The organism is Glycomyces tenuis DSM 44171 (genome assembly GCF_000427885.1).
In the GTDB taxonomy this organism is placed as follows: domain Bacteria; phylum Actinomycetota; class Actinomycetes; order Mycobacteriales; family Micromonosporaceae; genus Glycomyces; species Glycomyces tenuis.
On record NZ_ATYW01000020.1, the window covers coordinates 55957 to 168781 of the forward strand.

Genomic DNA, 112825 nt, shown 5'->3' on the forward strand with positions numbered 1-112825 from the left:
CGCCGAGCAGCAGTGGACCCTCACCGCCGTCACCTGACGGCCGTGCGGCCAGGCCCGGCCCGCGGCCCGCAGACGACCTTGGCGGGTCTGCGGGCCGCGGACCGGGCCGTCCCCGGGCCCCGGTCCGGGGCCCTCCGCGGCCGTCGGACACCTCCCGAGCGCCCCTGTCCAGCTTCCGTGATGAAGCCCCCATAACTGCTCATACGCCCCTCGAGCGTTTGGGATAGGGACCCGACCTGTGGCAAAATGGCTCGTCTGCCGCGAACCCGTAGGAGCCTCGTTGCCACCCAGCGAACTGCACGCCACCTTCATCCCCGACCACGCCTCACCCGCGGACGGTCGGCTGCTGCTCTACGGCGGCGCGCACCCGGTGGCCGCCGTCGCCGAACTCGGCCTGCCCCCCGGCGACCACGTCACCGCCCAGCTCTACCTCGACGGCGAACTGCGCGAGGTCGACGGCGTGGCCCTCCCGGTCCGGCCCATCCTGGCCGCGCTCACCCGCATCGCCTCGCGCCCCGACATCACCGCCTCCGTCGCCGCCTGGGCGCGCATCGCGGCCGCCGTCGACGACGACAAGTTCGACGACCTCGACCGCGTCGCCGCCGAACTGCCCGCCGAAGGCCACGCCGCCCCCCACTCCGAGGGCCACGTGTGGACCGCCGCGGCCGCCGTCAGCGCCTTCGTCGAGTCCCACACCGAGCTGCTGCGCTCCGACTCCGGGCTCAACCTCCGGCTCATCACCGCCCAGCACGCCGACCCCGGCGACGTCCGCGTCAACGCCGACCTGCGCCGCTACCAGGCCCACGGCATCGCCTGGCTCGAGGCCGCCGCCGAAGGCGGCGCCGGCGTCATCCTCGCCGACGACATGGGCCTCGGCAAGACCCTCCAGTCCATCGGACTGCTCGTGCGCCGCGCCGGCCACGCCCCTCACCTGGTCGTGTGCCCCACCTCCCTGGTCGGCAACTGGCAGCGCGAGATCGCCCGCTTCGCCCCGCAGCTGAGCGTCCACCTCCACCACGGGCCGCAGCGCGCCAAGAGCGCCGCGCCGCTGCTCGACGCCGACGTCGTCGTCACCTCCTACTCGATCGCGCTGCGCGACATCAAGCTCCTGCGCTCCATCTCCTTCGACACCATCGTCATCGACGAGGCCCAGGCCATCAAGAACCACCGCTCCCGCACCGCCGGGGCCGTCCGCGATCTCACCGGCCGCGTCCGCGTCGCCCTCACCGGCACACCCGTGGAGAACCACCTCGCCGAGCTGTGGTCGATCTCCGAGTTCGTCAACCCCGGCCTCCTCGGCGGCCAGGCCGACTTCAAGCGCCGCTTCGCCGACCCCATCGAGATCGGCCGCGACCCCGCCAGCGCCGCGCTGCTGCGCGCCCGCATCGACCCGGTCGTCCTGCGCCGCCTGAAGGAGGAGGTCGCCGCCGACCTGCCGCCGAAGATCGAGTCCACCGTCGCCTGCACCATGACCGACGAGCAGGCCGGCCTCTACAAGGAGGCGATCCGGGAGGCCTTCGACGAGGGCCTGGGCGACGGCATCACCCGCCGCGGGCGGGTCCTGAAGCTCCTGACCCGCCTCAAGCAGGTCTGCAACCACCCCGCGCAGGCCGTCGGCAACGGCGACGGCGGCTCCCTCGCCGAACGCTCCGGCAAACTCGACCGCGTCACCGAGATGCTCACCGAAGTCGTCGACGAGGGCGCCAAGGCGCTCGTGTTCACCCAGTACCGGCAGATGGGCGAGCTGCTCTCCAGCCACCTGGCCGCCGAGCTCGGCGTCGAGGCCCCGTTCCTGCACGGCGGCCTCGACCAGGGCGCCCGCGACAAGCTCGTCGACGAGTTCCAGACCGCCGAAGGCCCGGCGATCCTGCTCATCTCGCTGCGCGCCGGCGGCACCGGCCTCAACCTGACCGGCGCCTCCCACGTCGTCCACTACGACCGGTGGTGGAACCCGGCCGTCGAGGACCAGGCCACCGACCGGGCCCACCGCATCGGGCAGACGCAGACCGTGCACGTCCACAAGCTCGTCACCGCCGGCACCCTCGAGGAGCGCGTCGACGAGCTGCTCGCCCGCAAACGGGCGATCGCCGAGGCCGTCGTCGGCTCGGGCGAGGACTGGCTCGGCGAACTCGACGACTCCCAGCTGCGCAAGCTCATCGAACTCGACGAGGACGGAGTCCACGCGTGAGCGATCCGTACGGCAAGACCTGGTGGGGCCGCAAATGGTGGCGGGCCCTGGAGACCATCGGCCTGAACTACCCCGACCAGCGCATCGTCAAGGGCCGCGCCCTCGCCGGGCACGGCGCCGTCGAGGGCCTGAGCATCGAGCCCGGCGTCGTCTCGGGCCGCGTGGCCGACACCAACGGCACCTTCGAGGCCGCCGTCCGCATCCCCGTCTACGACGCCTCGACGTGGACCGAGGGCATGACGGCGCTGTCGCTGTCGCCCTCGTGCGTGGCGGCCCTGCTCGCCGGGCGGCTGCCCAAGCGCATCGACGACGTCCTGGCCGGCGCGGGCATGCGGCTGCTGCCCAAGAAGTACGTGGCCGAGCCGTACAACCGGATCACCACCTCGTGCGACTGCGCCGACGACCGCGAGGTGTGCGCCCACATCATGGCCGTGTCGCTGGTGAGCGCCGCGAGGATGGACGACGACCCGTGGCTGGTGCTGCTGCTGCGCGGCGGCCCGACCAGGGACCTCGCCGGGAGGCTGCGGGCCGCCCGCGTCGCCAGCATGGACGCCGCCCAGCCCGTCGCCTAGCCGTTCGGCAACGCCACATCGAGGCCGGAGTCGGCGGCAGCCACCCGGACGCGCCGCAGGTCCTTCACCCGCGGCAGGCCCTCGGCCGCCGGTCCGTCGTAGCCGCCGACCACCACCGTCGCCGCGCCGCTGGCCCGGCCCGCCAGGAGCCCGGCCTCGGCGTCCTCGAAGACCACCGCGTCGCCCGGGGCGGCGCCGAGCGCCTCGGCGGCCATCCGGTAGCCCTCCGGGTCCGGCTTGCCGTTCGTGATGTCGTCGGCCGAGACCAGCACCTTCGGCTGCGGCAGTCCGGCCGTGGTCAGGCGCCGCCGCGCCAGTTCCGCGGTCGCCGAGGTCACCACCGCCCACCGGTCGGGGTCCAGCGACTCCAGCAGCGCCGCGGCCCCGGCGATCTCGACGATGCCCTCGGTCCGGTCGATCTCCTCGGCCTCGATCCGCGCCGTCTCGGCGGCCACGTCCATGCCCGGCGGCGCGAACTCGGCGATGACCTCGACGGTGGGGCGTCCGTGCGCCACCGCCAGGATCGCCTCGGCGTCCAGGCCGGTCCGGGCGGCGAACCGCCGCCAGGCGCCCTCGACCGCCACGCTGGAATCGACCAGCGTCCCGTCCATGTCGAACAGCAGCACCTCTGCGGGCAACACCACAGCATCCATGAGCGACTCCCAATCTTCCGGTCCGCCACGGTACCAAGCCGAAATGAACGGCGCCTGACGCAATTCCGCTTGTAGCCGACGCGCACTTCCCCTAGGTTCGGAACCATGCCCGGACTCATCGCACCGACCGAACGCCTCGCCGCCTCCTTCGCCGAGGCCGTCGACGAATTCATCGCCGAAGGCCGCGGCACCCCCGACGACCGCACCCTCCTCGGCCAGATGATCCGCGAATACGTCCTCCCCGCCGGACGGACGGACTGGGTGCCCGCCTACCTCGCCGACGAGCGCCGCTGGGAGACCCGCCCGCCCGCGAACTTCGTCCCCATGACCATGCTGTGGTGGGCCGACGGCGACACCTACCTCGGCCGCATCTCGATCCGGCACCGCCTCAACGACCATCTGCGCGACGTCGGCGGCCACATCGGCTACGACATCCGCCCCAGCGCCCGCCGCCGGGGCCACGCCACCGCCATGCTCGCCGCCGCCCTGCCGCGCGCCGCCGCGCTCGGCATCGACAAGGCCCTCATCACCTGCGACTTCGACAACGTCGCCTCCCGCAAGGTCATCGAGCACAACGGCGGCGTCTTCGAAGACCAGCGGGGCAGGAAACTCCGATTCTGGACCCCCACCACGCCGGTCACCGCCGCGGAAGAGGAGGCACTCCCGAATGCTCAAGCGAGTCGATTACGACCTGACCCAGCACGCCGGCTACGCCAAGGGCCGCGCCCTGCTGCCGCTCAGCCGCGCCAACTGGCTCCGCGCCTTCCGCGAACACGCCGGAACCGGCCCGGTCCGGACCGTCCTCGACGTCGGATCGGGCACCGGGCGCTTCACGCCGGTGCTGGCCGACGGCTTCGCCGCCGATGTGACCGGCGTCGAGCCCTCCGAGCGGATGAGGGAGATCGCCCAGGCCGAGGCCGCCCACCCGGACGTCACGTACCTGCCCGGCTCGGCCGCCGAGCTCCCGGTGCCCGACGCCTCGGCCGACCTGGCGCTCATGTTCCTCGTGTGGCACCACGTGCCCGATAAAGCGGCCGCCGCGGCCGAACTCGCGCGCGCCCTCCGGCCCGGCGCCCGCCTGCTCATCGCCACCACACTGTCGGACCGGCTCAAAGACCTGCTGATCTACCGGTACTTCCCGCGCACCAAGGAGATCGACACCGCCCTGTTTCCCAGCCGCGCCGAGACCGCCGAGCTCTTCGCCGAGGTCGGCTTCGACGAGGCCGCGCTGGTCGAGGTGCACCACCGCTCCTCCGACACGCTCGCCGAGTACGCCGAACGCCAGCGCATGCGGGCCTTGTCGGTCTACGAGCACCTCACCGACGAGGAGTACGAGGAGGGCATGGCCGCCCTGGAGGCCGACGCGGCGGCCGAGACCGAGCCGACGCCGGTCGAAGCCGAATGCGACCTGCTGGTCCTCGCCAGGCGGTGAACCTCAGCCGTGGTTGTCGGGGCTGACCAGCCCCGTGTTGTAGGCGAAGATGACCGCCTGGACCCGGTCGCGCGCGCCGACCTTCGCGAGGATGCGGCCCACGTGCGTCTTCACCGTCGACTCGGCCAGGTGGAAGCGTTCGGCGATCTCCGTGTTGTTCCAGCCCCGGCCGATCGCGGTGAGCACCTCGCGCTCGCGTTCGGTCAGCATCTCGAGCCGCTCCGCGGACTGCCCGTTCTCGGTCTCGCCTTCGACGGGGAACTGGTCGGCGAAGCGGTCGAGCAGCCTGCGGGTCAGCTTCGGCGCCACCACCGCGTCCCCCGCGGCCACCACCCGGATGCCCGAGAGCAGGTCCTCTGGCTGCGCGTCCTTGACCAGGAAGCCGCTCGCCCCGGCCCGCAGCGCCGCATAGGCGTACTCGTCGAGGTCGAAGGTGGTCAGCACCAGCACCCGGCTGCGTCCGCCCGAGGCGATGATCCTCCTGGTCGCCTCGATCCCGTCCATCCCGGGCATGCGCACGTCCATGAGCACCACGTCGGGCGCGAGATCGGCGGCCCTGCGGACCGCGTCAGCGCCGTTGTCGGCCTCGCCGAGGACCGTCAGATCCGGCTGGCTCTCCACCAGCATGCGAAAGCCCATCCGCTGGAGGGCGTGGTCGTCGACGATGAGCAGTGTCGTCACCCGCCGACCTTAACCCGGCGGCGTCTCCGGGCAGCCACAGGGCCACTCGCCAACCCCCCGTCGGCTGCGGCCCGGCTTCCATCGTGCCGCCGAAGGCCGCGGCCCGCTCGCGCAGCCCCAGCAGGCCCCGCGGCACCCCCGCCTCCTCCACGATCGGCCCGGTGTTGGCGATCGCGACGCCGAGCCCGTCGTCGCGGTAGTCGAGCGTCACCTGCGCCCGCCGCGGCCCGGTGGTGTGCTTGAGCACGTTGGTCAGCGCCTCCTGGACGGTCCGGTAGACCGCCAACTGCTGGTTCTCCGACAGCTCGACGGGCCTGCCGGTGATCTTGAACGTCACCGGCAGGCCGGCGTCGCGCACCCGCTCCACCAGCGGCCCCAGATCCGCCATGCCCGGCTGCGGCGCCAGCTCGGCCCCGTCCTCGCCGTCCTCGGCCTGGAGGACCGACAGCACCCGGCGCAGCTCGCTGAGCGCCTGCCGGCTCGTCGCCCCGATCGCCGTCAGCGCCTCCTTCGCCCGCTCCGGCGCGGCCGCGGCCGCGTACGCGCCGCCGTCGGCCAGGGCGTTGATCACCGCCAGGTTGTGGCCGATGATGTCGTGCATCTCCCGCGCGATCCGCGCCCGCTCCTCCTGGACCGCCTCCCGAGCCGTGCTGTGTCGCACCGAGTCCTGGTAGTTCCGGCGGGTCCGCACCAGCATCGCCACCGTGAGGATGAAACCGAAGACGAACGCCGTCTCGACGATGTACGACAGGAAGTCCCACACCGAGTGGGTCCTGGAGTTCGCCGCGAAGTCCGCGACCGCCGTCGAGACCGCCATCAGCGCGGCCCACCACACCAGCACCAGTCGCCGCCGCAGCACCACGTTGTACAGCGCCAGCGTGAACGCGATCCCGGCCGTGGAATCGAGGAGCGAGGCGCCGAAACCGGTGAGGTTGAAGGCGATCCCCGCCGTCGTCGGCACCAACTGGCTCAGCAGCACCGCGAACGGGTACCGCCGCCGCCAGATCAGCGGCACCACGAACGCCGCGACGAGGATCAGCTGCAGCCCCGGGTACCGCTGCGGCTCGGCGCTCAGGATCGCCCCCGCCAGTACGAACAGGAGGTACACGGGAATCGGCATCAGATTCCACAGCAGCGGATGCCGGGAGTCGAACTCCGACATCCGCTGCCACAGCCCCGGTTTCCTCGGGACGGTCACGGTTTGCGCCACGAGGGCATTCTCACACGTCCCGGCGCTTGAGGAGCACGGCCGCGAGACCGAAGGAGACGACCATCCACACGCCCATCCAGGCCCACGACTGACCGAGCGAGAGCTGGGCGCCCGCCGTGTCGGGCATCGTCAGCGTGTTGGGCACGTTGCCCGGCGTGTACGGGGCGATGTCGCGCACCCACTGCCACGGCAGCTGCACCATGAGCATCGGCAGCACCATGATCGCGCCGATGTAGAAGCTGATGGAGCCGGCCGAGTTGCGCAGGATCGCGCCGAGCGCGAGCCCGAGCAGGCCCAGGTAGACGGTCGTGACCACATAGCCGGACAGCACCCTGAACACGCCGGTGTCGCCCAGGCCGACGCCGCCGGCCGGGGTGTCGGCCATGATCAGCTGCGTCACGAAGAAGGTGGCGAGCAGCAGCGCGGCGTAGACCGCGAGGACGATCGTGCCGAACACGGCCGTCTTGGCCCACAGCACGCCCGTCCGCTTCGGCGCGGCGGACATGGTGGAGCGGATCGAGCCGGTCGTGTACTCGCCGCTGATGAACAGGACCCCCAGTACGGCGATGAACACCGCGCTCATGCCGAAGCCGAACATGACGTCCAGGGCGCTCAACCCCATCTGGGCCTCCGCGGCCTCGCCCCCGGTGTCCGCGTCGGCGGCGTAGTCGAAGGCGAGGGCGATGCCGATCCCGGCCCCGAACGCGGCGGCGCAGACCATGACGATCCAGCTGGAGCGCAGGGACCAGAACTTGGTCCACTCCGAGCGGAGCAGGCCGAGCCCGCTCAGTCGGAACTGCTTGGGCGGCGAGTAGGTCGCCGGGGTCTCTGCGAGCATCGTGGTGGTCATTACGCCGCCACCCCTTCCTTCCTGGTCTGCTGGTACTCGACGACGTCGGCGGTGAGCTCCATGAACACGTCCTCGAGCGAGGCGCGCTGGATGCTCAGCTCGTGCAGCACGAGCCCGTGCGCCGCCGCGGTGGTGCCCACGACCGCGGCCTCGGTGCCCTGGATCTCCAGGACCCCCGTCTTCGGGCTGGAGATGGCGATGCCCGGCCCCTGGAGGCGCTCGGCGAGCGCCGCCGCGTCCGGGGAGACGACCTTGACCTTCTCGCCGGAGCGCCCGTTGACGAAGTCGTCGACGGTGGTGTCGGCCAAGAGCTTGCCCTGGCCGATGACGACGAGGTGGTCGGCGGTCTGGGACAGCTCGCTCATCAGGTGCGAGGACAGGAACACCGTCCGGCCCTCGGCCGCCAGGCTCTTGAGCAGTTGGCGGATCCAGCGGACGCCGTCGGGGTCGAGGCCGTTGACCGGCTCGTCGAGGATGAGCACGGCCGGGTCGCCGAGCAGGGCGACGGCGATGCCGAGGCGCTGGCCCATGCCGAGGCTGAAGCCTCCGACGCGCTTGCCGGCGACGTCGGACAGGCCGACCGTGTCGATGACCTCCCGGACGCGCCGCTTCGGGATCGAGTGCGTGTGGGCCAGCGCGAGCAGGTGCTTGTAGGCGCTGCGCCCGGCGTGCACGGACTTGGCCTCCAGCAGCGCGCCGACCTCGGTCATCGGCGAGCGGAACTGGTTGTAGCGCCTGCCGTTGACCCGGACGGTGCCCGCCGTGGGGGCGTCGAGCCCGACGATGGCGCGCATCGTGGTGGACTTGCCCGCACCGTTGGGGCCGAGGAAGCCGGTCACGACGCCGGGTTTCACGGTGAAGCTGAGATCGTCCACGGCGGTCTTCTTGCCGTAGCGCTTGGTGAGGTGCTCGATTTCGATCATGCCCCCGACGCTACGGCCGCAAGGGACCCGGCCCATCGGGCTCGGGCCTGAACTTGCCCCGCCGCCTTGGTACCCCGGTACTACGACCGCCGTCCTCGGCATTACGGCCGATCGCAGGCCGTGTGAAGCGCTCCGGTCCTCACTTGGCTTCGGCGTAGCTGTCGATGATCTTGGGACGCAGCGGGATCCGCACCGGCATGTCGCCGAACAGCGTCCGTGTGGCCCCGGCGGCGGCCGTCTCGATCGCCTCGCACACCGCCGGGGCGTGCGCGGCCGGGCAGTGCACCATGAACTCGTCGTGGAGGTAGAACACCAGCTCGCCGAGGCCGTCCTCGTGGAGCCGCCGCCGCAGCAGCGCCAGCAGCACCAGCGCCCATTCGGCGGCCGTGCCCTGCACGATGAAGTTGCGGGTGAACCGGCCGCGCCTGGTCGCGGCCCGGATGCCCTTGTCCGAGTTGAGCTCGGACCACCATTTCGCGCTCGGTGCGGGAACGGTCCGGCCGAGCCAGGTGCGGACGATCCCGCCCTTCTCGCCGGTGCGGGCGGCGCGCTCGACGCACTCGGCCGCCGCGGGGAACCGTTCGCGCATGAGCGCCACCAGGGCGGCCGCGTCTCCGGCGGTGCCGCCGTACATCGCCGAGATGAGCGCGATCTTGGCCTTGGCGCGCTCGCCGCCCAGATCGGGGGCGAGCTCGGTGTAGAGGTCGTCGGCGGCCGTGGCGGCGATCATCGCCGCGTCACCGCTGATGGCCGCGAGCAGCCGCGGCTCCAGCTGCGCGGCGTCGGCGGCCACCAGCTTCCAGCCCGGTTCGGCCCGGATGGCCGCGCGCACGGCTTGGGGGAGTTGGAGCGCGCCGCCGCCGTCCGTCGCCCAGCGGCCGGTGTCGGCCCCGCCGACGGTGTACACCGGCCGGAACCGCGCCCCGGCCGCCTCGAAACGGGCATCGACCGGCCCGCCACCGCCCGAACTCGAGTGAACACTGACCCGCCCGCCCGCCGGCCCGCCACCACCCGAACTCGAGTGAACACTGATCCATTTGTCGGCCCAGCTCCAGCCGAATGCCGTCCATACTCTGGCGTGCTCGCGGTAGACCTTCAGCGCCTCGACGGCCGGGTGATCGACGGAGGCCAGCTCCCAGTGGTGCGTGGTCTTCACATCCACGCCCGCCGCGTGGAACGCGGCGAGGACCTGCTTGGTCGAATCGGGATTGAGCTGGTGCCCGAAGGCCTCGGCCACCCGGTCGGCGAGCGCCTGCACCTTGCGCGGGCGCATCCCCTTCGTCGGGCGCGGCCCCAGCAGCTCGCGCAGCAGCTCGTCGTGCACCTCGACGTCGAACGGGACCCCCGTCCGGCTCATCTCGGCGGCGACCAGCCCCCCGGCGGACTCGGCGGCGAGCAGCATCCCCAGCCCGTCGATGCCGAGCGCATGCAGGCGCCGCTGCTGATCGAGCCACGTGGCCTGGAGCTGCGTCAGCAGCGCGGGGCCGTCGACCGGTTCGGGCTCGCGTTCGAACAGCGTGCCTGCGTCCGGATCGGTCTCGACGACGTGGACGGGAGGCTCGCGCCCCTCGGCGCGCGAGAGGATCCGCTCCGACAACCGCAGGTCACGGCACCGGCCCAACCGCGCTCCGGCCTCCAACAACGGTGGGTACCCCCGCGCCGTGTCGCTCAGGACCCAGCGCGGCGAGCGCTCGGCCTCGATCACGGCCACGGCCGCGGCGAGGTCCTCGTGATGCGCCACGGGGCCGCCGGGCAGTGGCATCGTCCACCCCTCGGCGCCTCGACCAGGCACTATCGCGACCGTCATGCCTTCCAGCGAAGCACGGGCGTCCGACAATGTGGGACGGTCCGCGGCAGGCGCCCACGCGTGGCGATCATCACCGAGCTCTGTCCACGATAGTCGTCTGAACAGCGAAAACATCTCATTTCCGCTCGGCCATCCTGCCGGAACGGCGTTCTCGGCCCGAACCGGAGACCACCATCTTGATCTGGACGTACATACTTCGGGCGCTCAGGGGTAACCGTCCGGCATGGAGTTCATTTTGTGGATACTGGCGGTCATCCTGGTCGCCTACGGCGTGTACGTGATCTTCCGCGGCCGAGTGCTGATGGGCATTCTGTTCATCATCGTGGGGCTGCTCGTGGGACCGGGCGGCGTCAGCCTCTTCACATGACCGGACCTGGCCGCCGCCCGCCCTCCGGCCTCTCCCTGAGACCGGAGCGCTCGGAGGCGGCGACCGGGTCGGCAGACAGTCCGAGTCGGCCGCTCAGGCCGACTCCCGAACCACCAGCTCGGTGGGGAGGATGGTCGAAGGCTCGACCTCCTCCCCGCCGAGCAGCCTCAGCATGTGCCGGGCCAGCGTCCGGCCGATCTCCGTGATCGGCTGGCGCACCGTCGTCAGCGGAGGCTCGCAATACGAGGCCAGCGCGATGTCGTCGAAGCCGATCACCGCCACGTCTCCCGGTACGGTGCGGCCCGATTCGCGAAGCGCCGTCAGCGCCCCGTGGGCCATGAGGTCCGAGGCGACGAACACCGCGTCCAGGTCGGGCTCGTCGGCGAGCAGCTGACGCATCGCCTCCACCCCCGAGGGCGCGGTGAAGTCGCCGATCGCCATGACCGCGCGCCTGCCGGCGTCGGCCAGCGCCTGCCGGTAGCCCTCCAGTCGGGCCCGCCCGGCCGACATGTCCTGCGGCCCGGTGATGGTCGCGATCTTGCTCCGCCCCTGAGCGATCAGGTGCTCCACGGCGGCCTTGACGCCGCCGACGTGGTCGACGTCGATGTACGGCGCCGACAGGTGCGGCAGCGAACCGTTGCACACCACCGGCACCCCGCGCCGGAGCATGAGCTCCGGCAGCGGGTCGGCGTCGTGCAGCGAGGCGAACATGACGCCGTCGACGTGCCCGCCGACCGCGTAGCGCTCCACGCGGGCCCGCCCCTCGTTCGAACCGGTCGTCATGAGCACCAGCAGCTTCCCGGCCGCGTCCAGCTCCGTGGCGACGCCGCGGATGACGCTCGGGAAGAACTGGTCGTCGGAGAACACCCGCGTCGGCGACTCGGGCACGATGAGCGCGATCGAATCGGTCCGGTGCGTCACCAGGCTCCGGGCGGCCGCGTGCGGCACGTAGCCCAGCTCGGCCGCGGCGGCCTCAACCGCCGTGCGCAGATGCTCGGCGACGGTCGTCTGCCCGTTGACGACCCTGGAGACCGTCGCGCGCGAGACGCCCGCCCGGTCGGCGACCTCCTCGAGCGTCGGGCGCCGCTCCCGGCGGACCTTGCCCGCCGTGAGGCCGCGATCGAGCCGAAGCTCGCCGGACGCGAAGCCGTCCGGTCCCGGTTCCGTCTGTCGCATGGCTCCGCCTTCCGCCTCAGCCCTTGACCGCACCTTGCATGATCCCGCTGATCATGTACTTGCCCAGCAGCGCGAACACCGCCAGCAGTGGAAGCGTAGCCAGCACCGTCCCGGTCAGCACAAGGGACTGGTCGGTGACATAGCCGCCCGCGAGGGTCGACAGCGCCACCTGCACGGTGTAGTGCTCGGGGCTGGACAGGACGATCAGCGGCCAGAAGTAGTCGTTCCAGGCGGTCAGGAAGGTCAGCACCCCGAGCACCACCGCGGCCGGCCTGGCGGCGGGCATCACCACCTGCCAGAAGATCCGGAACGTCGAGGCCCCGTCCACGCGGGCGGCCTCGATGAGCTCGCCGGGGAGCGCCCCGCGCAGGTACTGGGTCATGAAGAACACCCCGAAGGCGTTGACCAGGCCCGGCGCGATCACCGCCCACAGCGTGTCGGTCCACTCCAGCTCGATCATGAGCATGTACAGCGGGATGACGCCCAGCTGCACGGGCACCATCATCGTCGCGACCACCGCCACCAGCAGGACCCTCGCCGCCGTGAACCGGAGCTTCGCGAAGGCGAACCCGGCCAGCGTGGAGAAGAACACCACCGAGGCGGTGATGGCGACGCTGACGGTCACCGAGTTGATCAGGGCCGCGTCGAACGGGACGGTCGTGAACACCCGCTCGACGTTCGCGACGAGGTTCGCCCCGGGCAGCAGCGGCGGCGGGATCTGCCCGAGCGCCGAGTTGTCGCGGGAGGCCACCACGACGCTGTAGTACAGCGGGAAGGCCGAGAAGAACAGCACCGCCACCAGCGTCAGGTACGCGAGCCGGCCCGGCCGGTTCCGCATGAGCCGCAGGTAGGCGCGCCGCTTCCGGGCGCTGACCGGGGCGGGACGCGGCCGCTGCGGTGCGGCCTCGGCGGTGGGCGCGGTGGTCACGAGGCACTCCTGATGCGTCGGATGAACAGGTAGTTGAGCAGCGCGACGAGCACGATGACGGCGAACATCGTCCAGGCCACCGCCGAGGCGTACCCGAATTCGAAGCCCCGGTTGAACGCGTGCTCGTACAGGTAGAGCGTCAGCGTCTGGAACTGCCGCGAGGAGCCGCCGGTGACGCCGTTCGGTCCGGCGCCGCCGAACAGCTGCGGCTCGGCGAAGATCTGGAGCCCGTAGATCGTCGAGACGATCACCGTGAACACGATCGTCGGGCGGATCATCGGCACGGTGATGCGGAACAGCTGCTGGAGCCGCGAGGCCCCGTCCAGGTGCGCTGATTCGTAGATCTCCCGCGGCACGGCCTGCATGGCCGCCAGGTAGATGAGCGCGTTGTACCCGGTCCACTTCCACGCCACCATGACCGCGATCGCCACATGCGAGGACGCCCGCCCGGTCTGCCAGTCGATCCGCCCGGCGCCCAGGGACTCCAGGACCCAGTTGACGAGCCCGAAGTCGCGCCCGAACAGCTGGCTGAAGATGACCGCGACGGCCACCACGGAGGCGACGTTCGGCAGCAGCATGCCCATGCGGAAGAACGTCTGGCCGCGCAGCCGCATGGTCAGCAGGTGCGCCAGCAGCAGCGCCGCCAAGAGCTGCGGCGCCGTCGACAGCGCCAAGATCGAGACGGTGTTGGCCAGCGCGTTCCAGAAGTACGGGTCGCTCAGCAGCGCCGTGTAGTTCTCGACGCCGACGAAGGCCCGCTCGTCGGACAGCAGGCTCCAGTCGTGCATGGACACCCACGCGGTGAACGCCAGCGGGAACAGCCCGAAGGCCGCGAACAGCGCGAAGAACGGCGCGATGTAGAGGAACGGGGAGGCCTTGAGGTCGAGGCGGTACAGGCGGTGGCGCCAGGGCCCGATCGGCGCGGGCCGTCCGTCGGCCGCCGTTCGACGCTTCGCCGCGGCGGGCCTCGTGTCGAGGGACATAGGGTCGCTTTCGGTGTCGGGGTGCGGGCGGAGGAGGCGGGGCGGCCCCGGACTGCGAATACGGGGCCGCCCCCGGTGGAGGGGCTAGAACGACTCCAGGTCGCTCAAGACCTGCGACCAGGCGTCCTCAGGGGACTGGCTGCCGTCCTCGATGCGGCCCAGGCCCTGGCCGAGCGTGGCGAGCACGTCGCCTTGCAGCGGCCCTTGGTACTGCGGCTCGACCGCCTGGGCCGCGCCGGTGAAGATCTCGCCGACCGGCGCGTCGTTGAAGTAGGGCTTGGTCATGCCCGTGAGCGCCGGGTCCTCGTACAGCTCCGGCGTGGACGGGAAGTTCCCGGTCTGCTCGAAGACCTTGAGCTGCTGCTCGGGCGCGGTGAGCCATTCGATGAGCTCGTACGCCTCCTCGGCGTGCTCGCCTTGGGCGGGCAGCACCAGGTGCGAGCCGCCCATGTTGCCGGCCCCGCCTGGCACGGACGCGATGTCCCACAGCCCGGCCGCGTCGGGCGCGTTGGTCTCGATGTAGGTGGTCATCCACGCCGGGCAGATGATGGTCGCGAAGGTGCCCTCGCTGAAGCTGGCGTTCCACTCCGGGGTGTAGGCCTCCAGGCCGTTGGACATGCCCGCCTCGATGGCCTCGACCGTCAGGTCCCAGGCCTCCCCGACGGCCGGGTTGGAGTCGACGACGATGCTGCCCTCGCGGTCGTACACGCCCTGCTCCGCCTGCTCGACCTGCGCGCGGAACATGTTGCCCGAGGACTCGAAGAAGTACGTGCCGTCGGTCGCGTCCATGTACTGGTGGCCCACCGCCACGTAGTCCGCCCACGACTCGGCCCACAGCGCCGAGACCTCGTCGCGCTCGACCGGCAGCCCGGCGGCCTCGAACAGGTCCCGCCGGTAGCACATGGCCATGCCGCCGACGTCGGTGCCGAGCCCGATGAGGGCCTCGCCGTCGCCCGAGAGCGCCTGCTGCCACTTCCAGTCGAGCCACTGGCCTTCGAGCTCGTCGGCGCCGAGGTCGAGGAGGTCGTGGAAGCGGTCGGGGGAGGCGGTGTACTGGCTGACGTAGCCGACCTCGACCGCCTCGATGTCGGCCGCTCCGGACCCGGTGGCGAGGTGGGTGGTGAGGTTGGTGTGGTGGTCGGCGAACTCGCTGATGCGCTCCTCGATCTCGATGTCGGGGTGCGTCTCCATGTACTCCTCGTACAGCGGGCCGAAGCCGAAGTCGCCGAACAGGCCCACCGTGAGGGTGACGGTGCCGTCGTCGGCGTCCGAGCAGGCGGCTCCGGCGGCCACCAGGACTGTCGCGGTGCCCGCCGCGAGGGCGGCCCGCAGTGACTTGCTGCTCATAAGGGCTCTTTCCTGATCAGTGGATGAGGGATCCGGCTCCCGCGCGGCGTGCCGGTCGCCGCTCGGACCCCGCCGAGCGCGCGGGAGCCGGGTGAGGGGCTCTTTCGCCTAGTGGCGGAAGTGGAACCAGTTGAGGTTGACGAAGTCGTTCGGCTGCCCGCTGGTGAAGGTGAGGTAGACGTCGTGGACGCCGGTGACCGATGCGACGTTGCCGGGGACGGTGCGCCAGCTCTGCCAGCCGCCGGTGTCCCCGACGGCGATGCTGCCGATCGGCGCGGCCGAACGGCTGTCGATGCGCACCTCGACCAGTCCGCTCACGCTGCCGCCGGCTCCCGAGGCCACTCTGGCCACGAAGTCGACGGGCGCACTGGAGCCGAAGTCGACGTCGTCGTAGCGGACCCAGTCGCCGTTGGCGAGCGCGCCGATGTTCTGGCCGCCGCCGCCGTCCGTCGTGGCCTCCGCGATGGTGCCGCTCTGCTGGTCGAACGACTCGGCCTGGATGGCGCTGTACGCGTCGTGGCCTTCGCCGTCGCCGGGCGGGTCGGTCGGGTCGCCCCCGCCGTCGCCGGTGCCGCTGGTGTAGACGCGGACGTAGTCGACCAGCATGCTGTGGCCCGGCTGGGTGGCGGCGACGGGGGTGGCGTGGCCGGCCACGCCGTCGGGGAAGGCCCCGCCCATGGCGAGGTTGAGCAGGATGAAGTAGCCCGCGTGCGAGGTCATGTCCGCCCACGTGCCCGAGCCGACGGTCGACTCGCTGACCGAGTGGAACAGCTGCCCGTCGGCGTACCAGCGCAGCTCGCGGGCGGAGTCGTCCCATTCGAACGCGTAGGTGTGGAAGCCGTTCTTGCAGGTGCCGCCGCATTCGGTCGTGGCGCCCAGACCCATGGTCTCGTTGCAGGGCCCGCCGGGGTTGACGCCGCAGTGGAGGACGCCGTGGACCGTGCTCTGGCCGTTGACGTTCTCCATGAAGTCGTACTCGCCGATGCCGGGCCAGTTCCAGTAGTTGCCGCGGTAGGGCGAGCCGAGGGCCCAGAACGCGGGCCAGTAGCCGAGTGCGGCCTCGCCGGAGACCTGCGGCAGTTGCAGGCGTCCTTCGATGCGGAGGGTCCCGCCGGCGGGCGGTTTGAAGTCCGCGCGCTTCGTCTCGATGCGGGCCGAGGTCCAGTTGCCCGAGCCGTCGCGCAGCGCGGTGATCTCGAGCTGGCCGTCGCCGTTCATGGAGAGGTTGGAGGGATCGTCGGTGTGGTAGGCGATCTCGCCGGTGCCCCAGTTGGAGGGCCCGCCGGGGTAGCCGTGGCCGATGTCGATCTGCCAGTTGTCCGAGGACGGCAGTTGGCCCGCGCCGCCGTTGAACTCGTCGGACCACACCAGGTCCCACTGCTGGGCGGCGTTCGCGTTCTCGTCTTCGGGGTCCGCGTTGGCGGTGGCCGCGGTGACGCCCGCGGCGGTGACCACGGCGAGCGCCGCGGCGAGGGAGGCGGTGAGGCGCCTGAGCCGGCGCCGCCGCTTCGGAACATGGGTATCGGAGGTCTGCGCGTCAGTCATGACGACTCCTTTGCCGGATTGTTGAGAAACCGCTCTCTGCTGGAAAACCATGCTCAGTTATTCCTTGAGAGAGCGCTCTCTCATTGGGCTTCGCTCCTGTTTCTACCCAAGCAATCAATGCATGTCAATGCGTCGTGACTGAACCGTTATCTTCCGGTCGCAGTGAGAAAGCGCGATCATGCTTGTGCCCCTTGCGTATCGGGGCATGGAAAGAAGCCGGGCCGTCAGCGCTCGGCGTCGTCGGCGCCGGTCTCGGGCCCCCGCTCGCGGTGCTCGCGGCTGTGCTCGCGCAGCTCCTCGATGCGGGCGCGCCGCTCCGCGCTCAGCTGGTCGAGCCGCTTCCGGCGCTCGCGCAGCTCCTCGGGGGACTCGGTCCCGCCCAGCATCCGCTTCTCCAGCCACCCCACGTGCTCGGCGTGGGCGGCGGCGTTGATCGCCCGCACGTCCTGGTAGGTGTCGCGCAGCGACTCCATGCGGCGCAGCGCGTCGTGGCATTGGGCGAGCAGGATCTCGATGTCGGCGTTCTCGGCCGGGTCCGCGTCGATCCGGCGCGCCTCCAGCCAGGCGATGCCCTCGCGGAGCTTCTCGCGCGCCTTCAGGTTGTGCATGGCCAGGTCTTCGACGATCTGGTCGGTCAGCTCCAGGAAATCCAGATGTGGGTCGGAGCGGTCGTCGGTGCCCATCGGGCCGTCCTTCCGTGTCGAGGAAGTGCCTGCTCCCTCTACCATACGGGCGGGCGTTGGGTATTCTTCACGGCGCGCCCCACCCCCGAGAGCCGAGGCCAAGTGGACACCTTCGAGATCTTCATCGACCGCCTGACCCAGACGCAGGAGGCCCCGCCCGTCGTCGTCATGCTCGCCTGCCTCGCGGCGGCGGCCGCGATGGTGCTCTACACGCCCCTGTGGCGCTGGAGCCGCGGACTGGTCACCATCGCCCACGAGGGCGGCCACGCGCTCATGGCGGTGCTCATGCGCCGCCGCCTCACCGGCATCCGCCTCCACGCCGACACCTCGGGGCTCACCTTCTCCCGCGGCAAGCCCACCGGCTTCGGCGCCGCCATGACGCTGCTGGCCGGCTACATCGCCCCCGCGGCGCTCGGCCTCGGCGCCGCGGCGCTGACCGGCGCGGGCTACATCGTCGCGCTCCTGTGGATCACGCTGGTGCTCCTGGCGGTCATGCTCGCGTTCATCCGCAACTGGTACGGCGCTCTGGCGCTCCTCGTCGTCGTCGCGGGCGTCTTCGCCGCCACCTGGTACGGCAACGCGATCGTCCAGACCGTCGCCGCCTACCTCGGCGCGTGGCTGCTGCTGCTCGGCTCGGTCAAGCCCGTGCTGGAGCTCGGCGCTCGCCGTCGGCGCCGGGGGAGGGGCCAGGGCGGGGCCTCGGACGCCGACCAGCTCGCCGGGATCACCCCGCTGCCGGCCGGCGCGTGGATCTTCTGCTTCTCGCTGGTCACGATCGCGGCCGCGGCCTGGGGGACGTGGATGCTCCTGCCGGCCGAGGAGTGGGGCTGGCTCACCGGCGCCTGATTCAGCGCAGGTGGCGCTTCGTCCTGGCCGTCGCCTCCACCGAGTACGGGTCCTCGGGCCAGGGGTGCTTCGGGTAGCGGCCCCGCATCTCCTTGCGGACCTGCTGGTACGGGCCCGCCCAGAACGAGGCGAGGTCGGTGGTGACGGCCAGCGGCCGGCCCGCCGGGCTGAGCAGGTGCAGCGTGACCGGCGCCTCGGCGATCCGGGGCGTGTCGGTGGCGCCGAACATCTCCTGGAGCTTGACGGCCAGCACCGGCGCCTCGCCCGAGTAGTCGACGCGAGCCTCGCGTCCGCTGGGAACCGGCAGCGTCACGGGCGCGGTGCGGTCGATGTCCTCGGACCACGGCAGCAGGTTCCGCAGCGCCTGCCCGACCGGGATGGCCTCCACGTCGCCGCGGCGCCTCGAACGCGACCACCACGGCTCGAGCCAGTCGGTGTCCGAGGTGAGCGAGGCGTCGCCGACGTCGGCCCACGGCGTTCCGAGCCGCCGGTGGCAGAACGCCATCCGCTCCCGCAGCCGCTTCGCCTCCTCCGGCCAGTGCAGCAGCGCGAGCCCCTCGGATCGCAGCCCTTCGGCCAGGGCGGCGCCGACGAGCGCCGGGTCGGGGCGGCGCAGCGGCTTGGACGAGACCTCGATCGCGCCGAGCGTGTGCACCTCGCGGGCGGCCACGTCGCGCCGCTCGGCGTCCCAGGCCACCCGCTCCTCCAGGCCGTCGCCGACCAGTTCGCAGGCCAGTTCCCCGTCGATCGGCACGGCCGAGCGGATGAGGGCCGCGGCGCGCCCCGGCGAGCGGTCGGCGTCGGCGATGGCGAGCCATGCGCTGCCCGACAGCGACGAGCCCTCCGAGGCGACGGCGCCGGTCCCGGCGACGGTCCGCCACTGGCCCGCGCCCGTCGTCCCGCCCTCCGGCGCCGCGGAGCGGCGCCTGCCCCGAACCGGAGTGAACGCTGGTCCACCGCTGTTGCGCTTGGCCACCCGCTCGGGGAACGCGAGCGCCACGACCGTCGCGGCGGCCTCGTCGTCGCTCACCTGCCGGTCCACTTCCGGCGCGCTCGGCGTCAATCGCCGGACCTCGGCGAGCCACTGCCGGTCCCGCTGTGAACGCAGCCGCCGCCATTCGGCCAGGAGGTCGTCGCCCCGTCCCCGGCCGTCGAGTCCGAGGAGCGCGGCCACTTCGGCCGCCTTGGCGGTGCCGACGCGCTCGGCGCCGTCGATGAGCGCCCTGGCCAGACGCGGATGCAGGCCGACCTTGGCGAGTGCCCGGCCCCGGTCGGTGGCGGCGCCGTCGTCGTCGATCGCGCCGAGTGTGCGCAGTGTCGCCTGCGCCGCTTCGAGCGCCCCGGCCGCGGGCTGCGCGGGGAGCGCCAGTGCCCCCACGGGCGTCCCCCAGCACGCGGCCTGCAGGGCGAAGGCGGTCAGGTCGGAGGAGTCGACGTCGGGCGTCGGCTGCGCCGGCCGGCGTCCGTGCTCGACCTCGCTCCAGCACCGCCACACCGCGCCGGGAGCCTCGCGTCCGGCGCGTCCGGCCCGCTGCTCGCACGAGGCCCGCGAGGCGGTGACCGTCGTCAGGCCGGGCAGTCCCCGCGCGTGGTCGATGATCGGCCGCCGCGCGAGTCCCGCGTCGACGACGATCCGCACGCCGGGCACGGTCAGGCTCGACTCGGCGATGTCGGTGGCGAGCACGACCCGGCGCCGCGCCCCGGGGCGGAGCGCGGCGTCCTGCGCGGACGACGACACCGACCCGTGCAACTGATGTATATCGACATCGAGGTAATCAAGACGTTCGGCGACCCGCCGGATCTCACCGGCGCCGGGAAGGAAGCACAGCAGGTCTCCGTCGCGGTCGGCGAGCGCCCGCTCGACCACGTGCGCGACGTGCGCGAGGAATCTCGGGTCGACCCGCAGCCCGTCCGGCGGCCTCACCTGCTCTCTGGGCGGTGCCCAGTGCATCGCCACCGGGTGCCGCATCGGCTCTGAGGCCACGGCCGGCGCGGGATCGGAGGCGCCGCCGAGCAGCTTCCGCCACAACGCCACGTCGGCGGTCGCCGAGGCTGCCACCAGCGCCAGTTCGGGACGCAGAACCTGCCTGGTCTCGATGAGGAAGGCGCAGGCGGTGTCGGTCTCCAGGTGCCGCTCGTGGCATTCGTCGAGCATGACCGCGTCGACGCCGGGCAGTTCGGGGTCGGCCAGCAGCCGGTTCAGCAGCACCCCGGTGGTGACGACCTCGACGCGCGTGTCCGCCGAGCGGCGCGCCTCGCCCCGGATCCGGTAGCCCACGCGTCCGCCGACCCGCTCGCCGAGGATCGCGGCCATCCGGTTCGCGGCCGCCCGCGTCGCCAGCCGCCGCGGTTCGGCCACGAGCACCCGCCGGGGCGCCGAGTCGCCTTCGGACGCATCGCCGAGCAGCCCGGCCAGCGCCAACGGCGCCAGCGTGGTCTTGCCCGTGCCCGGGGGAGCGGCGAGCACCGCCGTCCCGGTCGCCTCGACGGCGCGCAGCAGCTCGGGGAGGGCGGCTCGGATCGGCAGTTCGGGAAGGACGGGCATGGCGCCCATTCTCGCCCAGCCGCCCGGCGTGCTCACAGGACAGGGTCGGGCGGGCGGCTATTACACGCCGCAGCCCTCGTCGCTCGGGATGTAGGTGAGCTCGATCGGCTCGTCGAGGGCGACCTCCTGGTCGCCTTCGACGTTCTGCTCCGTGACCGTGCAGGGTTCCTGGTCGCCGGCGTCCTCGGCGGGAGTGGCCGTGACGTTGGTGAACCCGTCCGAATCGAGGTCGGCGAGGGCGTCGCCGACATTCCAGCCGTCGTAGCTCTCGAGCGTGGCGGTCTCGGGTCCCACGTTCTCGTCGGCCGACTCGGTGGTCTTCTCGTCGGAGGTGTCCTCCTCGTTCGAGGTGTCCTCTTCCTGGTTCTCCTCGGACGAGTTCCCCTCGTCCTCGCTGCTCTCCTCTTCCTCGGCGGTGGGCGCGTCCTCGGTCTCGGCGGCGTCCGACGCCGTCGGTCCGCCGGTGGCCTCCTCGGCCGAGTTGTTCGCGTCGTCCTGCTGCCACGGCTGCCAGATCACCAGCGCGATCAAGAGCACCAGTGCGCCGAGGACGGTGAGCGTGATCGGAACGGCCTTGCTGCGCTTGGGCTCCTCGAAGTCGCGCGGCGGCGGCAGGTCGCGGCCCTGCGGTGGCGAGGAGAAGTCGCCTTGGCCCATCGCCTGGGTCGGCGGCTGCGAGGAGGCCGGGACCATGCCGTGGGCCATCGGCCGGGTCGCCCCGGTCGGCGGGGAGGCCGGCGGCAGGATCGCGGTCGTGCCCGAGCCGGGCCGGCCGGTGCGGCACGCCTGGGCGAGCTCGGAGGCGGAGCCGAAGCGCTGGCGCGGATCCTTCGCGAGGCAGCGCATCACGATCTGCGCCACGGGCTGGGGGACGTCCTGCGGCAGCGGCGCGGGCTGGCCGGTCATGTGCGCGGTGATGACCGCCGCGGGATCGTTGCCGGAGAACGGGGGCCGCCCGGCGAGGCACTCGTAGGCGACGATGCCGAGCGAGTAGACGTCGGTCGCGCCGCTCAGTTCGTGTCCGGCGAGCTGCTCCGGCGAGGCGTAGGAGAGCGTCCCCATGACGGTGCCGGTCTCGGTGAGCCCGGCCTGTCCTCGCGCCGAGGCGATGCCGAAGTCGACGATCTTGACCGCGCCCTCCTCGTTCACGAGCAGGTTCGCCGGTTTGATGTCGCGGTGGATGATGTGCGCTCGGTGGGCGACGTCGAGGGCCTCGGCGGCGGTGGCGACGATCTTGAGGACCTCGTTCGGGGCGAGGCGGCCTCGCTGGTGGATCAGGTTCGCCAGGGACTGGCCCTGGACGAGTTCCATGATCAGGTAGGAGACGAGCCCTTCGGGGCTGTGCTCCTCGCCGTAGTCGTAGAGCGCGACGATCCCGGGGGACTGGAGGGCGGCGACGGCCTGCGCCTCCTGGTGGAATCTGGCCCGGAACCGGTCGTTGCCCGACAGGCCCGAATGGAGGAGCTTGACGGCGATGGTGCGGTTCAGACGGGTGTCGGTGCCTCGCCACACCTCGCCCATGCCTCCGGCGGCGATGCGGTCGTCAAGGCGGTAGCGGCCTGCGATCAGTGTCCCGAGTTGCACCTCGGCCCTCTCTTCGCTTCGGGGGAAGGGTCAGGGCCGAGCTTAGTAGGCGCCGTCTCAGGTCCCGGCGTCCGGCTCCAGCGTGAGGCTGATCGAGTTGATGCAGTACCGGGCGTCGTCGGGGTTGTCCCAGCCCTCGCCGTAGAAGACATGGCCCAGGTGCGAGCCGCAGTTCGCGCAGCGCACCTCGGTGCGCTCCATGCCGAGGCTGCGGTCCTCGATGAGTTCGACGCGGTCGCCGGCCATCGGCGTCCAGAAGGAGGGCCAGCCGCAGCGGGAGTCGAACTTGGTGTCGGAGGCGAACAGCTCGGTTCCGCAGGCTCGGCACCGGTAGACGCCCTTGCGCTTCTCGTCGACGTATTCGCCGGTCCACGGCGCCTCGGTGCCGCCTTCTCGCAGCACCCGGTATTCGTCGTCGGTGAGCTTCTCGCGCCACTCGCCCTCGCCCATGTGCACCTCGCTCATATGCGCCTCTCGTTATGCGCCAAGTGTAGGTCGCCGAGACGTCGGGCGTCCGCGTCGCGGGACACTATGATGAGCCGAATGCGGTATCTCCTTGGCGGTTACACCACTGAAGGCGGCCCGGGCCTGGTGGTCGCCGGCCCCGACGGGCTCGCGGCCCCGGCGCAGGTGGTGAATCCCTCGTGGGTGGCGACCGGGGGGCCGGACGGCGTCGTCTACACGGTGACCGAGACCGAGCCGGGCTTCGCGACCGCCTGGCGGATCGGTGCGACCTTCGCGCCGGAGGAGGTGGGGACGGCGCAGGCCACCGGCGGCGACAACCCGTGCCACGCCGTCGTGCACCCTTCGGGGAAGTGGCTGCTGGTCGCGAACTACGGCAACGAGAGCGGCGGCGGTTCGGTGGCGGCGCTGCCGATCGGCCCCGATGGCGCGCTCGACGCCCCCGACGACGTCTTCGAACTGGTCGGCTCGGGTCCCGACCAGGTCCGCCAGGTCGGGCCGCACGCGCATCAGATCGTCTGCCGTGACGGCCGCGTCCTGGTGGTCGATCTCGGTTCGGACCGCGTCCACGCCTTCGCGCTCGGCTCGGCGGGCAGGTTCGAACAGCTCGCGTCCACGGTCTTCGAGCCCGGTTTCGGCCCGAGGCACCTGGCCTTCGTCGGGGAGCGGGCGCTCATCGCCGGGGAGCTGGCGAACGCCGTCGTCGCAGGCGACTTCGACCCCGTCTCGGCGACGTTCGCGCTCGGCTCGGTCGTGCCGCTGCCGGGCACCGAGCCCGCGGACCTGGCGGCACTGCCCGACATCGGATTGCCCGAGGACGGCCCGCGGCCCTACCCCGGTGCGGTGGTGGCCGACGAGGAGCGCGGCCTGGTCTACGTCACCGTCCGCGGCACCGACCAGGTCGCCGTCGTCGATCCGGCGGGCCCGGCGCTGGTCCGCTCGGTTCCGGCCGGCGGTTCCTGGCCGCGGGACGCCGTGCGCTGCGCGGACGGTTCGCTGCTGGTGGCGTGCCAGTTCGGCGGCGTCGTCACGCGCGTCGACCCGAGCGGTGAAGCGGCGGCCACGCGCATGTGGGACTGCCCCGGCGTCGCGTGCGTGACACCTCTCACCTAGAAAACTTGCACTTTCTGCAAAATTTCCTTGAGTGAATCTTGTAAACGGCGGCAACAGCGGTTAGCGTTGCCGCCATGGCCGACCAATCCGGACTGCGCGAGCGCAAGAAGGCCGCCACCAAGGCGGCCCTCAGCCACGCCACCATGCGCCTGGCCATCGAGAAGGGCGGCATCGACGCGGTCACCGCCGAGGACATCGCCGCCGAGGCGGGCGTGTCCGCCCGCACCTTCCACAACTACTTCCCGAACAAGGAAGCCGCACTCCTCCACGACTTCAACGAGATCACCGCGCAGACCATCGTCGCCATCCGAGAGCGCGCCCGAGAGCAGCCCCTCTGGGAGGCCCTGCGCGACGCCTGCATCGACATGCGGATCGACGAGCGCTTCGACTTCGCGACGCTGCAATGCAAAGACGATCTCGTCCACAGCTCCCCGTCCCTGATCTCGCACCAGGCCACCCAGTTCCTCGAGTTCTTCAACGAGGCCCTCGACATCGTCACCGAGGCCACCGGCCGCGACGAGCACGACATGTACCCCAGGTTGGTCCTCGGCGCGGCCCTCATCGCCTTGAAGGTCGCCCACGAGCACTGGCTCGCCCACCCCGACGAGGCGCCCCTCGACGAGGTCATCGCCGACGCGTTCGAGCAATTCGAATCCGGCGTCACCAGACCCACAACCACATCGAATAACTGAGAACCAGGAAACCCGCCGTCGACGACGCCGGCGAAGAACACCGCTCATCCGACCCCGCCGCCACACCCAACACCGCGCGGGGCCGGATACCCGACCATGAACGGAGCACCCACCAGTGGCAACCTTCCTCTACCGTCTCGGCAGAGGATCCTTCAGACTGCGATGGCTCGTCCTCGCCGTCTGGGTCCTCGTCATCGGCGGCGTCGGCGCCGCCGCCGCGGCACTCCAGCAGGAGACCTCCCCCAACCTCACCCTCCCGGGCACCGAGTCGCAGGAGGCCTTCGACCTCCTCGAAGAACGCTTCCCCGACCAGAACGCCGACGGCGCGACCGCGCAGATCGTCTTCGCCTCCGAAGACGGCAGCCCCCTCACCGAAGGGGAGGCCGCCGCGACCATCGAGCAGACGGTCGCCGAGATGGAGAACTCGCCGCAGATCTCCTCCGTGACCAGCCCCTTCGCCACCGATCCCGACGGCAACCCGATCGGCATGATCGCCCCCGAAGGGCAGGACATCGCGGTCCTCCAGGTCACTTACACCGAGTCCTCGATAGAACTCGATGACGCCACGACCGACTATCTCGAGGCGGCCGTGGAGGACGCCCGTGACACCGGTCTGACCGTCGAGGTCGGCGGCGACGTCCTCCAGGAGATCCCGATCGGCGGCATCACCGAGCTCATCGGCATCGGCGTGGCCCTGCTGGTCCTCATCGTCACCTTCGGCGCGCTCCTGGCGGCCGGGCTGCCGATCGTCACCGCGGTTCTGGGCGTCATGCTCACCACCGCCGGCATCCTGGCGGCCACCTCCTTCATGGACGTCTCCGAGGACACCGGCACCCTGGCGACCATGATCGGTCTGGCGGTCGGCATCGACTACGCCCTGTTCATCCTCTCGCGATACCGCAACGAACTGGCCGCGGACGGCCGCGTCGAGGACAAGGCGGCGCGCGCCGAGGCCATGGGGCGCGCGGTCGGCACCGCCGGATCGGCGGTCTTCTTCGCCGGGCTGACGGTGATCGTCGCGCTCATGGGTCTGTCGGTGGTGAACATCCCGTTCCTGACCGAGATGGCCGCGGCCGCCGCGGTCACCGTCCTCATCGCCGTGGTCATCGCCGTGACCCTGCTGCCGGCCCTGGCCGGCTTCGCCGGCAAGCGGGTCTTCACCCGCCGTCAGCGGGCCCGCATCGCCGAGGGCCGCCACGACGAGAAGCCGAACGGCGGACGCCGCTGGGGCGGCTTCGTCACCCGCCACCCGATCCTGGTCGGCCTGATCGGCATCCTCGGCCTCGGCACCGTCGCGATCCCCGCCGCCGACCTCGAACTCGGCATGCCGGACGCCGGGTCGTCCTCCGAGGACAACACCGCGCGACGCGCCTACGACCTCATCAGTGAGGGCTTCGGCGCGGGCTTCAACGGCCAGTTGTACATCGTCGGCGACCTCGATGAAGGTGCCGACCCGATGGCCGCGGCGCAGAACGTCACCGAGGACCTGAACGCCGTCGACGGCATCGCCGTGGTCGGGCAGGCGTTCCCGAACGAGGCCGGCGACACCGTCCTGGTCACCGTCATCCCCGAGACCGCGCCGGCCGAGGAGGCGACGAACGAGCTGGTCCACGAGATCCGCGACGTCCTCGCCGACAGCGGCGACGCCGACTGGGCGGTCACCGGCACGACGGCGCTCAACATCGACATCTCCGACAGCCTCAACGACGCGCTCGTGCCGTACATGCTCGTCGTGGTGGGCCTGGCGACGCTGATCCTGCTGCTGGTGTTCCGCTCGATCATGGTGCCGATCACCGCGACGCTCGGGTTCGTGCTCAGCGTCTTCGCCTCGCTCGGCGCGCTCGTGGCGGTCTTCCAGTGGGGCTGGATGGGCGACCTGTTCGGTGTCGAACAGCCCGGCCCGATCATGTCGATGATGCCGATCATCATGATCGGCCTCGTGTTCGGCCTCGCGATGGACTACCAGATCTTCCTGTTCACACGGGTGAGAGAGGCCTACGTCCACGGCGCCGACCCGAAGGCCGCGATCCGGGAGGGCTACGCCCACTCGACGCGCGTGGTCGTGGCGGCGGCGCTCATCATGATCAGCGTGTTCGCCGCGTTCATCTTCAGCGGCGAGGTGTTTATCGCGGCGATGGGCTTCGGCCTGGCCGCGGCGGTCGCCTTCGACGCCTTCGTGGTGCGCATGGCGATCATCCCGGCGCTCATGTCGATCCTCGGCCGCGCCGGCTGGTGGATCCCCAAGTGGCTCGACCGGATCCTGCCGAACGTCGATGTCGAAGGCGAGAAACTGCAGCAGCGCCTCGCCGCCGAGACCGAGACCGGCGAGCGCGAGCTCGTCGGCGCGGCGAAGTAGCGGCACGGGGCGGGGCATGCGCCCCGCCCCGTTTCGCAAACTGCATACGAGTCGAACATGGCACTCACCATCCCCATCGCGGCCATGCTGCTGGCCGCCTTGGTCATAGCCGACTTCTTCGTGCCGATGCTGCCGAGCGCCACCACGATCGCGGCGGTCGCCGGATTCCTGGTCGGCAACGTCATGCTGATCGCCGGCCTCATCTTGTGCGCGGCGATCGCCTCCTGGGCGGGCGACGTCCTCGGCTACCGGGCGCTGCGGCTCACCAGGACTCGGTGGCGCCGCCCGTTCTTCGGATCGGCGAGGGTCGCCGCCTTGGAGGCGCGCTTCCGGGAGACGCTGCTGCGCCGCCCCGGCGTGACCACTCTGGTCGCCAGGTTTCTTCCCGCCGGGAGGACGGCGCTCGCGTGGGCGGCGACGGCCGCCCCCGGTTACCGGCACGGCCGCATGGCCGCGATGGCGGGAGTCATCTGGGCCTGCTATCTCGTCGGCATGGGTCTGGTGATCGGGTGGATCTTCGGCCCGGGCCTGCTGTCGGTGGCGACGACGATCACCACGATCGCCGCCGGGAGCGTCGTCCTGGGCTGGTGGTTCCGAGGCAAGCGAGTCGATCAGCCCGTGCGATGACACCGGGGTGGGTGCGCTCGATCGAGCTCATCCACCCCGAACCCCGCTCGCGCCCTGCGGAATTCACCCGCGGAACGCCTCCCGGAAGGGCTTCCGCGCGGCAGGGAGCCTCAGGTAACGTTTGCCGACGTGACCTCCCCATTGCGAATCCACGGACCACTGGAGCAGTCCCACGCCGGTTGGAGCGCCGCGGCGCTGGTGATCGGGCGGCCTGCCGTCGAGCTGGCCGCCGAAGGGCCGGCGGCGATGCCGGTGACGATGTCGAATCATTCGCACGAGGAGAACTGGTTCGAGCTGTTGACGCGGCCGCTGTGGGGTCTGTCCCCTGCCAAAGAGGCCGTTCCCGACGAGCTGTGGGCGTCGCTCGCCGAGACGCTCGGGCGCGCGCTCGACCCCGACGACGAGTGGTACATCGGGGACGTGGACTACGCCAATCAGCGCTGCGTGGAGTCCGCCGCGGTCGGCTGGGGCCTCGCGCTCGCGCCCGACAAGCTCTGGGACCCGCTCGGGCCCGCCGTCAAGGACAAGGTCGCCGCCTGGCTCGGAACGGCCTACACCACCGGTGTGGTCGACAGCAACTGGCATTATTTCCCGGTGTTCGCCGGGCACGGGCTGGATCGGATCGGTGTTGTCCGCGACCGGTCGGTCGCGGACGCGCACCTGGAGCGGATGGGGGAGTTCCTTCTGGGCGACTGCGTCTTCGAGGACGGTCCGGGCGGCAGGGTCGACTACTACAACCCGTTCGCCTTTCACACCTATGCGCTGCTGCACTACAAACTGTGCGGTGACGAGCGGTTCGTCGAGCCGGCGGCGGCCTTCGCGCGGCGGTTCGGTTCGTGGTTCGCCGCCGATGGTGCCGGGGTGCCGTACGGCCGGAGTCTGGGGTATCGCTTCGCGCAGGGGTCGTTGTGGGGTGCGTTGGCGGCGGCGAATGTGGAGGCGGTGTCGTGGGGTGAGGCGGCGGGGTTCGCGCGCCGTCATCTGGCGTGGTGGTGGGACAAGCCGATCCTCGATCCCGAAGGGCGGCTCACGGTCGGCTACGCCTACCCCAACGACGCGGTGGTCGAGCAGTACCTGACCGCCGGATCGCCGTGGTGGGCGATGAAGCTGTTCACCGGGCTCCTCGCCGGGGCCGACCACCCCTTCTGGACGGCCGAGCCGACCGTCCCCGAGCCCGGCGTCGAGCCGCACAAGGCCGCCCGCGCCGTCCACATCCGCGACCGCGGCGGCAATGTCACGCGGCTCAACGGCCAGGCCTGGCGCGAGAAGATGCGCGGCGGCCAGGCGAGNTACGGCAAGTTCGCCTATTCGACGCTCGCGGGGTTCTCGCATGCGATCGCCGGGCCCGGTCTGGAGGCCGCCGCCCCGGACGGCGCGCTCGTGCTCTCCGAGGATGGCCGCCACTGGCGGGGCCGCGAAGACTCCGAAGAAAGCACCGTCGACGACGGCGGCGTCCTCACCGTGACATGGCAGCCGTGGGAGGACGTCACGATCACGACCTCGCTGGAGGCGGCCGTGGACGGCTGGCACGCCCGCGTCCACGTCATCGAGACCGAGCGGACCCTCCACACCGGCGAAGGCGGCTGGTGCGTCCCACGCGACGGCCATGAGGCCGAGATCGAGGACTCCCAGGCCCGCGTGACCTGCCAGGGGCTGCGCAGCGAGATCATCGACAGCACCGGATCGCGTGAGGCCCAAGTGATCGCGCCGATGCCCGGCACACACCTGTACTGGCCGGGGACTGTGCTGCCGGTCCTGCGCGGCGTCATCGAACCGGGTCGACACGTCCTGAAATCACTGATATATATCGGCAACTAGGTATAAGCCTCGGTCACGACCCCGCGAGACCGAGCGCCGATGCGCCGACGGCCCTGCCCCGCACCGCAACGCCCGCCGTAGACTCGTGCGCGATGAGCGAGCACACTGACCTGCCGGACGGAGCGATTCTGCGCCGCGCCGAGCGCCGCGATCTGCCGGAGATCCTGCAACGGATCGTCGACCTCGCCGAATACGAGCGGGAGCCCGATGCGGTCGAGACGACCGTCGAAGACCTCGACGCCGCGCTGTTCGGACCGAACCCAGCGGTCTTCGCGCATGTCGTCGAGTCCGATGGGCGGATCGTCGGCATCGCCGTCTGGTTCCTCAACTTCTCGACCTGGACGGGCAAGCACGGGATCTACCTCGAAGACCTCTATGTCGACCCCGCCTCGCGCGGCCGCGGCTACGGGGCGGCGCTGCTGCGCGCGCTCGCCCGGCTGTGCGTCGAACGCGGCTACGCGCGGTTCGAATGGGCGGTGCTCGACTGGAACGCGCCTTCGATCGCGTTCTACGAGTCCCTCGGCGCCGTCCCGATGGACGATTGGACCGTCTACCGCCTGGCGGGGCCGGCGCTGAAGTCGCTCGGGTCCTGAGCGACCGCGCCGCCCCGCGGGCGATGCGGCGGCCGCCTATTCGACGCTGATCGTCCGCGAGGCCTCCACGCCGTTGACGCTCACCGTCAGCTCGACCGTCCCGTGCCGCCACGCCAGCAGCTCGTTCGTGTCGGGGTCGAACCAGGCGTCGCACAGCCACCACTGGAGCGGGCCGGGAGGCTTCGATCCGATGCAGAGCTCGTCCGATCCGCTCCACTCGACGCTCATCGGGTAGCCGACCGGCAGTACCGCGTCGCCCTGGGTCAGTTCCGCTCCGATCTGGACCGTCTCTCCGGGCGAGACGCTCGTCGGCGAGTCCAGCGCCAGCTCGTCGACCTGGGGGCGGACCTGCGCCGCGAGCCACTGCTCCTCGGGGGCCCACGGCCAGGAGCGGTCGGCCTCCTCGTTGACGCCGAACTCGGTCCAGCCGATGAAGCCGCCGTCCTCGGCGGAGCCGTGCGGGGCCTTCCCGGAGTTGCCGTTCACCCAGTAGGCCACGCCGTCGATGTGGTCGGCGGCGAAGTACCCCGCGTGCGCGCCGATGTAGACCGACTCTTTGCCGGTGCCGGTCTCGAACTCGCCGAGCCACCGCTCGAGGACGGCGGCTTCGAGTCGGTCGCCCAGCTGGCTGGCCTGCTGCGGGCTGCTGTCGTGCGGCGGCACGTGGGCCACCACGGCCACCGAGTGGATGTCCGGGTCCTCGGCGGCCCCGTCGAGCGCCTCCCGCAGCATCGTGATCTGCTCGAAGCCGCCGCCGGCGATCGTCAGCCGCGAGGTGTCGAGCGTGACGAAGCGGGTGCCGCCGTGGTCGAAGGTCTGGTACGCGGGTCCGAACGTCGCCGACCAGTCCTCGATGTCGCAGCCCATGACCTCGTGGTTGCCGGGGACGTAGACCCAGTCCATCGCGTCGCCGAGCTCTTCGTCGAGGACCTGCTCGGCCAGTGCGAGGTCCTCGCTCTCGCATTCGTCGACCAGGTCGCCGTTGACGATCAGCAAGTCGGCGCCGGAGTCCTTGATCTCGCGCAGGGTGCGCCGGGCCGATTCGACGATGGGGCTGTCGGGGTCCTCGGCGACGAACTGGGCGTCGGACATGACCGCGAAGGTCCAGTCGGCGCCGTCGAGGTCGTCGGCGATCAGCGGGTCGGGCCGGGTCTCGGGGTCGGGCAGTTCGACGTCGGGCGCGACGTAGGAGACGAGGCCGCTGATGGCGATCTCGCCGTTGTAGGAGGCGTCGGGCGCGGTCTCGGCGACGTAGAGGCGGTACACCGAGAGCGGGTACTGGGTGCCTTGGGGCACTTCGAATTCGACCCAGCGCCAGCCTTCCCAGGTGAGGTGGTCGCCGCGCAGGACGACGTCGGTTCCCTCGGCGTCCTTGAGGTGCAGCGAGGGCCATTCGCCGTTGCCCTGCGCCTTGATCCACATGCCGAAGCGCTGCGGCTGCCCGTCGACCTCGATGCTCGCCGGGGGCCAGGCGTAGGCGGCGCGGGTGGCGGTGGACTGGGTGAAGTCGTAGGCCATGGCGAGGCCGTCGCCGTCGTGGCCGTCGGCGGGGGCGACCGAGCCGGTGGCGCGGGCGGCGGTGAAGGTCCACTGCTCGGCGTCGGAGAAGTCGGCGACGGGCTGCTCGGTGAGCCCGATGGTGACGGCCAGTGTCGTGCTGTGGCCGTCGACGGTGAGGTCCACGACGGTCGATCCGCTGTCGGTCGCGGCCGAGACGGTGAAGCCGCCGCGGCCGTCGGCTTCGACGGCGATCACGTCCGGGTCGTATTCGAGCTCGATGTCGGCCGGGTCGACGGGGGCGGTGAAGCCGTCGGCGTCGGAGCCGATGAGCTGGAACGCCGCGGTGGCGTCGCCGTCGGGCAGGGAGAGGAGCCGCTGGGAGGGCTCGATCTCGGCGAGCGGGCCGAGCACGGTCATCTCGGTCGAGCCGGAGGCCCGTCCGGACGCCGCGGTCACGGTGACGGTCCCGGAGCGGTGTCCGGCGTGGAAGACCGCGTCCCCGTCGACGTGGCCGGACCGGATCGAGCCCGTGCGCCAGTAGGGGGTCGCCTCGGCGGGGGCGAAGGAGGCGTCGTAGGGCGTGGCCGAGAGCGGGCGGCTCAGACCGGGGAAGACCCGGCCGTAGTCGTGGGGGTCGATCGAGCCGGGGGCGAACGGCGCGAGGGGTTCGACGGCGAAGCCGGCGGCTTCGCCGTCGCCCGCGGGGACGGTGAGGGCCAGGCCGTTGCCGACCTCGCGCTCGTTGCCGTCGGAGGGGCTGTTGACGGTGATCAGCTCGTCGGTGCCGGAGGAGCGGGCGAGCATGGTGGAGGAGCCGCCGCCGTCGAGGTTCAGGGCGCTGTGGGCGCCCATCGCGCGGAGTTCGGCGGCGACCTCGTCGAGCGTGTAGCCGCCGCTGGCGGCCTGGCGGCCGTCGAAGGTCACCAGGTACATGGTCCGTCCGTCCTCGGAGAATCCGACGGCGGTGCGGGGGTGGCGGCTCTGGTCCTCGTGGGGGACGGTCTCGCCGTCCTCGATGAGGACTTGGCGGCCGGAGACGGCGAGGTCGGGGACGGCTCCGTCGACGACGGGGGCGTACTCGACCTGGACGGTGTCGCCGACCGCGAGTGCGGCGAGGGCGCTCGCTCCGGCTTCGCGGCCGACGAGGGCGATGGCGCCTTCGGGGATCGCGCCCTCGTCGGGGGTGTCGTCCACGGCGGTGACAATTCCGTCCACAATGGTGACTTCGAGGAGTTCGGCGGCGCCTTCGGCGACGCGGGCGCGGCTGTCGGCTCCCCAGGCGGGCGTGTAGGCGCCGATGCCGTCGGCGGGGATCGCGGTGGTGTTGAGGCCGTGGAGGTCGAGGGTGCCCGAGGCCGTGGTGGCGGTGCCGGTGAAGCCGATCGACCGGATCGAGCCGCGGCCGTCGGCGTCGAAGGCGACGGCGTGGGAGGTCCCGGTGTCGGCGGATTTGACGAGCTCGCCGCCCTCGATGGCGGCTCCCTGGGGCCCGCCGGTGTCGTTGATGTCGAAGAAGTCGGCGTTGACGGCGAGGACGACGTCCTCATGGCCCTCGGTCTGCTCGCGGACCGTGGAGGCGTCCGAGACGGAGCCGGGCGAGAGGTACTCGGGCCGGACGTCGGCGGTGAGGTCGACGGTGACCGCGTCGGCGCGCAGCCAGCCCTGGTCCTCCCAGCGGTCGAAGGACTCGAGTTCGACGCCGGGGGCGAGGGTCCGGGTGTCGCCGTCGACCTGGATGGCGTCCGTGGCCGCATCCTGCGCCGCGGCCGAGGGCGCGATGAGGGCGGTGGTGAGCAGTGTCGCGGTCGCGAGGATCCAGGGTGCGGTTCGCATGGTGAGGGCCTTGTCTCCGTGGGTCTTCGGCCGGCGCCCGCGGACCCCGGCCGTGATTCGGCGCTTCCACACACGATGCCTGAAAATCCCCTACGTGAAAAGACGTAAACGTGAAAATAAACTTCTAACTCCGGGCGAACTCGATCTTGACGCCAGAGGGACGCCGCGGGCGTGAGCGGTGAATCGCCGGTCCCCGCGCCGCCGAAAACTTAGGATGGAGGCCCGCCGCGCCGATTCGGGCGCATTCGAGGAGGGAAGCGGGCATGAGCGACTTCGCGTTCGCGGGGAAGACCTTCGAACTCCGCCTGGACAATGGGATCGTCTTCCACAACACCTATGGGGCCGAAGGCAACACGCTCCACTACGAGGAGGTCGACGGTGCCTCCGAGGGAGGCTCCGAAGAGGTCGGGCTGCACGTCGGGGAGGTGTCCCGCGGGGTCTACCTGATCGGCTGGAACGAGCTCTCGGGGACCGCGGTCGCCCACGTGATGGACTTCAACACCGGCACGGTCACCGGCTTCTGGTCCATCGACGACGGCGGCGGCCGAACCGGCGAGGTGCACACCGGCACCTTCCGAGAGGTCGAATAGCGCCCGGTTAGGCTCATGGCATGGAGCTGATCGGCGCCGGACGCGCCTCCCGGGTGTTCGCGCTCGACGCGGACCGAGTGCTGCGCCGCAGTGGATTCGACACCGAGGGCGAGGCACGGCTCATGCGCCTGCTGCGCCGGGAGGGCTTCCCGGCCCCCGAGGTCTTCGACGCCCGGGGCGGCGATCTGGTGATGGAGCGCCTGCACGGGCCGACGCTGGCCGCCGAGATGCTCGCCGGGCGGGTCGCCCCCGCTGAGACGGCGGACGTCCTGCTCGGACTGCACGAGCGCCTGCACCGGATCGACGCGCCGCCGTGGCTCCCCTCCGCCTCCCGCGGCGTCGACCTCACCGGCGACGGCCCGGCCCGCGTGCTGCACCTGGACCTCCACCCGGAGAACGTGATCCTCACCGAAGCCGGTCCCCACCTGGTCGACTGGGCCAACGCGGCGGCCGGGGCCCCCGCGTTCGACCTCGCGGTCTCCTGGGTGATCCTCGTCGGCGTCGACCTCGCCGCATACGGTCTCCCGGCCGAGCGGATCGAGTCGCTGCGAACCGGGACGCTCCCGAGACTGCGCGAGGCCGCCACCGAAGCGGCACTGGCCGAAGCGATCCGCTACCGCCGGGCCGACCCGAACATCGACGAGTCCGAGATCGACAGGGCCCTGAACGAACTCGCCTGACCGCCCCCTTCGGGCGGTCGCGGAGAACTCGCTGGCCTCCGACGCCCACCGCTGGCAGGCTTACGGCGTGACCGACACCGAGACCCACACCGAGCACGGCGACCCGGCGATCGCGCGCGGCGGGGAGATCCTGCGCACCGAGGTCGGATCGGGCCTGCACGGCATCGCCATCGCCGGCACCGACGACCACGACGAGATGGGCGTGTTCATCGAGCCGCCCGCATGCGTCATCGGCACGGCCGGACCGATGGACCACTACGTGTGGCGCACCCGGCCTGAAGGGCACCGCTCCGGGCACGGCGACACCGACCTGGTCATGTACTCGCTGCGCAAATACCTGCGGCTCGCGACCGGCGGCAACCCGACCGTCCTGCTGCCGCTGTTCGCCCCGGCCGCATCGGTCTACGCCTCGACCGAGCTGGGCGACGAACTGCGGGGGCTCGGTTCCGCGTTCCTGTCGCAGCGGGCGGCGCGGCGCTTCGTCGGCTACCTCGACGGCCAGATCGACCGCATGCTCGGGCACGCGCGAGGGGGCAAGGTCCCGAACCGGCCCGAGCTGGTCGAGCGGTACGGCTACGACGTCAAGTACGCCTCCCATGCGCTCCGCCTGGCCTACCAGGGCCTCGAGATCGCCGAGCACGGCCGGCTGACATTGCCGATGCCCGAGGCCGAGCGCGAGCACGTGCGCCGCCTCAAGACCGGCGGCGTCGCCACCATGGACGACGCCCTCGACCAGATCCGGGCCGTGCGGAACCGCTTGGTGGAGTCGCTGGAATCCGGCTCCGCGGTGCTGCCCGCCGAACCGGACACGGACCGGATCTCGGTGTGGTCGATCGAGGCCCACCGGCGCCACTGGCGAGACCACCACGGCTTCTAGGAGGCGGGGTCGCCGCGTCGCGGTCCGCGCGATGCCGCGGCCGTCGAACGTGGAATGCTCCGGCGCGGCGGCGCGAGCGCATAATGGGCCGATGCGCCCCGCCAAGCCCTGGCCGGGCGGCCCCGACGCCGTCTGGGCCGCATCGGCCGGCACCTCCGCCCAGCACCGCCCGCCCGCGCCCGACGTCTCGGGCTTCGACGACTTCGCCCGCCGCGTCGCGCCCCGCGAAGCCGCTCTCCTGTCGGCCCTGCTCTTCGTCTTCCTGGGCGTCGGCCTGCTGGTGTACGCCATCGTGGTGGCCTCGCTCATGCCCGAGCTGCCCGAGGGTCTCGACGGCTTCGACGCCGTCGTCCTCAACCTCATGAAGTGGCACTGGGTGGTATCACTGGTCGTCGGCGCCTGGTCCCTGCTCGTCACCGCCCCGCGGACCTATCTGAAGGACAAGCGCGACCACCCCGGCGAGACCCGCGCGCTCTACGAGGCGAGCCTCGATCGCGGCGTCGTCTGCGAGGTCTTCGCGACCCGCTTCAAGGTCCCCGGCAGCGACGGCTGGGACCGGACCGTCATCGGGATCGACGCGCGCCTCGACGGGGAGCGGGCCGCCCGCATCCGCCGGGCGTTCACCGACTGGTTCGCCGCCGTCCAGAGCGACGTGCGGACCGACAAGGAGGTGTCGAAACGGCACGGCGGCCGCGACGTCCTGCCCGCCGAAGACGTCTTCGGCCCCGAGGCGGCCGGCGGCTACCTCATCCGGCAGAGCGTCGTCGGCACTGGGTGGATGATGCTCATACGAGACGATCCGGTCGCGAGACGCGAGTGGACCCGGCTGCGGATCGAGGAGGCGAAAGCGGCCTGAGCCGGTTCGCGCGCGGCAGCAGCACCCGGAACGTCGCCCCGCCGCCGGGAGTCTCGGCCAGACGCACGCATCCGCCGTGGCCGGTGACGATCGCCGCGACGATCGACAGACCCAGGCCCGAACCGCCGCCGTCCGCGGCCCGGGGGCGACCCCGATCGACCCGGTAGAGCCGCTCGAAGACGGCCTCGGCGTGCTCGGCGTCCACGCCAGGGCCGGTGTCGGCGACCTCGACCACCGCGGCGGGCCGCGGCGGCGCCTCGCCCACCTGCGCCAGGCACGGCGGCCCCGACTGGGCGCCCCACCCGAGGCGCACGGTGATCTCGGCCTCGGGCGGGGTGTGCCGCAAGGCGTTCGACACCAGGTTGGTGACGACCTGGCGGAGCCTGGACTCGTCGCCGGTGACCTCGAGCGCCTCGAGCGGCTCCTCGCCGCCGTCCAGGGACTCGAGCGCGACGAAGCGGCCGGGTTCGCGCAGGTGCGCGTCGCCGATCACATCGGCGGCGACGCCGAGGAGGTCGACCGGGGCGCTCCCGAAGGGACGCCGCCGGTCGAGCGAGGCCAGGAGCATCAGGTCGTCCAGCAGGAGCCCCATGCGCCCGGCCTCGGCCTCGATGCGGCCGACGGTCTCGTCGAGCGCCGGCCCGGGCGGGGCGCCGCCGCGCCGGTAGAGCTGCGCGAAACCCTTGACCGAGGTCAACGGCGTGCGCAGTTCGTGCGAGGCGTCGGCGAGGAACTGCCGCAGCCGGTCCTCCGAGGCCGCGCGGTCCTCAAGGGCGGCCTGGAGCCGGGAGAGCATGGTGTTCAGCGCCAGCCCGAGGCGGCCGGTCTCGGTGTGGGGGTCGGTGTCGGCCACGCGCTCGTCGAGGCGCCCGGCCGCGATCGCGGCGGCGGTGGACGTCATGCGGTCGAGCGGGTGCAGCCCGATCCCGACCACCCGGGAGGCGACGACGGCCAGCAGCGCGAGGATGGCCACGGTGACGCCTCCGCCGATGAGCAGCAGGCTTTCCGCGGCGGCCCGGACGTGCTCGGCCGAGAGGGCCATGACGAGGTAGCCGTCGGGGGACTCCTGGACCAGGACGCGCCAGTCGCCGCCGTCCTCGTCCTCGACGGTGAAGGTCGTGCCGGTGCGCTCGGCCAGATCGCCCAGGCCCGTCAGGGCCGGAGGATCGGCCTCCCTGCCGCCGAAGGCGCGCACCAGCCGGCTCTCGGCGTCGTACGAGTAGACGTATGGCAGGTCGGCGGTCGTCTCCCGCCGCACGGGCTCCTCGTCGGGCGGCGGCTGGGAGCGGGGCAGCTCGACGATGACCTTGGGGGCCCCGAGCAGCTTGTCGTCGATCCGGTCGGTCAGGACGCGCTGGAGCAGGACGGTGGCGGTGAGGATGGCGGCCGCCAGCGCCATGGCGCACAGCGCGACGATCGTGAGGACCATCCTGGACCGGACCGTCCAGTGCCGCCACCGCCGCACGGGGGCCCTCACTACCGCGGCCTGGGGAGCCTGAGCGTGTAGCCGAAGCCGCGGACGGTCTGGATCAGCGGCGGTTCCACGGTGTCGACCTTCTTGCGCAGGTAGTACACATAGGATTCGACGATGCGGCCGTTGCCGCCGAAGTCGTAGTTCCACACCCGGTCGAGGATCTGGTCCTTGCTGACCACGCGGCCCGCGTTGACCATCAGGTATCGCAGCAGCCGGAACTCGGTGGGCGAGAGCTCGATCGGCCTGCCCGCGCGGCTCACCTCGTGGACGTCCTCGTCGAGCCGCAGGTCGGCGTAGCGCAGCACCCGCTCCTCGGAGGCGACGCCCGCCCGGGCGCGGCGCAGGATCGCCTGCACCCGCAGCACGACCTCTTCGAGGTCGAAGGGCTTGGCGACGTAGTCGTCGGCGCCGACGGTGAGCCCGGTGATCCGGTCGCGTACGGTGTGGCGGGCGGTCAGGAACAGCATCGGCACCTCGTGGCCGGCGGCCTTGAGCCGCCCCGCGACCTCGAAGCCGTCCATGTCGGGCAGCATCACGTCGAGGATCACCAGGTCGGGGGAGAACCGCCCCGCCACCCGCAGGCACGCGGCGGCGCTGTCGGCGACCTCGACCTCGAAGCCGGTCAGTCGCAGCGTGGCGGACATCAGGGCGCCGATGTTCTCCTCGTCGTCGACGACCAGGATCCGGTCCTTGCGTTGGGGCGAATCGCTCACTGGGGCTCCTCCTCGTACACCCCAGTGATATCCGGCACCTCCGAGCCGGTTCTGAGAGGAACATCGGGAAACCTTGAGAATCCGCGCTTCGCAGACGGCGGCGCCCGCGGCGAGCGGGCGCCGCCGCCTCCGCTCGTCGGGGCGCGGCGCCGCGCCCCGACGAGCGGCTCACTTCGCCAGCGCCGCTTCCAGGAAGGCGGTGCGGTCCTGGATGATCGCCGTCAGCGACTCGACCGATTCGGCGACGCCGTCGGCGCCGTTGAGCTCCGCGGCCGACGCCGCCGTCTCGACGGCCTCGAGCGCCGCGCCGCCGGCGTAGATCCGCTCGTAGAACTCGTCGTACGCCTGCATATAGGCCTCGTCGAACGCGCCGACGTCGAGGAACCGCTCCTTGAACTCGAGGCCGCCCATGTCTCCCGGCCCCATGATCACCGCGTCCTCCGGAATCTCGGCGCCCTCGGGCGGCGCCTCTCCTCCCGGCCCGTAGGTGCGCATCATCGAGGGCAGCTCCTCGGGAGCGAGGTCGGCGTTCTGCAGCACCAGGTCGAGATCCCAGGCGATGACCGAGAACAGGCCGGTCTCGAAGTCGTGCCACAGGTAGTAGTTGCTGCCCGGCCCGCCCATGTCGTCGCCGTTGACGAGCAGGTTCTGCAATGCGACATAGGAGGCGAGGGACTCGATGTCGAACCACTCGTCCAACTCGGCGGCGAAGGTCTCGTCGTCGGCGGAGTCATACCACTGGAGGAAGTCGACGATCGGCCGCATGTCGGCCGCTCCCTCCATGTTGACCTGCTTGAAGTCGTCCTCGTAGTCGTCCGGGTCCTCGCCCTGGTAGGCGAAGTCCTGGCCGGCGCTGCCCTTGTAGAGCACGCCGTCGTCCGCACCGAACTCCTCCTGCACCCAGGTCACGTCCATGATGTCGACGACCCTGCGGGTCACCGCGTCGGATCCGTTGACCGACACCGTCGAGTAGGTCCAGTCGTACGACGGCTGCCCGCTGGCCTCGACCGCCTCGGCGGCGACGGCCTCGGTCAGCACGGCGTCCTCCCTCGCCGATTCGACTCGCAGGCTGATCTGCCGATTGCCCTGGTAGACCTGCCCGTCGACGTACTTGGAGAAGTCGACCAGCCACGGCAGCGCCTCAGGCTCGTCGAAGCTGAGCGAAAGATCCGGCGCGCCGATCCGGATGCCGCCCTCTTGCCCGCCGCCGCCCTGCTCTCCCCCTTGGCCGCCGGCGGGAGGCTGCCCGCCGTCCTGGCCGCCGCCCGGCGGCCGGTCCCCGCCCTGTTCCCCACCGGGCTGCTCCCCGCCGCCGCCGAGTCCTTGGAGCGTCGAGTTGCCCTTCAAGCGGATGCCGACGTCGGCGATGGTCACCCCGTCGATGGTGATGTCGGCCTTGATCCACTCCTTCTCGCCGGTGTCCTCGAAGGTCTCGGCCATCTCCCGGTAGTCGTCCTCGTCGTACTCGAGGGAGATCTCGTGCGCCACCGACGTGTCGAACAGGTCCACGGTGCCCTGGACGTCCCAGTTCACCGTGAAGCCCTCGGCCGCGTCGGAGTACACCAGGGCCGTGACCCGCAGCGAGCCGACGACGAGGATGAGGGCCGCGATGAGGCCGACCGAGCCCGCGACGAGCCTCCAGCGGTGCCGGAGGCTCACCGGTATGCGGTGGCGGATCGCTCTGGCGGCCACGGCTACAGGTCCGTCTGGTCGTAGCCGGTCAGCACCGTCACCTGCTGTCCCTGCGTGACCGTGCGCAGATGGTCGAGCAGGTCGGCCGGTTTGCGCCCGGATTTGAGCTTGACCGTGTACGTCGCCTCGGTCAGCGCCCCGCCTCTGATCGTCTCGATGCTCACCTGCTCGTACTCGTCGGTGTGGCGGATCAGCACGTCGTCGATGTCGTCGGCCATGTCCTCGTGCGCCGGCGTCTGCACCTTGACCACTTGGCGCTGGACCGAGTGGTGGAACCAGTCGAAGCGGTGCATGATCAGCAGCGCCAGGCACACGAACACGGTCGCGATGACCGCGAGGGTGTAGAAGCGGGTGCCGCAGGCCATGCCCACGCCCATCACCAGGAAGATGTAGCCGACATCGCGCGTCTCCTTGAGCGCGTTGCGGAACCGGATGATCGACAGGGCGCCGACCAGGGCGAACGCGCGCGCCACGTTCGAGCCGATGATCAGCATGATCACCGCGATGATCACGCCCATGACGATCATGGTCTGCACATAGGACTGGCTGTAGGAGACGTTGCGGTGGGTCCTGCGGTAGACGATGCCGATCGCGCAGCTCAGCACGAACGAGAGCGACAGCGAGATCGCGATGTCGAGGTAGGAGAATTCACCGGTGAGGTCGTTGAAGCTGTTGAGGAAATCCATGAACGGCGGTTGCTTTCTATCGGAGTGACGGCGCCGGCGCGCCTTCGGGCTTGGATCGGACGGCGTAGTCGTCCTCCACGGGCACGTGGAACAAGGAGCGGGGCGCCCGGTCGAAGGCTTCGACGGTCTGGCAGTACTTCGAGACGCGCACGACCGCCATGCCCAGCCGCGCGGCCAGGTCGGTGATCCAGTACGGCACCCGCTCGTTGGCCTTGATCTCGACGACGGCCTTGCCCGGCGGGATGATCAGCCGGTTCTCGACCTCGGCGCCGAGGTGGAAGTCGCGGTCGCGTCCACGGACCCGGTGGTCGACGGTCACCCGCAACCCCAGGTCGGCGTCGTAGCCGAGGTAGGCCTCGCGGTTGTAGGCGGTGATCGCCGTCGGCCGCAGCCCGTGCCCCTCGACCAGGCCGAGGACCTCCTCGAGGAACGGCCGCTGATCCCGCTCGTGGTCGATCATGACGCCCTCGTCGCACAGCTCGCGGGCCAAGCGGTACGGCACGCGGACGCGGCGTTTCTGCGTCACCCGGTTGACCCGCTGCTTGATCTCGATGAACACCGGAGTCTCGTCGCTCAGGGCGTGCCGCTCGCCGTAGTTGCGGATGCGGAGCTTGCGGCGGAAGCGCAGGCCCTCGATCTTCTCCCAGTAGTAGCGCAGCGAGGCCGAGTCGTAGTAGAGGCTGCACACCGGGTACCCGCCGCGGGCGGAGTAGGGGTCGGCCTTCATGCGCGAGCGCAGCTCCTCGCGCAGCCGGGGCACCTGCCCGTAGGGGAGCAGGTACTTGATCTCGAATCTGTTGAACGAATGCAGTGCGCCTGCGGTGCGGCGCAGGTGCCCGGCGTCCTCTTCGCTGGGTCGGTTCATCGACGCTCCTTCGTTGTCGGAAACGTCGACGAGTCAAACGGCGGCGGTTGGAAGTGAACTCCCGATGAACTCAAAACCACCTCAAAGCGGCGCCCGCCCGAGCACGCCGGTGGGCCGCGCCCCACCCCCTCGCGTGCCGGAGCGGCCGGGTTGTCGGCGGCGCCCCCGATGCGGTCCTCGCCATTCCCTGGCTCTGACCAGCGTTGATGCGCTCGCGGAAGGGCTCACCGTGGCCCAGGTGACAGTTGGGCCGGGTTCTGATATCGTTCTTGTAATCGTTCTTAAGAACGTTTCCAAGCCTCCCCCCCGACGACGCAGGGAAGTCCGATGGCCGAGACGAAGAAGTCGAACCTCGCGCTGGTGGCCGCGCGGGCCGGGGTCTCCGTGGCGTCGGTGTCTCGGGTCCTCAACGGCGGCTCCGCCTCCGAGGAGATGACCCGCCGCGTCCGCGAGGCCGCCGAGGAGCTCGGCTACGTGCCCGACGCCAGCGCGCGCACCCTCCGGACCGGCCGCACCGACCAGATCGCGCTCGCCGTCGCCGACGTCGGCAACCCCGTCTACGTCCAGATGATGCGCACCGTCACCCCGATCGTCGCGAAGGCCGGCTACCGCCTCGTGGTCTCCTCCACCGGCAGCGACCCCGAAGACCAGATCGACCTGCTCGCCAGCCTCAATCGCGGCTACGCCGACGGCCTCCTGCTCAGCCCGCTGCGGATCACGCCCGAGCTGATCGAGGCCATGCGCACGAGCCGACTGCCGATCGCGGTCATCGGCTCCCTGCCGCCCGAAGTCGAGCTCGACAACGTGCGCGCCGACTCGGCGACCGGCATCGGGCTCGCCGTCGAGCACCTCGTCTCCCAAGGCCGCCGCCGCATCGCGCTCGTCAACGGGCCGGTCGACACCGTCCCCGGCGCGGCGCGCCTGGCCGGATACCTCGACGCGGTCCGGCGCTTCGAGCTTCCGGAGGACCCCCGGATGCAGGTGACCGCCACCGGCTTCACCTACCGGGCAGGCCGCAAGGCGACCGCCCGCCTGCTCGGCCGGGCCCGCCTCGACGCGATCGTGTGCGCCAACGACCTGCTCGCCGTGGCCGCGCTCAAGGAGCTCGCGGCCGCCGGCGCCCGCGTCCCCGAGGACGTCGCCGTCGTCGGCATGGACGACACCGACGCCGCCGAACTCGCCACCCCCTCGCTCACCAGCGTCGACCTCGGCTCGGCGAAACGCGCCAAGGCCGCCGCCAAGCTCCTGATCAGACGGATCGAGGACCCCGACGCGCCGGTCCGCCGCCACGTCATCGCACCCTCCCTGTCGGTGCGCGAGTCGACCTGTCCGACCACCGACACCATGGAGGCCGCCTCATGACGGTCGTCTCACCGCCCCTGGAGGAGCGGCCGGTCCGCCGGCGCCGCCGAGGTTTCGGCGGAGGAAGCCGGGACGCCTGGCCGCTCGTCCTGCCCGCCCTGCTCCCGGTCATGCTGTTCAGCGTCTACCCGCTGGTGTACGGCGTGCTCCTCGGCTTCACCGACGCCCGCGCCGGCCTGAACGCCGAGACCGCCTTCAACGGCCTCGACAACTACGTCGAACTCGCCGGCAACGAGCTGTTCTGGAACTCCTTCAAGATCGGCCTCATCTGGGCGTTCAGCGTCACCGTCCTCCAGTTCCTCGCCTCGCTCGGCCTGGCGCTCCTGCTGAACCTCGACCTGCGCCTGCGCTGGCTCGCCCGCACCCTCGCGCTCGTCCCCTGGGCGATGCCGCCGGTGATCATCGCGATCATGTGGCAGCTCATGCTCAACCCCGGCTACGGCCCGGTCAACCAGATCCTGCCCGGCAACGTCAACTGGCTCGGCGAGGCCTCCATCGCGCTCCCGGTCGTCATCGTCGTCGGCGTCTGGGCCGGCATGCCCCAGACCACGATCACCCTCCTGGCCGGGCTCCAGTCCGTCCCCGCGGAACTGAACGAGGCCGCGGCGATCGACGGCGCGAGCACCTGGCGCCGCTTCTGGCACGTCACCCTGCCCGCCCTGCGCCCAGTCGCCGTCGCGATCACCACGCTCGACCTGATCTGGAACTTCAACTCCTTCGCGCTGGTGTTCGTGCTCACCGCCGGCGGACCGGGCGGCACCACGATGCTGCCGAGCCTCTTCGCGTACAACGAGGCCTTCCGCTACGGCAACTTCGGCTACGCGGCGGCCATGGGCAACGTCATGGTCGTCGTGATCGGCGCGTTCCTGTACTTCTACCTGCGCGGCCAGATGAGGAGGCGCCTCCAATGACGACGCCCGCCACGACCTCCGCCGTCGGACGGAACCCGTTCTCCCGCCCGCTCCAGTACCTCGCGCTCCTGGTGTACATGTGCTTCCTGGCGTTCCCGCTGCTGTTCCTGCTCAGCACGGCCTTCAAGACGCCGCGCGAACTGCGCTCGCCGGACGCCGGAATCCTGCCCCAGAGCCTCACCTGGGAGAACTTCACCTCGGCGATCGAGAAGGCCGACCTGTACACCGCGGCGGGCAACAGCCTGCTCGTCGCGGTCACGACCACCCTCATCGTCACCCTCGTCTCCCTGCCCGCCGCCTACGCCCTGGTCCGCTTCCGCACCAGGCTGCGGGCAGTGGCCACCGGCTGGATCCTGCTCAGCCAGGTCTTCCCCTTCATCCTCATCATCATTCCGCTGTTCCTGCTGATGCGGAACATCGGACTGGTCGACACGCTCCTGGGCCTGGTGATCGTGTACGCGGTGTGGGCGCTGCCGTTCTCGCTGTGGATGCTCCAGGGCTACGTGGCCGCCATCCCCGTCGAACTGGAGGAGGCCGGGGCGGTCGACGGGGCCGGCCGGCTGCGGACGCTCGCCAAGATCGTCCTGCCGCTCCTCGCCCCCGGCATCGTCGCCACCAGCCTGTTCACCTTCATCAACTCCTGGAACGAGTTCTTCTTCGCGCTCGTGCTCATCCAGGACCCGGACATGCAGACCCTGCCGCTCGCGCTGGCGCGCTTCGTCGGCGCCGAAGGGCAGGTCCAGCTCGGGCAGCTCGCCGCGGCCGCCCTCCTGGCCTGCATCCCGAGCCTCGTGTTCTTCCTGCTCATCCAGAAACGGCTCACCGCCGGACTCCTCAGCGGCGCGGTCAAGGGATGAACCGCCCATGACCGCGCCGACAGATCCTCACCACGAAAGAGAGAAAGCCATGCGCACTCGCATCAGCGCCCGATCGGGCGCCGCGATCGTCGTCGCACTGCCCCTCGCGCTCACCGGCTGCTCGGCGTTCGGCGTCGGCGGCGACGACGAGGACGGCGCCACGCTGACCTTCCAGTCACTGGCGTTCCAGGACTCGACCATCGCCGCCACCGAGTCGATCGTCGAAGCCTGGAACGAGGAGAACCCCGACATCCAGGTCGAACTGGTCCAAGGCAGCTGGGACAACGTCCACGACCAGCTGGTGACCCAGTTCCAGGGCGGCACCGCGCCCGACATCATCCACGACGAGTCGGCCGACATCATGGGCTTCGCCAACCAGGGCTACCTGGCCGACCTGAGCCCCCACCTCAGCGACGAGGTGACCGCCTCGGTCTCCGACGAGGTCTGGCAGACGGTCACCACCGCGGACGGCGAGGTCGTCGCCGCGCCCACCCTGCTCCAGTCCTACGTGGTGTTCGCCAACACCGACGCCTTCGCCGACGCCGGCGTCGAGATCCCCGCCGGGGAGACGCTGACCTGGGACGACTTCCAGGCGCTCGCGGCCGAGCTCACCGCGGGCGGCTCCTACGGCGCCGGCTGGGGCATGCAGCAGCCGACCGCCGCCGTCATGAACCTCGCCCTCGGCTTCGACGGCACCTTCTTCACCGGCGAGAGCGGCTCGATGGAGATCGAGGTCGGCGAGAACGAACTGGCCGTGCCCGAGCGCATCCACGCCATGGCCCACCAGGACCAGTCGCTCGACCCCGTCTCGCTCACCCAGAGCGGCTCGGACGTCCTGCCGGGCTTCTTCGACGGCAAGTACGCCATGTACGTCGCGGGCAACTACGTCGCCCAGCAGCTCGTCGAGTCCGCGCCCGAGGACTTCAACTGGGCGGTCCTGCCGCCGCTGGCCGGCACCGCCGGAGCGACCCAGGCGGCCAACCCGCAGACGATGTCCGTCGCCGCCGAGAGCGAGCACGTCGAAGAGGCCGCCGCGTTCATCGACTTCTTCATGCAGGCCGAGCACCAGGCGGCGCTCGCCGAAGGCGACTGGCTCATCCCGTCCTCGACCGAGGCCAGGGAGCTCGTCGCCGAGCACACCGCCGGCGAGAACGGCTGGGAGGCCATCCTCGCCTCCGGCGAGTCGCTGTCCGCGGCCCCCTTCCAGTCGGCGGTGAACTACCCGCAGTGGAAGGACCAGTACGCCACGCCCGCCCTCCAGCAGTACCTGGCCGATGAGATCACCGTCGAGGAGCTCAGGCAGCAGCTCGTCGACGGCTGGGCCGAACTGGGCTGACGAACGACCGCACCCCGCGCCCGCCGGGGCGGCGCCGAACGCGGCGCCCCGGCAGGCGCCGAACCGCACACGAAGCAAGGAGACACGATGGACACGCTGGTGACGAAGTCGACGGGCGCGCTCGCGGGCGCGGCGGTGGGCGACGCCCTCGGCGGCGCGGCCGAAGGCAACACGCCCGAGGCGATCCAGGGACGCTACGGCGGATTCATCGAGGGGATCGTGCCCCCGTTCAACGAGGACTGGCGTCACGCCCGGCCGATCGCCCCCTACCACAAGGGCGACGGCCACATCACCGACGACACCCTCATGACCACCGCCCTGGTCGACGTCTACGACACCGTGCGTGACCACCTCGACGCCCACGCGATCGCCGAGCACCTGGTGCCGCTCCTCATCGGCGAGCAGCGCTGGATCCCCGAACTGGAATCCGAGTCGCTGCTGCTGCACCGCGTCTTCCTCGCCGAGAAGTGGCTCGTCGCCCGGCTCCACTACGGACACGTCGACCCGCGCGAGGCCGGAGTGGGGAACATCGTCAACTGCGGCGCCACGATGTACGTCGCGCCGATCGGCATCGTCAACGCCGCAGACCCCGAGGCCGCCTACGCCGAGGCGATCGACGTCGCCGGAGCCCATCAGTCCAGCTACGGGCGCGAGGCCGCCGGGGTCTTCGCCGCCGCGGTCGCCGAGGCGATGCGGCCCGGCGCCGACGTCGCATCGGTCGTCGAGACCGCCCTGCGGCTCGCCAAGGACGGCACCAGGGCCGCGATCGACGCCGTGGCGCAGGCCGCGGCCGGCGTCGACGACTGGCGGGGCGGCCTCGCCGAGCTGCGCCGCGCCGTCGAACCGTTCGACACCGTCGGCCCGCACTACCGGCAGCCCGCGATGGACGCGCGGATCCCCAGCCGTACCAAGGCCATCGAGGAGCTCCCGATCGCCCTCGGCATGCTCATCGCCGCGGACGGCGACTACCGCGAGGCCGTTCTCGGGGCCGTCAACTACGGCCGGGACTCGGATTCGATCGCCGTCATGGCCGGGTCGCTCGCCGGGGCCCTCGGCGGCGTCGGCGCCGTGCCCGCCGAATGGATCGGCGGCGTCAGCGAGGGCAGCCGCATCGACATCACCGCCACCGGCCCCGCCATCGCCGCCGTCGCCCGCGACGTGTGGGCGGCCGACGCCGAGCGCGCCGCCCGCACCGCCAAGGCCCGCAGCGCATTCGAGACGGAAACGGCCGTCCGATGATGCGGCTCAGCTGGACGCAGCCCGAAGACCTCGTGCCGCACGCACTGGTCGCCGCCGAACTCGACGGCCGCGACGCCGCCGCGATCCGCGAACGCTGGCTCGATGCGGGCGGCGCGGCCGAAGCCGCCGTCAGCGGCGCGACGCCCGAACCCGCGCCCGAACGCCTCCGATCGCTCGCGCGCGAACTGCTCGCCGAACTCGACCGCCTGCCCGACCCCGCCGGGCTCGCCGCCGACGAACCCGAGGACGCAGACGGCATCCTCGCCTCCGCGGCGCCGCCCGAGCCGCCCGGGTCCTACAGCGCCGACCGGGTCCTCGGCGCCTGGCTCGGCCGCGCGAGCGGCTGCCTGCTCGGCAAGCCCGTCGAGAAGATCCCCCTCGACGGCATCCGCGCCATCGCCCGCGCCACCGGCAACTGGCCGCTCGGCTCCTACTTCACCGAGGTCGGCCTCGACCCGCGGATCGCCGCCCGCCACCCGTGGAACCGGCGGAGCCGCCCGAACAGCCTCGCCGAGAACATCGACGGCATGCCCGAGGACGACGACCTGAACTTCCCGCTGATCGCCCTCGCGCTGCTCGAACGCGTCGGCCGCGGCTTCACCACCGACGACGTCGCCCAGTCCTGGCTGGACGACCTGCCCGGCGGGCGCGTCTTCACCGCCGAGCGCATCGCCTACCGCAACCTCCTCGACGGCTACGAGCCCGAGGCCGCGGGCAGGGTCCGCAACCCGTTCCGCGACTGGATCGGCGCGCAGATCCGCGCCGACGTCTACGGCTGGGCCAGCCCCGGCGACCCCGTGGCCGCCGCCCGCATGGCCTGGACGGACGCGCGCCTGAGCCACGGCCGCAACGGCGTCTACGGCGCGATGTTCGTCGCCGCCGCCGGCACGGCGGCCGTCGCGGGCGCCCCGATCGAGACGGTCCTGGACACCGGCCTCGCGGTCGTGCCCGAGCGCAGCCGCTACGCCGCGGCAGTGCGGCGCGGCGCCGAGATCGGCCGCGGCGGACTCGCCGACGAGGCCGCGATCGACGCCCTCCACGCCGAATACGGCCACCTGCACTGGGTCCACGTCCTCAACAACGCCGCGCTGCTCGCCTTCGCGCTCGTCCGCGGCGACGGCGACTTCGAGCGCACCATCACGCTCGCGGTCTCCGGCGGCTGGGACACCGACTCGGTCGGCGCGACGGCGGGCGCCCTCGCCGGGGCCGTCACCGGCGCGAAGGGCCTGCCGTCCAAGTGGATCGACCCCTTGGACGACCGGCTCGCGAGCTCCGTCCCCGGCTTCGCCGGGGCACGCTTCTCCGAACTGGCCCGACGCACCGTGGAGGTGTCCCGATGAAGGTCGCCATACTGGGCAGCGCCAATCTCGACCTCGTCTACGAGGTCGAACGCATCCCCGCCCCCGGCGAGACCGTCCTGGCGCGAGGATTCGCGTCCTATCCTGGAGGGAAGGGCAACAACCAGGCGGTCGCGGCAGTCCGCGCCGGGGCCGACACCGTGTTCATCGTCGCGCTCGGCCCCGACGACGCCGGTCGCCGCCTCGACACCGAAGCCCGCGCCGCCGGGATCGACGTGCGGCCCCGGTATCCGGGCGGCCCCACTGGGACCGCGGTCATCTACGTGGACCGCCACGGCGAGAACTCCATCGTGGTCAACTCCGGCGCCAACGCGGCACTCACGAAGCTCTCCACGACCGATCTCGCGGCGATCGACACCGCCGATGTCCTGGTCCTTCAGATGGAGACGCCCGTGCGCACGGTCGCCAAGGCCATCGCCGAGGCGAAGACCACCGGGACCGCCGTGGTCCTCAACGCCGCACCTTCCGGAGCGGTCACCCGACGGCTCGTATCCCAAGTAGACGTCCTCATCGTCAACGAGCACGAGGCCGCCGAGATCGTCGGGGAAGCCTGCGATGCCGCCGAACTCGTCTCAGAGCTCACCGCCCAGGGCTGCGCCGTGATCGTGACGCTCGGTGCCGCCGGGGCCCTGGTCGGCGTCCCCGGCGCCGCACCGGTGCGGGTACCCGCCTACGAGGTCGACGCCGTCGACACCACCGGCGCGGGCGACGCCTTCGTGGGGGCCTTCGCCGCTGTCTTCGACGGCACAGGCTTGGAAGCGCTCGTGGACGCCACCGGCTTCGCCACCGCCGCCGCCGCGATCGCCGTGCAGCGCAAGGGCGCCGTCCCATCCATTCCGACGCTGGAGGAGGTGCTGGAGTTCCGTGAAGGACGCTGACCCCGACGAAGCGAACACCAACGAGTTCAACCCGCTGGTGCCCAGGCCGATCGACCGCCCGACGGTCCTCCCGCCCGGCGGCGCGATCGATCCCGGGCAGGGCGACGTCGCCAAGATCTTCGCGGCCCCGAGCGACCCCGCCGACTGGCCCGCGTGGCGCGCCGACCTCACCACCTGGCGCGACGAGGCCCGTAGGCGGCTCCGCTACAGCGGCGCCGCCTACGAGGACCCCCGGACCCGCTGGGCGAGCCGCGCCTACGCCGTCGCCCAGGTGTGGCTGTGGGACGAGCGGCTCTTCGACCACGCCGAGCAGCGGTTCACCGTCGACGCCTTCCTCGAGTCGATCGCGGGCCAGGGCGGCCTCGACGGCCTCGTGCTCTGGCACGCCTACCCCGTGATCGGCATCGACGACCGCAACCAGTTCGACTTCTACCGCGATGTCCCCGGCCTCGCCGGGCTCGTCGAGGAGTTCCACGAGCGCGGCCTGCGCGTCTTCGTCGACTACAACCCCTGGGACACCGGCACGCGGCGCACCGGCCGCGACGACGCGGCCGAACTCGCCGCGCTCGTCGCCGAACTCGGCGTCGACGGCGTCTTCCTCGACACCCTCAAGGAAGGCGACGCGAAGCTGACCCGGGCGCTCACCGGGGCCGAGCCGCCGCAGGTCCTCGAAGGCGAGTCCCGCGTCCCCAACCAGCGCGTCGAAGACCACCTGCTCAGCTGGGCCCAGTGGTTCGCCGACTCCGAGGCGCCCGGCGTGCAGCGGGCCCACTGGTACGAGCGGCGCCACATGATGCATTCCATCCGGCGCTGGAACCGCGACCACAGCGGCGAACTCCAGTCCGCGTGGATGAACGGCACCGGGATCCTGGTGTGGGACGCCGTGTTCGGCGTGTGGGTCGGCTGGAACCGGCGCGACGAGGCCACACTGCGGCGCATGCTCCGCGTGCAGCGCGCCGCCCACGGGATCCTCACGGCGGGGGAGTGGTCGCCGCTCGAAGGCGCGACGCCCGAGGCGATGACCGCCGGAGTCCACGTCTCGCGCTGGACCGAGAACGGCGTGACACTGTGGACTCTGGTCAATCGCGGCGAACGCGACTGGCTCGGCGACCCGCTCGCCGCCGCCCTCCCCGCGGGCGGGCGCCGGTACGACGTGACCGCCGGAACCCCGGTCACCGGCGCGGTCACGGTGCCCGGCCGAGGCGTCACCGGCGTCCTCGAACTCGCGCCCGGCGCCGAGGAGCCGGCGTGGCTCGCCGGGCTCCTGCGCGAGGCCGCCGCCGACCCCGGCTCGTCCGACGCGGCCTTCCCCGCCCGCGAGGCGGTCCGCGTCGTCCCCGCGCCCTCCGAATCCGCCGGCGCGCCGAGCGACGCGCTCCGCGTCGAGGCCGGCCCGAGGCGCCTCGAGGTGACCTACCGCCGCCGCGAGACCGGCTTCTACCAAGGCGCCCCGTACGTCGAGGAGTGGAAGCCCCTCCCGCCGCGCCTGCACGACGGCCGGCGCGAGACGCTCGACATCGAGATCCGCCGCCCGGTGGCCGTCGCCGCCCGTGAAGTCTCGGTCGGCGAGTTCCGGGCCTTCCTCGACGACACCGGCTACGAGCCGCTCGCCTCCGGGCGGTTCCTGTGCGGCGGAGGCGAAGCGGAGGCGCCCGCCACCGGAGTATCCCTTGAGGACGCCCGCGCCTATGCCGCCTGGGCCGGCGCGCGCCTGCCCGACGAGTTCGAATGGCAGCTCGCCGCCGCCCGGCCGGGCTTCCGGCGCCGCCGCCCGGCCGTGTGGAACTGGACCGAGAGCGAGCACTCCGACGGCGTCACCCGCTTCGCGATGCTCAAAGGCGGCGCCGACCACCGCAGCGAAGGCTCCGACTGGTACACCGACGGCGGCGTCCGCGACGAGACGTTCAGCCTGAAATTCCTGCTGCCGGGCCTCGGCCTCGAACGGTCGAGCAGCATCGGCTTCCGCATCGCCTGGGACTTGGGGGACCACCGATGACCGCACCACTGGAGGGCCTGCGCGTCCTCGACGTCTCCACGCTCTTCGCCGGGCCCATCGCGGCGACCTTCCTCGGCGACTTCGGCGCCGACGTGATCAAAGTGGAGCACCCGGCCAAGCCCGACGCCGCGCGCGGCCACGGGCCCTCGAAGGACGGCGTGAACCTGTGGTGGAAGACCCTCGGTCGCAACAAGCGCACCGTCACCATCGACCTCGGCACCGAGGACGGCGCCGAGCTGCTGCTGCGGCTCGCCGCCGACGCCGACGTGCTCATCGAGAACTTCCGCCCCGGCACCCTCGAACGCTGGGGCCTGGGCCCCGAGGCGCTCCACCGCGCCAACCCGCGCCTCGTCGTCGCCCGCGTCACCGCCTTCGGCCAGACCGGACCGTACTCCTCCCGGCCCGGCTTCGGCAGCCTCGCCGAGGCCATGAGCGGCTTCGCGGCCCTCACCGGGCAGCCCGACGGGCCGCCGACGCTCCCGCCGTTCGGCCTCGCCGACGGCATCGCCGCGCTCGCCACCGCCTACGCCGTCCTCGTCGCGCTCCGCTCCGCCGACCGCGACGACCGCGGACAGGTCATCGACCTGGCGATCATCGAGCCGATCCTGATGCTCCTCGGCGGCCAGATCACCGCCTACGACCAGCTCGGCACCCTCCAGCCCCGCAGCGGGAACCGCTCGGTCAACAACGCGCCGCGCAACGTCTACCGCACCGGCGAGGGCGACTGGGTCGCCGTCTCCACCAGCTCGCAGTCGATCGCCGAGCGCGTCATGCGCCTGGTCGGCCGCGGCGACCTCGTCGACGAGCCCTGGTTCGCCTCCGGGCACACCAGAGCCGGGCACGCCGACGAGCTCGACGCGGCCGTCGCCGCCTGGATCGAGGCCAGGCCCACCGGCGAGGTCATCGCGGCCTTCGAGGACGCGCAGGCGGCCGTCGCCCCCGTCTACGACGTGCGCGGCGTCCTCGCCGACCCCCAGTACCGGGCGATCGGGACCGTCCAGACCGTCGACGACGACGAGCTCGGGCCGGTCAAGATGCAGAACGTGCTCTTCCGGCTCTCCGAGACGCCGGGCGCGATCCGCTGGACCGGCCGGCCCCACGGCCGGGACACCGACGAGGTCCTCGCCGAGGCCGGCGTCACCCGCGAACAGCTCGAACTCCTGCGCCGCAAGGGGGTCGTATGAGCCCGGTCAGCGCCCTGTACGTGCCCGGGGACCGCCCGGACCGCTTCGGCAAGGCCGCCGCCTCGGGCGCCGACGTCGTCATCCTCGACCTCGAGGACGCCGTCGCCGCCGAGGCCAAGGCCGCCGCGCTCGCCGATGTCACCGCGTATCTCGCCGCCCCGCCGACCGGCCCCGCCTTCCAGGTGCGCGTGAACGCCGGAGCGGCGCACGAGATCGAGGCCGTCCGCGACACGGGCGCCCGCGTCGGCCTGCGCATCCCCAAAGTCGAGGACCCGCGCGAGCTCGACGAGATCGCCTCGCTCGCACCCGGGCTGCCGCTCACCGCGCTCATCGAGTCGGCCCGCGGCCTCGAAGCCGCCGCGGCCGTCGCCGCCCACCCCGCCGTGCTGGAGGTGGCGCTCGGCGAGGCCGACCTCGCGAGCGACCTCGGCAGCGCCGAGCCGCTGGTGCTCGACCACGCGCGCGTCCGGCTGCTCGTCGCCGCCCGCGCCGCCGGACTGGACGCGCCGATGCTCTCGGCGTATCCCGCCATCGCCGACCTCGACGGCCTGCGCGCCGACACCGAGCGCGGCAGGGCCCTGGGCATGCGCGGCCGAGTCGCCGTCCATCCCAAGCAGCTGCCGGTGATCAGGGACGTCTTCGCCCCGACCGAGCGGGAACTGGCATGGGCGCGGGCCGTGGTCGGCGCGCTCGAGCACGGCGGCGGCGTCGCCACGCTGCCCGACGGCGAGATGGTGGACCCGGCCATGCTCGGGCGCGCCCGGCGCCTCCTCGAACGGGACGGGCCCCTCCGGTAGCGCCGAATCCTCGGATTCGGCCTCGCGGGAGTCGCCGGACGGCTACGCTCTGATCGCCGCTCGCGGTCCCGCGGCGGCACTTGCGAGAGAGCAATGGGGGTAATGCCGATATGAGGCGTAGAACTCGCGACCGCCGCCGGCGGATGGTGTCCATGGTCGTCACCGGAGCCGTCGTCAGCGGCGCAATAGTAGGCACCGGCGCCTGGCTCGGCCGCTCGCGCCGCCTCCCCGAATCCCGGCAGTAGGGGCGAGGGGAGACGACATGAGCAATCTGTTCGTCATCGGTTATCCCGATGCCGTCACCGCCGAGCAGGCGCGCGACAAGTTCCTCGAACTACAGCGCTCGGAACTGCTCGCACTCCAGGACATCGCCATCGCCGAGAACCACGACGGCAAGATCAAGCTCCGCCAGATCCGCAGCGACACCGGTATCGGCGCCACGTCCGGCGCGCTGTGGGGCGGCCTGATCGGACTGCTGTTCTTCATGCCGCTGCTGGGCATGGCCGTCGGCGCCGGAGCGGGCGCCATCGGCGGCTCCGCCACCGACAGCGGCGTCAACGACGATCTCATGCGCGAGCTCGGACAGCAGCTGACGCCGGGCGCGGCGGCGGTGTTCGCCCTGGTCGAGCAGGCCACCTACGACAAGGTCATCGACGCGCTGGAGCCGCTCGGCGGCAAGCTCGTCCAGACCTCGCTGTCCACCGAGGAGGAGAGCGCCCTGCGCGAGGCGATCGCCCAGGCACGGGCCGCCCGCGCCTGACCGGCGCCATCGAGCGGCCCAGAGCGACGCGGCACCGGACGCCGATCCGGTGCCGCTCTCGCCATGCCCGGCCGCGACGGCGCGGACGATATCGTGGTGAAGCGGTTGAAGCCCCGGTCGTCGGTCAGGCACCGGCCGACGCCGGTGAAGTTCGGGTCGCGCGGGGCCGGATGCGCCTTCTCGGCATGGGCGCTGCGGCCCGCGGCGTTGACCTGCCGGATCTCGACGAGCTGCCCCGCCGTCGTCTTCATCACCCACGACATCGACGAGTCCGTCTACCTCGGACAGCGGGCCCTGGTGCCCTCCTTGCCGCCCGCCGCCGCCCGCGCCGCGATCGCCGTCGACCACTGAGCTCATCCACTCCGCCTCCGAACGCGGCTTCTCCCCGCACCGGGCCTGGCGCGCGGCACTGCTCGTGGTGCACGACGAGCCTGCACCCGATCGGCTTCCGCTTGACAGTACCTATCGATTTTCGATATATTCCGATCGTAACTCGATCGAAGGAGTCCTCGATGGGAAAGACGACGATCCTCGCGCTGCGCATCGTGCTCGCGATGGCGCTCGCCGGTTCACTGCTCGTGCAGGCGGTGGGGGCGGCGCTGTTCGGCAGCGACTTCGAGGACGACCCGAACCTCTCCTACCTGCGCGTCCCCCTCGTCGTGGTCCTCGTCCTGGGCATCGCGACCATCCAGATCACCATGGTCTGCATCTGGCGCCTGCTGACGATGGTGCGGCGCGGCACGGTCTTCTCCGAGGCCGCCTTCCGCTACGTCGACATCGTGATCGGCGCGATCGCGGCCGCCTCGGTCCTGACCTTCGCGTTCGCCGTCCTCGCGGCCTCGGCGAACCACCGCGTGCCCGACGACGAGGTCGCCCCGGGCATCGTCTTCCTCATCTGCGGGGCGTCGGTGATGATCGCCGGGGTCGCCCTGCTCGTCGTGGTGATGCGGAGCCTGCTGTCCCAGGCGATCGACCGCGACGCCGAGGCCCACCACCTGCGAGCCGAGCTGGACGAGGTGATCTGATGCCGATCGTCGTCGACATCGACGTCATGCTCGCCAAGCGCAAGATGTCCGTGGGCGCGCTCGCCGAACGCGTCGGCATCACCCCCGCCAACCTGGCGGTCCTCAAGAACGGCCGCGCCAAGGCGGTGCGCTTCACCACCCTCGCCGCCCTGTGCGAGGCGCTCGAATGCCAGCCCGGCGACCTCCTCCGCTGGAAGCCCGGGGACGCCGCCGAGACACCCCGGTAAGTCGTACGACCGGAGCGGCGCGGTCGCCGGCCCCTCGATCACGCCGCCGTCGACGTCGAACCGGGAGCCGTGGCACGGGCAGTCCCAGCTGCGCTCGGCGTCGTTGAACCGCACCAGGCACCCCAGGTGCGTGCAGGTCGCCGAGACCGTCCGGAGCTCCCCGTCGTCGCGGCGGTGGACGGCCCGCCGCTCGCCGTCGAGCTTCATGACCGCGCCCTCGCCGGGCCGCAGGTCCTCCGGCGTCTCGGCGCCGCGGCGCCTGCCGATCCGGTCGCCCACGAAGTGCTTGGCGACGTCCTTCTGGAACGAGGCGAACGTGGCGGCCTCCTTGCCCGCGTGCAGGCGCGAGGGCTCGTACAGCCCGCCCCACGCCGGCTCCCCGCCGAGCACGAGCCCCGCGAGCAGGCGCCCCGACATGACGCCGTTGCTCATGCCCCAGCCGCCGAAACCGGTCGCCACGTACAGGTGCCGCCCGCTCCCCGGCAGGCGCCCGACGAACGGCACCCCGTCGGTGGTGGCGCTGTCCTGCGCCGCCCACCGGTAGGCGAGTTCGGTGACGCCGAAGCGCTCGGCCGTCCAGGCCGCGAGTCGCTCGAACCGCTCCGACACCTCGCCCTCGCCGGGGGTGAACGACTCGCCGGTGACGATCAGGAGCCGCTCGCCGTCGCGGTACGGCGCGGTGCGCACCGAGCGCGTGCCGCCCTCCTTCGTGATGTACATGCCGCCCGGGTCCTCGCCGAGCGGGATCGCCCCCGCGACGACCACCTCGCGATGCGGCGACAGCCTGGAGAAGAGGCTGGGCCGGTTGAAGATCGGGTAGTGGGTCGCCACCACCGCGTCCAGAGCCCGCACCCGGTGCCCGCCCTCGACGGCGAGGACCACGGGGGACTCCTCCCGCTCCAGGCCGACCACGCGGGTGCGCTCGAAGACCCGCCCGCCGTTCGCGAGGAGGTCCTCCAGGAGCGCCAGCAGGTACCGGCGGGGGTGGAACTGGGCCTGGCCGTCGAGCCGGACCGCCCCGGCGACGGCGTAGGGCAGGCCGGTCTCGGTCGTGAACGACGCGTCCAGGCCCGCCTCGCGGGCGGCGTCGACCTCGTCGCGGATCGCCTGGACGCCCTCGTGCCGCTCGGTGTAGACGTAGGCGGGCGCCCGCTCCAGTTCGCAGTCGACCGACAGCGCCTCGGCGGTGGCGAAGGCGTATTCGACGGCCTCGGACTGGGAGGCGGCGTAGCGGCGCGCCGCCTCGGCGCCGAGCGCCGACCGCAGATGCGCGTAGACGAGCGCGTGCTGCGCGGTCAGCTTCGCCGTCGTGTGCCCCGTGACGCCCTCGAGGACGCGCCTGGCCTCCAGCAGCGCCACCGACCTGCCCGCGCGGGACAGCTCCCAGGCCGTGCACAGTCCGGCGATCCCGCCGCCGACGACCGCGACGTCGATGTCCAGGTCGTCCTCCAGCGGCGGATGCTCCTCGGCCTCGGCCGAGGCGATCCAATAGGACTCAGGGGGTCCGAAATGCACTGTCATGGTGACGGTTTACCCACACCGGGGCGCTCCATGCGCGGCGGCGCCGTCATCCCGCTTTGCGGCCGTAGCCCTGGAAGAGCACCGCGGTGGTCGGCGAGGGCACCATGCGGACGGTGGATCTGCGGTGGAGCGACCAGGCCGCCAGGTCGGCCATGGACGGCCGGATGCCCCGCAGGGCCAGGCGCACGCCGTGCCGCTCGCACTCCGCGCGCAGCACCGCCCGGTCGACCAGGAGGGCCGGGTCGTGGACGCCGCGCGGCGCGAGCCGCACGGACTCGATCAGGCCGATGGCGATCAGGCGGCACAGCGCGGTGTCCGCGAGCGTGTCGATCACCAGCACCCCTCCGGGGCGGAGCAGGCGGCACGCCTCCGCCACCGCGCGCGGCAGGTCGGGGACGTGCTCGAGGATCTCCCCGGCCACGACGACGTCGGCCGAGCCGTCGGCCAGCGGCGCCGCGAGGACGTCGCCCCGGACGGCGTGGACCCCGTGCTCGGCGGCCAGCCGCAGCGAGGGAGCCGAGAGGTCCACGCCGATGTGCCGGTAGCCCTTGCCCGCGATGTGCGGCGCGAGCAGCCCCGCGCCGCACCCGAGGTCCACCAGGACCGCGTCCGGCCGGGCGGCCGGCGGGACGAGCCGCCCGCGGGCGGCGGCGAGCCAGTGCAGCATCACGAACGGCCCGCGCGGGCGCCACCACTGCTCGGCGTGGTCGTCGTAGAGCGCGAGATCGCCCCGCGCCGGCTTTCGGGAGCGGGCCGTGAGACTGCGCATGCGACCAGGATGGCACACTGGCGCCCGTGAAGCGGGCTTCGGCGGTGACGTGGGCACTCGCCCGCGCCTGCCACCCGCTGCCCGTCCTGGCGGTCACGGCGATCACCGCCGGGCTGGTCATCGGCGCCGAGCGGCCGTTCGGCGCCTCGCTGACGGTGGTCGCCGCCGTCTTCGCGGGCCAGCTGTCCGTCGGCTGGCTCAACGACCTGGTCGACGCGCCGCGCGACGCCATGGCGGGCCGCTCGGGCAAACCGGTGGCGGCCGGGGAGGTGGCCCCGGCGGTCGTGCGCGTCGGCGTGATCGCCGCGGCCGCGCTCGCGCTCCTCCTCTCGCTGCCCTCCGGACTGGCCGCCGCCGGAGCGCACACCGCCGCCCTGGTCTCGGCGTGGGCCTACGACCTCGGCGTCAAGGCCACCGCGTTCTCGGTGCTGCCGTACGCGGTGTCGTTCGCGCTGCTGCCCGCGTTCGTCTCGATGGGGCTGCCCGGATCACCGCTGCCGCCGCCGTGGCTCCTGGCCGGTGCCGCGTGCCTGGGCTCGGCGGCGCACTTCGTCAACGTGCTGCCCGACCTCGACGACGACGCCGCGACCGGTGTGCGGGGCCTGCCGCACCGCCTTGGCCCGCGCGTGAGCTGGGCGGTCGCCGCGGCCCTGGTGCTGGGAGCCTCGGCGCTCCTGGCCTTCGGGCCGCCCGGCCCGCCCGCTCCGGCGGGTCTGGCCGCGGTGCCCCTCGCGGCGGCCGTGCTCGCCGTCGGCGCGCTCCTGGGGCGCCGCCCGCGCTCGCGGGCGGCGTTCCGAGCGGTGATCGCGGTGGCCCTCGTCGACGTGGCATTGCTGCTCCAAACCGGAGTTTCGACGCCATGACCTCTAGCCGTCGCATCCGGGGGTTTGTACCCTGGTATGAGGGGCATTCGTCTCCGGATGCGCGACCGCTCCCGGTGCGCCCGACCCGAAAGCGAGGGCTGGTGTCAGCAACACGGACCCGCACAGAGACGGCGCGGCGGTGAGCGCGCGCGTCACCGGCGTCGGCGCGGCGCTGCCGCCCGCCTACGAACAGGACACGCTCTGGTCCGAGTACTTCCGCGAGCACTTCGCCGGAAGCCGGGCCGCCGAGCGGATCTTCGCCTCCTCCGGGGTGCGCCGCCGCCACTCGGTGATCGACCCGGCCAGTGGACTGGACGTCTCCACCTGGTCCACAGGGGACCGTATGCGCAGTTACGGGGAACTGGCGCCCCCGCTCGGCCACCGGGCGGTCGCCGAAGCGCTGGACGACGCGGGCCTCGGTGCCGACGAGGTCGGCATGCTCGCCGTCGCCTCCTGCACCGGCTACTGCACCCCCGGCGTCGACATCCAGCTGGCCGCCTCGCTGGGGCTGCGGCCGGACGTCCAGCGGCTGCTCGTCGGGCACATGGGCTGCCACGCCGCCCTGCCCGGCATCGGCGCGGTCGCCGACTTCGTCTCGGCGCGCGGGCGGTCCGCCGTGCTGCTCTGCCTCGAGCTGACCACGCTGCACCTCCAGCCGGCCTCCAGGGATGCGCAGCAGGTGGTCACCCACGCCCTGTTCGGCGACGCGGCGGCGGCCCTGGTGCTGCGCCCCGAGAGCGAACCGGGCCCGGGTCTGCGCGTCACCGAGATCGCCGCCCGCACCGGCACCGGCACCAGCGGCCACATGACCTGGGACGTCACCGATCTCGGCTTCCGCATGGGATTGTCGCCCGACGTCCCCGAGGTCCTCGGCGAGCACGTCGGCCCGCTGGTGAAGGACCTGCTGGCCCGCCACGGCCTCGACGTGCCCGACGTGCGCGGCTGGGCGGTGCACCCCGGCGGGCCGCGCATCCTCGACGCCGTCCAGGACGGCCTCGGCCTCGCCCCCTCCGACCTGGCGGCCTCGCGCGAAGTCCTGGCCGAGTACGGCAACTGCTCCTCGGTCACCGTCCTGCTGGTACTGCGCGAACTGCTGCGCGCCGGCGAGCCGTCCGGACCGGTGGTGGCGATGTCGTTCGGCCCCGGGCTCACCCTGTACGCGGCGCTGCTCGAACCGGCGTGAGCCGGACGCGCCTCACCGCTGCGACGCGAGCCAGGCGGCCGGGTCGAGGCGGAGCCGGTCGATGAAGCTCAGGGCGGCGCCGATCGCGGCCGCGTCGGGGCCGAGGATCGCCGGGCGCACCGCGACGGGCGCCCACGCGGCCGACAGCACGCGCCGGGCGATCTCGTCCTCCACCCGATCGGTGACCCATGAGGACAGCAGGGCGAAGCCCCCGCCGAGCAGCACGGTGCCGATGTCGAGGATGTTCAGCACATTGGACAGCGCCACGCCCAGCGCGGTGCCCGCCTCGTCGATCGCCGCGAGCGTGGCCGCGTCGCCCTCGTCGGCCCTGGTCGTGACGGCGAGTTCCGGCATGGTGCCCGCCGGGGCGGGCGAGTCCCCCAGCAGCGCCTGCGGACTGGCGTAGGTCTGGAGGCAGCCGCGCGAGCCGCACGGGCACCGCCTGCCCTCCGGGTCCACTGTGACATGCCCGAGTTCGCCGCTCCAGCCCCGCGAGCCGCGTACGAGCCGCCCGTCCAGGATGATCCCCGCGCCGATGTGCAGCCCGCCCGAGACGTACACGAAGTTGTCGAGCTCGCCCCGCGTGGCGTGCAGCTCGCCGTGCGCGGCGAGGTTCGCCTCGTTGTCCACGGTGATCGGCAGGTCGAGGTGCCCCAGCCCCGACCGCAGGAGCGAGCCCGCGTCGACGTCGGCCCATCCGAGCGCCGGGGCGGACCGCACGACGCCCTTGTCGACTGGCCCCGGCACGGCCAGCGTGACCGCGACGACCGTGAGGCGCTCGGCGGCGACGGCCTCGACGGCGGCCGAGGCCATCGCCGCCAGGCGGCCCATCACGGCGGCCGGCTCGGCGTCCGCGAACGCGAAGGGCGCGAAGGCCAGGTGCCGGACGGTGCCGGTGAGGTCGACGACGCACGCGGCCAGGCCGTCGGCCCGGATGTCGAGGCCCAGGCCGGCGGGCCCGCTGCGGGAGAGGATCAGCCCGACGCGGGGGCGCCCGGCCCGGCCGTCGCGGGCCGAACCGGTCTCGGTGACCAGCCGCCCGGCGATGAGCTCTTCGACGATGCGGGTGATGGTGGGGCGCGTCAGGCCGGTGACCGAGGCGAGCTCGGTGCGGGAGATGGGCCTCTCGGCGGCGAGGACGTGCCGGAAGACCAGCTCGAGGTTGAGCTCGCGGAGGCTCTCCTGCCGGGCGGGACTCGCCGCCCGCTCGGTGCCGGTCATGCCGCCGACCGGGCGGTGGCGGCGAGCGCGGCGGCCTCGTCTGCGGCGAGCGCACCGTCGGCGACGACCGCGATGACGTTCCGGTCGATCGACTCGCCCGGTTCGAGCACCAGCGGGCGGTCCCAGGCCAGCGAGGAGCCGACGCCGAGGTAGTCGCGGGCCCGGACGAACCAGCGGTCCATCGCCGTCTCGGCGTTCCCCGGCAGGAACACCACCGTCCACTCGCGGTTCTCGGAGTCGAGGCCGCCGACGGCCACCCAGTCGGCCGTCTTGCCGTGGACGGCGCGGACCCCGGTGCCGTCCTGGCTGAGGACCCTGACCGGTCCGGTGACGGCCGGGCCGCGCCAGAAGAAGCCGCCGTAGCCCGCGCCGGGGCGGCCCAGCGCCGCGGGGCTGCGGATCGGCAGCGGCCGCCGGGTCGCGTTGGCCAGGCGCGTCCGCACCCGCAGCGCCCACGCGTCCCGGTTCACCGGGCGGCAGACGATCGACCGGCGCTCTCGCAGGAGGATCGCCCGGCCCGCGTCGACCCAGCGCACGGTGTGGACCAGATCGGTGTCCGACAACGTGAGCCACCGCTGATGCCGCTGCATCCCGTGGTCGTCGAGCCAGGCCGGGCCGTGCCCGGCGACGAAGGTCCGCCCGCCCCAGAAGTTGCGCCCGTCGATGTCCGGCGCGGCGATGCTGATGCCCAGCTGGTGGGTGTGGGAGTCCGGTCTGGCGTCGGTGACCAGGCACCCGGCGAGCGTGCGCACGGGGTGGAGGAACGGGCGCGGCGCGGTGGACGGGGGCAGCTCGGGCCGCCACACGTACCTGGCGACCTCCCGCCCGCCGACCCGGAGCTCGACGGCGTCCGGCGCCTGGGCCGCGAGCGTCGGACCGGCAGTGCCGGGGACCTTCATGCCGCCTCCCATCGCCTACGCCTCGTCGTGCGCCCGAGCCGCCGCGACCAGGGCGAGCGTCGCCGGGCGGTCGAGGTCGCCGTCGGCGACCACCGTGATGATACGACGGCGCGGACCGGCGCCCGGAGCGGCCATGAGCGGTGCCGACCAGGCGAGCGAGGCGCCGACGCCGAGGTAGTCGCCGCTGCGGACGAACCACGGGTCGCCCTCGTCCGCGGCGACGAAGACCAGCGTCCACGGCGCCTCGCCTGAGGCGTGCAGCGACAGCCAGGCGGTGCGCGCGCCGTGGAGCCCGCGCTCTCCGGCCGCGTCCGGCCCGACGACGCGGACGCGCCGCCCGCCCCGCCGCGCGCGCCAGAAGAAGCCGCCGTAGCCCGCACCGGGGCGGCCGTTGACCGCCGGGCTGGCGAACGCCAGCGGCGAGGCGGTCAGGTTCGTCAGCTCGAAGCCGAAGTCCAGCGCCCACGCCCGCTCGTCGAGCGGCACCGCGGCGATCCGGCGGCGCTCGCGCAGCAGCGCGGCCCCGCCGGGGCCGGTCCAGCGCAGCTCGTGGGCGAGCGCGGTGTCGCTCGCGGACTCCCAGCGGTGGTGGCGCTGGACGCCGTGGTTCGGCAGGGTCACCGGGCCGCGCCCGGCGACGAAGGTCCGCCCGCCCCAGAAGTTCGCGCCGCCCACGTCGGCCACCGCGAGGCTCACGCCGAGATGGTGCCGGTGGTCCTCGGGCATGAGCTCGGTGACCGCCGTTCCCGACGGCGTGCGCACCGGATGCAGGTACGGCCTGGGGGAGAGGCCTTCGGGCAGCTCCGGCCGCCAGACGTAGTCGGCCACCGCCCGGCCGTCCAGGCGCAGGACGCGCGGCTCGGCGCCGACGTCTCCGGCCCCGCCGCTCACGGGGTGATCCGCACTGGACCGAACTCGGCCGCGCCCCCGGCGGCGTCCGGCGCGGCGGCGGCGAACAGGCCGAGGGCCGCGCCGACCCACTGCGCGGCGGTGGCCTCGAACGGCGGGCCGAGCGGGCGCGGCGGCTCGCCCGCAGCGCCCGCCAGGAAGCGGCAGCGGCCGTCCCCGTCGAGCTCCACGCCGATCGCGACCGTCGCGGTCGTGCCGTCCTCGCCGAGTTCCACCGCCGTCGCGTCGGCGGCCTCGCGTTCGGTGCCGCCCGCCTCGGCCCTCCGGTGGACCAGGGCGGCGCCGCCGGGCGTGCGCTCCAGGCCGATCCAGGCGTAACTGTCGCCCAGCACCGTCAGACCGGCCCGCGCGCCCGCCGCCGCACCGGCCAGCCGCACGGTGGTGACGGCGCGGAACCGCTCGGCGGGCAGCCGCTGCTCCAGCAGGTTCGGGAGCCGCCGCAGGTCCCCGGTGTCGGTCGGCGCGCACGCCAGCCGCAGTGCCCCGCCCGGCCCGGGCTCCCGCCACTCCGGTTCGGGATTGGCCGCCCACGCCCATTGCAGACCGGGCTCGCCGCCGGGGAAGTCGTCGCCCGCGGCCGGGGCGGTGGGCGCCTGGTCCGAGGCGACGTCCGGTTTGGCGTGCGTCGCGACCGGCCGCCCCGGCGGCTCGCCGATGACGGGCCAGCCGTCCGAGTCCCACCGCATCGGCTGCAAGTGCACGACGCGCCCGAACGCGTCCCTGTCCTGGAAGTGCAGGAACCAGTCCCGTCCGCCCGCGGCGGTCACCCACGCGCCCTGGTGCGGCCCGTTGACGTCCGTGTCGCCCTGCTCCAGGACGATCCGCTCCTCGTAGGGGCCGAAGACGTCCCTGGACCGGAACACCGACTGCCAGCCGTCGCGCACGCCCCCGGCCGGGGCGAAGATCCAGTACCAGCCGTCGCGGCGGTAGCACTTGGGGCCTTCGAGCGTGCGGTACCCCGGCAGGGCGCCGCCGTCGACGATGTCGCGTCCGTCGTCCAGCAGCGCGGTCGCGTCCGAGTTCATGCGGTGGCAGGTGAGCCGGTTGTTGAACCCGGCCCGGCTCTTCGCCCAGGCGTGCACGAGGTACGCCGAGCCGTCCTCGTCCCACAGCGGGCACGGGTCGATCAGGCCCCGCCCGCTCTTGAGCAGGCGCGGGCTCGACCACGGTCCCGCCGGGTCGGCGGCGGTGACGACGGAGACGCCGCGGTCGGGATCGGGGTAGAAGATCCAGAACCGGCCCGCGTGGTGGCGGATGGCCGGCGCCCACACCCCGCAGCCGCGCCGCGGCTCCCGGAACGCCCCCTCGGGCTCCAGCCGGGGCAGCGCGTGGCCGATGATCGTCCAGTTCACCAGGTCCCGGCTGCGCAGCACGGGCAGCCCCGGCACGCGGTGGAAGCTGGAGGCGACGAGATAGAAGTCGTCGCCGACCCTGACCGCGTCGGGATCGGACCAGTCCGCTCGCAGGACCGGGTTGCTGTAGGTGCCGTCGCCGTTGTCGGCGGTCCCGAATGCCTTGGCCCCTTGGTTCACGTCGATGCTCCGCGTCTATTTGAGTCCGGTGGTGGCGATGCCCTTGACCAGGTACTTCTGGCCCGCGATGAAGAAGCCGATGATCGGCGCCAGCGACAGGACCGACATGGCGAACATCTGCCCCCACTGCGACTGGCCCTCGGAGTCGACGAACTGGCGCAGCGCCAGCGGCACCGTGTACAGCTCGGGGTCGGTCAGGTAGATCAGCGGCCCGAAGAACTCGTTCCACACCGAGATGAACGTGAAGATCGCGGTGGTGGCGAACGCGGGCGTGCACAGCGGCATGATCACCTTCCAGAAGGTGCGGAACGGCCCGCACCCGTCGATGCGCGCGGCGTCGTCGAGCTCTTTGGGGAGCGAGCGCATGAACTGCACCATCAGGAAGATGAAGAAGGCGTTGGTGGCCAGGAAGTTCGGCACCAGCAGCGGATAGTAGGTGTTGAGCCAGCCGAGCTTGGAGAACAGGATGTACTGGGGCACCAGCAGGACGTGCCCGGGCAGCATCATGGTGCCGAGCATGAGCACGAAGAACAGCTTCCGGCCGGTGAAGTCGAGCCTGGCGAAGCCGTAGGCGGCCAGCGAGCACGAGAACAGGTTCCCGATGATGCTGAGCACCACGATGACCAGCGAGTTGGTGAAGTAGACGCCGAAGTCGTAGTCCAGGGCCGTCCAGCCGTCGGCGTAGTTCGACGGCGCCCATTCGGTCGGCCACAGCCGCAGGTCGTCGAAGATCAGCGAGTTCGGTTTGAGCGAGCTGGAGAGCATCCACAGCAGCGGGTACATCATGACCAGGCCCACCAGGCTCAAGAGCAGGTGCCGTGTGAATCTGCTCCGCCTGGTGGAGCCGAACCGCTCGATGGGGGCTTCGTCGTCGCGCTCGCGCTTTCCGGCCCGGCGCGGGGATGCGGTGTTGATCGACATGGCAGACCTCAGTTGTCGTAGTGGACCCAGTACTTGCCGGACAGGAACGTGAGCCCGGTGAACACGGCGATGACGATCAGGAGCGTCCACGCCATCGCCGAGGCGTATCCCATGTGGAACTGGTTGAACCCCTGCTGGTACAGGTACAGGTTGTAGAACAGCGTGGAGTTCGCCGGACCGCCGGAGCCGTTGTTCATCACGAAGCCCTGGGTGAACGTCTGGAACGAGGCGATGAGCGACTGGATCAGGTTGAAGAAGATGATGGGGCTCAGCAGCGGCAGGGTGATCGAGCGGAACTGCCGCCATCTGGAGGCGCCGTCGACCGCGGCCGCCTCGTAGTACATCGTCGGGATCTGCCGCAGCCCGGCCAGGAAGATCACCATCGGCGAGCCGAAGGTCCAGACGTGCAGGACGATCAGCATGCTCAGCGCGTAGTCGGGGTCGGTGGTCCACGAGGGGCCCTGGACGCCGAACCAGCCGAGGAAGGCGTTCACGATCCCCTCGCGGCCGAAGATCTCCCGCCACAGCAGGACGACCGCGACGCTGGCGCCCAGCAGCGAGGGCAGGTAGAACACCGCCCGGTAGACCGGCAGCCCCTTCACCCCGCGGTTGAGGACCATCGCGACCAGCAGCGCGGCCGCCAGCGACAGCGGCACCGACACGAACGTGTAGGTGAAGGTGACCTTCAGCGACTGGAGGTACAGCGGGTCGGCGAACATCTCGCGGAAGTTCTCGAAGCCGATCCACTTCGGATCGTTGAGGAGGTTGTAGTCGGTGAACGCCAGGTACAGCGAGGCGAAGAACGGGATGACCACCAGCAGCATCCCGAGGAACCAGGGCAGCAGGAACAGGTAGCCGGCGCGGTCCCTGTGCCGGCGGCGTCCAGCGGCCGGGCCACGGCCGCCGCGGCGCTCTCGCGCCGCCGGCACAGGGACCTGCTCCCTCACTGTGTTGGCATCGGTCGGTGCGGTCACTGCTCGAGCGCGTCCTGCGACTGGGCGACGAATGCGGCCGCGGCCTCGCTCGAGCTCATGCTGCCGAACTCGACCTCGGTCGCGATCGCCGCGAGGGCGTCGGCGATCGCCGAGCCGCCGGGCGGATAGGGGAAGGAGGGCGGCAGGTCCTCGCCCTGGAGCCCGATCAGGTACTCCGTGGCGGTCCGGTCCTCCTCCGCGAGATCGCCCATCAGGTCCTCGGCGATCTGGGAGTTGGGCGGCACCCCGCGCGTGGTGCCGGTGGCCTGGGAGGCCCGGGGGTCGTTGGCCAGGAAGTCCAGCAGCCGCAGCGCCTCGTCCTGATGCTCCGAGGCCGAGGCGATCGACCACAGGTGCGGGCAGTCGACCGACTGGCCGCGGCGGACACCGGTGGTCTCGCCGGGCATGCGCAGCAGCGCGAGGTTGCCGCCCGCGGCCTGGGAGTAGGACAGGAAGTTGTTGGTGGGGATGATCTGGCTGGCCAAGGTGCCCGCGGCGATGTAGGACTGCTCGGCGCCGCCGCCGACCTGCTCGAAGAAGCCCGCGGGCGGGAAGCCGCCGGCGTCGCGCATGGCCTGGATCATGTCGAACCAGGCCTGGACGCTCGCTTCGGACGCCCCGAACCGGCCGTCCTCGGTGAAGAAGTCCTCGCCCTGCTGGCGGATCCAGACGATGATGTTGGCGAGGGTGGACGCCTCGAAGCCGGTGCCGTAGACCTCGCCGCCGGTGGCCTCGGTGACGGAGGCGGAGAACTCGGCGAGGTCGTCCCAGCTCCAGGTGTCGCCGTCGGGGATCGCGATGCCGTGCTCGTCGGTGATGTCGCGGTTGACGATGAAGCCGATCGCGTTGAGTCCGGCCGGGACGCCGTACACGGCGCCGTCGACCTCGGCCAGGGCCCGGGCGCTCTCGGACAGGCCGGAGAGGTCGACCGCGTCGCCGGCGGTGTTCAGGTCGAGCAGGGCGCCCCGGTCGGCGAACTCGCGAAGCGAGTCCATGCGCTGGGCCATCAGGTCGGGCTCGTCCCCGGCGGCGAAGCGGGTGGCGAGCTTGTCCTGGTAGGGGCCCGAGTCCTGGTACTCGGTCTTGACGGCGATGCCGGTCTCCTCGGTGAAGATGTCGAGGGCGGCCTCGGTGACCTCGGCGCGGGCCGCGTCGCCCCACCAGACCATGTTGATCTCGCCTTCGCCGCCGGAGGAGTCGTCGCCGCCTCCGAAGCCGCGGCCGCAGGCGGCCAGACCGGGTCCGAGGGCGAGGCCGAGGCCGGACAGCCCGGACGTCTTCATCAGGTTCCGGCGGCTCAGTCGCGGGCGGGAGGGGGTGCGGTCGTTCATCGCGCTTGCGGTCCTTTCCTTCCGTGCGGCCGGGGGAGGTCCGGCCTCGGGCGTGCGCTCCGCGGCGGCGGAGCGGGGTGCGGCTGGGTGGCGCGTCGCCGGGTCTCGGTCGTCCGCGTCTCGGCTTCGGGGGCCGCTGGACTCGGGGTCGCGGCTCAGATTACGACTGTGATTCAGGTTATGTCAAGTCATGAAAAAAATTTGTTCGGAATGCGACGCGCATCGATGCCTTGAAGGCGGCGGCGCGGCGCCCGGCGGCCACCGCCGAGCACCGCGCCGCCGGTGAGGAGCCCGGCCGGCCCCTCCCGTCGCTGCGGAGGGACCGGCCGACGCCGCCGGTCGAAGCGCGGCACCACTGGATCGCTGGACGAGACCGCCGGCGGCGCAAGGGCGTCCGGTGGGCCGGGCGCCATGCGGCCCGAGCCCACCGGGCACTCCCTCGGTCACGGTCCGGACGCCCGAGGCGGCGTCCGCGCGGTGCCTTCCGGGTCGGCTACGGCAGCACCTGGGTGCCGCCGAAGGTCACGACGAGGCTGCCGTCCGAGGCGAAGGACCAGTCCAGCGAGCCGGAGTACTCCGAGCAGCGGGAGCCGTTCGAGCCCTCCCACCACTGGTTCCCTCCGGCGTCGTCGCCGATGATCCGGTCCTCGTCGCCCGAGTCGCACGAGGTGTTGTCGCGGAAGGTCGAGGAGCCGCCGTCGAAGTTGAAGTTGCGCTCGGCGTTGCCGATGCTGGCGTTGCCGGTGATCGTCATCGACCCGGGGTTCGAGTTGTAGGTGAACCCGTGCTTGCCGTTGTCGTAGGCGATGCTGTTGGTCACGGTGTGGTCGACCGCGATGTCCTCGCCGCCGAGCTTGAAGCCGTTGCGGTCGCCGTTGCCGGCCTGGCCGCCGTTCGAGAGCGTCCCGTTCTCGTACGCCAGGGAGTTCTCGATCAGCACCTCGCCGATCGGGCCCGTGTCGTCCTTGGTGTACAGGTCCCAGCCGTCATCGATGTTGTTGTGCGCCACGGTGTTGCGGAAGACGTTACCGGGACCGGAGGTCAGCTTCGCGGCGAAGCCGTCGGCGTCCTCGCCGTCGGAGTCGACGTTGTCGTGCGACTCCGAGCTCACCACGAGGTTGTGCGAGGGCCACTCCTCTTCGGGCGCCCCGGCGGTGTACCGCGCGATCTGGAGGCCCGTGTCGGCGTTGTGCCGCGTGACGACCCGCTCGATGATGTTGTGGTTGCCGCCCAGGAGGATCCCGTTGTCGCCGGCGTTCTCGACGATGAGGCCGTAGAAGTGCCACCAGTCGCCGCCCATGGCGATGCCGCGGTTGGCCGAGTCCTCGCTCTGGCCCGAGAAGTCCAGCACCGGCGTCTCGCCCGGGTAGGCGAACAGCTCGGTGCGGTCCGAGGAGGTGCCGTCGTTGCCCGGCTCGATGTGGACCGTCTCGGAGAAGTCGTAGGTCCCGCCCTTCAGGTAGATCGTCCCGCCCGGCTCGATGCGGCCGATCGCCGAGACCAGCGTCGTCGGGTCCGACTCGGTGCCGGAGGCGCCGTCGGTGCCGTCCGGCGCCACGTACAGCTCGTCGCCGGTGGGCGGGTCGGTCGGGTCGTCGGGCGTCGTCGGGTCGTCCGGCGGCGTGGTGGTGTCGTCCGGCGGGGTGCCGTCGGTGGTCACGTCCACGTAGTCGAGGTTGGGCAGGCCCTCCCCGGCGGTGGCGGTGAACTCGATCGTGTTGGTCCCCGCGTCCAGCTCCACCTCCACGAGCTCGGTGACCCAGTTCGTCCACGCGCCGGTGTCCTCGAACGCGGCCGAGGCCGCGGTGGCGTCGTTGACCGCCACCTCGGCGGGCCGGTCGCCTCCGCCGCCGTTGGCGTACCGGATGCCAAGGGTGGCCGTCCCGGCCGCGTCGGCCTCGACGGTGAACCGGGCCCACGCGCCTTCCTCGTTCTCCGAGTTGCAGAAGCCGCTGCCGGAGAACCCGGCGTGCTCGGACTCGATCTCGCCGCCGCACTCGACCGAGGAGTCCTCGGCCTCGTAGCGGGTCTCCTGGGCGTGGGCGGTGTTCATCGCGACCATCGTCGCCGCGGCGGCGACCAGGCCGGTCAGGCCGGCCACCGAGGCCACGCGCACCTTTCTTCTTCGGGACATGTCGTTCCTTCTCTCGTATCGAAATACATAGAAACGTTGATGGATCTTCCGAGTCTATGGAAAGGGCTTTCTCAATGTCAAGGTCCGATGTGCAACCGATTGCTTTCAATATCGGGCACGAGGAGTGGCCATCCGACCGTCGGAGCGGCCGTTTCGCTCTCGCGTGAGCATTCGGCTGACGGCGGTGGCGCCAGTTGTTGCAAACGCTTGAACGTCCGACTCCGCCTGAAATGTCCTCTGTGTCGTCACCGTTCGCCGCTGAGGCGGACCCCGAAGGCCGCGAGCGCGGCCCGGAAGGCGGGCGGCTCCTCGACGGTCACCTCGGCGTCCAGAAAGGCCAGACCGGTGAGCAGCCATTCCCACGTGTCGAGCATCAGCGTGGCCCTGGTCCGCCGCTCGCCCAAGGGATGGAGCTCGACGTCCTCGTACCTGAACGCGTCGGCCACGGCCGCCGCGGGCGCCTCCACCGTGAGCACGACGCGCTCGCGGCCCCGGTTGATCCCCTGGTCGAGGTAGTCGACGGCGGTCGCGGCGGGCAGGGGCCGCGGGGCGAAGACGTCGTTCGTCATCGTCAGGCCGCCGATCCGGTCGACGCGGTACAGCCGCCAGTCGCCCCGCCCGGTGTCCCAGCCGAGCAGGTACCACCGCAGATGGCGGTGCACCTGCCGGTGCGGTTCGACGCGCCGCCGCGAGACCGCGCCGTCCTTGCGCTCGTAGTCGAAGGCGACCGCCCGCCGCTGCCCGATGGCCTCGGCCAGCGTCCCCAGGTCCGCGGCGCCGGTGCTCGGCGCGGGCGGGGCCTCGGTCTCCAGGCTCGCCCGCAGCCGCGCCGCCCGGTGGCGCAGGCGCTTCGGCAGGTACTGCTCGACCTTGCCGTAGGCCCGGGTCGCCGCGTCGTCCAGACTCCCCTCGGCCGCGCTGCCGGTGGCCGCGAGGGCGGCCAGCCCGAGCAGGACCGCGATCGCCTCGTCGTCGCCGAGCATGAGCGGCGGCATGGCCGTGCCGGCCGTGAGCCGGTAGTGGCCGCCGGGCCCCGGCCGGGTCGCCACGGGGTAGCCGTAGCCGCGGAGGCGGTCGACGTCGCGCCGCAGCGTCCTGGGGCTGACGCCGAGCCGCTCGGCGAGCTCCTCGCCGCTGAACGACCGCCCGGTCTGGAGCATGGCCAGCAGCGACAGGGCCCGCCCGGTGACATCCGCCATGGCCCCAGTCTGGCCCATATCGCGGCCGGGAACCGGCCGCATCCGCTCATAGCCTCGGTCGTATGAGCGAACGAACGATCCGCATCCGAGGCGCCCGCACCAACAACCTGAAGTCCGTGGACGTGGACCTCCCGCGCGGCGGCCTCACCGTGCTCGTCGGCGTGTCCGGCTCGGGCAAGTCGTCACTGGTGTTCGACACGATCGCCGCCGAGGCCGGCCACCAGTTGAACGAGACCTTCCCCCCGTTCGCCCGGAACCGCCTGCCCAAATGGACCCGGCCGGAGGTGGACGAGATCGGCGGGCTCTCGCCCGTCGTGCTCGTCGACCAGCGCCGGATCGGCGGGAACGCCAGGTCCACCGTCGGCACCGTCACCGACGCGTGGACCTATCTCCGGCTGCTGTTCTCGCGGATCGGCTCGCCCCACGTGGGGGAGTCGAACCGGTTCTCGTTCAACGACCCGGCCGGCATGTGCCCCGCCTGCTCCGGGCTCGGCGAGGTCGTGGTGAGCGCCGTCGACCGCTTCCTGGACCTGGACCGGTCCCTCGCCGAAGGGGCGATCCTGGTGCCCGGCTTCGGCAGCGGCGGCTACTGGCACTCCCGGTACGCCGACATCGGCAGCTTCGCCCCCGAGACCCCGCTGCGCGAGTGGACCAAGGACGAGCGGCTGGCGCTGCTCTACGGCGGCGAGCACGCCGCCCGGCTCGGCACCCGCCCGCCCGCCGACTACGAGGGCGTGGTGGAGCGGTTCGAGCGGATCCACCTGCACACCGCCGACGACCTGTCCGACCGCAAGCGGGAGACCATCGCCCGGTTCACCCGCTCCGAGACCTGCCCCGAGTGCGGCGGCGAGCGCCTGAACGGGCCCGCCCGCACCGCCACGGTCCTCGGGCGCACCATCGGCGAACTGGCCCGCATGGAGATCACCGAGCTCGCCGCCCTGGTGGAGCGGGTGGACGAGCCGGCCGTCGCGCCCGTCGCGGCCGCCCTCGTCGAGCGGCTGCGGGCCATGGTCACCATCGGGCTCGGGTACCTCCACCTGGGCCGGGCCACCACCAGCCTGTCCGGCGGCGAGTCGCAGCGGATCAAGACCGTCAGGCACCTCGGGAGCAGCCTGGTCGAGATGCTGTACGTCTTCGACGAGCCCACGGTCGGCCTCCATCCGCACGACGTCGCCTCCATGACCGCCCTGCTGGAGCAGCTGCGCGACAAGGGCAACACCGTCCTCGTCGTCGAACACGACCCCGCCGTCATGGCCGTCGCCGACCAGATCGTCGAGATCGGCCCGGGCGCCGGCGCCGACGGCGGACGGCTGGTCTTCCAGGGCGCCTTCGACGAGCTGCGGACGGCCCGCACCCCGACCGCGGCGGCCCTCGCGCGGCGGACACCGGCCAAGGCCGAGCCGCGCGAGCCCGCCGGCGTGATCACGGTGAAGGACGCCGTCCGCAACAACCTCCGGCAGGTGACCGTCGGCATCCCCGCCGAGGTCCTCACCGTTCTCACCGGCGTCGCCGGATCGGGCAAGTCCAGCCTCGCCGCGGAGCTGGTCGAGCAGCACGGCGCCGTCGTGATCGACCAGAGGCCAGTCGGGGCCAACCGCCGCTCCACGCCCCTGACGTACACCGGCGTGGCCGCCGCGGTCCGCAAGCTCTTCGCCGGGCGGAGCGGCCTGCCCGCCAAGCACTTCAGCGCCAACTCCGAGGGCGCCTGCCCCGAGTGCGAGGGCCTCGGCGTCATCTACACCGACCTGGCCTTCATGGACGGCCGGGAGACCGTCTGCGAAGCGTGCGAAGGCAGGCGCTTCACCGACGAGGTGCTCCGCCACCGCGTCGACGGCCTGTCGATAGCCGACGTCGACGAGCTGACCATCGCCGACGCCCTCCGGCGCCTGCCCGACCCGGCGATCCGCAAGGCGCTGCACCACCTCGAACGGGTGGGGCTCGGCTACCTCCGCCTCGGCCAGCCGCTGACGACGCTCTCGGGCGGGGAGTGCCAGCGCGTCAAGATCGCCAAGGAACTGCGCGACGCCGCCGAGCCGTCCCTGTACGTCCTCGACGAGCCCACGACCGGGCTGCACCTGAGCGACGTCGACACGCTCGTCGGCGTCCTCGACCGGCTGGTCGACCAAGGCCACACCGTCGTGGTCATCGAGCACGACCTCGACGTGATCCGCCGCGCGGACTGGCTCGTCGACCTCGGCCCCGGGCCCGGCAGGCACGGCGGGCGGGTGCTCTACGAAGGGCCGGTGGCGCACCTGAGCGGCACCGCCACCGCCGAGGCCCTGTGGGGCGCCGCCCGGCGTCAGCCGCCGACGACGGCGTAGGCCCGGACCGGGAAGGTGCCGAGGCCGCGCACCGCGGGCGGCGCGGCGTGGAGCCGGGCGCCGCTGCGCGGGAGCCGGTCGAGGCCGGTCAGGTGCTCCAGCACCGGGATGCCCGCGGCGAGCAGGATCGAGTGCGCGGGCCGCTCGTCGCCGGAGGTGTCGTCGATGTTGACGCTGTCGATGCCGACCAGCGCCGCCCCGGCGTCCGCCAGCGTCCGCGCCCCGGGGCCGTCGAGATACGGCGCCTCGGCGGACAGGTACCCGTCCGTGCCCCAATGGCGGTCCCAGCCGGTGCGCAGCAGCACGGCCCGCCCCGACACCTCGTACGGAGCCAGGTCCTCCGGCGTGGCGGCTCTGCTCCCGCTCCCGGTCAGGTCGACCAGGACCACCGGCAGGTCCGCCACTTTGGACAGATCCAGCTCGGCGAGGTCCGCGCCGTCGGCGTAGCGGTGGAACGGGCTGTCGACGTAGGTGCCGGTGTTGCCGACCATGCTGATGCGGTCGATGGCGAACTCGGTGCCGGGCGCGTAGTGCCCGCGCGAGTCCTCGCGGGTCAGATGCGGGGTGATCTCCGGGCCCGGCAGGCCCGGATAGGTCGTCATGCCCGCGGTGATCGCGTGGCTGAGCTCGACGAGCCGCCGCCCGTCGGCCGGGCGGTTCGGATCGGAGGCGCGGTGTTCGGTCATCGTTCACACCGTAGCGCCCGCCGCGCTCAGATCCAGCCCTGCTCCCAGGCGTGCTGGGCGGCGGCGTGGCGGGTGCGCTTGCCGAGCTTCCGCATCGCGGTGGACAGGTAGTTCCGGACCGTTCCCGGCGCGAGGTGCAGCTCGGCGGCGATCTCGTCGATCGTGCCGCCGCCGCGCGTGGCCCGCAGCAGTTCGAGCTCCCGATCCGTCAGCGGCGAGGCGTCCTCGGTGAGCGCCGAGGCGGCGATCTCGGGGTCGATGTAGCGCTTACCGGCGCTGACGTCGCGGATGACGCGGGCCAGCTGGTCCACCGGCGCCGTCTTGGGCACGAAGCCCGAGACGCCCGCCGCCAGCGCCCGCCGCAGGATCCCCGGCCTGGCGTGGCGCGTCACGAGGATGACCTTGGGCCCCTTGGCCGCCGAGAGGATCTGGCCGGCCGCCCACAGGCCGTCGCGCGGCGGCATCTCCAAGTCGAGGATCGCGATGTCCGGCGCGTGGCGTCCGGCGAGCTCGGCGGCGGCCTCGCCGTTGTCGGCCTGGGCGACGACGGCCATGTCCGCCTCGAGGTCGAGCAGCGAGGCCAGGGCCTCGCGGATGAGGGTCTCGTCGTCGGCGATGAGCAGTCTGATCATGCCCCGGCCTCCAGCGGCAGCGATCCGGTCAGGACGAAGCGCCCGCCCTCGCGGGCGTGCTCGACCGCGCCGCCCGCGGCCGTGAAGCGCTCGGCGAGCATGGCCAGGCCGTTGCCGCTGCCGCTCTCCTCGCCGGCCCCGTCGTTGGTGATCGCGACGGTCGCCGCGCCGCCCTCGGCCTCCACGCGCAGCGTCGCCTCGGTCGCCTCGGCGTGGCGCAGCAGGTTCGTCGTGCCCTCCCGGACCAGGAGCCCCAGCAGCCGCTGGCGTTCGGGCCCCAGTTCGGGTACGTCGGCGTCGACGGTGGCGTGGATTCCGGCCGAGTCCAGGATCCTCGCGGCGGAGGCGATCTCGTCGGCCAGCGAGACCTGCCGGTAGCCGCCGACGACGGCGCGCGTGTCCCCCAGCGTGGCCCGGGACAGCTCCTCGATGGCCTCCAGCTCGCGCACCGCGTCGGCGGGCCTGACCTCGACGAGGCGTCGCGCCAGCTGCGCCTTGAGGACGATCGCCTGGAGGTGGCCGCCGTTGATGTCGTGGAGCTCGGCGGCGAAGCGCAGCCGCTCCTCGGCCACCGCCAGCTCGGCGGCCAGGCCCCGGCTGTGCTCGAGTTCGAGTGCCACGGCGTAGTTCCACCACTGGCAGACCACGCCGAGCACCACGGCCGGGAAGATCATGAGGGACATGATGGGCAGGGTGCGGTCGGCCAGTCCCGTCCACGTCAGGCCCACCGCGACGACGAACACCGCCACGGTGCCGTACAGCGCGAGCTTCCAGCGGAGGCCGGGGCGGGCCCGCAGGACCGGGACGGAGGCCAGCAGCCCGGCCGGAGCCACCCAAGCGGCGCTGACCTCGCCGTCGTAGGCGAGGGCGAGACCGGCGACCAAGGCCGCCAGGCCCGTCCAGCTCAGCAGCCGCTGCGCTCGCTCGCTTCCGTCCCGCATGAACACCACCAGCGCGGCGGTGCTCACCGCGGTCACGGCGGCGGCCGCGACCACGGCCGCCGCCAGGCGCGGGCCGGGCAGCTCCGAGGCGGCCAGGAACGACAGGGCGATGAACAGCGCGAAGGGACCGCAGCCCGCGATCGTCCAGAAGGTGTATCGGCGGAGCCGGTGCAGATCCCGCACCGGCGGCTCGAAGTGGCTCAGCACGTCGTGATTGAACCACCGCCACCGCCGAAGTGACAAATGTCAAGCCGGATCGCGTACATTTCCAGCGGCTTCGATGCGGATTCGGCACTACCGGGGCCCGCCCCGATCTCGGATCGTTGAGCGCATGATGCGAACACATGCGACACCCGGCGCCGAGCCGGACTCCGACCTCGGCGGCCTCGCCCCCTCGGACGCGGCCGTCGACGTCCTCGACCTGACCTGTCGCTACGGCTCCTTCACCGCGGTCGAGGGCGTCTCCTTCGCCGTCGCGCCGGGGGAGCTGTTCGCGCTCCTCGGCACCAACGGCGCGGGCAAGACGACCACGATCGAGACGCTCCAAGGGCTCCGGCGCCCCGCCTCCGGCCGAGCCCGCGTCCTCGGGCGCGACCCCTGGCGGCACCGCCGGGCCCAGGCCGGCCAGGTCTCGGTGATCGGCCAGGAGACCGGTTTCGCCGAGGACCTGACCGTGACCGAGACCGTCCGGCTGTGGACCGAGCTCCACCGCCTCGCCCCCGACGAGGGCGTGGGCGGACTGATCGACCGGGTCGGGCTCGCCCACCGCTCGGGCACGCGCGTCGTCGCCCTCTCGGGCGGCGAGCGCCGCCGCCTCGACCTGGCGCTGGCGATCGGCACCCGGCCGCGGGTGCTGTTCGCCGACGAGCCCACCACCGGCCTCGACCCGAAGTCCCGCCGCGGCACCTGGGCGATCCTGCGGGAGCTCACCGCGGGCGGCACCACGGTCCTGCTGACCACGCACTACCTCGACGAGGCTGCCGAACTGGCCGACCACGTCGCCATCATGGACAAGGGCCGGATCGTCCGCTTCGGCACCGTCGAGGAGGTCGTCGCCTCGCACGGCGCGCTCATCACCGCGCGGTTGGACGAGGCGATCGACGCCAGGGACCTCCCGGCCCTCGCCGGCGAGATCCGCTGCGCCGCGGGCGAACTGCGCGTGCGCACCCCCGAACTCCAGGCCGACCTCCACCGCCTGCTCACCTGGGCCGACTGGCGCCAGATCACCCTCGGCGGCCTCAAGGCCGCTCCCGCCACGCTCGACGAGATCTTCGCCGAGCTCGAAGACGACAAGGACCGACGATGAACGCCACGACCCAGCACGCGCCCCTGTGGTGGACGCTCGGCATCGCCGAGTCCCGCCTGATCGCCCGCAACCGCACCGTCCTCATCACCGCCGCGGTCCTCCCGCTCCTCATCGGCTTCGCCTTGAGCCGGTCCGACGACAGGCTCCTCGCCGGCGGCGTCGGCGCCGTCGCCGCCATCCAGATGGGCTTCGTCCAGATGTTCGGCGTCTTCTTCGCCGTCACCATGACCCTCGCCTCGCGGCGCCAGCAGCGCTACCTCAAGCGCCTGCGCACCTCGCCGGCGTCCACCGCCTCGGTCGTGGCCGGGCTGGCCGCGCCCTCCGTGGCGCTCTCGCTGATGCAGACGCTGATCCTGCTGGTGTTCCTCGGCTGGCAGACCGGCACCGTGCCCTCACGCCCTGATCTGCTCGCACTGGCGTTCGTGATCGGCACGGTCCTGAACGCCGCGCTCGGCTTCCTGACCGCCTCGTTCACCAAGAACCCCGAGGCCGCGCAGGTGACGGTGATCCCGGGGATGCTCGCGCTCATGATCGGCATCGGCTGGACGCTCATGCAGGAGCCCGGCGGGGTCGGGCTCGCCCACCTCCTCGTCCCCGCCGGGGCCGTCACCGACCTGACCCGCACGGCCTGGGACGGCACGGCCGGCCGCGGCTTCGCCGAGGCCGTCGCGCTCCCCGGCGGCGCGGCGCTGGCCGTCGCGGCGGCGGCGTGCGTCGTCGCCGTCAAGCTCTTCCGCTGGCAGCCCCGAGCCTGAACACCCACGTTGGAAGGAGGGACCGACATGTCCGACAGCGAATACCTCGATTCGGTGATGACCGGCCGACTGCCCTCGCGCGTCGGCACCGAAGTGGCGGTGGCCGTCCCGGTGCTCGCCGTGATAGCGGCGATCGTCTACTTCACCGGGTCCAGCCCGTTGAAGCTCGTGGTCGGCGGGGCCGCCGTCGTCTGGTTCGGTGTGCGCATCGCGATCATCGCCGCCCGCAACAGGCGGCGGTGAACCCGCCCGTTCACGCTCCCGGTTCGCGCACCGCCCCGCCGACGACCGCGGCCACCGCTCTGCGGACGGCCTCGGGCTCCGGCGGGGCGCTCTGCCGGTCGGCGAAGAGCAGGTGCGCCGAGCCGATCAGCGTCGGCGCGAGCAGGTCGATCTCGGCGTCGGCCGCGATGCGGCCCAGTTCGCGTTCGGCGGTGAGGTACGAGGCGATGACGTCCACGGCCTCGGTCAGGACCGGGACGCCGGCCGGCCAGGTGCGGCGCAGCCGGCGCCGCAGCTCGTCCCGGAAGGTCACGAGGGCGACCATCGCGACGGCCACCGAGCCGAACAGGGCCGTCAGCGCGTCGGCGAGGTTGCCTGCGACGGTGCCGGTCCCGGCGGCCTCGCGCAGCGCGGCGGCCTCGGCGTCCATCCGGCCCGCGCGGTCGTGCACGAGCTCGGCGAGGAAGTCCTCGAAGTCCTCGAAGTGCCGGTGCAGGACGCCCTTGGCGACGCCCGCCTCCTCGGTGACCGCCCGGCTGGTCAGCGCGCTCGGACCGTCCCGGAGCAGGATGCGCTCGGCGGCGTCGAACAGCTGCGCGCGCGCGTCGCGAATGGCGATTCCAGTCGGTGCCACGGGTCTCCTCCGCGATCCCAGATCGATGAGCGGGCAATCGCCCATCGATAGTGGGCGCATGACCACTCTACCTGAGCCCGGCGCCGAGCGGACCCGTCGAGCCGCGAGGCCCTCCGGCGTGGGCGCCGAACGCGCCTGAGCCCCCCGCCGGGGGCCGCTTCGCCGAAACCGGGGAGCGCCGCCGCCTCCGGCTATATAGTCGGCCCAACGTGGACCGGCGGACACCCTGCCCGCCGGCGGGCGAGCAGCGAGGGAGCCATGGCGAAGCCGGAAGTCGCAGCCGAGTCGGCTCCCGCCGCCAAGGTGGCCTTCTGGACGCTCACCGCCATGGTCGTCGGCTCCATGGTCGGCGCGGGCGTCTTCTCCCTCCCCGCCCGCTTCGCCGAGGAGACCGGCGTCGCCGGCGCGCTCATCGCCTGGGCCATCGCCGGGACCGGCATGCTCATGCTCGCGTTCGTCTTCCAGTCGCTCGCCGTGCGCCGCCCCGACCTCGACGCGGGCGTCTACGCCTACGCCAAGGCCGGCTTCGGCGAGTACCCGGGCTTCTTCGCCGCCTTCGGGTACTGGGCCAGCGCCTGCGTCGGCAACGTGACCTACTGGGTCCTCATCATGTCCACCACGGGCGCCCTGATCCCCGCCCTCGGCGACGGCGACACGGTCCTCGCCGTGGCGGTCTCCTCGGTGGGCCTGTGGGGCTTCTTCCTGCTCATCAAGCGCGGCGTCAAGGAGGCCGCGGCGATCAACCGGATCGTCACCGTCGCCAAGGTCATCCCCATCGTCGTGTTCGTCCTGCTGGCCCTGTTCTACTTCGATCCCGGCGTCTTCGCCGACAACTTCGGCGGGGCCGACTACGCCGGATCGCTGTTCAGCCAGGTCCGGGGCACCATGCTCGCCACGGTGTTCGTGTTCCTCGGCGTCGAGGGCGCCAGCGTCTACTCCCGGCACGCCAAGCGCCGCTCCGACGTCGGGCGCGCCACCGTCACCGGCTTCCTCAGCGTCTTCGCGGTCTTCGCCTCGGTCACGATCGTCTCCTACGGCATCATGCCGATGGACGAGATCGCCGAGCTCCGCCAGCCCTCGATGGCGGGCGTCCTCGAGGCCGCCGTCGGCACCTGGGGCACCGTGTTCGTCAGCGTCGGGCTGATCGTCTCGGTCCTCGGCGCCTACCTGGCGTGGACGCTCATGGCCGCCGAGGTCCTCTTCGTCGCCGCGAAGGACGACGACATGCCGCGGTTCCTCGGCCGCTCCAACGCCGCCGACGTGCCCGTCCCCGCCCTGGTGATGAGCACCGCCCTGTCGCAGATCGTCCTCGTGGTCACCTTCTTCTCCGAGGACGCCTTCAACTTCGCGCTCAACATGACCAGCGCCCTGACGCTCATCCCGTTCCTCCTGGCCGCCGCCTTCGCGGTCAAGGTCGCCACCGGCCGCGACGCCGCCGCGCCCCGCGGCACCTCCGGCGAGATCGCGATCAGCGTCCTCGCCGTCGTCTACACCGCGTTCCTGCTCTACGCGGCCGGTCTGCGATACGTCCTGGTGTCGCTGATCGTCTACGCCCCGGCCACCGTCCTGTTCGTCATGGCCCGCCGCGAGCAGGGCCGACGCCTGTTCAGCCCCGCCGAGGCCGTGCTGCTGGCCGTCTCGATCGCCGGCGCGGCCGTCGGCGTGGTCGCCCTGGCGGCCGGCTGGATCAGCATCTGAACCGACCCACCGACAGCCGAGGAGTGCACCGATGACCGCCGACCAGAAGCCGCTCTCCGCCGCCTACGGAGTCCACTCCGAGGTCGGCAGGCTCCGCAAGGTCCTGGTGTGCGCCCCCGGCCTGGCGCACCGGCGCCTGACCCCCAGCAACGCCGACAGCCTGCTGTTCGACGACGTCATGTGGGTGGAGAACGCCCAGAAGGACCACGCCGAGTTCGTCGAGCTGCTCCGCGCCCGCGGCGTCGAGGTCGTCGAGCTCCACGACGTCCTCGAGCGGACGGTGGCGATCCCCGAGGCCCGCGACTGGCTGCTCGACCGCAAGATCGTGCCGGGCCAGGTCGGCCTCGGCCTGGTCGACGCCACCCGCTCCTATCTGGAGTCGCTGCCGCCGCGGCGGCTCGCCGAGTACCTCATCGGCGGCCTCGCCGCCGCCGACCTCCCCGAGGACCTGCGGCCCGGCTACATCGCGCTCGTCCGCGAGTCGACCGGCACCCGCGAGTACCTCATGCCGCCCCTGCCGAACACGCTCTACACCCGCGACACCACGTGCTGGCTCTACGGCGGCGTCACGCTCAACCCGCTGTACTGGCCCGCGCGCCACGACGAGACGCTGCTGATGAAGGCGGTCTACCGCTTCCACCCCGACTTCGCCGGCGCCACCGTCTGGTGGGGCGACCCGGAAGTCGACTGGGGGCAGGCCACCTTCGAAGGCGGCGACATCATGCCCGTCGGCGGCGGCGTCGTGCTCATGGGCATGAGCGAGCGCACCTCCCGCCACGCCATCACCCAGGTGGCGCGGGCGCTGTTCGAGCAGGGCGCCGCCGAGCGGGTGATCGTCGCCGGCATGCCGAAGCTCCGCGCGGCGATGCACCTCGACACCGTCTTCACCTTCGCCGACCGCGAGACGGTGACGCTCTACCCGAGGATCATGGCGGACGTCCACGCCTTCACGTTGCGGCCCTCCGAGGCCGTCCCCGGCATCCACCTCACCGACCACGGCTCCGAGCGCTTCACGGACGTCGTGGCCGCCGCCCTCGGCCTGCGCGGGCTGCGGGTGATCGAGACCGGCGGCGACCTCTACGCCTCCGAACGCCAGCAGTGGGACTCGGGCAACAACGCCGTCGCGATCGAACCGGGCGTCGTGGTGACCTACGACCGCAACACCCAGACGAACGCGCTGCTGCGGCGGGCCGGGATCGAGGTCCTCACCATCGTCGGCGCCGAACTGGGCCGCGGCCGCGGCGGCGGGCACTGCATGACCTGCCCGATCGTCCGCGACCCCGTCGAGTACTGAAGCCGGGCCTTCATAGGTCACGCTTCGGGGCGATCGCCAGGCCGATCACGGTGACCGCCAGCGCCGCCGTCGTGTACAGCGAGATCGCCGCCGAGGAGTCGAACCAGTCGAACAGGACGATCGCGATGATCGGGGCGAGGGCGCCGCCGGGTATGCCCGCGAGCTGGTAGCCCAACGAGGTGCCCGAGTAGCGGACCTTGGTCGGGAACAGCTCGGCGATGAAGGCGGCCTGCGGCCCGTACATGGCGGCGTGCGCGATGAGCGCCACCGTGACGGCGGCGATGACGGCCCCCGTCCTCCCTGTGTCCAGCAGCGGGAAGAACACCCACGCCCACACCGCGGCCGTGACGGCCCCGGCGACGGCGATGCCCTTGCGTCCGAAGGTATCCGACAGGCGCCCGAACCACGGGACGAGGACGAGCTGGACCGCCGAGCCGACCACGACCGCCACCAGGCCGACGCCGTCCTCGTCGCCCAGATGCGTCAGCAGGTGGAGCGTGAAGATGTAGAAGGCCACGTCGACGCCGATGCGGGCGCAGAACGAGGCGGTCAGGGCCCGCCGGTGGGTCCGGAACACCTCGGAGAGCGGGTTCTCGGGGCGCTCCCTCTGGTGCGTGAACATCGGCGATTCGGCGATGTTGCGCCTGATCCACAGGCCCACCAGGGCGAGCGCGGCCGAGACGAGGAACGGCAGCCGCCAGCCCCAGGTCGCGAACGCCTCGTCCGAGAGCACCAGGCCCGTGAACGCGAGCACGCCGACGGCGGCGATGTTCCCCGCGGGCACGCCGAACTGGACCCAGGCCGCCGCCAGGCCCCAGTGCCGCCGCGAGGAGTGCTCCATCGACAGCAGCACCGCGCCGCCCCACTCGCCGCCGAGGCTCAGGCCCTGCACGAACCGCAGGACCACCAGCAGCACCGGCGCCGCGGTGCCGATGGAGGCGTGGGTGGGCAGGATGCCGATGAGGAAGGTCGACATGCCCATGACCAGGAGCGTGACGGCCAGGACGTTGCGGCGCCCCACCCGGTCGCCGAGGTAGCCGAAGGCGATGCCGCCGATGGGGCGGGCGATGAAGCCGACCCCGTAGGTGGCGAAGGCCAGCAGCGTGCCGGTGGCCGGATCGGAGCCGGGGAAGAACAGCGGCCGGAACACCAGCGCGGCGGCGGTGCCGTAGAGGAAGAAGTCGTACCACTCCAGGGAGGTCCCGAGCGCGCAGGCGCCGATGATCTCGCGCGGCGTCCGCTTCCGCGGGGGAGCGGCGGCGGTGGCGGCCGCGGCGGCGGCGGTGCTCATTCGCACCCCTCGAACTGCGGTATGGGGAACCGCGAGAGGTCGCCCAGGACCGTCCCGGCGAACCACTGCTCGAGGAGCAGCTCGGCGGTGCTGGCCGACCCGTCGGGGCCGTCCTGGTACATCTCGGTGATGGCGCGGTTGACGGCTTCGCACCCGGCGGTGTCGCCGGGCCGCATGCCGACGCCGATGCGCTCCTGGGAGAACCGCGCCCCGACGAGCTTCGCCTCGAAGTCGGCGTCCAGCGCCAGGCCCGCGAGGCCGAGCTCGTCGGTGGCGATCGCGTCGACCTCGCCGCTGCCGACCAGCCCCATGCACTCCTCGTAGCTCTCGACGCTCCGGATGACCGCGTCGACGCCGTGCTCCTCGGTGAGGCGGTCGATCGCGTTGGAGCCTTCGACCTCGCAGACCGTCCCGCCCTCGAGGTCGTCGAGCGTGGCGATCTCGTCGTTGTCCGCGCGCACCAGGAGGTCGAAGTGGTCGATGACGTACGGCCCGGCGAAGGCGACGCTCTGCTTGCGCTCCTGTGTGATCGAGTAGGTCGCGATCGCGAGGTCGATCTCCCCGGACAGCAGTTTCGGCTCGCGTTCGTCGAGCTCGATCGGGACGAAGACGACGTCCTTGCCCAGCTGCTCCGCGATGTAGTTCGCCACGTCGATCTCGTAGCCGACGAACTCGCCGTCGACCTCCTCGCTGAGCAGCGTCAGGCCGTACCGCACGCCGATCCGCAGGGTGTCCTTGTCGAGGATGGACTCCTCCTCGTCGCCGCCGCAGGCCGCCAGCGGCACCATGGCCATGGCGCACAGGGCGACCAGGGCTCGTCGGATCATGCTCCACCGTCCTCTCATCGGTACTCCCTCAGCCGCGGCGCGATGCCGCTGAAGGTGAACACGCCCAGCGAGACCATCGCGGCCACGAGCAGGAACGCGAACCCGGCTATGGCGTCCTCGCCCGCGGCGACGGCCGACTCGAAGCGTTCGAGGTGCCGGTCCGACAGCTCGTCGAGCGCGTCCTCGTACTCGGCGCGGGCGCCCTCGACCAGCGCGAGCCGCTCGGAGGGGCCGCCGCCCTCCTCGCGCATCGCGGCGTCGGCGAGGATGAGCGCGGTGTACGCCTCGACGAGACGCTCGCTCTCGCCCGAGCCGTCGAGGCCGTCGCCGACCAGTCCGGTGAGCTCCCCGCCCCGGCCGGTCTCGGCCAGGGCGTCCTGGTAGCGCGGCAGGCTCACCGCCTCGAGGTAGACCAGCTGCTGCGCCTTGTCGAAGTAGGTCTGCTCGTAGACGTCGGCCTCGCCCGCGTCGAGCAGGAACCTGACCCGGTCGGCGTGGAGGCCGTTGGAGATCGCCTGTGCCCGCTCCAGCGACAGCACCGCGTCGAAACCGTCCAGTTTGGCCTCGTCGAGCGCCTCGCGCTCGGTGTCGAGGACGGTGAGCCCGGTGAACAGGTACAGCACGGCCACGGCCGTGGCGACGACGAGCGAGGGGTTGAACACGCGCCGGAATCCGCGGGCCAGGAAGACCTGGAGGGCCACCAGGAGCGCGAGCGCGGCGACCCCGGTGAGGGCCACCGCGACCAGTCCGGCGTCGATGCGCCCGGACGCGGCGTCGTAGGACTCGCGGACGATCGTCGCGTTCTCCAGGGTGAGGTTGTAGGCCTGGGGGAGGATCCGGCCGCTCATGAGCTCGGCGGCCTCCCGGTAGGCCTCCAGCACGTTCTCGGGCGGCCCCCCGGAGGCGTAGCCGCCGTCCCGCGCGAGCAGCAGCGCGACGGCGGCGAGCTGCTGGTACTCGCCCCACCGGGACATGACGGACTCGATGGTGCGCCGCTCGGCCTCGGCCGAGCCGGCGAGCCGGTGGGCCTCGAGCAGCGCGGCGGCGATGTCGCCGCGCCGCTGCTCGTAGCGGTCCATGGCGGCCTCGGCGCGGTCGGGGTCCGAGCCGCCGACGAGCAGCGCGGTGGCGACCTGCGAGTCGGCGTCGCTGAGCGCGTAGTACAGCTCGGTGGTGGCCACGACCTGCGGCCCTGAGGAGTGGCCGATGACCTCGAGCGCGTCCTCTGCGGCGCTGACGGCGTAGTAGAGCGCGCCGAACATGGCCGCCAGGGCCGCGACCACCGCCGTGGCCTGGGCGATCAGCGTCTGCGGCCCGCCGCTGCCGGGTTCGACGCCGAGCCGCGCCAAGGCGGCGGCGTCGCCGGCCGGCAGGCCCCGGCCCCCCGGGCGTTCGCGGAGCGCCGTCATCGTCCCGCCCCGTCCTCGGCGGAGCGCTCCCGCACCGTGATCGCGGTCCAGAGGCCGATGTGGATGACCGAGTCGGGTTCGAGCCGCGTCTCGACGTTGCGTTCGAGCTTCTGCCCGTCGACGCGGGTGCCGTTGGCCGAGCCGACGTCGTGGACGGTCCAGCTGTCGCCGTCGCGTTTGAGGATCGCGTGGATCCGCCGGGAGACGCCGAGGTCGGCGGCGGGGACCTCCCCGAGGTCGATGAGCGGGCGCGGGCCCGCATCGCCCGACTCGCTCCGCCCGATGTAGACGACGTCGCGGTCCAGCGGCACGACCCGCCTGGGCGCGTGCGGCGGGAACGGGACCGGGTCGTCCCCGCCGACGCCGTTGCCGAGCCGGTCGTAGAAGGCCCGGTCCGCCTCGATCACCGCCTCGAACAGCGTCGGCTCGGTGCTGCGGCGGGTGCGGAAGTCCGGCATCTCCACGAGCACTTCGCCGCAGACGCTGCACCTGATCGGGTTGGACGAGTCGTGGCCGTTGGGGCACCGGTGGCTCATTGCGTGTCTTCCTCCAGCGAGGTCGGGGTGCGGACGGTGCGGTCGGTGACCATGTGCGCCTCGAGCTCCTCGGAGCGGGTGATCCCGGCCCGGATGGTGGCGCCGCCGCGGCCGTCGAAGTCGAGGAGCCTTTCGATCTGCTCGGCCTGCTCGGCGTTGCCCACCTCGCGGGCCCCCTCCAGCGCGGTGACGAGCAGCCGGGTGGCGGCCTCCGGGGCCCGGTGGAGCCGTTCGAGGGCCTCGCGGATGTGCGCGATCCCGGTCAGCTGGGTCCGGTGGTGGACCACCGCGGGATGGAACGCGCTGCTCATGGCGGCGTCGCCGGTCCATATCGCCCGGACCGAGCCGGCCGCGACGGCCCGCTCCCGGCAGACCAGCTCCAGCCTCGCCTGCCGCTCGAGATCCACGCCGGTGGCGGGGAACGCCGCCTCGATCAGGTACTGGCGCTCCTCGGCGCCCCAGGCCCCCAAGGGGAACGCGAGCCTCCTGGCGCCGGCCTCGCGCCCGCGGGGGAGGAGGTCGCGTTCGGTCGGGAACGCCTCCCACAGCCCGGTCACCTCGAAGCCTTTGGGGCCCTTGACGGTCAGTTCGACCTCGTCGACGGCCCTGGCCATGGCCCGGTCGGTCGCCCGGGTGAAGAACTCGGCCAGGTCGGGCAGGTCCTTGCAGTAGTTGCGGGTGCCGTGGAACAGCTGGGCGATCCGCCTGAGCTCCTCGGCGTTCCACCCGGTCCCGATGCCGACGGCGTCGCAGGTGAACCTCCCCTCGCAGTAGGCCAGGTCCGCGTCGTACCGGGCCGGATGCTGGTTGACCTGCCCGTCGGTCAGCAGCAGCACGTGGCCGATGGCGCCCGGCCGGCTCGATGCGATGTCGGCGGCGCGCCGCAGCCAGGTGCCTATCGAGGTCGCGCTGCCGATCTTCATCGCGTCGACCGCCGCGGCGGCGGCCCGCTTGTGCTCCTCGGTCCCCGCCGCGAGACGCCCGCCGCCGGGGTAGAGCTCGGTGGCGCCGGTGCCCCCGGCGATGAGCGCGAAGTGCGCGTCCTCGCGGATGGCGCCGAGCGCGGCCTTCGCCGCCCGTTTCGCCTCGGTGAACTTCGGGCCGGCCATCGACCCCGAGCGGTCGATGACGATGATCTCGGCGACCTCGGCACCGACGTCCTCGGCGGGCGCGAAGCCGACGGTGACGACGGCGTGCATCGTCGTCTCCTCCGGCGCCAGATAGGGGTTCTGGGCCACGCTGATCGCGAATCCGGTCTGCTCGGTCAAATCGTCCTCCTTCTGCGGCGCTTCACAGCCAGGTCCTCGGCCGCGCCCGGTTCGCCGCGCCGACGAGCGCCCAGCGCGTCAGCGGCGAGGCGCAGCCGGCCGAGACGCGGCGCAGCACCGCCTCGTAGGCCTGTCCGATCGCGTTGCGGGTCAGCGCCACGCCCCGCACGCTCCGCCCCGGATCCTCGGCCCCCGCTTCCACGGCCGCGAGCGCGGCCCGCCACACCTCCGCCTCGATGAGGGCGGCCCGGGCGGCGTCGAGTCCGGCGAGCTCGTCCAGGTGGGCGCCCGCCGCGACGACCGCCTCCAGGTCCGGCCTCCCGCGCACGCGCTCGGCGATGAGCGCCTGCCGGGCGTCGAGGTAGTGGCTCGACGAATGCGGCACCTCCGCCATCGCGGCCACCCGCTCGACGGCCGAGTCCGAAGTGCGGGCCAGCCCGAAGGCGGCGCTGGTGTGGTTGCGGTCGGTGCGCCAGACGGTGCGGTACAGCTCGGCCGCCCGCCGAGGCGGCGTCCCCGCCGACTCCTCGCACACGGCCAGCGCCAGCATCGGCGCGAGCTCGCCCGGCAGGCGCCGCCGCACCGCCGCGAAGTGCTCGGCGGCTTCCGCGGGGGCGCCGCCGAGTGCGGCGACGCCCCGGTACCAGTCGAGCCGCCAGTCGTCGCCGAAGTCCCCGCGCGCCCGCTCGATCTGCGCCGCCGCGTCGCGGGCGCCCAGTTCGGCGGCGAGCCGGATCCGCGCCAGCCGCGCCTCCGGGGTGGCCGGGAGCGCCTCGATGAGCTCCCGGGTCCTCGCTGCGGGCTGGAGGGCCAGCCCGACCAGGGCCGGACCGGCGAGATCGGACGGGTCGGCCACCTGCGGCACGGGCAGCACCCTGCGCGCCTCCTCGGCGCCGGGCCGGGCGAAGACGGTGTCGGCCGAGTCGGCCAGGGCGCTGGCGAGCGCGCCGCGCTCGAGTCCGAAGCGGGCGGACACGGCCGGGTAGGGCTGGCCGTCGAGTTCGGCGCGGATCTGCCGCAGCACTCCGGTCAGCTGCTCGGCCATGGCCGCGGCGGAGTCGAACCGCTCGGCGGGGTCGCGGGCGCAGGCGCGCTGGAGCAGCAGGTACAGCGACTCGTTGAAGCCCGCCGGGCGCGGCGGCAGCGGGACCTCGCGGGTCTCCCCGCCGCTCGCCTCGGCGGGCCGGAACCCGAGTGTGAGGACGGCCAGGGTCCGGCCGACGGTGTACAGGTCCGAGGCGACGTCGGGCGGGTGGGCCCGGCCGATCTCCGGCGCGCTGTAGCCGGGGGTGCGCCAGATGTCGCCGTCGGTCCGGCCGATGCGCCGCATGGCGCCGAGGTCGATGAGCTTGAGCCGCTTGCCGAACTGGATGACGTTGGACGGCTTGAGATCGCAGTAGACCATGCCGTTCGAGTGCAGGTAGTCGAAGGCGGACAGGATCTCCAGAGCGAACGGGATCGCCCAGTGGGCGGGCATCGTGGCGCCCCCGGCCCAGGCGGGATGGCTCAGGTCGCTCAGGGCGACGCCGCCGACGTACTCCATGACCAGGTAGTCGTGTTCGGCGCCGTCGCTCCGGTCGCGGTGCTTGACGTAGTTGTGGATGTCGACGATGTTGGGGTGGTTCACGGCGACGAGGTAGTGCCGCTCGTCGCGGGCGGCGCGCAGCGCCGCCGGGTTGGCCGGGTCGAGGAGTCCTTTGAGGACCACCCGGCTCTCCAGGTGGTGGTCGACGGCGAGGTAGACGCCGCCGAGCCCGCCGTGCGCGATGAGGCCCTCGACCTCGTACTGCCCGGCGACGAGCTCGCCTCTGGCGAGCGTGCGCGTGAAGTCGTAGACGGCCTCGCAGGTGGGGCAGCGGCCCTTGAGCGGCGCGGGGCTCCCGTCGGCGGACCGCCCGACCTCGTGGCTGTTCGGACACCACCGGCGGCTCTCGGGCACGACGGGGTCGCTGAGCAGGTTCGAGGTCGGGTCGCTCACCGGCGCGCTCGGGACGTCGGCGAGCCCGGTGCCGAGCCGGCCGGGCACGTGGACGTCGACGGGCGCGGGCTCTACGCTCAGGGCCCGCTGCTCCGGCACCGGGGGCGGCTCGTCGACGTAGTCGGCGGCCGAGCGCCCGCACGCCTCGCACAAGCCCTCCTCGTCCAGGACGCCCTTGCCCTCCCCGGGACACTTGGGCAGGGCGCAGTAGACGACGCCGGTCACGGCGTCGCCCCGTTCGGACGGACGCGGGGCGGGAACGGGCGAGCTGTCGCGTTGGGCATGGCCGACTCCGGGGGTGCGGGCTGGGGATCGCCGTGACTGTCCACCCTACCGACATCGTCCCCGCCTTGCACGCCACGGCGTCGAGGGCAACCGTCACGGGCGCACGGCCCTCACCCCGGCGACCTCGAATCGGCCACAGTGAACGGACACCGTGGACCGGGCGCGGCCCGCCGCCCGCGCAGCGGAAGGAAAGGAATCGCGCGGGCGGGCGGGCCGCCGCGGTCCGGTCGGACCGGCCGGCCGCGTCTGGTCAGGCCTTGACGCTCAAATGGCGGCCGAGCAGCTCCTTCGCCCGCTCGGCACGGGTCCTGTCCTCCTCCTGGACCTCCTCCAGGAAGCGGGCGGCGTCCTCGTCGCCGTTGCCGCGCGCGTCGTCGATGTACCGCTGGATCGTCGAGGCCTCCTGAAGCGTGTGGTACAGGACGCTGACCAGGTTGTACGACACGTCGTAGGTGCCTGTCTCGTGGTGTGTCAACGGATGTCCCCCCTCGTGGTCGGCGCCAGCGCGCCCCGCTCTGGGACGCCGCGCCTCCGCGAAGCCGTACCCGCCGCCCCCGCGGCCTAACCGCCGACCGTCATGCCGCCAGCTCGCCGTGGAGCTGGCGGGCGGCGACGAGCAGCGCGCCCTTGAGTTCGACGCCCTCCGCCGACTCGCCGCGCCGCGAGCGGAGCTCGCGCTCCAGGGCGTCCAGGACCTCGACTGGGGTGGCCGCGGCCGGATCGGTCTCGGCCACGATGTCGGGCCTGCCCGAGACCAGCCTGGCGACCCGCTCCTCGAGCGCGTCCGCCGCCGCGTCCAGCACGCCCGCGTACTGCGCGCTGAACGCCTCGTCCAGGGCCCGGTACGGCATGTCCTCGCGGCTGACGTGGTGCAGCGAGTTCGCGATGGTCTGGACGGCGTCGGTGGTGCGGCCCACCAGCTCGGCCGCGGCCCGGTAGCGGTCCGCGTCCCGCAGGTACCGGCTCCGCGGCCGGCGCGGATTCAGGCGCAGGCTCTCCCGCCCGCGCCGCAGCGCCCGCCCCAGCTCCCAGACGCGCTCGTCGAGCCGGTCGGCGCGCTCGACCCAGTCCCGCGTGTCGGCGGCGCCCCACTCGCCGCGGACGCCCTCGGCCATCTCGCGCAGCAGCCGCCCCTCCTCCTCGCCCACCCGGCGGGTCTCGTCCCCGGCGGCCCCGACCCGCACCGGCGGGAAGACCAGCAGGTTGACCGCGGCGCCGGTGAGGGCCCCGAGCGCCGTCTCGGCCAGGCGCGACAGGATGTACGGGCCGTCCAAGCCCCCGATCGTGACCATGAACAGCGCCGTGAACGGCACGTACATGCCCTGGTCGTCGAGACGCTTCCACTGGCCCGCCAGGACGGCGACCGGCACCAGGACGGCCAGCGCGAGCTCCGTGGTCGGCAGGGCGACGCCCGCCAGGTACGCCAGGACGACGCCGAGCGCCACGGACGCGACCTGCCGGCCCGCCGACAGCACCGACCAGTACACGGTGGTCCGCACCATGATCATGGCCGCCCACGGCGCCACGTACGGCATCGGCAGCCCCAGCGCGTGCGCGGCCAGCGTCCACGCCGCCACCGCGGCCAGCCCCGCCTTCAGCGCCTGCTTCGCGGTCTCGCGGGCGGCACTGCCGCTCCGGCCCATGCCGCGCAGGAAACGACCCCCGTCCTCGGCGTCGCCGAGGACGCCGTCCCATACGGATCGAACACGCATGCAAAATGGAGTACCCGACGGCGCGCGCCGGTATGCTCCGCCGCCGTCCGGCGCCCCGATCGGGTTTGTGATCGGGCACGGCAGGGAAATCGAACGCCGTGACACAGCGGGGGAGCGCCGCGTCCGTCGAGCCCGAGGCGGGGACGGGCGTCGAGACGGTCGACGCGGTCGTGATCGGCGCGGGACCGAACGGACTGGTGGCCGCCAACATCCTGGCCGCGCGGGGCTGGGAGGTGACCGTCCTGGAGGCCGCCGGCCGGCCCGGCGGCGCGGTGCGCACCGAGGAGGCCGCCGAACCGGGCTTCCGCGGCGACCTGTTCAGCGCCTTCTACCCGCTGGCCGCCGCCTCCCCGGTGATCGCCGAACTCGAACTGTGGCGCTGGGGGCTGCGGTGGCGGCGCGCGCCCGACGTGCTCGCGCACGTCCTGCCCGACGGCAGGGCCGCACTGCTGTCCTCGGACATCGAGGCGACCGCGGCCTCGCTGGCCGCTTTCGCCGGAGGCGACGCCGAGGCCTGGCGGGACGAGTACGAGTGCTGGAGGCGCATCCGAAAACCGTTCATGAACCTGCTGCTGCGGCCCTTCCCGCCGGTCAAGGCCGCGAAGCGGCTGCTGCACACCCTCGGCGCCGCCGAGACCCTGCGGCTGGCGAGGACGATGATCCTGCCCGCCCGCCGCCTCGGCGCCGAGCGCTTCGCCGGTGAAGGCGCCCGCGCCCTCCTGGCCGGCAACGCCATGCACAGCGGCATCGGCCCCGACCAGGCCGGCAGCGGATGCTTCGGCTGGCTGCTGTCCATGCTCGGCCAGGACCTCGGCTTCCCCGTCCCCGAAGGCGGAGCCGGGAGCCTCACCGACGCCCTGGTGGCCCGGCTCGAAGCCCACGGCGGCAGGGTCGACTGCCGCCGGCCGGTCGCGAAGGTCCTGCACGCGCGCGGGCGCGCCGTGGGCGTCCGCGACGCCGACGGCGAGGCGATCCACGCCCGCCGGGCCGTGCTCGCCGACGTCTCCGCTCCCGCCCTGTACCTCGACCTCGTCGGCGCCGAGCACCTGCCGCGACGGCTCCTCGACGATCTGGACGCCTTCGAGTGGGACCAGGCCACGCTCAAGGTCGACTGGACGCTCGACGCGCCGATCCCCTGGGAGGCCCCCGAGGCCGCCCGGGCCGGCACCGTCCACCTCGGCACCGGCGTCGACGGCCTGTCCAAGGCCGCCGTCGAACTGACCTGCGGCCGGACGCCGGACGAGCCGCTCCTGCTCATGGGGCAGATGAGCACCGCCGACCCGAGCCGCTCGCCCGAGGGCACCGAGACCGCCTGGGCCTACACCCGCCTCCCGCAGGGGCCGGACTGGACCGAGGAGGACAGCCGCCGCCTCGCCGACCGGATGCAGCGGACGATCGAGCGGTACGCGCCCGGCTTCACCGACCTGGTGCGCGAGCGGACCGTCGTCGGCCCCGCCGAGCTCGAGCGGATGGACCGCAACCTGGTCGGCGGTGCGATCAACGGCGGTTCGGCCGCGATCCACCAGCAGCTCGTGTTCCGCCCCGTCCCCGGCACGGGCAGGGCCGACACGGTGCTCGACCGGCTGTACCTGGCGAGCGCCTCGGCCCATCCGGGCGGCGCCGTCCACGGCGCGCCCGGCGCGAACGCCGCCCGGGCCGCGCTCGCCCGCGACGGCTGGGCCGGCGGCCCCTACCGCGCCGCCGTCGGCGCGTGCAACCGGGTGCTGTACGGCCGCTCGATGCCGTGACACGGCGTTTGCGCTGCCGCGCGGGGGGTATCTGGAGAGGCATGAGGACAGCACAGCGCCGGCGCCGGACAGGCGCGGCCGAATCCGGGAGCGGAGGCGGTGCCGTGTGAACGCCAGAACCGGAGCCGATGCGGCCATGGACATCCCCGCGCCCCGCGACGACGTCTTCGCGATCCTCGCCGACGGCTGGAACTACCCGAACTGGGTGGTCGGGGCCTCGCACGTCCGCGCCGTCGACGACGGCTGGCCCGAGCCGGGCACGAGGATCCACCACAGCATCGGGCCGTGGCCGGCGAACATCGCCGACGTCACCGAGGTCGCCGCGGCCGAACGGCCCCGACTGCTCGTGCTCGACGCCCGGATGTGGCCGGTCGGGGCGGCGCGCGTCCGCCTCGAACTGGAGGAGCTCGGTGAACGCGAGACCAGGATCGAGATGACCGAGCGGGCGGTGCGCGGACCGATCAGCCTGGTGCCGGGCGAGCTCCAGGCCCGCATCCTGGCCCCCAGGAACCGCGAGTCGCTCCGCCGCCTGGCCGACCTGGCGGTGGGCAGGAGCTCCGGCGTCGGACCCGGCGACTCCCGCTAGCGCCGCCGCCGAGTCGATTCTGGAAGGAGCGATGAATTCGGCGGGCGGACCTCGTCATCACGGGTACGACATTCCAATCCCCCGGAAGGAAACGACCCGATATGAGCACCGACACCCCCGCCCCCGAGAACACCACCGCCGGAGCCCGGCCCGGGCGCGCCCTCAACATCACACTGTGGATTCTGCAGGGCGTCCTCGGCGCGTTCTTCGTCATCGCCTCGGCGGCGCCGAAGCTGTTCGGCCAGTCCGACGCGGTCGAGGGCTTCGAGGTTCTCGGCGCCGGCGACTGGTTCAGGATCCTCATCGGCGTCCTCGAACTCGCCGGAGGCATCGGCCTGGTCGTCCCGCGCCTCTCCGGCCTGGCCGCGATCGGCCTCGGCCTGCTGATGATCGGCGCGGCCTACACCAACGCGTTCATCGTGGACGGGTACTGGCCCGTCGCCACGCCCCTGATCCTGCTCGTGATCGTCGCCTTCATCGCCTGGGGCCGCCGCGGTGAGACCCGCCGCCTCTTCACCAGGGAAGGCTGACGCCCGCCCGGGGGAGCCTCCCGCCGGCGGTTCCGGCGGGAGGCTCCCCCGGGTGCGCGTTCCGGCGGTGTTCCCGCTGGACCGGCCGGTTGTCGGTGCGATGTGGCATCATTCGCCACATGACCAGGAGAGCCGCCGAGGAGCAGTACCTGCTCGATCTGGCGCGGCTGCGCCGCGTCCGCGACCGGATCGACCGGGAGTACGCGCAGCCGCTGGACGTCGAAGCCCTCGCCCGCGGCGTCCACATGTCGGCCGGGCACCTCAGCCGCGAGTTCAAGCGGGCCTACGGCGAGTCCCCGTACTCCTATCTGATGACGCGGCGAATCGAGCGCGCGATGTCGCTGCTGCGCCGCGGCGACCTCAGCGTCACCGAGGTCTGCTTCACCGTCGGCTGCTCCTCGCTCGGCACCTTCAGCACGCGCTTCACCGAACTGGTCGGGATGCCGCCCAGCGAGTACAGGCTCAGGGAGGCGGACGCGACGGACGGGATGCCCACGGTGGTGTCGAAGTACGTCACCAGACCGGTCAGGAATCGAGAAGCCCCGGCCCGGAACCGCAATTAGGGTTGCGTCCATGGACATCACGATTCACAACACCTTCCTCCCGCAGGACGACCCGGAGGCCGCACTGGCCTTCTACCGCGACACCCTCGGCTTCGAGCTGCGCAACGACGTCGGCTACGACGGGATGCGCTGGCTCACGGTCGGCCCTCCCGGCCAGCCGGGCACGTCCATCGTGCTGCACCCGCCCGCCGCGGACCCCGGCGTCACCGACGAGGAGCGCCGTACCATCGCCGAGATGATGGCCAAGGGCACCTACGCCTCGGTCGTCCTTGCCGCCGCGGACGTCGACGGCGTGTTCGACCAGGTGCAGGCCAGCGGCGCCGAAGTCGTCCAGGAGCCGATCGACCAGCCGTACGGGGTGCGCGACTGCGCCTTCCGCGACCCGGCCGGCAACATGGTCCGCATCCAGGAGCGAAGCTGAACCCGCCGCCGTCCCGCGACCGCTGGACGGCGCACCGAACGACCCCGCCGGCGGCCGAGGAGCGGCCGTCGGCGCCGACCCCGACAGATGGAGAGACGATGAGCACGGACACCCGGTCCCCAGCGGCGCACGCCGCCGACAGCCACGACCTGATCCGCGTGCACGGCGCGCGCGAGAACAACCTCAAGGACGTCAGCGTCGAGATCCCCAAGCGGCGGCTGACGGTGTTCACCGGTGTGTCCGGTTCGGGCAAGAGCTCGCTGGTGTTCGACACCATCGCCGCCGAGTCCCAGCGGATGATCAACGAGACCTACAGCGCCTTCGTCCAGGGCTTCATGCCGAACCTGGCCCGCCCCGAGGTCGACTTCCTCGACGGGCTGACGACCGCGATCATCGTCGACCAGGAGGGGATGGGCGCCAACGTCCGGTCGACGGTCGGCACCGCGACCGACGCCAACGCGCTGCTGCGCCTGCTCTTCAGCCGGCTCGGGGACCCGCAGATCGGGCCGCCCACCGCCTACTCCTTCAACGTGCCGCGGCGGGTCGCCAGCGGCGTCATGACCTCCGACAAGGGCGACAAGCAGGTCGTGCGCAAGGCCGTCTACCACGGCGGCATGTGCCCGAACTGCGAAGGGCGCGGCACCGTCTCCGACATCGACCTCACCCAGGTCTACGACGAGTCCAAGTCGCTCAACGAGGGCGCGATCACCGTCCCCGGCTACAAGGTCGGCGGCTGGATGGTGCGCTTCTACGCCGAGTCGGGCTTCCTCGACCCGGACAAGCCGGTCCGCGACTACACGAAGCAGGAGCTCGACGACTTCCTCCACCACGAGCCCACCAAGGTGGACATCGGCGGCACGAACATGACCTACGAAGGGCTGATCCCGCGGATCCGGAAGTCCTTCCTCTCCAAGGACCCCGATTCCCTCCAGCCGCACATCCGCGCCTTCGTCGAGCGGGCGGCGACCTTCACCGCCTGCCCCGAGTGCGGCGGCACCCGGCTCAGCGAGTCCGCCCTGTCCTCGAAGATCATGGGCAAGAACATCGCCGACGTCTGCGCCATGCAGATCGACGACCTGAGCGAGTGGCTCCGGGGGCTCGACGAGCCCTCGGTGGCGCCGCTGGTCGCCGGGCTCCAGCACCTCCTCGACTCCTTCGTGGAGATCGGCCTGGGCTACCTCTCGCTCGACCGGCCCTCGGGCACGCTCTCGGGCGGCGAGGCCCAGCGCACCAAGATGATCCGCCACCTCGGCTCCTCGCTCACCGACGTCACCTACGTCTTCGACGAGCCGACGATCGGCCTGCACCCCCACGACATCCAGCGGATGAACAAGCTGCTGCTGCGGCTGCGCGACAAGGGCAACACGGTGCTGGTCGTGGAGCACAAGCCGGAGTCGATCGCCATCGCCGACCACGTCGTCGACCTCGGCCCCCGCGCGGGCACGGAGGGCGGCACCGTCTGCTTCGAGGGCACCGTCGAGGAGCTGCGCGGCAGTGACACCCTCACCGGCCGCCACCTCGACGACCGGGCCGTGCTGAAGGAGACGGTGCGCACTCCCAAGGGCAAGCTGGAGATCCGGGGCGCGAACACCCACAACCTCCAGGACGTCGACGTGGACGTCCCGCTCGGGGCGCTCGTCGTCGTCACCGGCGTCGCCGGATCGGGCAAGAGCTCGCTCATCCACGGCTCGCTCCCGGCCGGAGCGGGCGTGGTCTCGGTCGACCAGGGCGCGATCAAGGGCTCGCGGCGCAGCAACCCCGCGACCTACACCGGCCTGCTCGAGCCGATCCGCAAGGCCTTCGCGAAGGCCAACGGCGTGAAGCCCGCGCTGTTCAGCGCGAACTCCGAGGGCGCCTGCCCCACCTGCAACGGCGCGGGCGTCGTCTACACCGAGCTCGGCTTCATGGACACGGCCGCCACGCCGTGCGAGGACTGCGAAGGGAAGCGGTTCCAGGCCGAGGTCCTGGAGTACCGCTTCGGCGGCCGCGACATCGCCGAGGTGCTCGCGATGTCGGTGTCCGAGGCCGAGGAGTTCTTCGGCTCCGGCGAGGCCCGCACCCCCGCCGCGCACAAGATCCTGGAGCGGCTCGCCGACGTCGGGCTCGGCTACCTCAAGCTCGGCCAGCCGCTGACCACCCTCTCCGGCGGCGAGCGGCAGCGGCTCAAGCTGGCCGTCCACATGGCAGACAAGGGCGGGGTCTACGTCCTGGACGAGCCGACCACCGGCCTCCACCTCGCCGACGTCGAGCAGCTGCTCGCCCTGCTCGACCGGCTCGTCGACTCCGGCAAGTCGGTCATCGTCATCGAGCACCACCAGGCGGTCATGGCGCACGCCGACTGGATCATCGACCTCGGCCCCGGCGCCGGCCACGACGGCGGCAAGGTCGTCTTCGAGGGCACGCCCGCCGAGCTCGTGGCCGCCCGCTCCACGCTCACCGGCGAGCACCTCGCCGACTACGTCGGCGCCTGAGGGCGCCCGCGCGGCGGGGCCGCGGCGCTCCGAGCGCCGCGGCCCTACCGCAGGAGCGCGTCGACGCGGTCGGGGTCCAGGGCGTGCTCGATGACCATCACGCCCGCCCCGATCGCGCCGCTGGTCTCGCCGGTGCGCGCCGCGGCGATCCGCAGGTGCCTGGTCGCCAGCGGCAGTGAGCGCTGGTAGATGACCTCGCGCACCCCGGCGATCAGGTGGTCGCCGGCCAGGGCGAGGGAGCCGCCGATGACGATGATGGACGGGTTGAAGAAGTTGACGGCCCCGGCCAGGACCTCGCCGATGTCGCGCCCGGCCTGCCGGACGAGCCGCAGCGCCGGGACCGAGCCGGCGCGGGCGAGCCCGACCACGTCGAGCGAGCCGCTCGCCTCGACGCCCTGCTCGGTGAGCTTCGCGGCGATGGCCGCGCCCGAGGCCACGGCCTCGAGGCAGCCGGTGTTGCCGCAGCGGCACAGCGCCTCGTCGGCGCCGGAGACCTTGATGTGCCCCATGTCCCCGGCCGCGCCCTGCGCGCCCCGGTAGACCCGGCCCTCGGCGATGATGCCGCAGCCGATGCCGGTGGCGGCCTTGATGAACAGCAGGTGCTCCGAGTCGGGCCAGGCGCTGAAGTGCTCGCCGAGGGCCATGATGTTCACGTCGTTGTCGACCAGGACCGGGACGTCCCAGCGGCGCCTCACGTAGTCGGGCACGTCGAAGCCGTCCCAGCCGGGCATGATCGGCGGGTTGACGGCGCGGCCGGTGGAGTGCTCGACGGGCCCCGGCAGGCCGATGCCGACGCCGAGCAGGTCGGTCTCGGGCCGCCCGACCTCGTCGAGGAGCTTGTGCCCCCGCTCGACCACCCAGTCCAGGACCGGCTCGGGGCCGAGCGCGATGTCGAGGTCGGCGTTGGCGCCGGCCAGGACCTTCCCGGCCAGGTCGGTGACGGCGAGTCTGGCGTGGGTGGCGCCCAGGTCGGCGCCGAGGGTGATGCGGGCGGCCGGGTTGAACGCGAAGGTCGCCGGGGGCCGCCCGCCGGTGGAGGCGGTCTCGCCGGTGGGCGCGATGAGACCGGCGGCCAGGAGCGCGTCGATGCGGCCGGCGACCGTCGAGCGGGCCAGGCCGGTCAGCGTGGACAGCTCCGAGCGCGTCCTGGGCACGCCGTCGCGCAGCATCGGGAGCAGCGTGCCCGCTCCGGCCGGGGTCGTGGCGGCCGGGCGGCGCGGTTCGGCGGAATCATCTGTCACAGCACTAGTGAATCACATGGAGTGTGTCGGCGATTTGACGTAACTATTCCATAACATCGCACAACTTTTGCTTGCTTGATGTCATAAGTCGGCCCTAGGCTCACCGTATGGCTCCAGTCACAATAACCAGGCCGACGACGTACCGGGCCGCCATCATCGGCACCGGCTTCATGGGGCGGGTCCACTCCCACGCCATCGCCGTCGCCGGGGGCGAAGTGGCCGGCATCGCCGGGTCGAGCCCCGAGCGGGCCCGCGAGGCCGCCGACTCGCTCCGGGCCGCCGAGGTCTTCGACGACACCGACGAGCTCATCGCCGCCGCCGACGTCGTCCACATCTGCACCCCCAACCACCTCCACGCCCCCCTCGCCCTCGCCGCGATCGCCGCCGGCAAGCACGTGGTGTGCGAGAAGCCCCTCGCCACCGACGCCGCCACCGCCCAGGCCATGACCGAGGCCGCCCGCGAGGCCGGCGTGGTCGCCTCGGTGCCCTTCGTCTACCGCTTCCACCCCATGGTCCGCGAGGCCCGCGCCCGTGTCGCCGCCGGCGAGGTCGGCCGCCTCACCCTCGCCCACGGCTCCTACCTCCAGGACTGGCTGCTGCGGCCCGAGGACGACAACTGGCGCGTCGACGCCGACAAGGGCGGGGCCCTGAGGGCCTTCGGCGACATCGGCTCCCACTGGTGCGACCTGCTCGAGTTCGTCACCGGCGACCGCATCACCGCCGTCTCGGCCCAACTGGCCAAGGCCAACGCCACCCGCGGCGGACGCGAGGTCGCCACCGAGGACATCGTCACCCTCCAGTTCGTCACCGACGGCGGCATGGTCGGATCCACAGTGGTCAGCCAAGTCTCGGCCGGCCGCAAGAACCGCCTCTTCCTCGAGGTCTCCGGCTCGCGCGCCACCGTCGCCTTCGACCAGGAGCAGCCCGAGACGCTGTGGCTCGGCGGCCGCGACGGCAGCGCCGTCCTCGTCCGCGACCCCGAGACCCTCAGCCCCGACGCCGCCCGCCTCGCCCGCGTCCCCGCCGGACACGCCCAGGGCTACCAGGACTGCTTCAACGACTTCGTCGCCGACACCCGCGCCGCCATCGCCGGCGAGACGCCCGAAGGGCTCCCCGTCTTCGCCGACGGCCTGCGCGCCGCCCGCATCGCCGAGGCCGTCGCCGCCTCCGCGGACCGCCGGGACTGGGTGGAGGTGGCCGCATGAGCCAGGCCCCGGTGCTCGCCATGCGCGGCATCGACAAGTCCTTCCTCGGCGTCCCGGTGCTCCGCTCGGTGGACCTCGTGATCGAGCCGGGAGAGGTCCACGCCGTGGTGGGGGAGAACGGCGCCGGCAAGTCCACCTTGATGAAGATCCTCGCCGGCGTCCACACCGCCGACGCCGGCACCATCGAGCTGGGCGGCCGCGCCGTCTCCTTCACCCACCCCCTCCAGGCCCAGCACGCCGGGGTCGCCACCGTCTTCCAGGAGTTCAACCTCCTGCCCGAGCTCAGCGTCGCCGAGAACATCCACCTCGGGCGCGAGCCGAGGAGACGCGGCCTGATCGACCGCCGCGCCATGGCCGAGCGCACCGCCGCGCTCCTGTCCGACCTCGGCGTCGACGACCTCGCCCCCGCCGCGAAGGCCAAGACGCTCTCGGTCCCCCGCCAGCAGATCGTCGAGATCGCCAAGGCCATGTCCCAGGGCGCCGACCTCATCTGCATGGACGAGCCCACCGCCGCCCTGGCCGACGCCGAGGTCGAACTGCTCTACCGCCTCGTCGAGCGCCTCCGCGACAAGGGCGTGTCGGTCCTGTACGTCTCCCACCGGCTCCGCGAGATCTTCGACCTGTGCGACCGCATCACCGTCCTCAAGGACGGCGAGCGCGTCACCACCGTCGACACCGCCGACATCACCCCCGACGAACTGGTCACCGCCATGGTCGGCCGCCGGATCGAGGCCGTCTTCCCCGAACCGCTGCCCGGCACCGAGACCGGCGAGGTCCGCCTCGCCGTCACCGGCGGCGGCAACGCCCAGATCGACGGCATCGACCTCGAGGTCCGCGCCGGCGAGATCGTCGGCCTCGCCGGGCTCCAGGGCTCGGGCCGCACCGAGATCGCCGAGGCGGTCTTCGGCATCGAACCCTTCACCCGCGGCACCGTCGCGGTCGACGGCGAGACCCGGCGGATCACCGGGCCCCGCAAGGCCATCGCCGCCGGGATCGCCCTGGTCACCGAGGACCGCAAAGCCCAGGGCCTGGCCCTGAACCAGTCGGTCGGGGCCAACGCGCGCATGGTCCTCGACGCCAACGCCCGCGTCCACTCCCGCGCCCGGCTGGCCCGCATCAGCGGCATCCTCTCCAGTCTCGACCTCGTCTCCCGAGGCGAGGACCAGGAGGTCCAGTACCTCTCGGGCGGCAACCAGCAGAAGGTCGTCGTCGCCAAATGGCTCGCCGCCGAACCCGGCGTCATCGTCCTCGACGAGCCGACCCGCGGCATCGACGTCGGCGCCAAGCACAAGCTGTACGCCGTCATCCGCTCCCTCGCCGCCGAAGGCCTGGCCGTCCTGCTCATCACCTCCGAACTGATCGAGGTCATCGGCCTGGCCGACCGCATCGTGGTCCTCCACGACGGCCGCATCGCCGGGGAGCTGCCCGGCGGCGCCACCGAGCAGCAGGTGATGGCCTACGCGACCGGACGGAGCCCCGCATGAGCCTCCGCCGACTCGACACCACCGCCCTCATCTACCTGGCCCTCGCCGGGGTCGTCGCCATCGGCGGCATCGCCGTCGCCATCGACGGCGGCAACCTGTTCTCCACGGCCAACCTCGTCGACATGTTCACCCGCACCAGCCTGACCGGGTTCCTCGCCCTCGGCATGACCCTGGTCATCCTGTGCCGCTCGCTCGACCTGTCGGTCGGCTACACCGCCGCCCTCGCCAGCATGGTCGCGGCCACCACCATGGACGGCGACCCGAACCGCATCGTCCTCGGCGCCCTGGCCGCCCTGCTCGTGGCGGGCCTGGTCGGCGCCGCCAACGGCGCGATCGTCTCCTTCCTGGGCGTCAACCCCTTCATCGCCACCCTCGGGGTCGGCCTGATCATCAAGGGCTACCTCGACACCGAGTACAAGGGGCCGGCCGGGCTCGTGCCCACCGCCTTCCAGCAGTTCGGCTACAGCCGCATCGCGTTCGTCCCCGTCTCCACACTCGTGATGCTCGCCCTGGCCGCCGCCGGGATCTGGTTCCTGCGCTCGACGCGTACCGGCCACCACATGTACGCCGTCGGCGGCAACATCGACGTCGCCCGCATGTCCGGCGTCCGTACCAAGTCCACGCTCATGACCGCCCACATCCTCTGCGGCATGTTCGCCGGCGTCGCCGGGCTGCTCCTGGCCGCCCGCTTCGGCACCGGCTCGGCGACCGAGGCCTACAGCAACCTGTACGAACTCGACGCCATCGCCGCGGTCGTCCTCGGCGGCACCCTCCTCCTCGGCGGGCGCGGCGGCATCGCCGGGACCGTCGCCGGCGTTCTGATCCTGGCCGTCCTCGACACCGTCTTCAACGTCATGCAGATCAACCCCTTCGCCAAGGACGTGCTGCGCGGCGCGATCATCATCACCGCCGTCGCCATCTACGCCCGCCGCCAGCTCAGCCGTACCGCCCGCAGACCCAGATTCGCCGCCGCGGGCACCGCCGCGGACACAGGGAGGCCGTGATGGGACGCATCCGCACCGCCGCGGCCGCCCTCGCAGGCGGCGGCACCGGCACCGTCTTCGCCCTGCTGGCGGCCATCTTCATCGCCGTCGCCTTCACCAACCCCGGCTTCTTCGAGGGACCGTCGCTGATGGCGTTCCTCAAGCAGGCCGCGCCGCTGGTGATCCTCGCCGCCGGGCAGTACTTCGTCATCGTCTCGGGCAACTTCGACCTCTCGGTGGGCGCCCTGGTCGGCGCCCAGGTCGTCATCGCCGCCCGCCTGATCGACGGCGAGGAGTCCCGGACCCTCCCGGTCATGGGCGTCATGCTCCTGTTCGGGCTCGCAGTCGGGCTCGTCAACGGCCTCGTCACCACCGCGCTGAAAGTCCAGTCGTTCATCACCACCCTCGGCATGATGCTCGTGCTCACCGGCGCGATCCGCCTGTGGACCGGCGGCGCTCCCACCGGGAGCCTGTCCGAGGCCTTCCGAGGCCCCGGCCGGCGCGGCATCGACGACGTGCCGCTGATCGGCCAGATCCCCTGGGCGGTGCTCATCATGATCGGCGTCGGCGCCGCCGCGATCTGGCTCATGCGCACCCGCTTCGGCCGCGTGCTCGTCGCGAGCGGCGACAACGAGCTCGCCGCGGAACTCTCCGGAGGACGCGTGGACACCGTCCGCACCGTCGCCTTCGTCCTCTCCGGACTCTCGGCGACCGTCGCGGGCGTCCTCATCGGCGGCTACGCGGGCGTCAGCGCCCAGGTCGGCCAGGGCATGGAGTTCACCGTCATCACCGCGGTCGTCCTCGGCGGCGTGGTCCTCGGCGGCGGCCGCGGCGCGGTCGTCGCCGCCATGGCCGGCGCGCTCACCATCGAGGCCCTGTTCGCCCTGTTCAACCAGATGGCCCTCCCGTCCACGATCCGGCCCGCCGCGCAGGGCCTGATCATCATCGCCGCCGTCGCCTACGCCGCCAAGCGGCGGACGCGCCGGCCGGTCGCAGCGACCGCAACCACGAACGCCAATCCCTCATGAGAAGAAGGTTCCGCATCATGCAGACAACCCGCCTGGCCCTCGCGTCGGCCGCAGCCGTAGGGCTGCTGCTGGCCGTCGGCTGCACCACCGATGAGATCCCAGAAGCCGAGACCACCGAGGAGGCCACCGCCTCCACCGAAGAGGAGTGGTTCGTCCAAGCCGACTACGAGGAGCAGCTCGCCCAGCGCGACATCGAACCCGAAGGCGACCCGACCACGCCGTGGCTCCAGGCCATCGAGCCCGAATGGGTCGACACCTCCGAGTACGCCGTCGACGGCGGCGACCACACCGTGTGCTTCTCGAACGCCTCGGTGTCCAACCCGTGGCGCGTCACCGGCTGGATCACCATGCAGCAGCAGGTCGAGGTCCTCCAGGAGGCCGGCGAGATCGGCGAGTTCCTCCACTCCGACGCCGCCGACGACGACGAGAAGCAGATCTCCGACATCCAGGCGTTCATCGACTCCGGCGAGTGCGACGCGCTGCTCATCTCGCCGTCGACGACCGCGACCCTGACTCCGGCCGTCGAGGCCGCCTGCGAGTCCGGGATCCCCGTGGTCGTCTTCGACCGCGGCGTCAACACCGACTGCGCCGTCACCTTCATCCACCCGATCGGCGGCTACGCCTTCGGCGCCGACGCCGCCGAGTTCCTCGTCGACAACCTCGAACCGGGCTCGACCGTGCTCGCGCTGCGCATCCTGCCCGGCGTCGACGTCCTCGAGCACCGCTGGGCCGCCGCCCAGGAGATCTTCGCCGACTCCGAACTGGAGATCCTCGGCAACGAGTTCACCGGCGGCGACGCCGCCGAGATCAAGAACATCGTCACCCAGTACCTCCAGCGCGGCGAGGTCGACGGCATCTGGATGGACGCCGGCGACGGCGCCGTGGCCGCCATCGAGGCCTTCGAGGACGCCGGCCAGCCCTACCCGGTCATGACCGGCGAGGACGAGCTGTCGTTCATGCGCAAGTGGAAGGAGACCGGCATGACCGCGCTCGCCCCGGTCTACTCCAACTTCCAGTGGCGCACGCCCGTCCTGGCCGCCACGATGATCCTGAACGGCGAGCAGGTCCCGAAGGAGTGGGTCCTGCCGCAGGAGCCGATCACCGAGGCCGAACTCGACGACTACCTGGAACGCAACGAGGACATGCCCTCGCTGCACTACGCCAAGTTCGGCGGCGAGGACCTGCCGGGCTTCCCCGACGCCTGGCGGGACCGTTGAACCGAGCCGTAGGCGTCAACACCTGGGTCTGGGCCTCGCCGCTCGACGACGAGGCCCTGGCCCGGCTCGCTCCGAGGATCCGCGAGTGGGGCTTCGACACGATCGAGCTGCCCGTGGAGCGACTCGGCGATTGGGATCCGGGCCGAGCCGCCGAGCTGCTCGGCGGGCTCGGCCTGGACACCACCGTCGTCCTGGTCATGGGGCCCGGCCGCGAACTCGTCGCCGCGCCCGGCCACGTCGTCGCCGACACCCAGGACTACCTGCGCGGCGTCGTCGACGCGGCCGCGGCCGTCGGCTCGCCGGTCATCGCCGGCCCGGCCTACGCCTCGGTCGGCCGCACCTGGCGCGTCGAGGACCGGCCCGCGGCCTACCGCGAACTGCGCGAGGCCCTCGCGCCGGTGGCCGACTACGCCGCCGAACGCGGCGTCACCGTCGCCGTCGAACCGCTCAACCGCTACGAGACCAGCCTGGTCAACACCGTCGACCAGGCTCTCGAAGCGCTGGACGGCCTGGCCGGGTGCGCGCTGGCCCTGGACGTCTACCACATGAACATCGAGGAGACCGACCTCCCGGCCGCGATCGCCCGCGCCGAGGGGCGCATCGGCCACGTCCAGGTGAGCGCGAACGACCGGGGCGCGCCCGGACGCGACCACCTCGACTGGCGCGCCATCTTGCGCGCACTGGACGGGGCGGGGTACAACGGGCCGGTGGTCATCGAATCGTTCACCGCGCACAACGCCACGATCGCCACCGCCGCCTCCATCTGGAGGCCCCTGGCGCCCACGCAGGACGCCATCGCCGTAGACGGACTGAGACACCTGAGGAGCCTGGAAGTTGACTGACCTCATCGCCGCCGCCGCCCCCAGGGCCATGCCTCCCCGGCCCCTGGCGCCCACGCAGGACGCCATCGCCGTAGACGGACTGACCTACCTGAGGAGCCTCATCGATGCCTAGACCCATCACGCTGTTCACCGGCCAGTGGGCGGACCTGCCGTTCGAGGAGCTGTGCCGCCTGGCCTCCGGCTGGGGCTACGACGGACTCGAGATCGCCTGCTGGGGCGACCACCTCGACGTCCGCCGCGCCGCGGTCGACGACGACTACGTCGCCGACCGCAAGGCGATCCTCGAATCGCACGGCCTCGGCCTGTGGGCGATCTCCAACCACCTCGTCGGCCAGGCCGTCTGCGACGACCCGATCGACCAGCGCCACAAGGCGATCCTGCCCGCCCACGTGTGGGGCGACGGCGACCCCGAAGGCGTCCGCCGCCGCGCGGCCGAGGAGCTCAAGACGACCGCCAGGGCCGCCGCGAAGCTCGGCGTCGACACCGTCATCGGCTTCACCGGCTCGGCGATCTGGAAGTACGTCGCGATGTTCCCGCCGGTCGACGACGAGACCATCGAGGCGGGCTACGACGACTTCGCCGAACGCTGGAACCCGATCCTGGACGTCTTCGACGAGGTCGGCGTGCGCTTCGCGCACGAGGTCCACCCCTCCGAGATCGCCTACGACTACTGGTCGACCCACCGGGCGCTCGAGGCGGTCGGGCACCGCACCGCCTTCGGCCTGAACTGGGACCCCAGCCACATGGTGTGGCAGGGCATCGACCCGGCGGCGTTCCTGTGGGACTTCCGCGACCGGATCTACCACGTCGACTGCAAGGACACGCGCCTGCGCTTCGACGGCCGCAACGGACGCCTGTCCTCGCACCTGCCGTGGGGCGATCCCAGGCGCGGCTGGGACTTCGTCTCCACCGGGCACGGCGACGTGCCGTGGGAGGACTGCTTCCGGGTGCTGAACGCGATCGGCTACGCCGGCCCGATCTCCGTCGAGTGGGAGGACGCCGGGATGGACCGCCTGCGGGGCGCCGCCGAAGCGGTGGGCTTCGTCCGCGATCTCGCCTTCGACCGGCCCGAGGCGTCCTTCGACTCGGCGTTCAGCTCCGACCGGGGGGAGTGACCGGCTCGGATCGGTCGGGGAACCGCTCGTCGACGACCCGGAGGTGCGGCGCGAACCGCGCCACGGCCGCCGCCACCTCCGGGGCGCGCCGATGCGACAGCCTGGCGCTGTGCTTCTGGATCCCGCCGGGCAGCCATTCGGGGACGCCGTTGTCGCGCAGGTCGGCGGGCCCCCACCGCTTCGCGTCGGCGGCCCGCTGGAACGCCCTGGTCCGCTCGGTGTCCCGCACCAGCCCCACCTGCGGCCGCCAGCCGGGGATGAAGCCGAGCCGCCTGACCCTCCTGCGCCACACCACGACCCGGTCGAGCTCCTCCCACTTCGCCCGCGCGTTGCCCTTGCCGTGGAGGCGGGCCCCCTCGGCGTCGGCGTGCAGGACCTTGGGCCGGCGGAGGAAGAAGATCACCAGCACCAGCGAGAAGCCGAGCGCCGCCGTCCCCATGTACAGGGGCTCGGTCCAGGCCCACGACTCGATGTCGTAGTCCATGGTGATCCGGTTCCAGTGGTGGACCGTGCCGGACCCGGCCCCGATCATGGCGAGCGGGGTGACGATGAGCGTCGCGATCCCGAGCGCCAGCCCGAACCAGCCGGGCGCCTGAACGCGGTCGGTGACCGTGACCGGTGCGGCGTCGTCAGACATGAGTGGTCCTTCCGTGCGGGGGCGGAGCTCGATTATGCCCGCGCCGTCGCTAGGACCCGGCCGCGGTCACCGGGGCGGTCGCGGTCGCCACGAGATCGCCTCGACCGGTCGCGTGCCGGTCTCGTCCCGGCTCTCGGAGGCTGTCGGCTCGCCGACGGCGAAGCCGAACCGCAGGCCCCCGAACCGGTCGCCGCCCGCGCCTAGACCTTCGGGACGGCGGCCTCCAGGAGGCGGCGGACCTTGTCCAGGTTCGCCTCGAACATGGCGAACACCGCCTCCTGGGTCACCGGCTCCACCTCCGGGTCCTCGGCGAGCCCGGCGTCGTAGTCGGTGACCAGAGCGATCCCCGCGAACGGGATGGCGGCCTCCGCGGCGAGGGCCGCCTCGGGGGCCTGGGTCATGTTGACGACGTGCCATCCGGCCTCGCGGTGCCAGCGCGATTCGGCCCGGCTGGAGAAGCGCGGCCCGTTGATCACCACGACGGTGCCGCCGTCGTGGGCGGCGGCGCCGACCTCGGCGGCGGCGTCGAGCACGACCCGGCGCAGCCGCTCGTCATAGGGCTCGGCGAACGGCGTGTGGACCGGGCCCGATTCGAACTCGTCGTAGAACGTGGACGGCCGCCCCCAGGTGCGGTCGACGACCTGGTCGCACACGACGAACTCGCCGGGGCGGATCTCCGGGCGCAGCGAGCCGGCCGCGAACGGCGAGATCAGCGCCCGCACTCCCAAGCGGCGCATGACGTCCACGTTGGCTCTGTAGTTGACCTTGTGGGGCGGGAAGCGGTGGTCGGTGCCGTGCCGTGGCAGGAACGCCACCCGCACCGAATCGAATTCGGCGACGGTGACCGGCGCCGACGGCGCGCCCCACGGGGTGTCGACCTCGACGGTCGCGGCGGTCTTCGCCAGGGTGTAGAAGCCGGTGCCGCCGAAGACGCCGACATCGGCCCGGATCTGCTCGTTCACGTCCTGCTCCTCATCGTCCGCGCGCGGCCCGGCGCGCCCGCGCCAGCTGCGCCCGCATGTCCTTGACGGCGCGGAGGGTCCCGCCGACCGTCCCGGTGACCTTGCTCTTGCCGAGCCTCGGCCGGTAGGGGACCGGGACCTCGGCGATCCGCCACCCGGCGAGCCCGGCCCGCAGCACCATCTCCAGCGGCCAGCCCGAGCGCCGGTCGGTGATCCCCAGGCCCAGCAGCGCCTCGCGCCCGGCGGCCCGCATCGGGCCGATGTCGGTGGCGCTCGCCCCGCAGTAGCGGCGGACCCGCCCGGCCAGGTACCGGTTCGCGACCCGGCTGTGCGGCGCCAGCGCCTCCGGCGGCCTCGCGCCGAGCACGAGATCGGCCTCGCCGTCCAGGACCGGCGCGCACACCTTCGGCAGCTCGCCCGGGTCGAGGGAGGCGTCGCAGTCCATGAACGCCACCAGCGGGGCGCTCGCCGCGGCGAGCCCGGCGTAGCAGGCTGCGCCGAAGCCGCGCCGCGACTCGGCCACCACCGCCGCGCCGAGCTCGGCGGCGAGCGCTCCCGAGCCGTCCTCGGATCCGTTGTCGACCACGATCGGCCGGTACCCCTCGGGCATCCGCTCCAGCACCCACGGCAGCGCCTCGCGCTCGTTCAGCACCGGCAGCACCACGTCCACGGTCGCCGTGCCGTCCCCGAGCAGTGATCGCACCCGCCGCGCGGTCCGCGTCCCCGGCGCGAGGGCGGCGATCGCCCGGGCGTCGTCGGCGTCGTCGAGGTCCCGCAGCACCGGCAGCTCCGCCACGGACAGCCCGAGTGCCTGCAGGTGCTTGTGCTGGAGCAGCCCCGTGTCGCTCTGGCTCATCGGCACGTCCGAGAAGGCCTCGGGGTGCGGTTCGGCGAAGCCGATCGCCCACCAGCCGCCGTCCTCGGCCAGCCCCAGCGCCGCCCCGTGCGAGCCGTCGGCCACGGCGGCGAGGCACGAGTCGAGCAGCTCGGGCGTCACCTGCGGCGTGTCCATGCCGATCTGGAGGCCCGGGCCGCCCGCGGCCGCCCAGGCGGCGGCCAGCCGCTCGTTGAACGTCCCCTCGATCTGGGGGACCACCTCGAAGCCCTCGGGCAGCCAGGGGCCGGGCTCGCCGTCGAGCGCGACGACGAGGCGCTCGGCCCCGCACGAGGCGACCGCCTCGAGGGTGTCGGCGAGCGCCGCCTCCGCGACCGCCGCTGACTCTACAGTGGTCAACGGTGGGGCGAGTCTGGTCTTCACCCGGCCCGGTACGGGGGCCTTCGCCATGACGAGGAGATGCGTCCGCTGCATGAGTGCGATGGTACGTTTCGAGGAGTCTGTCCGGGGCTGGGAGAACCTTACGGTCTGCGAAAGTCTCGGCCCAAAAGATGACGGGGCGCTCTCAGATCGGTCAAGGTATTCCCATGGACTCCGAAGCCGAGCCGCGCGTGCTGGTCGTCGACGACGACTCCGCGCTGGCCGAAGTCGTCGCCCGCTACCTGCGGCGCGAGGGCTTCGAGGTCGACTACGCGCCCGACGGCGAGGCGGGCCTGCGCCGCGCCCTCGACACCCTCCCCGACCTGGTCGTCCTCGACCTCATGATGCCCGGCATGGACGGCTTCGAGGTCTGCCGCAGGCTGCGCCGGGCCACCTCGATCCCCGTGGTCATGCTGACCGCGCTCGGCGAGGAGAACGACCGCATCGCCGGGCTCGACCTCGGCGCCGACGACTACGTCACCAAGCCGTTCTCCCCGCGCGAGCTCGCCGCCCGCGTCCGCGCCGTCCTGCGCCGCGCCCGCGGCGCCGCCGTCGCCGAGGTCCTCACCGGCGGCGGCCTCGAGGTCGACACGGTCGCCCACGAGGTCCGCCGCAAAGGCGAGCCCGTCACGCTCACCACCAAGGAGTACGACCTGCTCGTGTGCTTCCTGACCAATCCCGGCCGGGCCTTCCGCCGCGAAGAGCTCCTCGAGACCGTGTGGGGCTGGAGCATCGGCGACACCTCCACCGTCACCGTCCACGTCCGGCGCCTGCGCGAGAAGATCGAGGACGACGCCTCCGCGCCGGCCTGCCTCAAGACCGTCCGCGGCGTCGGCTACCGGTGGGAGGGCTGATGCGCCGCCGTGCCGGGTCGCTCCTGATCCTCGCGGTCGCCCTCGCGGCCGCCACCGCCCTCGCCGTCGCCTTCGACTTCCCGCCGCGGGACATCGCGGTCCTCATCGCCATCGCCGCGGTCGCCTCCTCGGTGGCCGGCGTCGTCGGCGGGCTCGTGCTGCGGCGCCTGCGCAGCCGCCCCGCCCGCGTCCAGACCATGACCGTCGCCCTCTCGGCGGTCCTGGTCGCCGCCACCGGCGTCGTCACCGCCGCGCTGGCCATGTTCATCTCCCTGCACGACCTCGTCGTCCTCTTCGTCGTGTTCATCGTCGCCTCCGGTGTCGCCTTCGGCGCCGCCTGGCAGCTCGGCGACGACATCGGCGCGGGCGCCGAGCAGGTCGGCGCCTACGCCCGCACCATGGTCGGCAGCGACGGCCATGTCAGCGCCGAGCGGGCGCCCGCGGTCACCGGCCCCGGCGAACTGGCCGCGCTCGCGCGCGAGCTCGCCGAGGTCTCCCGCCGCCTGGAGACCTCCCAGCAGCGCGAACGCGCCCTCGAATCGTCCAGGCGCGAGCTCATCGCCTGGGTCTCCCACGACCTGCGCGCGCCGCTCGCCACCATCAGGGCGATGGCCGAGGCCCTCGACGACGACATCGTCGACGACGACGCCACCGTCAAGCGCTACCACTTCCAGATCCGCACCGACGCCGAACGGCTCACCGCGCTCGTCGACGACCTGTTCGAACTGTCCCGCATCAACAGCGGCTCGCTCCGGCTCGGCGCCGAGAAGGTCGACCTCTCGGACGCCGTCGCCGACGCGATCGCCGACGTCGCCTCCGCCGCCGACGTCAAGGGCGTCGCCGTCGTCGAGCGCCTCCCGGCGCTCCCGCCCGTCGAGGTCTCGGCCCGCGAATGCTGCCGCGCCCTGGACAACCTGCTCGACAACGCCATCCGGCACACCCCGCCGGGCGGCGCCGTCCGCATCGAAGCCGAAACCGGGGGCGGCGACGGCGCGGCCCTGCTCCACATCGCCGACGAGTGCGGCGGCATCCCCGAGGCGGACCTGCCGCGCGTGTTCGACATCGCCTTCCGCGGCGACGAGGCCCGCCAGCGGGACGAGCGCGGCGGCGGCCTCGGCCTGGCCATCGCCCGCGGCCTCATCGAGGCCCACGGCGGCGCCGTCTCGGTCGCCAACGCCGAGCGCGGCTGCCGCTTCACCGTCAGGCTCCCCGCCGGAGGCGGCCGGTGACCGATCGGCGCCGGGCGGCCCTGAGCGCCGCCGTCCTCATCGCCTGGGCGCTGTTCCTCGCCGTCGTGTGGGTGCTCGGCCAGTACAAGGAGGCGAACACCGAGGAGCACCTCGCGCTCGGCGCGATGCCCCTGTTCGGCCGCTGGGAGTGGCACCTCGGCCCTCAGCTGCTCGTCCCCGCCCTGACCGGCGCGCTCGTCATCGCCTTCCTGCCCGCGATCGCCGCGCGGTGGCGGTGGCGCTGGACGGCCCTCGCCACCGCCGCCGCCGCCGTGGCGCTCAGCCTCGCGCTGGCCTACGCCCACTCCCACCCCGGCACGTGGGAGGACCTCCACCACCACTACGCGCAGAACGCCCGCTACATCGACGACGCCGGCGGCCTCGCCCCCTTCCTGGAGAGCTACACCGACGTCCAGCTGGCGGGCGAGTTCCCCGTCCACCTCCAGTCGCACCCGCCCGGCCTGGTCGTGTTCTTCTGGGCCGCATCGCAGATCGGGCTGTCGGGGCTGCTGTTCGAGAATGCCGTCATCATGCTCGCCGTCGCGGCCTCGGTCCTGGCCGCCCTGGCGATCGGCCGCGACGTCGCCGGTGAGCGGCTCGCCCGCCGCGCCGCGCCGTTCCTGGTCGTCGCCCCCGCCGCGTTCTGGCACACCAACGCCGACATCATCTTCGGCGGCGTCGCCCTCAGCGCCGTCGCCTGCCTCGTCCTCGCCACGAACCGCACCGGCGCGAGGGCCGCCTGGCTGACCGCCGCGGGCGGGCTGCTCGCCGGGGCCGCGCTCATGCTGTCGTTCTCCAGCGCCCTGTTCGCCATCCCCGTCGTCGTCATCGCCGTCTGGCGCCGCCGCTGGAGGGTCCTCCTCGCGGGCGGCGCGCTGGCGGCGCTGGTCGTGCTCGCGCCGCTGCTGTGGGGCTACTGGTGGCTCGACGGCTTGACGACCACTCGCGTCCGCTACTACGCGGGTGTGGCCTCGGCGCGCGGCTACTGGTACTTCCTCATCGCCAATCCGGCGGTGTTCGCGCTCGCGCTCGGCCCGGCGACCGCGGTCGCCCTCGCCAGATTGAGAGACCGGCGCATGTGGATCGTCGTCGGCTCGATCCTCGCCGCCGTGGCCGTCGCCGACGTCTCGGGCATGTCCTCGTCCGAGACCGAGCGGATCTGGCAGCCGTTCATGCCGCTGGCGCTCCTGGCCGGATGCGCCCTGCCGCGCCCGCGCCCCTGGCTGGTCCTCCAACTGGCCGTCGCACTCGCCCTCGCCGCCGCACTGCGCGTGCAGTGGTGATCCGGAAAGGAAGGCTGAAACCCATGCGCGTACTGGTGACCGGAGGCGCCGGATTCATCGGCGGTGCCGTCTGCGAGCAGCTCGCCGCCCGCGGCGACGAGGTCGTCGTCCTCGACTCCCTCGCCGCCCACAAGGACCCGCCCGAGCACCTGCCGGACTCGGTCGAGCTCATCGTCGGCGGCCTCACCGACGAGGCGGCCGTGCGCCGCGCCGTCGACGGCGTCGACGCCGTGTGCCACCAGG

Annotated in this window: 101 protein-coding genes and 3 pseudogenes (2 of these 104 running past the window's edge); 55 read left to right on the forward strand and 49 right to left on the reverse strand. The window is 72.3% G+C overall.

The genetic code is table 11. The features are described 5' to 3' along the window. From YWW_RS31575 to YWW_RS31585, 3 genes are all read left to right on the forward strand, one after another. Window positions 1-37 carry the 3' portion of an RICIN domain-containing protein gene (locus YWW_RS31575; RefSeq protein ID WP_051326041.1) on the forward strand. It extends 1499 nt beyond the left edge of the window, so 37 of the gene's 1536 nt are visible here — the last part of the coding sequence; the start codon falls outside the window, past its left edge; the stop codon is at window positions 35-37. Window positions 38-280: 243 nt separating this feature from the next. Further along, window positions 281-2188 (forward strand): DEAD/DEAH box helicase, encoded by a 1908-nt coding sequence (locus YWW_RS31580; RefSeq protein WP_051326042.1) that lies wholly within the window; start codon window positions 281-283, stop codon window positions 2186-2188. Continuing rightward, a complete protein-coding gene (locus tag YWW_RS31585) occupies window positions 2185-2760 on the forward strand; it encodes an SWIM zinc finger family protein (RefSeq protein WP_051326043.1) in 576 nt (191 codons plus the stop codon). The genes YWW_RS31580 and YWW_RS31585 overlap by 4 nt, the downstream gene beginning before the upstream one ends. Here the strand turns inward: YWW_RS31585 and YWW_RS0119260 are convergent. Beyond that, the gene (locus YWW_RS0119260; protein ID WP_035704724.1) at window positions 2757-3413 is read right to left on the reverse strand and encodes an HAD-IA family hydrolase; all 657 of its coding nucleotides are present in this window, start codon (window positions 3411-3413) and stop codon (window positions 2757-2759) included. The two genes, YWW_RS31585 and YWW_RS0119260, sit on opposite strands and share 4 nt — an antisense overlap. A 105-nt stretch (window positions 3414-3518) precedes the next feature. Here YWW_RS0119260 and YWW_RS38035 point away from each other — a divergent pair. Together YWW_RS38035 and YWW_RS0119270 are read left to right on the forward strand one after the other, a co-directional pair. Further along, window positions 3519-4043 (forward strand): annotated as a pseudogene (locus YWW_RS38035) (GNAT family N-acetyltransferase); the annotation flags it as partial. 37 nt (window positions 4044-4080) lie between these two features. Next, on the forward strand, window positions 4081-4845 hold the full coding sequence (locus YWW_RS0119270; RefSeq protein WP_026931393.1) for a class I SAM-dependent methyltransferase: 765 nt from the start codon (window positions 4081-4083) through the stop codon (window positions 4843-4845). 3 nt (window positions 4846-4848) lie between these two features. Here the strand turns inward: YWW_RS0119270 and YWW_RS0119275 are convergent, their stop codons facing one another. The 5 genes from YWW_RS0119275 to YWW_RS0119295 form a co-directional block, all read right to left on the reverse strand. Then, entirely contained in the window at window positions 4849-5526 is a 678-nt protein-coding gene (locus tag YWW_RS0119275) for a response regulator (protein ID WP_026931394.1), read from the reverse strand. After that, entirely contained in the window at window positions 5414-6736 is a 1323-nt protein-coding gene (locus tag YWW_RS31590; RefSeq protein WP_155830273.1) for a sensor histidine kinase, read from the reverse strand. Before YWW_RS31590 ends, YWW_RS0119275 begins: the two co-directional genes overlap by 113 nt. A gap of 10 nt (window positions 6737-6746) precedes the next feature. Continuing rightward, window positions 6747-7586 (reverse strand): ABC transporter permease subunit, encoded by an 840-nt coding sequence (locus tag YWW_RS31595; protein WP_051326045.1) that lies wholly within the window; start codon window positions 7584-7586, stop codon window positions 6747-6749. Continuing rightward, window positions 7586-8509, reverse strand: coding sequence for an ABC transporter ATP-binding protein (locus tag YWW_RS0119290; protein ID WP_026931395.1), 924 nt, complete (start codon window positions 8507-8509; stop codon window positions 7586-7588). Before YWW_RS0119290 ends, YWW_RS31595 begins: the two co-directional genes overlap by 1 nt. A gap of 139 nt (window positions 8510-8648) precedes the next feature. After that, complete coding sequence (locus YWW_RS0119295; RefSeq protein ID WP_155830274.1) at window positions 8649-10271, reverse strand: DNA polymerase; 1623 nt, start codon at window positions 10269-10271, stop codon at window positions 8649-8651. 268 nt (window positions 10272-10539) lie between these two features. Between YWW_RS0119295 and YWW_RS36700 the strand changes: the two genes are divergently transcribed. Then, window positions 10540-10683 carry a GPGG-motif small membrane protein gene (locus tag YWW_RS36700; RefSeq protein WP_169732272.1) on the forward strand — a complete coding sequence of 48 codons (144 nt, stop codon included), beginning with the start codon at window positions 10540-10542 and terminating at the stop codon, window positions 10681-10683. A gap of 93 nt (window positions 10684-10776) precedes the next feature. On the opposite strand, the gene YWW_RS31600 is transcribed toward YWW_RS36700, so the two are convergent. From YWW_RS31600 to YWW_RS0119330, 6 genes are all read right to left on the reverse strand, one after another. Beyond that, window positions 10777-11859, reverse strand: coding sequence for a LacI family DNA-binding transcriptional regulator (locus YWW_RS31600; RefSeq protein WP_081687588.1), 1083 nt, complete (start codon window positions 11857-11859; stop codon window positions 10777-10779). A 16-nt stretch (window positions 11860-11875) separates the two neighbouring features. Then, window positions 11876-12787, reverse strand: coding sequence for a carbohydrate ABC transporter permease (locus YWW_RS0119310; RefSeq protein ID WP_245595465.1), 912 nt, complete (start codon window positions 12785-12787; stop codon window positions 11876-11878). Next, on the reverse strand, window positions 12784-13770 hold the full coding sequence (locus YWW_RS0119315; protein WP_026931398.1) for a carbohydrate ABC transporter permease: 987 nt from the start codon (window positions 13768-13770) through the stop codon (window positions 12784-12786). Before YWW_RS0119315 ends, YWW_RS0119310 begins: the two co-directional genes overlap by 4 nt. A gap of 84 nt (window positions 13771-13854) precedes the next feature. Next, complete coding sequence (locus tag YWW_RS0119320) at window positions 13855-15117, reverse strand: ABC transporter substrate-binding protein (RefSeq protein WP_051326046.1); 1263 nt, start codon at window positions 15115-15117, stop codon at window positions 13855-13857. A 108-nt stretch (window positions 15118-15225) separates the two neighbouring features. After that, window positions 15226-16662, reverse strand: coding sequence for a glycoside hydrolase family 16 protein (locus YWW_RS0119325; protein WP_026931400.1), 1437 nt, complete (start codon window positions 16660-16662; stop codon window positions 15226-15228). 224 nt (window positions 16663-16886) lie between these two features. Next, window positions 16887-17345: a hypothetical protein gene (locus YWW_RS0119330; RefSeq protein WP_026931401.1), complete on the reverse strand. Its 459-nt coding sequence runs from the start codon at window positions 17343-17345 to the stop codon at window positions 16887-16889. A gap of 102 nt (window positions 17346-17447) precedes the next feature. Here YWW_RS0119330 and YWW_RS31605 point away from each other — a divergent pair, with 102 nt between their 5' ends. Next, window positions 17448-18191 (forward strand): M50 family metallopeptidase, encoded by a 744-nt coding sequence (locus YWW_RS31605; protein ID WP_035702134.1) that lies wholly within the window; start codon window positions 17448-17450, stop codon window positions 18189-18191. 1 nt (window position 18192) lies between these two features. Here YWW_RS31605 and hrpB read toward each other — a convergent pair whose 3' ends face one another. Genes hrpB through msrB form a run of 3 tightly spaced genes read right to left on the reverse strand, consistent with a single transcriptional unit; the run spans window position 18193 to window position 22785 of the window. Continuing rightward, window positions 18193-20745: an ATP-dependent helicase HrpB gene (gene hrpB / locus YWW_RS0119340; protein ID WP_026931402.1), complete on the reverse strand. Its 2553-nt coding sequence runs from the start codon at window positions 20743-20745 to the stop codon at window positions 18193-18195. Between the two features lie 51 nt (window positions 20746-20796). Next, a complete protein-coding gene (locus tag YWW_RS34320) occupies window positions 20797-22320 on the reverse strand; it encodes a serine/threonine-protein kinase (protein WP_051326047.1) in 1524 nt (507 codons plus the stop codon). 57 nt (window positions 22321-22377) lie between these two features. After that, window positions 22378-22785 carry a peptide-methionine (R)-S-oxide reductase MsrB gene (gene msrB / locus YWW_RS0119350; protein WP_026931403.1) on the reverse strand — a complete coding sequence of 136 codons (408 nt, stop codon included), beginning with the start codon at window positions 22783-22785 and terminating at the stop codon, window positions 22378-22380. 78 nt (window positions 22786-22863) lie between these two features. Here msrB and YWW_RS34325 point away from each other — a divergent pair, with 78 nt between their 5' ends. The 6 genes from YWW_RS34325 (at window position 22864) to YWW_RS0119380 (ending at window position 29981) form a co-directional block, all read left to right on the forward strand. Then, complete coding sequence (locus tag YWW_RS34325; RefSeq protein ID WP_051326048.1) at window positions 22864-23895, forward strand: lactonase family protein; 1032 nt, start codon at window positions 22864-22866, stop codon at window positions 23893-23895. Between the two features lie 74 nt (window positions 23896-23969). Beyond that, window positions 23970-24587 (forward strand): acyl-CoA-like ligand-binding transcription factor, encoded by a 618-nt coding sequence (locus YWW_RS0119360; protein ID WP_026931404.1) that lies wholly within the window; start codon window positions 23970-23972, stop codon window positions 24585-24587. 115 nt (window positions 24588-24702) lie between these two features. Beyond that, window positions 24703-26943: an MMPL family transporter gene (locus YWW_RS0119365; protein WP_026931405.1), complete on the forward strand. Its 2241-nt coding sequence runs from the start codon at window positions 24703-24705 to the stop codon at window positions 26941-26943. 57 nt (window positions 26944-27000) lie between these two features. Next, entirely contained in the window at window positions 27001-27570 is a 570-nt protein-coding gene (locus YWW_RS34330; protein ID WP_051326049.1) for a hypothetical protein, read from the forward strand. A gap of 129 nt (window positions 27571-27699) precedes the next feature. Continuing rightward, complete coding sequence (locus tag YWW_RS31625; protein WP_155830275.1) at window positions 27700-29388, forward strand: DUF2264 domain-containing protein; 1689 nt, start codon at window positions 27700-27702, stop codon at window positions 29386-29388. A gap of 92 nt (window positions 29389-29480) precedes the next feature. Further along, window positions 29481-29981, forward strand: a complete 501-nt coding sequence (locus YWW_RS0119380) for a GNAT family N-acetyltransferase (protein WP_211228622.1) — start codon at window positions 29481-29483, stop codon at window positions 29979-29981. 36 nt (window positions 29982-30017) lie between these two features. On the opposite strand, the gene YWW_RS0119385 is transcribed toward YWW_RS0119380, so the two are convergent. Further along, window positions 30018-33314 carry a phosphodiester glycosidase family protein gene (locus YWW_RS0119385; protein ID WP_155830276.1) on the reverse strand — a complete coding sequence of 1099 codons (3297 nt, stop codon included), beginning with the start codon at window positions 33312-33314 and terminating at the stop codon, window positions 30018-30020. A 263-nt stretch (window positions 33315-33577) separates the two neighbouring features. Here YWW_RS0119385 and YWW_RS34335 point away from each other — a divergent pair, with 263 nt between their 5' ends. From YWW_RS34335 to YWW_RS0119405, 4 genes are all read left to right on the forward strand, one after another. Next, window positions 33578-33904, forward strand: coding sequence for a MoaF-related domain-containing protein (locus YWW_RS34335; protein WP_051326052.1), 327 nt, complete (start codon window positions 33578-33580; stop codon window positions 33902-33904). A gap of 20 nt (window positions 33905-33924) precedes the next feature. Then, complete coding sequence (locus YWW_RS31635) at window positions 33925-34584, forward strand: phosphotransferase (protein ID WP_035701036.1); 660 nt, start codon at window positions 33925-33927, stop codon at window positions 34582-34584. A gap of 67 nt (window positions 34585-34651) precedes the next feature. Continuing rightward, complete coding sequence (locus tag YWW_RS0119400; protein WP_081687592.1) at window positions 34652-35461, forward strand: nucleotidyltransferase domain-containing protein; 810 nt, start codon at window positions 34652-34654, stop codon at window positions 35459-35461. Window positions 35462-35552: 91 nt separating this feature from the next. Continuing rightward, window positions 35553-36317 (forward strand): hypothetical protein, encoded by a 765-nt coding sequence (locus YWW_RS0119405; protein ID WP_026931409.1) that lies wholly within the window; start codon window positions 35553-35555, stop codon window positions 36315-36317. Here YWW_RS0119405 and YWW_RS31640 read toward each other — a convergent pair. The 5 genes from YWW_RS31640 to YWW_RS31645 all read right to left on the reverse strand — a co-directional run bounded on the left by YWW_RS31640 (window position 36247) and on the right by YWW_RS31645 (window position 41747). Beyond that, on the reverse strand, window positions 36247-37746 hold the full coding sequence (locus YWW_RS31640; protein WP_081687593.1) for a sensor histidine kinase: 1500 nt from the start codon (window positions 37744-37746) through the stop codon (window positions 36247-36249). The two genes, YWW_RS0119405 and YWW_RS31640, sit on opposite strands and share 71 nt — an antisense overlap. 47 nt (window positions 37747-37793) lie before the next feature. Then, a complete protein-coding gene (locus YWW_RS0119415) occupies window positions 37794-38504 on the reverse strand; it encodes a response regulator transcription factor (protein ID WP_026931410.1) in 711 nt (236 codons plus the stop codon). A 168-nt stretch (window positions 38505-38672) separates the two neighbouring features. Beyond that, a complete protein-coding gene (locus YWW_RS0119420; RefSeq protein ID WP_026931411.1) occupies window positions 38673-40196 on the reverse strand; it encodes a CotH kinase family protein in 1524 nt (507 codons plus the stop codon). Window positions 40197-40198: 2 nt separating this feature from the next. Continuing rightward, complete coding sequence (locus tag YWW_RS0119425; RefSeq protein WP_026931412.1) at window positions 40199-40882, reverse strand: DUF4956 domain-containing protein; 684 nt, start codon at window positions 40880-40882, stop codon at window positions 40199-40201. Between the two features lie 16 nt (window positions 40883-40898). Beyond that, window positions 40899-41747 carry a polyphosphate polymerase domain-containing protein gene (locus YWW_RS31645; protein ID WP_051326053.1) on the reverse strand — a complete coding sequence of 283 codons (849 nt, stop codon included), beginning with the start codon at window positions 41745-41747 and terminating at the stop codon, window positions 40899-40901. A gap of 327 nt (window positions 41748-42074) precedes the next feature. On the opposite strand from YWW_RS31645, the gene YWW_RS31650 reads away from it, so the two are divergent. From YWW_RS31650 to YWW_RS0119485, 11 genes are all read left to right on the forward strand, one after another. Further along, entirely contained in the window at window positions 42075-43109 is a 1035-nt protein-coding gene (locus tag YWW_RS31650; protein ID WP_035704726.1) for a LacI family DNA-binding transcriptional regulator, read from the forward strand. Continuing rightward, entirely contained in the window at window positions 43106-44020 is a 915-nt protein-coding gene (locus YWW_RS0119440) for a carbohydrate ABC transporter permease (RefSeq protein ID WP_026931413.1), read from the forward strand. Before YWW_RS31650 ends, YWW_RS0119440 begins: the two co-directional genes overlap by 4 nt. Further along, window positions 44017-44877: a carbohydrate ABC transporter permease gene (locus YWW_RS0119445; RefSeq protein ID WP_026931414.1), complete on the forward strand. Its 861-nt coding sequence runs from the start codon at window positions 44017-44019 to the stop codon at window positions 44875-44877. Before YWW_RS0119440 ends, YWW_RS0119445 begins: the two co-directional genes overlap by 4 nt. A gap of 49 nt (window positions 44878-44926) precedes the next feature. Beyond that, a complete protein-coding gene (locus YWW_RS0119450) occupies window positions 44927-46213 on the forward strand; it encodes an ABC transporter substrate-binding protein (RefSeq protein ID WP_026931415.1) in 1287 nt (428 codons plus the stop codon). Window positions 46214-46300: 87 nt separating this feature from the next. Then, window positions 46301-47452, forward strand: a complete 1152-nt coding sequence (locus YWW_RS0119455; RefSeq protein WP_026931416.1) for an ADP-ribosylglycohydrolase family protein — start codon at window positions 46301-46303, stop codon at window positions 47450-47452. Then, complete coding sequence (locus YWW_RS0119460) at window positions 47449-48792, forward strand: ADP-ribosylglycohydrolase family protein (RefSeq protein ID WP_211228623.1); 1344 nt, start codon at window positions 47449-47451, stop codon at window positions 48790-48792. The genes YWW_RS0119455 and YWW_RS0119460 overlap by 4 nt, the downstream gene beginning before the upstream one ends. Then, window positions 48789-49688 (forward strand): ribokinase, encoded by a 900-nt coding sequence (locus YWW_RS0119465; protein ID WP_026931418.1) that lies wholly within the window; start codon window positions 48789-48791, stop codon window positions 49686-49688. The genes YWW_RS0119460 and YWW_RS0119465 overlap by 4 nt, the downstream gene beginning before the upstream one ends. Then, a complete protein-coding gene (locus YWW_RS0119470; RefSeq protein ID WP_051326054.1) occupies window positions 49675-51684 on the forward strand; it encodes an SUMF1/EgtB/PvdO family nonheme iron enzyme in 2010 nt (669 codons plus the stop codon). Before YWW_RS0119465 ends, YWW_RS0119470 begins: the two co-directional genes overlap by 14 nt. Further along, entirely contained in the window at window positions 51681-52868 is a 1188-nt protein-coding gene (locus YWW_RS0119475; RefSeq protein WP_035701025.1) for a CaiB/BaiF CoA transferase family protein, read from the forward strand. Before YWW_RS0119470 ends, YWW_RS0119475 begins: the two co-directional genes overlap by 4 nt. Next, window positions 52865-53665: an HpcH/HpaI aldolase/citrate lyase family protein gene (locus YWW_RS0119480; protein WP_026931420.1), complete on the forward strand. Its 801-nt coding sequence runs from the start codon at window positions 52865-52867 to the stop codon at window positions 53663-53665. Before YWW_RS0119475 ends, YWW_RS0119480 begins: the two co-directional genes overlap by 4 nt. Before the next feature lie 262 nt (window positions 53666-53927). After that, window positions 53928-54425, forward strand: coding sequence for a DUF1269 domain-containing protein (locus tag YWW_RS0119485; RefSeq protein ID WP_026931421.1), 498 nt, complete (start codon window positions 53928-53930; stop codon window positions 54423-54425). A gap of 65 nt (window positions 54426-54490) precedes the next feature. Here the strand turns inward: YWW_RS0119485 and YWW_RS38040 are convergent. Next, window positions 54491-54661 (reverse strand): annotated as a pseudogene (locus YWW_RS38040) (dioxygenase family protein); the annotation flags it as partial. A 276-nt stretch (window positions 54662-54937) separates the two neighbouring features. On the opposite strand from YWW_RS38040, the gene YWW_RS37480 reads away from it, so the two are divergent. After that, the gene (locus YWW_RS37480; protein ID WP_026931423.1) at window positions 54938-55450 is read left to right on the forward strand and encodes a DUF2975 domain-containing protein; all 513 of its coding nucleotides are present in this window, start codon (window positions 54938-54940) and stop codon (window positions 55448-55450) included. Continuing rightward, entirely contained in the window at window positions 55450-55677 is a 228-nt protein-coding gene (locus tag YWW_RS37485) for a helix-turn-helix domain-containing protein (RefSeq protein WP_081687602.1), read from the forward strand. The genes YWW_RS37480 and YWW_RS37485 overlap by 1 nt, the downstream gene beginning before the upstream one ends. Here YWW_RS37485 and YWW_RS31655 read toward each other — a convergent pair. Both YWW_RS31655 and YWW_RS0119505 read right to left on the reverse strand, forming a co-directional pair. Next, window positions 55675-57198: pseudogene (locus YWW_RS31655) on the reverse strand (FAD-dependent oxidoreductase); the annotation flags it as partial. The gene YWW_RS37485 and the pseudogene YWW_RS31655 overlap by 3 nt on opposite strands. A 46-nt stretch (window positions 57199-57244) precedes the next feature. After that, a complete protein-coding gene (locus tag YWW_RS0119505; RefSeq protein WP_026931424.1) occupies window positions 57245-57967 on the reverse strand; it encodes a class I SAM-dependent methyltransferase in 723 nt (240 codons plus the stop codon). Between the two features lie 26 nt (window positions 57968-57993). Here YWW_RS0119505 and YWW_RS0119510 point away from each other — a divergent pair, with 26 nt between their 5' ends. Both YWW_RS0119510 and YWW_RS0119515 read left to right on the forward strand, forming a co-directional pair. Next, entirely contained in the window at window positions 57994-58830 is an 837-nt protein-coding gene (locus YWW_RS0119510) for a UbiA family prenyltransferase (protein WP_026931425.1), read from the forward strand. A 139-nt stretch (window positions 58831-58969) separates the two neighbouring features. Beyond that, the gene (locus YWW_RS0119515; protein WP_026931426.1) at window positions 58970-60013 is read left to right on the forward strand and encodes a type III polyketide synthase; all 1044 of its coding nucleotides are present in this window, start codon (window positions 58970-58972) and stop codon (window positions 60011-60013) included. 12 nt (window positions 60014-60025) lie between these two features. Here the strand turns inward: YWW_RS0119515 and YWW_RS0119520 are convergent, their stop codons facing one another. The 9 genes from YWW_RS0119520 to YWW_RS0119560 form a co-directional block, all read right to left on the reverse strand. Next, window positions 60026-61234 carry an ROK family transcriptional regulator gene (locus YWW_RS0119520; RefSeq protein ID WP_026931427.1) on the reverse strand — a complete coding sequence of 403 codons (1209 nt, stop codon included), beginning with the start codon at window positions 61232-61234 and terminating at the stop codon, window positions 60026-60028. Further along, a complete protein-coding gene (locus YWW_RS31660; RefSeq protein ID WP_035704749.1) occupies window positions 61231-62133 on the reverse strand; it encodes a DUF6807 domain-containing protein in 903 nt (300 codons plus the stop codon). The genes YWW_RS0119520 and YWW_RS31660 overlap by 4 nt, the downstream gene beginning before the upstream one ends. Before the next feature lie 15 nt (window positions 62134-62148). Then, window positions 62149-63024, reverse strand: coding sequence for a DUF6807 domain-containing protein (locus YWW_RS0119530; protein ID WP_051326055.1), 876 nt, complete (start codon window positions 63022-63024; stop codon window positions 62149-62151). Beyond that, a complete protein-coding gene (locus YWW_RS31665; protein WP_035704728.1) occupies window positions 63021-64574 on the reverse strand; it encodes a glycoside hydrolase family 43 protein in 1554 nt (517 codons plus the stop codon). Before YWW_RS31665 ends, YWW_RS0119530 begins: the two co-directional genes overlap by 4 nt. A 15-nt stretch (window positions 64575-64589) precedes the next feature. Continuing rightward, the gene (locus tag YWW_RS0119540; protein ID WP_026931429.1) at window positions 64590-65495 is read right to left on the reverse strand and encodes a carbohydrate ABC transporter permease; all 906 of its coding nucleotides are present in this window, start codon (window positions 65493-65495) and stop codon (window positions 64590-64592) included. Between the two features lie 8 nt (window positions 65496-65503). After that, window positions 65504-66424 (reverse strand): carbohydrate ABC transporter permease, encoded by a 921-nt coding sequence (locus tag YWW_RS0119545; RefSeq protein WP_026931430.1) that lies wholly within the window; start codon window positions 66422-66424, stop codon window positions 65504-65506. A 41-nt stretch (window positions 66425-66465) separates the two neighbouring features. Then, window positions 66466-67800 (reverse strand): ABC transporter substrate-binding protein, encoded by a 1335-nt coding sequence (locus YWW_RS0119550; protein ID WP_051326056.1) that lies wholly within the window; start codon window positions 67798-67800, stop codon window positions 66466-66468. Window positions 67801-68293: 493 nt separating this feature from the next. Further along, complete coding sequence (locus YWW_RS0119555) at window positions 68294-69934, reverse strand: carbohydrate-binding protein (RefSeq protein ID WP_081687594.1); 1641 nt, start codon at window positions 69932-69934, stop codon at window positions 68294-68296. Window positions 69935-70179: 245 nt separating this feature from the next. After that, window positions 70180-71133 carry a helix-turn-helix transcriptional regulator gene (locus tag YWW_RS0119560; protein ID WP_026931433.1) on the reverse strand — a complete coding sequence of 318 codons (954 nt, stop codon included), beginning with the start codon at window positions 71131-71133 and terminating at the stop codon, window positions 70180-70182. 62 nt (window positions 71134-71195) lie between these two features. Here YWW_RS0119560 and YWW_RS0119565 point away from each other — a divergent pair, with 62 nt between their 5' ends. Then, entirely contained in the window at window positions 71196-73454 is a 2259-nt protein-coding gene (locus YWW_RS0119565) for an ATP-binding cassette domain-containing protein (RefSeq protein ID WP_026931434.1), read from the forward strand. Here the strand turns inward: YWW_RS0119565 and YWW_RS0119570 are convergent. Genes YWW_RS0119570 through YWW_RS31670 form a run of 3 tightly spaced genes read right to left on the reverse strand, consistent with a single transcriptional unit; the run spans window position 73433 to window position 75920 of the window. Further along, window positions 73433-74140 (reverse strand): cyclase family protein, encoded by a 708-nt coding sequence (locus tag YWW_RS0119570; protein ID WP_051326057.1) that lies wholly within the window; start codon window positions 74138-74140, stop codon window positions 73433-73435. The genes YWW_RS0119565 and YWW_RS0119570 overlap by 22 nt on opposite strands. Window positions 74141-74166: 26 nt before the next feature. Beyond that, a complete protein-coding gene (locus tag YWW_RS0119575) occupies window positions 74167-74772 on the reverse strand; it encodes a response regulator transcription factor (protein ID WP_026931436.1) in 606 nt (201 codons plus the stop codon). Continuing rightward, a complete protein-coding gene (locus tag YWW_RS31670; RefSeq protein ID WP_155830278.1) occupies window positions 74769-75920 on the reverse strand; it encodes a sensor histidine kinase in 1152 nt (383 codons plus the stop codon). The genes YWW_RS0119575 and YWW_RS31670 overlap by 4 nt, the downstream gene beginning before the upstream one ends. A 124-nt stretch (window positions 75921-76044) precedes the next feature. Here YWW_RS31670 and YWW_RS0119585 point away from each other — a divergent pair, with 124 nt between their 5' ends. Genes YWW_RS0119585 through YWW_RS0119595 form a run of 3 tightly spaced genes read left to right on the forward strand, consistent with a single transcriptional unit; the run spans window position 76045 to window position 78017 of the window. Next, window positions 76045-77019 (forward strand): ABC transporter ATP-binding protein, encoded by a 975-nt coding sequence (locus tag YWW_RS0119585; RefSeq protein WP_026931437.1) that lies wholly within the window; start codon window positions 76045-76047, stop codon window positions 77017-77019. Continuing rightward, window positions 77016-77774, forward strand: a complete 759-nt coding sequence (locus YWW_RS0119590; protein ID WP_026931438.1) for an ABC transporter permease — start codon at window positions 77016-77018, stop codon at window positions 77772-77774. The genes YWW_RS0119585 and YWW_RS0119590 overlap by 4 nt, the downstream gene beginning before the upstream one ends. Window positions 77775-77801: 27 nt before the next feature. Further along, complete coding sequence (locus YWW_RS0119595) at window positions 77802-78017, forward strand: hypothetical protein (protein WP_026931439.1); 216 nt, start codon at window positions 77802-77804, stop codon at window positions 78015-78017. A gap of 10 nt (window positions 78018-78027) precedes the next feature. On the opposite strand, the gene YWW_RS0119600 is transcribed toward YWW_RS0119595, so the two are convergent. After that, window positions 78028-78675 (reverse strand): TetR/AcrR family transcriptional regulator, encoded by a 648-nt coding sequence (locus YWW_RS0119600; protein ID WP_051326059.1) that lies wholly within the window; start codon window positions 78673-78675, stop codon window positions 78028-78030. A 213-nt stretch (window positions 78676-78888) separates the two neighbouring features. Between YWW_RS0119600 and YWW_RS0119605 the strand changes: the two genes are divergently transcribed. Both YWW_RS0119605 and YWW_RS0119610 read left to right on the forward strand, forming a co-directional pair. Next, on the forward strand, window positions 78889-80328 hold the full coding sequence (locus tag YWW_RS0119605) for a basic amino acid/polyamine antiporter (RefSeq protein ID WP_026931441.1): 1440 nt from the start codon (window positions 78889-78891) through the stop codon (window positions 80326-80328). A gap of 31 nt (window positions 80329-80359) precedes the next feature. Beyond that, on the forward strand, window positions 80360-81622 hold the full coding sequence (locus YWW_RS0119610) for an arginine deiminase (RefSeq protein WP_026931442.1): 1263 nt from the start codon (window positions 80360-80362) through the stop codon (window positions 81620-81622). Window positions 81623-81632: 10 nt separating this feature from the next. On the opposite strand, the gene YWW_RS0119615 is transcribed toward YWW_RS0119610, so the two are convergent. The 8 genes from YWW_RS0119615 to YWW_RS34340 all read right to left on the reverse strand — a co-directional run bounded on the left by YWW_RS0119615 (window position 81633) and on the right by YWW_RS34340 (window position 90928). Further along, complete coding sequence (locus YWW_RS0119615) at window positions 81633-82913, reverse strand: MFS transporter (RefSeq protein ID WP_026931443.1); 1281 nt, start codon at window positions 82911-82913, stop codon at window positions 81633-81635. Then, complete coding sequence (locus YWW_RS0119620; RefSeq protein WP_051326060.1) at window positions 82910-83740, reverse strand: transporter substrate-binding domain-containing protein; 831 nt, start codon at window positions 83738-83740, stop codon at window positions 82910-82912. Before YWW_RS0119620 ends, YWW_RS0119615 begins: the two co-directional genes overlap by 4 nt. Window positions 83741-83754: 14 nt before the next feature. Beyond that, entirely contained in the window at window positions 83755-85149 is a 1395-nt protein-coding gene (locus tag YWW_RS31675; protein ID WP_051326061.1) for a hypothetical protein, read from the reverse strand. Beyond that, entirely contained in the window at window positions 85146-85685 is a 540-nt protein-coding gene (locus YWW_RS36520; protein WP_051326062.1) for an FHA domain-containing protein, read from the reverse strand. The genes YWW_RS31675 and YWW_RS36520 overlap by 4 nt, the downstream gene beginning before the upstream one ends. After that, a complete protein-coding gene (locus tag YWW_RS0119635) occupies window positions 85682-86953 on the reverse strand; it encodes a vWA domain-containing protein (protein WP_026931445.1) in 1272 nt (423 codons plus the stop codon). The genes YWW_RS36520 and YWW_RS0119635 overlap by 4 nt, the downstream gene beginning before the upstream one ends. A gap of 22 nt (window positions 86954-86975) precedes the next feature. After that, window positions 86976-89156, reverse strand: coding sequence for a serine/threonine-protein kinase (locus YWW_RS31685; RefSeq protein ID WP_051326063.1), 2181 nt, complete (start codon window positions 89154-89156; stop codon window positions 86976-86978). Between the two features lie 310 nt (window positions 89157-89466). Beyond that, complete coding sequence (locus YWW_RS0119645) at window positions 89467-89691, reverse strand: hypothetical protein (RefSeq protein ID WP_026931446.1); 225 nt, start codon at window positions 89689-89691, stop codon at window positions 89467-89469. 100 nt (window positions 89692-89791) lie between these two features. Continuing rightward, window positions 89792-90928: an FUSC family protein gene (locus YWW_RS34340; protein ID WP_081687595.1), complete on the reverse strand. Its 1137-nt coding sequence runs from the start codon at window positions 90926-90928 to the stop codon at window positions 89792-89794. Window positions 90929-91026: 98 nt separating this feature from the next. Between YWW_RS34340 and YWW_RS0119655 the strand changes: the two genes are divergently transcribed. The 6 genes from YWW_RS0119655 (at window position 91027) to YWW_RS0119680 (ending at window position 97247) form a co-directional block, all read left to right on the forward strand. After that, window positions 91027-92676 (forward strand): phytoene desaturase family protein, encoded by a 1650-nt coding sequence (locus YWW_RS0119655; protein ID WP_051326065.1) that lies wholly within the window; start codon window positions 91027-91029, stop codon window positions 92674-92676. Window positions 92677-92782: 106 nt separating this feature from the next. Beyond that, the gene (locus tag YWW_RS31695) at window positions 92783-93262 is read left to right on the forward strand and encodes an SRPBCC family protein (RefSeq protein WP_211228626.1); all 480 of its coding nucleotides are present in this window, start codon (window positions 92783-92785) and stop codon (window positions 93260-93262) included. 101 nt (window positions 93263-93363) lie between these two features. Further along, complete coding sequence (locus tag YWW_RS0119665) at window positions 93364-93792, forward strand: DoxX family protein (RefSeq protein WP_026931448.1); 429 nt, start codon at window positions 93364-93366, stop codon at window positions 93790-93792. 119 nt (window positions 93793-93911) lie between these two features. Then, window positions 93912-94355 (forward strand): helix-turn-helix transcriptional regulator, encoded by a 444-nt coding sequence (locus tag YWW_RS0119670; RefSeq protein WP_026931449.1) that lies wholly within the window; start codon window positions 93912-93914, stop codon window positions 94353-94355. A 10-nt stretch (window positions 94356-94365) separates the two neighbouring features. Then, the gene (locus tag YWW_RS0119675; protein WP_026931450.1) at window positions 94366-94776 is read left to right on the forward strand and encodes a VOC family protein; all 411 of its coding nucleotides are present in this window, start codon (window positions 94366-94368) and stop codon (window positions 94774-94776) included. A 98-nt stretch (window positions 94777-94874) separates the two neighbouring features. Further along, window positions 94875-97247: an ATP-binding cassette domain-containing protein gene (locus YWW_RS0119680; RefSeq protein WP_026931451.1), complete on the forward strand. Its 2373-nt coding sequence runs from the start codon at window positions 94875-94877 to the stop codon at window positions 97245-97247. A 44-nt stretch (window positions 97248-97291) separates the two neighbouring features. On the opposite strand, the gene YWW_RS0119685 is transcribed toward YWW_RS0119680, so the two are convergent. Further along, entirely contained in the window at window positions 97292-98488 is a 1197-nt protein-coding gene (locus tag YWW_RS0119685; protein WP_026931452.1) for an ROK family transcriptional regulator, read from the reverse strand. A 107-nt stretch (window positions 98489-98595) separates the two neighbouring features. Here YWW_RS0119685 and YWW_RS0119690 point away from each other — a divergent pair, with 107 nt between their 5' ends. The 7 genes from YWW_RS0119690 to YWW_RS0119725 all read left to right on the forward strand — a co-directional run bounded on the left by YWW_RS0119690 (window position 98596) and on the right by YWW_RS0119725 (window position 106362). Beyond that, entirely contained in the window at window positions 98596-99693 is a 1098-nt protein-coding gene (locus tag YWW_RS0119690) for a Gfo/Idh/MocA family protein (RefSeq protein WP_026931453.1), read from the forward strand. Continuing rightward, window positions 99690-101177 (forward strand): sugar ABC transporter ATP-binding protein, encoded by a 1488-nt coding sequence (locus tag YWW_RS0119695; RefSeq protein ID WP_026931454.1) that lies wholly within the window; start codon window positions 99690-99692, stop codon window positions 101175-101177. Before YWW_RS0119690 ends, YWW_RS0119695 begins: the two co-directional genes overlap by 4 nt. Beyond that, on the forward strand, window positions 101174-102181 hold the full coding sequence (locus tag YWW_RS31700) for an ABC transporter permease (RefSeq protein WP_035704732.1): 1008 nt from the start codon (window positions 101174-101176) through the stop codon (window positions 102179-102181). Before YWW_RS0119695 ends, YWW_RS31700 begins: the two co-directional genes overlap by 4 nt. Then, on the forward strand, window positions 102181-103188 hold the full coding sequence (locus YWW_RS31705) for an ABC transporter permease (protein ID WP_051326066.1): 1008 nt from the start codon (window positions 102181-102183) through the stop codon (window positions 103186-103188). The genes YWW_RS31700 and YWW_RS31705 overlap by 1 nt, the downstream gene beginning before the upstream one ends. A 17-nt stretch (window positions 103189-103205) precedes the next feature. Then, window positions 103206-104405, forward strand: a complete 1200-nt coding sequence (locus tag YWW_RS0119710) for a substrate-binding domain-containing protein (RefSeq protein ID WP_026931455.1) — start codon at window positions 103206-103208, stop codon at window positions 104403-104405. Beyond that, a complete protein-coding gene (locus YWW_RS0119715) occupies window positions 104402-105247 on the forward strand; it encodes a sugar phosphate isomerase/epimerase family protein (RefSeq protein WP_026931456.1) in 846 nt (281 codons plus the stop codon). The genes YWW_RS0119710 and YWW_RS0119715 overlap by 4 nt, the downstream gene beginning before the upstream one ends. Window positions 105248-105351: 104 nt before the next feature. After that, window positions 105352-106362: a sugar phosphate isomerase/epimerase family protein gene (locus YWW_RS0119725; RefSeq protein ID WP_026931457.1), complete on the forward strand. Its 1011-nt coding sequence runs from the start codon at window positions 105352-105354 to the stop codon at window positions 106360-106362. Here the strand turns inward: YWW_RS0119725 and YWW_RS31710 are convergent. The 3 genes from YWW_RS31710 to YWW_RS37495 all read right to left on the reverse strand — a co-directional run bounded on the left by YWW_RS31710 (window position 106340) and on the right by YWW_RS37495 (window position 109270). Then, entirely contained in the window at window positions 106340-106999 is a 660-nt protein-coding gene (locus tag YWW_RS31710; protein WP_051326067.1) for a hypothetical protein, read from the reverse strand. The two genes, YWW_RS0119725 and YWW_RS31710, sit on opposite strands and share 23 nt — an antisense overlap. A gap of 200 nt (window positions 107000-107199) precedes the next feature. Continuing rightward, window positions 107200-107961 carry an S-methyl-5'-thioadenosine phosphorylase gene (locus YWW_RS0119735; protein ID WP_026931458.1) on the reverse strand — a complete coding sequence of 254 codons (762 nt, stop codon included), beginning with the start codon at window positions 107959-107961 and terminating at the stop codon, window positions 107200-107202. Between the two features lie 10 nt (window positions 107962-107971). After that, the gene (locus YWW_RS37495; protein WP_081883577.1) at window positions 107972-109270 is read right to left on the reverse strand and encodes a DUF2064 domain-containing protein; all 1299 of its coding nucleotides are present in this window, start codon (window positions 109268-109270) and stop codon (window positions 107972-107974) included. 113 nt (window positions 109271-109383) lie between these two features. Between YWW_RS37495 and YWW_RS0119745 the strand changes: the two genes are divergently transcribed. The 4 genes in view from YWW_RS0119745 to YWW_RS0119760 are tightly spaced (at most 23 nt apart) and all read left to right on the forward strand, a layout consistent with a single transcriptional unit that may run on beyond the window. Next, on the forward strand, window positions 109384-110070 hold the full coding sequence (locus YWW_RS0119745) for a response regulator transcription factor (protein WP_026931460.1): 687 nt from the start codon (window positions 109384-109386) through the stop codon (window positions 110068-110070). Next, window positions 110070-111299: a sensor histidine kinase gene (locus tag YWW_RS0119750; RefSeq protein WP_051326068.1), complete on the forward strand. Its 1230-nt coding sequence runs from the start codon at window positions 110070-110072 to the stop codon at window positions 111297-111299. The genes YWW_RS0119745 and YWW_RS0119750 overlap by 1 nt, the downstream gene beginning before the upstream one ends. After that, on the forward strand, window positions 111296-112582 hold the full coding sequence (locus YWW_RS31715; protein WP_051326069.1) for a hypothetical protein: 1287 nt from the start codon (window positions 111296-111298) through the stop codon (window positions 112580-112582). Before YWW_RS0119750 ends, YWW_RS31715 begins: the two co-directional genes overlap by 4 nt. 23 nt (window positions 112583-112605) lie before the next feature. After that, window positions 112606-112825 carry the beginning of an NAD-dependent epimerase/dehydratase family protein gene (locus tag YWW_RS0119760; protein ID WP_026931462.1) on the forward strand. Its footprint extends 812 nt past the window's final position, so the window shows 220 of its 1032 coding nt (coding positions 1-220); its start codon is at window positions 112606-112608; the stop codon falls past the right edge of the window.

Excerpts from the sequence above, each read along its gene's own strand:
- YWW_RS0119710 (WP_026931455.1), top strand. The coding sequence starts at position 103,206 with ATGCAGACAACCCGCCTGGCCCTCGCGTCGGCCGCAGCCGTAGGGCTG.
- msrB (WP_026931403.1), bottom strand. The coding sequence starts at position 22,785 with ATGAGCGAGGTGCACATGGGCGAGGGCGAGTGGCGCGAGAAGCTCACC.
- YWW_RS31675 (WP_051326061.1), bottom strand. The coding sequence starts at position 85,149 with ATGACGGCGCTCCGCGAACGCCCGGGGGGCCGGGGCCTGCCGGCCGGC.
- YWW_RS0119605 (WP_026931441.1), top strand. The coding sequence starts at position 78,889 with ATGGCGAAGCCGGAAGTCGCAGCCGAGTCGGCTCCCGCCGCCAAGGTG.
- YWW_RS0119460 (WP_211228623.1), top strand. The coding sequence starts at position 47,449 with ATGATGCGGCTCAGCTGGACGCAGCCCGAAGACCTCGTGCCGCACGCA.
- YWW_RS31660 (WP_035704749.1), bottom strand. The coding sequence starts at position 62,133 with ATGAAGGTCCCCGGCACTGCCGGTCCGACGCTCGCGGCCCAGGCGCCG.
- YWW_RS0119670 (WP_026931449.1), top strand. The coding sequence starts at position 93,912 with ATGACCAGGAGAGCCGCCGAGGAGCAGTACCTGCTCGATCTGGCGCGG.
- YWW_RS0119590 (WP_026931438.1), top strand. The coding sequence starts at position 77,016 with ATGAACGCCACGACCCAGCACGCGCCCCTGTGGTGGACGCTCGGCATC.
- YWW_RS31600 (WP_081687588.1), bottom strand. The coding sequence starts at position 11,859 with ATGCGACAGACGGAACCGGGACCGGACGGCTTCGCGTCCGGCGAGCTT.
- YWW_RS0119505 (WP_026931424.1), bottom strand. The coding sequence starts at position 57,967 with ATGCGCAGTCTCACGGCCCGCTCCCGAAAGCCGGCGCGGGGCGATCTC.
- YWW_RS0119520 (WP_026931427.1), bottom strand. The coding sequence starts at position 61,234 with ATGACCGGCACCGAGCGGGCGGCGAGTCCCGCCCGGCAGGAGAGCCTC.
- YWW_RS31635 (WP_035701036.1), top strand. The coding sequence starts at position 33,925 with ATGGAGCTGATCGGCGCCGGACGCGCCTCCCGGGTGTTCGCGCTCGAC.
- YWW_RS0119385 (WP_155830276.1), bottom strand. The coding sequence starts at position 33,314 with ATGCGAACCGCACCCTGGATCCTCGCGACCGCGACACTGCTCACCACC.
- YWW_RS0119750 (WP_051326068.1), top strand. The coding sequence starts at position 110,070 with ATGCGCCGCCGTGCCGGGTCGCTCCTGATCCTCGCGGTCGCCCTCGCG.
- YWW_RS0119615 (WP_026931443.1), bottom strand. The coding sequence starts at position 82,913 with ATGAGCACCGCCGCCGCCGCGGCCGCCACCGCCGCCGCTCCCCCGCGG.
- YWW_RS0119745 (WP_026931460.1), top strand. The coding sequence starts at position 109,384 with ATGGACTCCGAAGCCGAGCCGCGCGTGCTGGTCGTCGACGACGACTCC.
- YWW_RS0119565 (WP_026931434.1), top strand. The coding sequence starts at position 71,196 with ATGAGCGAACGAACGATCCGCATCCGAGGCGCCCGCACCAACAACCTG.
- YWW_RS0119690 (WP_026931453.1), top strand. The coding sequence starts at position 98,596 with ATGGCTCCAGTCACAATAACCAGGCCGACGACGTACCGGGCCGCCATC.
- YWW_RS31700 (WP_035704732.1), top strand. The coding sequence starts at position 101,174 with ATGAGCCTCCGCCGACTCGACACCACCGCCCTCATCTACCTGGCCCTC.
- YWW_RS0119560 (WP_026931433.1), bottom strand. The coding sequence starts at position 71,133 with ATGGCGGATGTCACCGGGCGGGCCCTGTCGCTGCTGGCCATGCTCCAG.
- hrpB (WP_026931402.1), bottom strand. The coding sequence starts at position 20,745 with ATGGGCGCCATGCCCGTCCTTCCCGAACTGCCGATCCGAGCCGCCCTC.
- YWW_RS31645 (WP_051326053.1), bottom strand. The coding sequence starts at position 41,747 with ATGAACCGACCCAGCGAAGAGGACGCCGGGCACCTGCGCCGCACCGCA.
- YWW_RS0119480 (WP_026931420.1), top strand. The coding sequence starts at position 52,865 with ATGAGCCCGGTCAGCGCCCTGTACGTGCCCGGGGACCGCCCGGACCGC.
- YWW_RS37480 (WP_026931423.1), top strand. The coding sequence starts at position 54,938 with ATGGGAAAGACGACGATCCTCGCGCTGCGCATCGTGCTCGCGATGGCG.
- YWW_RS0119675 (WP_026931450.1), top strand. The coding sequence starts at position 94,366 with ATGGACATCACGATTCACAACACCTTCCTCCCGCAGGACGACCCGGAG.
- YWW_RS34340 (WP_081687595.1), bottom strand. The coding sequence starts at position 90,928 with ATGCGTGTTCGATCCGTATGGGACGGCGTCCTCGGCGACGCCGAGGAC.
- YWW_RS0119540 (WP_026931429.1), bottom strand. The coding sequence starts at position 65,495 with ATGTCGATCAACACCGCATCCCCGCGCCGGGCCGGAAAGCGCGAGCGC.
- YWW_RS0119695 (WP_026931454.1), top strand. The coding sequence starts at position 99,690 with ATGAGCCAGGCCCCGGTGCTCGCCATGCGCGGCATCGACAAGTCCTTC.
- YWW_RS0119325 (WP_026931400.1), bottom strand. The coding sequence starts at position 16,662 with ATGACTGACGCGCAGACCTCCGATACCCATGTTCCGAAGCGGCGGCGC.
- YWW_RS0119575 (WP_026931436.1), bottom strand. The coding sequence starts at position 74,772 with ATGATCAGACTGCTCATCGCCGACGACGAGACCCTCATCCGCGAGGCC.
- YWW_RS0119725 (WP_026931457.1), top strand. The coding sequence starts at position 105,352 with ATGCCTAGACCCATCACGCTGTTCACCGGCCAGTGGGCGGACCTGCCG.
- YWW_RS0119620 (WP_051326060.1), bottom strand. The coding sequence starts at position 83,740 with ATGATCCGACGAGCCCTGGTCGCCCTGTGCGCCATGGCCATGGTGCCG.
- YWW_RS34325 (WP_051326048.1), top strand. The coding sequence starts at position 22,864 with ATGCGGTATCTCCTTGGCGGTTACACCACTGAAGGCGGCCCGGGCCTG.
- YWW_RS31650 (WP_035704726.1), top strand. The coding sequence starts at position 42,075 with ATGGCCGAGACGAAGAAGTCGAACCTCGCGCTGGTGGCCGCGCGGGCC.
- YWW_RS0119270 (WP_026931393.1), top strand. The coding sequence starts at position 4,081 with ATGCTCAAGCGAGTCGATTACGACCTGACCCAGCACGCCGGCTACGCC.
- YWW_RS0119465 (WP_026931418.1), top strand. The coding sequence starts at position 48,789 with ATGAAGGTCGCCATACTGGGCAGCGCCAATCTCGACCTCGTCTACGAG.
- YWW_RS31640 (WP_081687593.1), bottom strand. The coding sequence starts at position 37,746 with ATGGTCCTCACGATCGTCGCGCTGTGCGCCATGGCGCTGGCGGCCGCC.
- YWW_RS0119585 (WP_026931437.1), top strand. The coding sequence starts at position 76,045 with ATGATGCGAACACATGCGACACCCGGCGCCGAGCCGGACTCCGACCTC.
- YWW_RS0119680 (WP_026931451.1), top strand. The coding sequence starts at position 94,875 with ATGAGCACGGACACCCGGTCCCCAGCGGCGCACGCCGCCGACAGCCAC.
- YWW_RS0119600 (WP_051326059.1), bottom strand. The coding sequence starts at position 78,675 with ATGGGCGATTGCCCGCTCATCGATCTGGGATCGCGGAGGAGACCCGTG.
- YWW_RS0119665 (WP_026931448.1), top strand. The coding sequence starts at position 93,364 with ATGAGCACCGACACCCCCGCCCCCGAGAACACCACCGCCGGAGCCCGG.
- YWW_RS0119380 (WP_211228622.1), top strand. The coding sequence starts at position 29,481 with ATGAGCGAGCACACTGACCTGCCGGACGGAGCGATTCTGCGCCGCGCC.
- YWW_RS36520 (WP_051326062.1), bottom strand. The coding sequence starts at position 85,685 with ATGAGCCACCGGTGCCCCAACGGCCACGACTCGTCCAACCCGATCAGG.
- YWW_RS0119610 (WP_026931442.1), top strand. The coding sequence starts at position 80,360 with ATGACCGCCGACCAGAAGCCGCTCTCCGCCGCCTACGGAGTCCACTCC.
- YWW_RS0119320 (WP_051326046.1), bottom strand. The coding sequence starts at position 15,117 with ATGAGCAGCAAGTCACTGCGGGCCGCCCTCGCGGCGGGCACCGCGACA.
- YWW_RS0119450 (WP_026931415.1), top strand. The coding sequence starts at position 44,927 with ATGCGCACTCGCATCAGCGCCCGATCGGGCGCCGCGATCGTCGTCGCA.
- YWW_RS0119360 (WP_026931404.1), top strand. The coding sequence starts at position 23,970 with ATGGCCGACCAATCCGGACTGCGCGAGCGCAAGAAGGCCGCCACCAAG.
- YWW_RS0119290 (WP_026931395.1), bottom strand. The coding sequence starts at position 8,509 with ATGATCGAAATCGAGCACCTCACCAAGCGCTACGGCAAGAAGACCGCC.
- YWW_RS0119550 (WP_051326056.1), bottom strand. The coding sequence starts at position 67,800 with ATGAACGACCGCACCCCCTCCCGCCCGCGACTGAGCCGCCGGAACCTG.
- YWW_RS0119440 (WP_026931413.1), top strand. The coding sequence starts at position 43,106 with ATGACGGTCGTCTCACCGCCCCTGGAGGAGCGGCCGGTCCGCCGGCGC.
- YWW_RS0119260 (WP_035704724.1), bottom strand. The coding sequence starts at position 3,413 with ATGGATGCTGTGGTGTTGCCCGCAGAGGTGCTGCTGTTCGACATGGAC.
- YWW_RS34335 (WP_051326052.1), top strand. The coding sequence starts at position 33,578 with ATGAGCGACTTCGCGTTCGCGGGGAAGACCTTCGAACTCCGCCTGGAC.
- YWW_RS0119455 (WP_026931416.1), top strand. The coding sequence starts at position 46,301 with ATGGACACGCTGGTGACGAAGTCGACGGGCGCGCTCGCGGGCGCGGCG.
- YWW_RS0119330 (WP_026931401.1), bottom strand. The coding sequence starts at position 17,345 with ATGGGCACCGACGACCGCTCCGACCCACATCTGGATTTCCTGGAGCTG.
- YWW_RS37485 (WP_081687602.1), top strand. The coding sequence starts at position 55,450 with ATGCCGATCGTCGTCGACATCGACGTCATGCTCGCCAAGCGCAAGATG.
- YWW_RS37495 (WP_081883577.1), bottom strand. The coding sequence starts at position 109,270 with ATGCAGCGGACGCATCTCCTCGTCATGGCGAAGGCCCCCGTACCGGGC.
- YWW_RS36700 (WP_169732272.1), top strand. The coding sequence starts at position 10,540 with ATGGAGTTCATTTTGTGGATACTGGCGGTCATCCTGGTCGCCTACGGC.
- YWW_RS0119570 (WP_051326057.1), bottom strand. The coding sequence starts at position 74,140 with ATGACCGAACACCGCGCCTCCGATCCGAACCGCCCGGCCGACGGGCGG.
- YWW_RS0119485 (WP_026931421.1), top strand. The coding sequence starts at position 53,928 with ATGAGCAATCTGTTCGTCATCGGTTATCCCGATGCCGTCACCGCCGAG.
- YWW_RS34330 (WP_051326049.1), top strand. The coding sequence starts at position 27,001 with ATGGCACTCACCATCCCCATCGCGGCCATGCTGCTGGCCGCCTTGGTC.
- YWW_RS0119475 (WP_035701025.1), top strand. The coding sequence starts at position 51,681 with ATGACCGCACCACTGGAGGGCCTGCGCGTCCTCGACGTCTCCACGCTC.
- YWW_RS0119315 (WP_026931398.1), bottom strand. The coding sequence starts at position 13,770 with ATGTCCCTCGACACGAGGCCCGCCGCGGCGAAGCGTCGAACGGCGGCC.
- YWW_RS31595 (WP_051326045.1), bottom strand. The coding sequence starts at position 7,586 with ATGACCACCACGATGCTCGCAGAGACCCCGGCGACCTACTCGCCGCCC.
- YWW_RS0119445 (WP_026931414.1), top strand. The coding sequence starts at position 44,017 with ATGACGACGCCCGCCACGACCTCCGCCGTCGGACGGAACCCGTTCTCC.
- YWW_RS0119555 (WP_081687594.1), bottom strand. The coding sequence starts at position 69,934 with ATGTCCCGAAGAAGAAAGGTGCGCGTGGCCTCGGTGGCCGGCCTGACC.
- YWW_RS0119295 (WP_155830274.1), bottom strand. The coding sequence starts at position 10,271 with ATGCCACTGCCCGGCGGCCCCGTGGCGCATCACGAGGACCTCGCCGCG.
- YWW_RS0119595 (WP_026931439.1), top strand. The coding sequence starts at position 77,802 with ATGTCCGACAGCGAATACCTCGATTCGGTGATGACCGGCCGACTGCCC.
- YWW_RS31705 (WP_051326066.1), top strand. The coding sequence starts at position 102,181 with ATGGGACGCATCCGCACCGCCGCGGCCGCCCTCGCAGGCGGCGGCACC.
- YWW_RS0119405 (WP_026931409.1), top strand. The coding sequence starts at position 35,553 with ATGCGCCCCGCCAAGCCCTGGCCGGGCGGCCCCGACGCCGTCTGGGCC.
- YWW_RS0119425 (WP_026931412.1), bottom strand. The coding sequence starts at position 40,882 with ATGGATTTCCTCAACAGCTTCAACGACCTCACCGGTGAATTCTCCTAC.
- YWW_RS31710 (WP_051326067.1), bottom strand. The coding sequence starts at position 106,999 with ATGTCTGACGACGCCGCACCGGTCACGGTCACCGACCGCGTTCAGGCG.